The organism is Agrobacterium sp. RC10-4-1, from assembly GCF_014138475.1.
Taxonomy (GTDB): domain Bacteria; phylum Pseudomonadota; class Alphaproteobacteria; order Rhizobiales; family Rhizobiaceae; genus Agrobacterium; species Agrobacterium pusense.
This window is the reverse complement of sequence record NZ_JACJIT010000002.1, coordinates 457,113-570,352: the sequence shown is the minus strand read 5'-3', so window position 1 is coordinate 570,352 and position 113,240 is coordinate 457,113. Positions and strand designations below refer to the sequence as shown.

106 protein-coding genes, 4 tRNA genes, 1 other RNA gene and 1 pseudogene (2 of these 112 cut by a window edge) are annotated in these 113,240 nt (G+C 59.3%); 41 read left to right on the top strand and 71 right to left on the bottom strand.

The features are described from left to right. The 11 genes from rpoC to tuf form a co-directional block, all read right to left on the bottom strand. Nucleotides 1-4,085 carry the 5' portion of a DNA-directed RNA polymerase subunit beta' gene (gene rpoC / locus FHW77_RS07050; RefSeq protein WP_004442633.1) on the bottom strand. The gene continues 124 nt to the left of window position 1, outside the view, so the window shows 4,085 of its 4,209 coding nt (coding positions 1-4,085); it begins with the start codon at nt 4,083-4,085; the stop codon falls past the left edge of the window. A 180-nt stretch (nt 4,086-4,265) separates the two neighbouring features. Further along, nucleotides 4,266-8,402, bottom strand: coding sequence for a DNA-directed RNA polymerase subunit beta (gene rpoB, locus FHW77_RS07045; RefSeq protein ID WP_022556539.1), 4,137 nt, complete (start codon nt 8,400-8,402; stop codon nt 4,266-4,268). Nucleotides 8,403-8,664: 262 nt separating this feature from the next. Then, nucleotides 8,665-9,042 carry a 50S ribosomal protein L7/L12 gene (gene rplL, locus FHW77_RS07040; RefSeq protein WP_004442635.1) on the bottom strand — a complete coding sequence of 126 codons (378 nt, stop codon included), beginning with the start codon at nt 9,040-9,042 and terminating at the stop codon, nt 8,665-8,667. A 59-nt stretch (nt 9,043-9,101) separates the two neighbouring features. After that, nucleotides 9,102-9,620 carry a 50S ribosomal protein L10 gene (rplJ, locus tag FHW77_RS07035; protein WP_004442637.1) on the bottom strand — a complete coding sequence of 173 codons (519 nt, stop codon included), beginning with the start codon at nt 9,618-9,620 and terminating at the stop codon, nt 9,102-9,104. A 355-nt stretch (nt 9,621-9,975) separates the two neighbouring features. Continuing rightward, nucleotides 9,976-10,671 carry a 50S ribosomal protein L1 gene (rplA, locus tag FHW77_RS07030; RefSeq protein WP_003507704.1) on the bottom strand — a complete coding sequence of 232 codons (696 nt, stop codon included), beginning with the start codon at nt 10,669-10,671 and terminating at the stop codon, nt 9,976-9,978. 2 nt (nt 10,672-10,673) lie between these two features. Continuing rightward, entirely contained in the window at nt 10,674-11,105 is a 432-nt protein-coding gene (rplK, locus tag FHW77_RS07025; RefSeq protein ID WP_004442641.1) for a 50S ribosomal protein L11, read from the bottom strand. A gap of 144 nt (nt 11,106-11,249) precedes the next feature. Beyond that, nucleotides 11,250-11,780, bottom strand: coding sequence for a transcription termination/antitermination protein NusG (gene nusG, locus FHW77_RS07020; RefSeq protein ID WP_003523721.1), 531 nt, complete (start codon nt 11,778-11,780; stop codon nt 11,250-11,252). A gap of 21 nt (nt 11,781-11,801) precedes the next feature. Continuing rightward, nucleotides 11,802-12,002 (bottom strand): preprotein translocase subunit SecE, encoded by a 201-nt coding sequence (gene secE, locus FHW77_RS07015; RefSeq protein ID WP_004442643.1) that lies wholly within the window; start codon nt 12,000-12,002, stop codon nt 11,802-11,804. Between the two features lie 183 nt (nt 12,003-12,185). Next, nucleotides 12,186-12,261: transfer RNA gene (locus FHW77_RS07010), tRNA-Trp, on the bottom strand. A 125-nt stretch (nt 12,262-12,386) separates the two neighbouring features. After that, nucleotides 12,387-13,280, bottom strand: coding sequence for an NAD-dependent epimerase/dehydratase family protein (locus tag FHW77_RS07005; protein ID WP_004442645.1), 894 nt, complete (start codon nt 13,278-13,280; stop codon nt 12,387-12,389). A 143-nt stretch (nt 13,281-13,423) separates the two neighbouring features. Next, on the bottom strand, nt 13,424-14,599 hold the full coding sequence (gene tuf / locus FHW77_RS07000; RefSeq protein ID WP_004442617.1) for an elongation factor Tu: 1,176 nt from the start codon (nt 14,597-14,599) through the stop codon (nt 13,424-13,426). 401 nt (nt 14,600-15,000) lie between these two features. Between tuf and FHW77_RS06995 the strand changes: the two genes are divergently transcribed. After that, nucleotides 15,001-15,633, top strand: a complete 633-nt coding sequence (locus tag FHW77_RS06995) for a TerC family protein (protein WP_004442646.1) — start codon at nt 15,001-15,003, stop codon at nt 15,631-15,633. Nucleotides 15,634-16,089: 456 nt separating this feature from the next. Here FHW77_RS06995 and FHW77_RS06990 read toward each other — a convergent pair whose 3' ends face one another. After that, the gene (locus FHW77_RS06990; protein ID WP_004442650.1) at nt 16,090-16,458 is read right to left on the bottom strand and encodes an MliC family protein; all 369 of its coding nucleotides are present in this window, start codon (nt 16,456-16,458) and stop codon (nt 16,090-16,092) included. Nucleotides 16,459-16,956: 498 nt separating this feature from the next. After that, the gene (locus tag FHW77_RS06985) at nt 16,957-17,406 is read right to left on the bottom strand and encodes a hypothetical protein (protein WP_004442652.1); all 450 of its coding nucleotides are present in this window, start codon (nt 17,404-17,406) and stop codon (nt 16,957-16,959) included. Nucleotides 17,407-17,670: 264 nt separating this feature from the next. On the opposite strand from FHW77_RS06985, the gene FHW77_RS06980 reads away from it, so the two are divergent. Continuing rightward, nucleotides 17,671-17,991, top strand: a complete 321-nt coding sequence (locus FHW77_RS06980) for a BA14K family protein (protein ID WP_004442654.1) — start codon at nt 17,671-17,673, stop codon at nt 17,989-17,991. Between the two features lie 133 nt (nt 17,992-18,124). On the opposite strand, the gene FHW77_RS06975 is transcribed toward FHW77_RS06980, so the two are convergent. Both FHW77_RS06975 and FHW77_RS06970 read right to left on the bottom strand, forming a co-directional pair. Beyond that, nucleotides 18,125-18,198, bottom strand: a tRNA-Gly gene (locus FHW77_RS06975). 25 nt (nt 18,199-18,223) lie between these two features. Then, nucleotides 18,224-18,308, bottom strand: a tRNA-Tyr gene (locus FHW77_RS06970). 209 nt (nt 18,309-18,517) lie between these two features. Between FHW77_RS06970 and FHW77_RS06965 the strand changes: the two genes are divergently transcribed. From FHW77_RS06965 to FHW77_RS06955, 3 genes are all read left to right on the top strand, one after another. Further along, nucleotides 18,518-19,405, top strand: coding sequence for a TrmH family RNA methyltransferase (locus FHW77_RS06965; protein WP_004442656.1), 888 nt, complete (start codon nt 18,518-18,520; stop codon nt 19,403-19,405). 76 nt (nt 19,406-19,481) lie between these two features. After that, on the top strand, nt 19,482-19,874 hold the full coding sequence (locus FHW77_RS06960; RefSeq protein ID WP_004442658.1) for an acyl-CoA thioesterase: 393 nt from the start codon (nt 19,482-19,484) through the stop codon (nt 19,872-19,874). A gap of 5 nt (nt 19,875-19,879) precedes the next feature. Continuing rightward, a complete protein-coding gene (locus tag FHW77_RS06955; RefSeq protein ID WP_004442661.1) occupies nt 19,880-20,473 on the top strand; it encodes a hypothetical protein in 594 nt (197 codons plus the stop codon). A 65-nt stretch (nt 20,474-20,538) separates the two neighbouring features. Here the strand turns inward: FHW77_RS06955 and FHW77_RS06950 are convergent, their stop codons facing one another. Continuing rightward, a complete protein-coding gene (locus tag FHW77_RS06950; RefSeq protein WP_004442663.1) occupies nt 20,539-21,015 on the bottom strand; it encodes a nuclear transport factor 2 family protein in 477 nt (158 codons plus the stop codon). 12 nt (nt 21,016-21,027) lie between these two features. Further along, nucleotides 21,028-21,639: an NAD(P)-dependent oxidoreductase gene (locus FHW77_RS06945; protein WP_004442665.1), complete on the bottom strand. Its 612-nt coding sequence runs from the start codon at nt 21,637-21,639 to the stop codon at nt 21,028-21,030. A 145-nt stretch (nt 21,640-21,784) separates the two neighbouring features. Between FHW77_RS06945 and FHW77_RS06940 the strand changes: the two genes are divergently transcribed. After that, complete coding sequence (locus FHW77_RS06940; RefSeq protein WP_004442667.1) at nt 21,785-22,168, top strand: winged helix-turn-helix transcriptional regulator; 384 nt, start codon at nt 21,785-21,787, stop codon at nt 22,166-22,168. 39 nt (nt 22,169-22,207) lie between these two features. Here FHW77_RS06940 and FHW77_RS06935 read toward each other — a convergent pair whose 3' ends face one another. Further along, nucleotides 22,208-22,630, bottom strand: coding sequence for a GNAT family N-acetyltransferase (locus FHW77_RS06935; RefSeq protein WP_081859515.1), 423 nt, complete (start codon nt 22,628-22,630; stop codon nt 22,208-22,210). A 102-nt stretch (nt 22,631-22,732) separates the two neighbouring features. Continuing rightward, nucleotides 22,733-23,086, bottom strand: a complete 354-nt coding sequence (locus FHW77_RS06930) for a DMT family protein (protein ID WP_003507620.1) — start codon at nt 23,084-23,086, stop codon at nt 22,733-22,735. A 263-nt stretch (nt 23,087-23,349) separates the two neighbouring features. Between FHW77_RS06930 and uvrB the strand changes: the two genes are divergently transcribed. Beyond that, nucleotides 23,350-26,319: an excinuclease ABC subunit UvrB gene (gene uvrB, locus FHW77_RS06925; RefSeq protein ID WP_044459663.1), complete on the top strand. Its 2,970-nt coding sequence runs from the start codon at nt 23,350-23,352 to the stop codon at nt 26,317-26,319. 90 nt (nt 26,320-26,409) lie between these two features. On the opposite strand, the gene FHW77_RS06920 is transcribed toward uvrB, so the two are convergent. Next, nucleotides 26,410-27,006, bottom strand: a complete 597-nt coding sequence (locus FHW77_RS06920) for a hypothetical protein (protein WP_286086094.1) — start codon at nt 27,004-27,006, stop codon at nt 26,410-26,412. A 181-nt stretch (nt 27,007-27,187) separates the two neighbouring features. On the opposite strand from FHW77_RS06920, the gene FHW77_RS06915 reads away from it, so the two are divergent. Beyond that, entirely contained in the window at nt 27,188-28,156 is a 969-nt protein-coding gene (locus tag FHW77_RS06915) for an alpha/beta hydrolase (protein ID WP_004442678.1), read from the top strand. Nucleotides 28,157-28,196: 40 nt separating this feature from the next. On the opposite strand, the gene FHW77_RS06910 is transcribed toward FHW77_RS06915, so the two are convergent. After that, nucleotides 28,197-28,616 carry a DUF1801 domain-containing protein gene (locus FHW77_RS06910; protein ID WP_004442680.1) on the bottom strand — a complete coding sequence of 140 codons (420 nt, stop codon included), beginning with the start codon at nt 28,614-28,616 and terminating at the stop codon, nt 28,197-28,199. A 140-nt stretch (nt 28,617-28,756) separates the two neighbouring features. Between FHW77_RS06910 and FHW77_RS06905 the strand changes: the two genes are divergently transcribed. Next, a complete protein-coding gene (locus FHW77_RS06905; protein WP_004442682.1) occupies nt 28,757-29,212 on the top strand; it encodes a PRC-barrel domain-containing protein in 456 nt (151 codons plus the stop codon). Nucleotides 29,213-29,412: 200 nt separating this feature from the next. Continuing rightward, nucleotides 29,413-29,979: a DUF922 domain-containing Zn-dependent protease gene (locus tag FHW77_RS06900; protein ID WP_210276986.1), complete on the top strand. Its 567-nt coding sequence runs from the start codon at nt 29,413-29,415 to the stop codon at nt 29,977-29,979. Nucleotides 29,980-29,986: 7 nt separating this feature from the next. Here the strand turns inward: FHW77_RS06900 and FHW77_RS06895 are convergent, their stop codons facing one another. Beyond that, nucleotides 29,987-30,589, bottom strand: coding sequence for a J domain-containing protein (locus FHW77_RS06895; RefSeq protein ID WP_003522436.1), 603 nt, complete (start codon nt 30,587-30,589; stop codon nt 29,987-29,989). A gap of 394 nt (nt 30,590-30,983) precedes the next feature. On the opposite strand from FHW77_RS06895, the gene FHW77_RS06890 reads away from it, so the two are divergent. Next, on the top strand, nt 30,984-31,337 hold the full coding sequence (locus FHW77_RS06890; RefSeq protein ID WP_004442686.1) for a nuclear transport factor 2 family protein: 354 nt from the start codon (nt 30,984-30,986) through the stop codon (nt 31,335-31,337). A gap of 61 nt (nt 31,338-31,398) precedes the next feature. Here FHW77_RS06890 and FHW77_RS06885 read toward each other — a convergent pair. After that, nucleotides 31,399-31,474: transfer RNA gene (locus FHW77_RS06885), tRNA-Thr, on the bottom strand. A gap of 212 nt (nt 31,475-31,686) precedes the next feature. Here FHW77_RS06885 and FHW77_RS06880 point away from each other — a divergent pair. Next, a complete protein-coding gene (locus tag FHW77_RS06880) occupies nt 31,687-33,426 on the top strand; it encodes a GGDEF domain-containing protein (RefSeq protein WP_004442688.1) in 1,740 nt (579 codons plus the stop codon). Nucleotides 33,427-33,455: 29 nt separating this feature from the next. Here FHW77_RS06880 and FHW77_RS06875 read toward each other — a convergent pair whose 3' ends face one another. The 5 genes from FHW77_RS06875 to FHW77_RS06855 form a co-directional block, all read right to left on the bottom strand. Next, the gene (locus FHW77_RS06875) at nt 33,456-34,565 is read right to left on the bottom strand and encodes an endonuclease/exonuclease/phosphatase family protein (protein ID WP_004442690.1); all 1,110 of its coding nucleotides are present in this window, start codon (nt 34,563-34,565) and stop codon (nt 33,456-33,458) included. A gap of 75 nt (nt 34,566-34,640) precedes the next feature. Then, entirely contained in the window at nt 34,641-35,669 is a 1,029-nt protein-coding gene (locus FHW77_RS06870; RefSeq protein WP_004442691.1) for an ABC transporter ATP-binding protein, read from the bottom strand. Then, nucleotides 35,657-37,351, bottom strand: a complete 1,695-nt coding sequence (locus tag FHW77_RS06865) for an ABC transporter permease (RefSeq protein WP_004442693.1) — start codon at nt 37,349-37,351, stop codon at nt 35,657-35,659. Before FHW77_RS06865 ends, FHW77_RS06870 begins: the two co-directional genes overlap by 13 nt. A gap of 9 nt (nt 37,352-37,360) precedes the next feature. Next, complete coding sequence (locus FHW77_RS06860) at nt 37,361-38,344, bottom strand: ABC transporter substrate-binding protein (protein WP_004442696.1); 984 nt, start codon at nt 38,342-38,344, stop codon at nt 37,361-37,363. A gap of 334 nt (nt 38,345-38,678) precedes the next feature. Further along, nucleotides 38,679-39,923: an aminotransferase-like domain-containing protein gene (locus tag FHW77_RS06855; protein ID WP_004442697.1), complete on the bottom strand. Its 1,245-nt coding sequence runs from the start codon at nt 39,921-39,923 to the stop codon at nt 38,679-38,681. 272 nt (nt 39,924-40,195) lie between these two features. Here FHW77_RS06855 and FHW77_RS06850 point away from each other — a divergent pair, with 272 nt between their 5' ends. Then, a complete protein-coding gene (locus FHW77_RS06850) occupies nt 40,196-40,648 on the top strand; it encodes an RbsD/FucU family protein (protein WP_004442699.1) in 453 nt (150 codons plus the stop codon). 108 nt (nt 40,649-40,756) lie between these two features. After that, nucleotides 40,757-41,788 (top strand): endonuclease/exonuclease/phosphatase family protein, encoded by a 1,032-nt coding sequence (locus FHW77_RS06845; RefSeq protein ID WP_004442701.1) that lies wholly within the window; start codon nt 40,757-40,759, stop codon nt 41,786-41,788. 68 nt (nt 41,789-41,856) lie between these two features. On the opposite strand, the gene ilvC is transcribed toward FHW77_RS06845, so the two are convergent. The 3 genes from ilvC to FHW77_RS06830 form a co-directional block, all read right to left on the bottom strand. Next, on the bottom strand, nt 41,857-42,876 hold the full coding sequence (ilvC, locus tag FHW77_RS06840) for a ketol-acid reductoisomerase (RefSeq protein ID WP_003495030.1): 1,020 nt from the start codon (nt 42,874-42,876) through the stop codon (nt 41,857-41,859). 49 nt (nt 42,877-42,925) lie between these two features. Further along, nucleotides 42,926-43,579 (bottom strand): TetR/AcrR family transcriptional regulator, encoded by a 654-nt coding sequence (locus FHW77_RS06835; RefSeq protein WP_004442706.1) that lies wholly within the window; start codon nt 43,577-43,579, stop codon nt 42,926-42,928. Between the two features lie 397 nt (nt 43,580-43,976). Further along, nucleotides 43,977-44,882, bottom strand: coding sequence for an AraC family transcriptional regulator (locus tag FHW77_RS06830; RefSeq protein WP_004442707.1), 906 nt, complete (start codon nt 44,880-44,882; stop codon nt 43,977-43,979). A gap of 189 nt (nt 44,883-45,071) precedes the next feature. Here FHW77_RS06830 and FHW77_RS06825 point away from each other — a divergent pair, with 189 nt between their 5' ends. After that, nucleotides 45,072-46,118 (top strand): NAD(P)-dependent alcohol dehydrogenase, encoded by a 1,047-nt coding sequence (locus tag FHW77_RS06825; RefSeq protein ID WP_004442709.1) that lies wholly within the window; start codon nt 45,072-45,074, stop codon nt 46,116-46,118. Between the two features lie 69 nt (nt 46,119-46,187). On the opposite strand, the gene FHW77_RS06820 is transcribed toward FHW77_RS06825, so the two are convergent. Beyond that, the gene (locus FHW77_RS06820) at nt 46,188-47,453 is read right to left on the bottom strand and encodes an NAD(P)/FAD-dependent oxidoreductase (protein ID WP_004442710.1); all 1,266 of its coding nucleotides are present in this window, start codon (nt 47,451-47,453) and stop codon (nt 46,188-46,190) included. 174 nt (nt 47,454-47,627) lie between these two features. Beyond that, nucleotides 47,628-48,383, bottom strand: coding sequence for a pyridoxine 5'-phosphate synthase (locus tag FHW77_RS06815; protein ID WP_004442712.1), 756 nt, complete (start codon nt 48,381-48,383; stop codon nt 47,628-47,630). A gap of 234 nt (nt 48,384-48,617) precedes the next feature. Here FHW77_RS06815 and FHW77_RS06810 point away from each other — a divergent pair, with 234 nt between their 5' ends. Continuing rightward, complete coding sequence (locus FHW77_RS06810; RefSeq protein WP_034498818.1) at nt 48,618-49,316, top strand: MerR family transcriptional regulator; 699 nt, start codon at nt 48,618-48,620, stop codon at nt 49,314-49,316. A 6-nt stretch (nt 49,317-49,322) separates the two neighbouring features. On the opposite strand, the gene FHW77_RS06805 is transcribed toward FHW77_RS06810, so the two are convergent. Then, nucleotides 49,323-50,450 (bottom strand): ATP-dependent DNA helicase, encoded by a 1,128-nt coding sequence (locus FHW77_RS06805; protein ID WP_004442716.1) that lies wholly within the window; start codon nt 50,448-50,450, stop codon nt 49,323-49,325. Between the two features lie 207 nt (nt 50,451-50,657). Here FHW77_RS06805 and FHW77_RS06800 point away from each other — a divergent pair, with 207 nt between their 5' ends. The 3 genes from FHW77_RS06800 to FHW77_RS06790 are packed head-to-tail and all read left to right on the top strand — an operon-like array spanning nt 50,658 to nt 52,358. After that, complete coding sequence (locus tag FHW77_RS06800) at nt 50,658-51,038, top strand: COG4315 family predicted lipoprotein (RefSeq protein ID WP_044459614.1); 381 nt, start codon at nt 50,658-50,660, stop codon at nt 51,036-51,038. Further along, entirely contained in the window at nt 51,022-51,573 is a 552-nt protein-coding gene (locus FHW77_RS06795) for an RNA polymerase sigma factor (protein WP_004442719.1), read from the top strand. The genes FHW77_RS06800 and FHW77_RS06795 overlap by 17 nt, the downstream gene beginning before the upstream one ends. Further along, the gene (locus FHW77_RS06790) at nt 51,570-52,358 is read left to right on the top strand and encodes an anti-sigma factor family protein (protein WP_004442721.1); all 789 of its coding nucleotides are present in this window, start codon (nt 51,570-51,572) and stop codon (nt 52,356-52,358) included. Before FHW77_RS06795 ends, FHW77_RS06790 begins: the two co-directional genes overlap by 4 nt. Nucleotides 52,359-52,376: 18 nt before the next feature. Here the strand turns inward: FHW77_RS06790 and FHW77_RS06785 are convergent, their stop codons facing one another. Beyond that, nucleotides 52,377-52,970 carry a LysE family translocator gene (locus tag FHW77_RS06785; protein WP_004442723.1) on the bottom strand — a complete coding sequence of 198 codons (594 nt, stop codon included), beginning with the start codon at nt 52,968-52,970 and terminating at the stop codon, nt 52,377-52,379. Nucleotides 52,971-53,132: 162 nt separating this feature from the next. Here FHW77_RS06785 and FHW77_RS06780 point away from each other — a divergent pair, with 162 nt between their 5' ends. Beyond that, nucleotides 53,133-53,978, top strand: a complete 846-nt coding sequence (locus FHW77_RS06780; RefSeq protein ID WP_004442725.1) for an aldo/keto reductase — start codon at nt 53,133-53,135, stop codon at nt 53,976-53,978. Nucleotides 53,979-54,143: 165 nt separating this feature from the next. Here the strand turns inward: FHW77_RS06780 and FHW77_RS06775 are convergent, their stop codons facing one another. From FHW77_RS06775 to FHW77_RS06760, 4 genes are all read right to left on the bottom strand, one after another. After that, complete coding sequence (locus FHW77_RS06775; RefSeq protein WP_004442726.1) at nt 54,144-54,677, bottom strand: SRPBCC family protein; 534 nt, start codon at nt 54,675-54,677, stop codon at nt 54,144-54,146. Next, the gene (locus tag FHW77_RS06770) at nt 54,670-55,038 is read right to left on the bottom strand and encodes an ArsR/SmtB family transcription factor (RefSeq protein ID WP_006697797.1); all 369 of its coding nucleotides are present in this window, start codon (nt 55,036-55,038) and stop codon (nt 54,670-54,672) included. Before FHW77_RS06770 ends, FHW77_RS06775 begins: the two co-directional genes overlap by 8 nt. A 130-nt stretch (nt 55,039-55,168) precedes the next feature. Further along, on the bottom strand, nt 55,169-55,741 hold the full coding sequence (gene ilvN / locus FHW77_RS06765) for an acetolactate synthase small subunit (RefSeq protein ID WP_004442728.1): 573 nt from the start codon (nt 55,739-55,741) through the stop codon (nt 55,169-55,171). Nucleotides 55,742-55,760: 19 nt separating this feature from the next. Next, a complete protein-coding gene (locus tag FHW77_RS06760) occupies nt 55,761-57,554 on the bottom strand; it encodes an acetolactate synthase 3 large subunit (RefSeq protein ID WP_004442729.1) in 1,794 nt (597 codons plus the stop codon). Between the two features lie 381 nt (nt 57,555-57,935). Here FHW77_RS06760 and FHW77_RS06755 point away from each other — a divergent pair, with 381 nt between their 5' ends. Further along, entirely contained in the window at nt 57,936-59,942 is a 2,007-nt protein-coding gene (locus tag FHW77_RS06755) for an ATP-binding protein (RefSeq protein ID WP_004442730.1), read from the top strand. A gap of 6 nt (nt 59,943-59,948) precedes the next feature. Here the strand turns inward: FHW77_RS06755 and miaA are convergent, their stop codons facing one another. After that, nucleotides 59,949-60,845, bottom strand: coding sequence for a tRNA (adenosine(37)-N6)-dimethylallyltransferase MiaA (gene miaA, locus FHW77_RS06750; RefSeq protein WP_034498813.1), 897 nt, complete (start codon nt 60,843-60,845; stop codon nt 59,949-59,951). On the opposite strand from miaA, the gene serB reads away from it, so the two are divergent. Both serB and FHW77_RS06740 read left to right on the top strand, forming a co-directional pair. Further along, nucleotides 60,844-61,734: a phosphoserine phosphatase SerB gene (serB, locus tag FHW77_RS06745; protein WP_004442732.1), complete on the top strand. Its 891-nt coding sequence runs from the start codon at nt 60,844-60,846 to the stop codon at nt 61,732-61,734. The genes miaA and serB overlap by 2 nt on opposite strands. Then, the gene (locus FHW77_RS06740) at nt 61,731-62,294 is read left to right on the top strand and encodes a GNAT family N-acetyltransferase (protein WP_004442733.1); all 564 of its coding nucleotides are present in this window, start codon (nt 61,731-61,733) and stop codon (nt 62,292-62,294) included. Before serB ends, FHW77_RS06740 begins: the two co-directional genes overlap by 4 nt. 23 nt (nt 62,295-62,317) lie before the next feature. On the opposite strand, the gene FHW77_RS06735 is transcribed toward FHW77_RS06740, so the two are convergent. The 7 genes from FHW77_RS06735 to FHW77_RS06705 form a co-directional block, all read right to left on the bottom strand. Then, on the bottom strand, nt 62,318-63,067 hold the full coding sequence (locus tag FHW77_RS06735; protein ID WP_004442734.1) for an SDR family oxidoreductase: 750 nt from the start codon (nt 63,065-63,067) through the stop codon (nt 62,318-62,320). An 88-nt stretch (nt 63,068-63,155) separates the two neighbouring features. After that, entirely contained in the window at nt 63,156-64,700 is a 1,545-nt protein-coding gene (locus FHW77_RS06730; RefSeq protein ID WP_004442735.1) for a Do family serine endopeptidase, read from the bottom strand. Between the two features lie 194 nt (nt 64,701-64,894). After that, nucleotides 64,895-65,818 (bottom strand): protease modulator HflC, encoded by a 924-nt coding sequence (gene hflC / locus FHW77_RS06725; RefSeq protein ID WP_004442736.1) that lies wholly within the window; start codon nt 65,816-65,818, stop codon nt 64,895-64,897. Between the two features lies 1 nt (nt 65,819). Then, nucleotides 65,820-66,938 carry an FtsH protease activity modulator HflK gene (gene hflK / locus FHW77_RS06720; RefSeq protein ID WP_004442737.1) on the bottom strand — a complete coding sequence of 373 codons (1,119 nt, stop codon included), beginning with the start codon at nt 66,936-66,938 and terminating at the stop codon, nt 65,820-65,822. 143 nt (nt 66,939-67,081) lie between these two features. Continuing rightward, nucleotides 67,082-67,609, bottom strand: coding sequence for a dihydrofolate reductase (locus tag FHW77_RS06715; RefSeq protein ID WP_004442738.1), 528 nt, complete (start codon nt 67,607-67,609; stop codon nt 67,082-67,084). Beyond that, the gene (locus FHW77_RS06710; protein ID WP_004442739.1) at nt 67,606-68,400 is read right to left on the bottom strand and encodes a thymidylate synthase; all 795 of its coding nucleotides are present in this window, start codon (nt 68,398-68,400) and stop codon (nt 67,606-67,608) included. The genes FHW77_RS06715 and FHW77_RS06710 overlap by 4 nt, the downstream gene beginning before the upstream one ends. 99 nt (nt 68,401-68,499) lie before the next feature. Further along, nucleotides 68,500-68,808 carry a DUF2853 family protein gene (locus FHW77_RS06705; RefSeq protein ID WP_004442740.1) on the bottom strand — a complete coding sequence of 103 codons (309 nt, stop codon included), beginning with the start codon at nt 68,806-68,808 and terminating at the stop codon, nt 68,500-68,502. A gap of 142 nt (nt 68,809-68,950) precedes the next feature. Between FHW77_RS06705 and ssrA the strand changes: the two genes are divergently transcribed. The 4 genes from ssrA (at nt 68,951) to FHW77_RS06685 (ending at nt 70,623) form a co-directional block, all read left to right on the top strand. Then, nucleotides 68,951-69,322: a transfer-messenger RNA gene (gene ssrA / locus FHW77_RS06700) on the top strand. A gap of 230 nt (nt 69,323-69,552) precedes the next feature. Continuing rightward, nucleotides 69,553-70,065 (top strand): SspB family protein, encoded by a 513-nt coding sequence (locus tag FHW77_RS06695; protein ID WP_004442741.1) that lies wholly within the window; start codon nt 69,553-69,555, stop codon nt 70,063-70,065. Nucleotides 70,066-70,103: 38 nt separating this feature from the next. After that, entirely contained in the window at nt 70,104-70,307 is a 204-nt protein-coding gene (locus tag FHW77_RS06690; protein WP_004442742.1) for a DUF4169 family protein, read from the top strand. A gap of 106 nt (nt 70,308-70,413) precedes the next feature. Further along, nucleotides 70,414-70,623, top strand: coding sequence for a ribbon-helix-helix domain-containing protein (locus FHW77_RS06685; RefSeq protein ID WP_034498861.1), 210 nt, complete (start codon nt 70,414-70,416; stop codon nt 70,621-70,623). Nucleotides 70,624-70,997: 374 nt separating this feature from the next. Here the strand turns inward: FHW77_RS06685 and FHW77_RS06680 are convergent, their stop codons facing one another. From FHW77_RS06680 to FHW77_RS06665, 4 genes are all read right to left on the bottom strand, one after another. Continuing rightward, nucleotides 70,998-74,696: an AsmA family protein gene (locus tag FHW77_RS06680; RefSeq protein ID WP_004442744.1), complete on the bottom strand. Its 3,699-nt coding sequence runs from the start codon at nt 74,694-74,696 to the stop codon at nt 70,998-71,000. A gap of 91 nt (nt 74,697-74,787) precedes the next feature. Then, entirely contained in the window at nt 74,788-76,200 is a 1,413-nt protein-coding gene (locus FHW77_RS06675; RefSeq protein ID WP_004442745.1) for an FAD-binding oxidoreductase, read from the bottom strand. 131 nt (nt 76,201-76,331) lie between these two features. Further along, on the bottom strand, nt 76,332-79,481 hold the full coding sequence (locus FHW77_RS06670) for an efflux RND transporter permease subunit (protein ID WP_004442746.1): 3,150 nt from the start codon (nt 79,479-79,481) through the stop codon (nt 76,332-76,334). Further along, nucleotides 79,478-80,644, bottom strand: a complete 1,167-nt coding sequence (locus tag FHW77_RS06665) for an efflux RND transporter periplasmic adaptor subunit (RefSeq protein ID WP_004442747.1) — start codon at nt 80,642-80,644, stop codon at nt 79,478-79,480. The genes FHW77_RS06670 and FHW77_RS06665 overlap by 4 nt, the downstream gene beginning before the upstream one ends. A 223-nt stretch (nt 80,645-80,867) precedes the next feature. On the opposite strand from FHW77_RS06665, the gene FHW77_RS06660 reads away from it, so the two are divergent. The 5 genes from FHW77_RS06660 to FHW77_RS06640 all read left to right on the top strand — a co-directional run bounded on the left by FHW77_RS06660 (nt 80,868) and on the right by FHW77_RS06640 (nt 85,948). Further along, complete coding sequence (locus tag FHW77_RS06660; protein WP_004442748.1) at nt 80,868-81,278, top strand: carboxymuconolactone decarboxylase family protein; 411 nt, start codon at nt 80,868-80,870, stop codon at nt 81,276-81,278. Nucleotides 81,279-81,380: 102 nt separating this feature from the next. Then, entirely contained in the window at nt 81,381-83,855 is a 2,475-nt protein-coding gene (locus FHW77_RS06655; RefSeq protein WP_182590363.1) for an ATP-dependent helicase, read from the top strand. Between the two features lie 103 nt (nt 83,856-83,958). Beyond that, nucleotides 83,959-84,771 (top strand): glycosyltransferase family 25 protein, encoded by an 813-nt coding sequence (locus FHW77_RS06650; RefSeq protein WP_034498809.1) that lies wholly within the window; start codon nt 83,959-83,961, stop codon nt 84,769-84,771. A 272-nt stretch (nt 84,772-85,043) separates the two neighbouring features. Beyond that, nucleotides 85,044-85,526, top strand: a complete 483-nt coding sequence (locus FHW77_RS06645) for a DMT family transporter (RefSeq protein WP_004442751.1) — start codon at nt 85,044-85,046, stop codon at nt 85,524-85,526. Beyond that, nucleotides 85,523-85,948, top strand: a complete 426-nt coding sequence (locus FHW77_RS06640; protein ID WP_004442752.1) for a DMT family transporter — start codon at nt 85,523-85,525, stop codon at nt 85,946-85,948. Before FHW77_RS06645 ends, FHW77_RS06640 begins: the two co-directional genes overlap by 4 nt. 12 nt (nt 85,949-85,960) lie before the next feature. On the opposite strand, the gene FHW77_RS06635 is transcribed toward FHW77_RS06640, so the two are convergent. Next, nucleotides 85,961-87,247 (bottom strand): DUF2778 domain-containing protein, encoded by a 1,287-nt coding sequence (locus FHW77_RS06635; protein WP_004442753.1) that lies wholly within the window; start codon nt 87,245-87,247, stop codon nt 85,961-85,963. 451 nt (nt 87,248-87,698) lie between these two features. Here FHW77_RS06635 and pncA point away from each other — a divergent pair, with 451 nt between their 5' ends. Next, nucleotides 87,699-88,325: a bifunctional nicotinamidase/pyrazinamidase gene (gene pncA, locus FHW77_RS06630; protein WP_034498807.1), complete on the top strand. Its 627-nt coding sequence runs from the start codon at nt 87,699-87,701 to the stop codon at nt 88,323-88,325. Between the two features lie 80 nt (nt 88,326-88,405). Here pncA and FHW77_RS06625 read toward each other — a convergent pair whose 3' ends face one another. After that, nucleotides 88,406-88,642: a DUF2164 domain-containing protein gene (locus tag FHW77_RS06625; protein WP_004442755.1), complete on the bottom strand. Its 237-nt coding sequence runs from the start codon at nt 88,640-88,642 to the stop codon at nt 88,406-88,408. A gap of 166 nt (nt 88,643-88,808) precedes the next feature. Between FHW77_RS06625 and FHW77_RS06620 the strand changes: the two genes are divergently transcribed. Both FHW77_RS06620 and FHW77_RS06615 read left to right on the top strand, forming a co-directional pair. After that, nucleotides 88,809-89,528, top strand: a complete 720-nt coding sequence (locus FHW77_RS06620; RefSeq protein ID WP_004442756.1) for an AzlC family ABC transporter permease — start codon at nt 88,809-88,811, stop codon at nt 89,526-89,528. Further along, the gene (locus tag FHW77_RS06615; protein ID WP_004442758.1) at nt 89,525-89,839 is read left to right on the top strand and encodes an AzlD family protein; all 315 of its coding nucleotides are present in this window, start codon (nt 89,525-89,527) and stop codon (nt 89,837-89,839) included. The genes FHW77_RS06620 and FHW77_RS06615 overlap by 4 nt, the downstream gene beginning before the upstream one ends. Here the strand turns inward: FHW77_RS06615 and FHW77_RS06610 are convergent. Continuing rightward, entirely contained in the window at nt 89,836-91,677 is a 1,842-nt protein-coding gene (locus FHW77_RS06610; protein ID WP_004442760.1) for an aminopeptidase P family protein, read from the bottom strand. The two genes, FHW77_RS06615 and FHW77_RS06610, sit on opposite strands and share 4 nt — an antisense overlap. A gap of 293 nt (nt 91,678-91,970) precedes the next feature. Here FHW77_RS06610 and FHW77_RS06605 point away from each other — a divergent pair, with 293 nt between their 5' ends. After that, the gene (locus tag FHW77_RS06605) at nt 91,971-92,144 is read left to right on the top strand and encodes a hypothetical protein (protein WP_003522343.1); all 174 of its coding nucleotides are present in this window, start codon (nt 91,971-91,973) and stop codon (nt 92,142-92,144) included. 148 nt (nt 92,145-92,292) lie between these two features. Here the strand turns inward: FHW77_RS06605 and FHW77_RS06600 are convergent, their stop codons facing one another. The 3 genes from FHW77_RS06600 to FHW77_RS06590 all read right to left on the bottom strand — a co-directional run bounded on the left by FHW77_RS06600 (nt 92,293) and on the right by FHW77_RS06590 (nt 94,160). After that, complete coding sequence (locus FHW77_RS06600) at nt 92,293-93,171, bottom strand: 50S ribosomal protein L11 methyltransferase (protein WP_004442762.1); 879 nt, start codon at nt 93,169-93,171, stop codon at nt 92,293-92,295. Between the two features lie 80 nt (nt 93,172-93,251). Beyond that, complete coding sequence (sco, locus tag FHW77_RS06595) at nt 93,252-93,860, bottom strand: cytochrome oxidase assembly protein Sco (RefSeq protein ID WP_004442764.1); 609 nt, start codon at nt 93,858-93,860, stop codon at nt 93,252-93,254. A gap of 141 nt (nt 93,861-94,001) precedes the next feature. Further along, on the bottom strand, nt 94,002-94,160 hold the full coding sequence (locus FHW77_RS06590) for a hypothetical protein (protein ID WP_168247042.1): 159 nt from the start codon (nt 94,158-94,160) through the stop codon (nt 94,002-94,004). 226 nt (nt 94,161-94,386) lie between these two features. On the opposite strand from FHW77_RS06590, the gene FHW77_RS06585 reads away from it, so the two are divergent. Next, nucleotides 94,387-94,854, top strand: coding sequence for a chemotaxis protein CheW (locus FHW77_RS06585; protein ID WP_003522339.1), 468 nt, complete (start codon nt 94,387-94,389; stop codon nt 94,852-94,854). Between the two features lie 36 nt (nt 94,855-94,890). Here the strand turns inward: FHW77_RS06585 and FHW77_RS06580 are convergent, their stop codons facing one another. Genes FHW77_RS06580 through gcvA form a run of 3 tightly spaced genes read right to left on the bottom strand, consistent with a single transcriptional unit; the run spans nt 94,891 to nt 96,982 of the window. Further along, nucleotides 94,891-95,382, bottom strand: coding sequence for a CreA family protein (locus FHW77_RS06580; RefSeq protein WP_004442768.1), 492 nt, complete (start codon nt 95,380-95,382; stop codon nt 94,891-94,893). A gap of 46 nt (nt 95,383-95,428) precedes the next feature. Further along, a complete protein-coding gene (locus FHW77_RS06575) occupies nt 95,429-96,037 on the bottom strand; it encodes a 3'-5' exonuclease (protein WP_044459616.1) in 609 nt (202 codons plus the stop codon). Between the two features lie 42 nt (nt 96,038-96,079). Beyond that, on the bottom strand, nt 96,080-96,982 hold the full coding sequence (gcvA, locus tag FHW77_RS06570; protein WP_004442772.1) for a transcriptional regulator GcvA: 903 nt from the start codon (nt 96,980-96,982) through the stop codon (nt 96,080-96,082). A gap of 197 nt (nt 96,983-97,179) precedes the next feature. On the opposite strand from gcvA, the gene FHW77_RS06565 reads away from it, so the two are divergent. After that, entirely contained in the window at nt 97,180-98,109 is a 930-nt protein-coding gene (locus tag FHW77_RS06565; protein ID WP_004442774.1) for a DMT family transporter, read from the top strand. Between the two features lie 68 nt (nt 98,110-98,177). On the opposite strand, the gene FHW77_RS26950 is transcribed toward FHW77_RS06565, so the two are convergent. Continuing rightward, nucleotides 98,178-98,417: a hypothetical protein gene (locus FHW77_RS26950; RefSeq protein WP_244467021.1), complete on the bottom strand. Its 240-nt coding sequence runs from the start codon at nt 98,415-98,417 to the stop codon at nt 98,178-98,180. Here FHW77_RS26950 and FHW77_RS06560 point away from each other — a divergent pair. Then, a pseudogene (locus FHW77_RS06560) lies at nt 98,334-98,823 on the top strand (GNAT family N-acetyltransferase). The gene FHW77_RS26950 and the pseudogene FHW77_RS06560 overlap by 84 nt on opposite strands. A gap of 4 nt (nt 98,824-98,827) precedes the next feature. Here FHW77_RS06560 and FHW77_RS06555 read toward each other — a convergent pair. The 9 genes from FHW77_RS06555 to FHW77_RS06515 form a co-directional block, all read right to left on the bottom strand. Then, nucleotides 98,828-99,721: an aminoglycoside phosphotransferase family protein gene (locus FHW77_RS06555; protein ID WP_044459617.1), complete on the bottom strand. Its 894-nt coding sequence runs from the start codon at nt 99,719-99,721 to the stop codon at nt 98,828-98,830. 64 nt (nt 99,722-99,785) lie between these two features. Further along, nucleotides 99,786-101,960, bottom strand: coding sequence for an NAD-dependent DNA ligase LigA (gene ligA / locus FHW77_RS06550; RefSeq protein WP_100911046.1), 2,175 nt, complete (start codon nt 101,958-101,960; stop codon nt 99,786-99,788). Between the two features lie 116 nt (nt 101,961-102,076). Further along, nucleotides 102,077-103,750 (bottom strand): DNA repair protein RecN, encoded by a 1,674-nt coding sequence (gene recN, locus FHW77_RS06545; protein ID WP_044459619.1) that lies wholly within the window; start codon nt 103,748-103,750, stop codon nt 102,077-102,079. 15 nt (nt 103,751-103,765) lie between these two features. Further along, nucleotides 103,766-104,632, bottom strand: a complete 867-nt coding sequence (locus FHW77_RS06540) for an outer membrane protein assembly factor BamD (protein WP_006697761.1) — start codon at nt 104,630-104,632, stop codon at nt 103,766-103,768. A gap of 232 nt (nt 104,633-104,864) precedes the next feature. Further along, a complete protein-coding gene (lpxC, locus tag FHW77_RS06535) occupies nt 104,865-105,824 on the bottom strand; it encodes a UDP-3-O-acyl-N-acetylglucosamine deacetylase (protein WP_004442781.1) in 960 nt (319 codons plus the stop codon). A gap of 270 nt (nt 105,825-106,094) precedes the next feature. After that, entirely contained in the window at nt 106,095-107,849 is a 1,755-nt protein-coding gene (gene ftsZ, locus FHW77_RS06530) for a cell division protein FtsZ (protein ID WP_004442782.1), read from the bottom strand. A 91-nt stretch (nt 107,850-107,940) separates the two neighbouring features. Further along, complete coding sequence (gene ftsA, locus FHW77_RS06525) at nt 107,941-109,272, bottom strand: cell division protein FtsA (protein ID WP_004442783.1); 1,332 nt, start codon at nt 109,270-109,272, stop codon at nt 107,941-107,943. Beyond that, nucleotides 109,269-110,201: a cell division protein FtsQ/DivIB gene (locus tag FHW77_RS06520; protein ID WP_004442784.1), complete on the bottom strand. Its 933-nt coding sequence runs from the start codon at nt 110,199-110,201 to the stop codon at nt 109,269-109,271. Before FHW77_RS06520 ends, ftsA begins: the two co-directional genes overlap by 4 nt. Next, nucleotides 110,189-111,115, bottom strand: a complete 927-nt coding sequence (locus FHW77_RS06515) for a D-alanine--D-alanine ligase (protein WP_004442785.1) — start codon at nt 111,113-111,115, stop codon at nt 110,189-110,191. The genes FHW77_RS06520 and FHW77_RS06515 overlap by 13 nt, the downstream gene beginning before the upstream one ends. Before the next feature lie 237 nt (nt 111,116-111,352). Here FHW77_RS06515 and FHW77_RS26650 point away from each other — a divergent pair, with 237 nt between their 5' ends. Together FHW77_RS26650 and FHW77_RS06510 are read left to right on the top strand one after the other, a co-directional pair. Beyond that, on the top strand, nt 111,353-111,481 hold the full coding sequence (locus FHW77_RS26650; RefSeq protein WP_004442786.1) for a hypothetical protein: 129 nt from the start codon (nt 111,353-111,355) through the stop codon (nt 111,479-111,481). A gap of 175 nt (nt 111,482-111,656) precedes the next feature. Next, nucleotides 111,657-112,961 (top strand): MFS transporter, encoded by a 1,305-nt coding sequence (locus tag FHW77_RS06510; protein WP_004442787.1) that lies wholly within the window; start codon nt 111,657-111,659, stop codon nt 112,959-112,961. Nucleotides 112,962-113,050: 89 nt separating this feature from the next. Here FHW77_RS06510 and murB read toward each other — a convergent pair whose 3' ends face one another. Continuing rightward, on the bottom strand, nt 113,051-113,240 hold the 3' end of the coding sequence (gene murB / locus FHW77_RS06505; RefSeq protein ID WP_004442789.1) for a UDP-N-acetylmuramate dehydrogenase. The gene runs 776 nt beyond the window's last position; only the last 190 of its 966 coding nucleotides appear in the window; the start codon falls outside the window, past its right edge; the stop codon is at nt 113,051-113,053.

The following is a 113,240-nucleotide window of genomic DNA, read 5'->3' as shown; positions in this document are numbered from 1 at the left end:
TGCGTCATGGTGCCGCCGGTACCGGCCGGGATGAGACGGCCGACGATGACGTTTTCCTTGAGACCCTGCAGCGTGTCCGTCTTGCCGGCAATCGCAGCTTCCGTGAGAACCTTGGTGGTTTCCTGGAAGGAGGCGGCCGAGATGAAGGACGGCGTCTGCAGCGAAGCCTTGGTGATGCCGAGCAGAACCGGCTCGCCATAGGCAGGCTTCTTGCCTTCTTCGATCAGGCGGTCATTGTTGTCATCGAGCTCGATGCGATCAACGTTGTCACCCACGATGTACTGGCTATCGCCAGCATCGGTGATTTCAACCTTCTGCAGCATCTGGCGAACGATCACCTCGATGTGCTTGTCGTTGATCACAACGCCCTGCAGACGGTAGACTTCCTGGATTTCGTTCACGAGGTAGGAAGCCAGAGCCTCCACGCCCTTGATCGCCAGAATGTCGTGCGGCGCCGGGTTACCGTCGAGGATGTATTCACCCTTTTCGATATAGTCGCCTTCCTGAAGGTGGAAGGGCTTGCCCTTCGGGATCAGGTATTCGACCGGCTCGACGCCGTCTTCCGCAGGCTCGATCATCACGCGGCGCTTGTTCTTGTAGTCGCGGCCGAGGCGAATCGTACCATCGATCTCTGCGATGATGGCGTGATCCTTCGGACGACGGGCTTCGAACAGTTCCGCAACGCGCGGCAGACCACCGGTGATGTCCTTCGTCTTGGCGCTTTCCAGCGGCGAACGTGCAAGCACGTCACCCTGGGAGACCTTCGCACCCGGCTCGACCGACAGGATGGCGTCGACCGAGAGCTGGAAGCGGGCTTCGCCACCACGGGCAAGCTTCGCAACAGCGCCGGACGCGTCCTTGATGACGATCGCAGGCTTGAGATCCGAACCGCGCGGCGTCGAGCGCCAGTCAATGACCTGACGCTTGGTGATGCCGGTGGATTCGTCGGTCGCTTCCAGAACGGAGAGACCGTCGACGAGGTCTTCGAAGTGAACGGTACCTTCCACTTCCGTCATCATCGGACGGGTGTAGGGATCCCACTCTGCAAGACGCTGGCCACGCTTTACCTTGTCGCCATCATCAACGAAGATCTTCGAACCGTAAGCCACACGCTGTGTGGAACGTTCCGCGCCGCGCTCATCGAGGATCGTAACGGACATGTTACGGCCCATGGCGATGAGAACGCCTTCGGAGTTCCGCAGGATGTTGCGGTTCTTGATCTGGATCGTGCCTTCATAAGACGCTTCGAGGAACGACTGGTCGACCACGTTTGCCGTGCCACCAAGGTGGAACGTACGCATGGTGAGCTGCGTGCCAGGTTCACCGATCGACTGAGCGGCGATAACGCCAACGGCTTCGCCCATGTTGACAGGCGTACCGCGTGCAAGGTCACGACCGTAGCAGACGCCGCAGACACCAACCTGCACTTCGCAGGTGAGCGCCGAGCGGATGCGAACGGACTGGATGCCAGCCTTCTCGATGGCAGCCACGTCGGCTTCGTCGATCAGCGTGCCAGCCTTGACGATGTTCTCGCCGGTGACCGGGTTGTCGATGTCATCGAGAGCCGTACGACCGAGGATACGCGCGCCGAGCGAAGCAACCACCTGACCGGCATCAACGATGGCAGTCATGGTGAGGCCCTTGTCGGTGCCGCAATCCCTGGAGTTGACAATGCAATCCTGCGCGACGTCGACGAGACGACGGGTCAGGTAACCCGAGTTCGCGGTCTTCAGGGCGGTGTCTGCGAGACCCTTACGGGCACCGTGGGTCGAGTTGAAGTACTCGTTAACGGTCAGGCCTTCCTTGAAGTTCGAGATGATCGGCGTCTCGATGATTTCACCCGATGGCTTCGCCATCAGGCCGCGCATGCCGCCCAGCTGACGCATCTGGTTCGGAGAACCACGAGCACCCGAGTGAGACATCATGTAGATGGAGTTCATCGGCTTCTGGCGGCCCGTTTCCGGATCGAACTCGACAGCCTTGATGCGTGCCATCATCTCTTCGGCGACCTTTTCGGTTGCCTTGCCCCAGGCGTCGACAACCTTGTTGTACTTTTCGCCCTGGGTGATGAGACCGTCATTGTACTGCTGTTCGTATTCCTTCACGAGAGCTTCGGTGTCGCCAACGATCTTCACCTTGCTGTCAGGAATGACCATGTCGTCCTTGCCGAACGAAATGCCGGCGCGGCAGGCATGGGCAAAGCCGAGCTGCATGATGCGGTCACAGAAGATGACCGTGTCTTTCTGGCCACAATGACGGTAGACCGTGTCGATCATCTTGGAGATGTTCTTCTTGGTCATTTCCTGGTTGCAGACGTCGAAAGGCACGTTGACGTTCTTCGGCAGAAGTTCGCCAATCAGCATACGGCCGGGGGTCGTCTCATGAATCTTCGAAACCGGCTTGCCATCGGCATCCACGGTCTTGAAGCGACCACGGATCTTGGCATGCAGCGTCACGACCTTGTTTTCAAGTGCGTGATGCAGCTCACCGATGTCGGAGAAGGCCATGCCTTCGCCCGGCTCGTTCTGGTTCATGATCGACAGGTAATACAGGCCGAGAACCATGTCCTGCGAAGGAACGATGATCGGGTGGCCGTTTGCCGGATGCAGGATGTTGTTGGTCGACATCATCAGCACGCGCGCTTCCAGCTGGGCTTCCAGCGAAAGCGGAACGTGAACAGCCATCTGGTCACCGTCGAAGTCGGCGTTGAAGGCCGTGCAGACGAGCGGGTGCAGCTGGATGGCCTTGCCTTCGACCAGCATGGGTTCGAAAGCCTGGATACCCAGACGGTGCAGCGTCGGCGCGCGGTTCAAGAGAACCGGATGTTCGCGGATGACCTCGTCGAGAATATCCCAAACCTCAGGCTTTTCCTTTTCAACCAGCTTCTTGGCCTGCTTGACGGTCGAGGAGTAACCCTTGGCGTCAAGACGGGCGTAGATGAACGGCTTGAACAGTTCGAGCGCCATCTTCTTCGGCAGGCCGCACTGGTGCAGCTTCAGTTCCGGACCGGTCACGATGACCGAACGGCCGGAATAGTCGACGCGCTTGCCGAGAAGGTTCTGGCGGAAACGGCCCTGCTTGCCCTTGAGCATGTCGGAGAGCGACTTCAGCGGACGCTTGTTGGCACCCGTGATGACGCGGCCGCGACGGCCGTTGTCGAACAGCGCATCGACGGATTCCTGCAACATACGCTTTTCATTGCGGATGATGATGCCAGGCGCACGAAGCTCGATCAGGCGCTTCAGACGGTTGTTACGGTTGATGACGCGGCGATAGAGATCGTTGAGGTCGGACGTCGCAAAACGGCCGCCATCCAGCGGAACCAGCGGACGCAGGTCCGGCGGAATGACCGGAACGACCTTCATGATCATCCATTCAGGACGGTTGCCCGATTCCATGAAGTTCTCGACGATCTTCAGGCGCTTCATCAGCTTCTTCTGCTTGAGATCCGACGTGGTCTCAGCAAGTTCGGCACGCAGGTCGCCGGCGATCTTTTCGAGGTTCATCGAAGCCAGCATCTCATAGATGGCTTCAGCGCCAATCATGGCGGTGAACTGGTCTTCGCCGAACTCGTCGACGGCGATCATGTACTCTTCTTCAGACAGAAGCTGGTTCTGCTTGAGCGAGGTGAGACCAGGTTCGGTGACGATGTAGTTCTCAAAATAGAGAACGCGCTCGACATCCTTCAGCGTCATGTCGAGCAGGGTCGAGATACGCGAAGGAAGCGACTTCAGGAACCAGATGTGGGCAACCGGCGCTGCGAGCTCGATATGGCCCATGCGCTCACGGCGAACGCGCGACAGCGTGACTTCGACGCCGCACTTTTCGCAGATGATGCCCTTGTACTTCATGCGCTTGTACTTGCCGCACAGGCACTCGTAGTCCTTGATCGGTCCGAAGATGCGAGCGCAGAAAAGACCGTCACGCTCTGGCTTGAACGTACGGTAGTTGATGGTTTCCGGCTTCTTGATCTCGCCGTAGGACCACGACAGGATTTTTTCCGGCGAAGCGATCGAAATCCGGATGGAATCGAAATGCTGCGCAGGCACCTGAGGATTGAAAAGATTCATGACCTCTTGGTTCATGCCTTGTCTCCTTGAGAGGCTAGCTGCTGCCCCTGTTTGCATCTGGACCGGCTTCTTCCCGGGTCGCCGTCCAGAGCTTTAAATACGGATTAACCGCATAATGCGGCGAAAGTATCCCGAACCGCAAAGACCGCTCGGGAAACCGGCAGGCGCCCTCTCAGGCGCCCGCCTCTGTCGTGTTTATTCCGCCGCGTCAGGCAGCTGGTCTTCGGGCTGGTTCTCGATCTTCGAGTTTTCCAGCTCGACGGACAGGCCGAGCGACCGCATTTCCTTGACGAGAACGTTGAAGCTCTCGGGGATACCGGCTTCGAAGGTGTCGTCGCCACGGACGATCGCTTCGTAAACCTTGGTGCGACCAGCCACGTCGTCCGACTTGACGGTGAGCATTTCCTGCAGCGTGTAAGCCGCGCCGTATGCTTCCAGAGCCCAGACTTCCATTTCCCCGAAGCGCTGACCGCCGAACTGCGCCTTGCCGCCCAGCGGCTGCTGGGTAACGAGCGAGTAAGGACCGATCGAACGAGCGTGGATCTTGTCGTCGACAAGGTGGTTCAGCTTGATCATGTACATGTAGCCGACGGTGACCTTGCGGTCGAACGGCTCACCGGTACGGCCGTCGTAAAGGACGGACTGACCGGATTCATGCAGACCTGCCTTCTTCAGCATCGCGGCAACGTCAGGCTCATGCGCACCGTCGAAAACCGGAGTCGCGATGGAAACACCGCGCTTGGCTTCTTCGGCGAGCTTGACGAGCGAGTCGTCATCAAAACGCTGAACCTCGTCATTGGCTTCAGACGCATAGATTTCCGTCAGCTCGCTGCGAAGCTCGCTGATGTCCATCGTCTTGCGATACTCTTCGAGCATCTCACCGATCTTCTTGCCCATGCCTGCGCATGCCCATGCGAGGTGGGTTTCGAGGATCTGGCCGACGTTCATGCGCGACGGCACGCCGAGCGGGTTCAAGCAGATGTCGACATGCGTGCCGTCTTCGAGGAACGGCATGTCCTCGACGGGAACGATACGCGAGACGACGCCCTTGTTACCGTGACGGCCGGCCATCTTGTCGCCCGGCTGGATCTTGCGCTTAACGGCAACGAAAACCTTGACCATCTTCATGACGCCCGGAGGCATTTCATCGCCGCGCTGGACCTTTTCGACCTTGTCCATGAAGCGCTGCTCAAGGCGCGACTTGGATTCGTCGTACTGGCCGCGAAGTGCTTCTATCTCAGCCTGGGCCTTTTCGTCCTCGACGGCGAACATCCACCACTGCGAGCGGGGATATTCGGAGACGACGGCGTTGGAGAGCTCGACGCCCTTCTTGAAGCCCTTCGGACCGGCAATCGAAACCTGGCCACGCAGCATGTCGATCAGACGGCCGTAGACGTTACGGTCGAGGATCGCCTGCTCGTCGTCACGGTCCTTCGCCAGACGCTCGATCTCTTCGCGCTCGATAGCCATCGCGCGCTCGTCCTTCTCCACACCGTGACGGTTGAAGACGCGGACTTCCACGACCGTACCGAACGTGCCCGGAGGCATGCGCATGGAGGTGTCGCGAACGTCGGAAGCCTTTTCACCGAAGATGGCGCGCAGAAGCTTTTCTTCCGGCGTCATCGGGCTTTCGCCCTTCGGCGTGATCTTGCCAACGAGGATGTCACCTGGCTGAACTTCTGCACCGATGTAGACGATACCGGCTTCGTCGAGGTTCTTCAGCGCTTCTTCCGAAACGTTCGGAATATCGCGCGTGATTTCTTCCGGACCAAGCTTCGTGTCACGCGCCATCACTTCGAACTCTTCGATGTGGATGGAGGTGAACACGTCGTCGGAAACGATACGCTCCGACATCAGGATCGAGTCTTCGTAGTTGTAGCCGTTCCAGGGCATGAACGCGACGAGCGCGTTACGGCCGAGAGCCAGGTCACCGAGGTCGGTCGACGGACCATCCGCGATGATGTCACCCTTGGAGATGATATCACCGACGGACACCAGCGGACGCTGGTTGACGCAGGTGTTCTGGTTCGAACGCTGGAACTTCTGCAGACGGTAGATGTCAACGCCGGACTTGCCTGCATCGAGATCTTCCGTGGCGCGGATAACGATACGCGTCGCGTCGACCTGGTCGACGACACCGCCGCGGCGAGCTGCGATGGCAGCGCCGGAGTCGCGAGCAACGATCGGTTCCATACCGGTGCCGACGAACGGCGCTTCCGCCCGCAGAAGCGGAACGGCCTGACGCTGCATGTTCGAGCCCATGAGAGCGCGGTTGGCGTCGTCGTTTTCCAGGAACGGTATGAGAGCCGCTGCAACCGAAACGAGCTGCTTCGGCGAAACGTCCATCAGGTTGATGTTGTCACGCGGTGCGAGCATAACTTCGCCCGAGTGACGGCAGACGACGAACTCTTCCGAGAAAGAACCGTCTTCATTGAGCGGCGCGTTGGCCTGCGCGACGTAATACTTCGCCTCTTCCATGGCGGAGAGGTAGATAACGTCGTTCGTGACCTTGCCGTCGGTGATCTTGCGGTACGGGCTCTCGATGAAGCCATACTTGTTGACACGGGCAAAGGTTGCAAGCGAGTTGATCAGACCGATGTTCGGGCCTTCCGGCGTCTCGATCGGGCAAATACGGCCGTAGTGGGTTGGGTGAACGTCGCGGACTTCGAAGCCGGCGCGCTCGCGGGTCAGACCACCCGGTCCAAGAGCCGAAAGACGACGCTTGTGGGTGATTTCCGAAAGCGGATTCACCTGGTCCATGAACTGCGACAGCTGCGAGGAACCGAAGAATTCGCGAACGGCAGCAGCTGCCGGCTTCGCGTTGATCAGGTCCTGCGGCATCACGGTGTCGATTTCGATCGAGGACATACGTTCCTTGATCGCACGTTCCATGCGCAGAAGGCCCAGACGATACTGGTTTTCCATCAGTTCGCCGACAGAACGCACACGGCGGTTGCCGAGGTTGTCGATGTCGTCGATTTCGCCCTTGCCGTCGCGCAGTTCGACCAGCATCTTCACGACGGCGAGGATGTCTTCCTTGCGCAGCGTGCGCACGGTGTCTTCCGCGTCGAGATCGAGGCGCATGTTCATCTTCACGCGACCAACGGCCGAAAGATCGTAACGCTCTGCATCGAAGAACAGCGAGTTGAACATCGCTTCCGCCGAATCCATGGTCGGCGGCTCACCCGGACGCATGACGCGGTAGATGTCGAACAGGGCTTCCTGGCGGTTCTCGTTCTTGTCGGCAGACAGTGTATTGCGGATATAGGCGCCAACATTGACGTGGTCGATGTTGAGAACCGGAATCTCGTCAAAACCGGACTGCAGGATCAGACCGAGGGTCTTCTCGTCGATTTCGTCGCCGGCCTCGAGATAGATTTCACCCGTCTCGTAGTTGACGATGTCTTCGGCCAGATAGTTGCCGTAAAGGTCTTCGTCGGTCGCCTTCAGCGCCTTGAGGCCCTTTTCGGAGAGCTGGCGGATAAGGCGCGGCGTGAGCTTCTTGCCGGCCTCGACGACCACTTCGCCGGTATCGGCGTCGATCATGTCGGTGACGACCTTGGCGTTCTTCAGCGCTTCGGGCTGGAACGGAATACGCCAGCCGTCGCCGTCGCGCTCATAGGAAGCCTTGGTGTAGAAGGTCGACAGAATGTCTTCGCCGTCCATGCCAAGCGCCATCAGCAGCGAGGTCACGGGGATCTTGCGGCGACGGTCGATACGCGCATAGACAATATCCTTGGCGTCGAACTCGATGTCGAGCCAGGAACCGCGATACGGAATGACACGGGCAGCAAAGAGCAGCTTGCCGGAAGAATGGCTCTTGCCCTTGTCGTGATCGAAGAACACGCCCGGCGAACGGTGCATCTGCGAAACGATGACGCGCTCGGTGCCGTTGACGATGAACGTGCCGTTATTGGTCATGAGCGGCATGTCGCCCATGTAGACGGACTGTTCCTTGATGTCCTTGATGGACTTCGCGCCCGTATCTTCATCGATATCGAACACGATGAGGCGCAGCGTCACCTTGAGCGGCGCTGCATAGGTCAGATCGCGCTGACGGCATTCCTCGACGTCGAACTTCGGCGCTTCGAATTCGTAGGATACGAATTCGAGCATGGAGGCGCCGGAAAAATCGGTGATCGGGAATACGGATTTGAAAACGGCATTCAATCCCTCGTCGGGACGGCCACCCTTGGGCTCGTCAACCATGAGAAACTGGTCGTACGAAGCCTTCTGAACCTCAATGAGGTTCGGCATTTCCGCTACTTCTGGAATTTTGCCGAAAAACTTGCGTACGCGCCTGCGACCGTTAAACGAAAGGGTCTGAGCCATCGTCGCTCCTTTAAAAATTGCATCCGGGCCTGCAACGGACGGGAACCGATGGCCAGTCGATCCCGTCAATCAATGGGTATCCTCAATCTCGTTCCACATCCCGGATCGATCAGGCCGGATTGCCTTGATGAGCCGGTTCGGAACCATTCTCTTGAAGAACCCATACCCAAAAGCCATTTTCACGCGGCTTTTGGGTAATGAGTTTTAAAAACGATGACGACGGGAAGGGGCATTAAGCCCCTTCCCGCCAGCAATCGCAAGATTACTTAACGTCAACCTTGGCGCCTGCGTCTTCAAGCTTCTTCTTGAGATCAGCAGCTTCAGCCTTGGAAACGGCTTCCTTGACCGGCTTCGGAGCGCCTTCAACGAGGTCCTTGGCTTCCTTGAGGCCGAGGCCGGTGATGCCGCGAACTTCCTTGATGACGTTGATCTTGTTGGCGCCAGCGTCAACCAGGATAACGTCGAACTCGGTCTTTTCTTCTTCCGGAGCAGCAGCAGCAGCAGCGCCGCCAGCAGCAGCAACGGCTACCGGAGCAGCAGCGGAAACGCCCCACTTTTCTTCGAGAAGCTTGGACAGTTCTGCAGCTTCCAGAACGGTCAGCGAGGAGAGGTCTTCTACGATCTTTGCGAGATCAGCCATTTTGATAGTTCCTTTTGTTCAGTTCGAACCAGTTTGAATATTTACAGCGAAAAACCGCCTTAAGCGGCTTCGTCCTTCTTGGCGTAAGCCGAGAACACCCGAGCCAGCTGGCTTGCAGGTGCGGCGACAACCGTAGCGACGCGAGTTGCCGGGGCATTGAGAAGGCCCAGCAGCTTTGCGCGCAGCTCGTCCAGCGAAGGCAGGGTCGCGAGCGACTTGACTGCTTCGGCGTTGAGCGTGGTTGCGCCCATGGCGCCGCCCAAAACAACGACCTTGTCGTTGGTCTTGGCGAAATCCATGACGACTTTCGGAGCGATCATCGGGTCAGTGCTGTATGCAATCAGCGTCTGTCCCTTGAAGAGATTGGTCATCCCTTCCGACTCCGTACCCTGAAGAGCGATCTTGGCCAGGCGGTTCTTCGCGACCTTGACGGTGCCTCCGGCAGCGCGCATCTTCGAACGGAAGTCGTTCATCTGCGCAACGGTGACACCAGCATAGTGGGCCACGACAACCGAACCGGAAGCCTTGAAGACTTCGTTCAGCTCCGTGACGAATTCGCGTTTTTCCGCTCTTTCCACTGTCTGTCTCCAGTAGACGGGGCCACATGATTGTGAACCCGTCGGGTTTGCCTTTGCCCCAAGGGACCTTTTTACAAAGATCCCGAGCGACGCTCGAGGATCCTGTCCCCCGCTCTGTCGCCGCAAACGGCTTCAGGCACAGGCACACCAGGTTCGAACCGGACAGTCAGGCATCGACAGATGCCTCAAATCCAGCCTCACCCGTCTCATGCAGGCTAAATGATTAAGGCCCGGCCCCGAAGGACATGGCCACCCGCAATCTCGGACAGGAGTTCCGGGTTTCCCCGGAAATCTCCGGCTCCTGGGAGCCGGAAATTCTTTTATTCACACTTCACTCCGGAAGCGCGAGAATTGATTAAGCCGTAACCGACGAAGGGTCGATCTTGACGCCCGGACCCATGGTCGAGGAGATGGCGACGCGCTTGACATAGTTGCCCTTGGCGCCAGCCGGCTTTGCCTTGATGACCGCATCGGCGAAAGCCTTGATGTTTTCCTCAAGAGCCTTGGCGTCGAACGAAGCCTTGCCAACGCCAGCGTGTACGATACCGGCCTTTTCGACGCGGAATTCGACAGCGCCACCCTTGGATGCCTTGACAGCACCGGCAACGTCCATGGTCACGGTTCCGACCTTCGGGTTCGGCATCATGCCACGCGGGCCGAGTACCTTGCCGAGACGGCCGACGAGCGGCATCATGTCCGGGGTCGCGATGCAGCGATCGAAGTCGATCTTGCCGCCCTGAACGATTTCAACCAGCTCTTCCGCACCAACAACGTCAGCGCCGGCAGCGGTGGCTTCATCAGCCTTGGCGCCACGGGCGAAGACGGCGACGCGAACGTCACGGCCGGTGCCGTTCGGCAGGTTGACAACGCCACGAACCATCTGGTCCGCATGGCGCGGGTCAACGCCGAGGTTCATCGAAACTTCAACGGTTTCGTCGAACTTGGCGACTGCACGTTCCTTGACCATCGAAATGGCGTCGGTGAGAACGTAGAGCTTGTTCGGATCCACGCCTTCGCGGATCTTCTGAATGCGCTTTGCTACCTTGGCCATGATCAACCTACCACTTCCAGGCCCATGGCGCGGGCAGAGCCCTCAACCATTGCCATTGCGCCTTCGATGTCGGCTGCGTTCAGATCCTTCATCTTGGCTTCAGCGATCGACTTGACCTGAGCCTTGGTGATGGAGCCGACCTTGGCGCCCTTGCCAGGCGTCTTGGAACCGGAGGTGATCTTTGCTTCCTTCTTCAGCCAGTACGTCATCGGCGGCTGCTTCATGACGAAGGTGAAGGACTTGTCCTGGTAATAGGTGATGACGACCGGTATCGGCATACCCTTTTCCATTTCCTGCGTGGCGGCATTGAACGCCTTGCAGAATTCCATGATGTTAATGCCACGCTGACCAAGTGCCGGACCGATCGGCGGGGACGGATTGGCCGACCCAGCCTTTACCTGCAACTTGAGCTGGCCTGCAACTTTCTTAGCCATATCTCTCTGCCTTTCAATTCAAACCGGTTGCCCGGCTTCTCTTAAGCCGGATTTCTCCGGCGGCTGCGGTTGCGTGGTGCGGCGCCCTGCCCCGGCTTAAAGAGCCAGTTAGCCTTCCACGCGCTTGGGGCATCGCCCCGCCAATCAGACCTTCTCGACCTGATTGTATTCCAGCTCGACCGGCGTTGCGCGGCCGAAAATCGAAACTTCCACCTTCAGGCGCGAACGCTCTTCGTCCACGTCCTGAACGACGCCGTTGAACGACGCGAAAGGACCGTCGGAGACGCGAACCTGCTCGCCGATCTCGAACGAAACCGAAGACTTCGGACGCTCGACACCTTCCTGAACCTGACCAAGGATACGCTCGGCTTCGTAATCCGGAATCGGAACAGGCTTGCTGTCCGAACCGAGGAAACCGGTGACCTTCGGCGTGTTCTTGATGAGGTGATAAGCCTCATCCGTCAGGTTGGCGCGCACCAGCACGTAACCCGGAAAGAACTTGCGCTCGCTATCGACCTTGCGGCCGCGGCGCACCTCGACCACCTTTTCGGTCGGCACGAGGATTTTCTCGAAAAGATGGTCCAGACCCTTCTGACGGGCCTTTTCCTCGATCGACTCGGCGACCTTCTTTTCGAAATTCGAATATGCGTGAACGATATACCAGCGCGCTGCCATCTTTACTCTCCGTTCAATCCGTTACCGGCCGACGTTCAGCACAAGGCTGAGAATCCAGCCAATGAGCTGGTCAGCAGCAAAAAAGAACAGAGCCGCGAAAATGACCATCACCAGCACCATAGCCGTCGAAATCATGGTCTCGCGGCGCGACGGCCAAGTGATCTTTGACGCTTCGGCGCGAACCTGCTGCAGAAACGTAAACGGATTGGTTTTGGATGCCATTGACTGCCCACGCAATTACGGCGCGTAAAGCCGAACTAATCAGCCCCACGCACCGCGTGTCTGTTTTGACCCTACATAAACACCGATTCCACTTTTAACAAGAGGAAATCGACATTCGGCGAAATTCGCCGGTAAACCGGCCCCATCTGCCATGCAGCGAAAACCGCGCTTGCGAATGGAAAGTGGCAGGGGCAGAGGGGCTCGAACCCCCGACCTGCGGTTTTGGAGACCGCCGCTCTACCAACTGAGCTATACCCCTTAATCACCTGAACCGGCCGCGAAATCGCTTGGCCAATTCGGTATGCGCTCCTTTAAGGTGCAGGGAAAAGAATGGCAAGTGTGTTTTTTGTTTTTTCCACTCTGCCCCCGAAAATCATGCACCCGTCAGGTTTTGACGTATTTCCGCCAGTCATGCTCTTCCTTGAAACCAAGGATCTCGCGAATCTTGCGGTTGGAGATCAATCCCTCATGCTCTCCGATCTCTCGGCGGAATTGCACCTGAGGGAAATATGTCCGGGCAAGCTCGCGCGTGGGGACCGTTGCCGTAGCTGTATCATTAACGGCATTGAAGACCTGATAACCGAGGCCATCCTTTTCGATGCAAAGATGGCAGATCTGGCCGAGGTCACGTGCGTCGATGTAGCCCCAGGCGTTGCGTTTGCGTGTTTCCGGATGGGCAAAGAAATCGGGAAACTTCTCATACTCATGGGGTTCGATGACATTGCCGATTCGCAGCGCGTAAATGTCGTATCCGCTTCGCTCGGCAAATGCCCGCGCGGTTCTTTCATTCACCACCTTCGACAGTCCGTAGGAATCCATCGGGTCGACATCGTAGTCCTCTTCAAGCGGGAAGTGGTGAAAATCCTTCTCGCCCTCGGCGAAACAGACCCCGTATGTGGTCTCGCTCGATGCTATTACTACCTTTCGGATGCCAAGCTTTATCGCGGCCTCGATGACATTATAGGTTCCCATGGCGTTGATACGGAACGTCTCGTTGTCCGGCTTGATCAAAATGCGTGGAACCGCAGCAAAATGGATCACCGCATCAAAGGGCAGAACACCCTTCCCGCTTTCGAGCTCCGCGAAGTTCCGATGCATGGAAAGGGCATTAAAAACCTGCCCGCTGTCCGTGATATCGACGATGAGATTGGTCACGCCCGGCCTGTCGAGCGGAACGAGATCGATGTTGTGGACCTCATATCCCTTGTCGATGAGCCACGGGATCACATGCCGTCCGGCCTTGCCGGAACCACCGGTAAACAGAATGCGCTTCTTCATGATACTCCTCATCATCTCCCCAGCAATGAAGTAGCAGCCGGGACCGAGGAACGAAAGCTCCTATCCTCCAGGCGCGAGACACAAAACAAAAAACCCCGCTGTCTCCAGCGGGGTTTTTCGTCAAGCCTTTTCAGGCCTTAAGATTACTCGACGATCGAGGCAACGATGCCGGCGCCGACGGTACGGCCGCCTTCGCGGATAGCGAAGCGCAGCTTTTCTTCCATCGCGATCGGAACGATCAGCTCGACGTCAACGGTGACGTTGTCGCCAGGCATAACCATTTCCGTGCCTTCAGGAAGCGTCACGATGCCGGTCACGTCAGTCGTACGGAAGTAGAACTGCGGACGGTAGTTCGTGAAGAACGGCGTATGACGGCCGCCTTCTTCCTTCGTCAGGATGTAGGCTTCTGCCTTGAACTTCTTGTGCGGCTTTACCGAACCCGGCTTGCACAGGATCTGACCACGCTCGACGCCGTCACGGTTAACACCGCGAACCAGTGCACCGATGTTGTCGCCAGCCTGGCCCTGGTCGAGCAGCTTGCGGAACATTTCAACGCCGGTAACAGTCGTCTTCGAGGTCGGACGGATGCCGACGATTTCGACTTCTTCACCAACCTTGACGATACCGCGCTCAACGCGACCCGTCACAACCGTACCACGGCCCGAGATCGAGAACACGTCTTCGATCGGCATCAGGAACGGCTGGTCGATCGGACGCTCAGGCGTCGGGATGTAGGCGTCAACCGCAGCCATCAGCTCGCGGATCGCGTCTTCACCGATCTTCTTGTCGGAATCTTCAAGAGCAGCAAGCGCCGAACCCTTGATGATCGGAATATCGTCGCCCGGGAAGTCGTAGGACGACAGAAGTTCGCGAACTTCAAGCTCGACGAGCTCGAGAAGCTCGGCGTCGTCAACCTGGTCGACCTTGTTGAGGAACACGACGATGGCCGGAACGCCAACCTGACGGGCAAGCAGGATGTGCTCGCGCGTCTGCGGCATCGGGCCGTCAGCGGCGGAGCAAACCAGGATCGCGCCGTCCATCTGGGCAGCACCGGTGATCATGTTCTTCACGTAGTCGGCGTGGCCGGGGCAGTCAACGTGAGCGTAGTGACGGTTGGCCGTCTCGTACTCAACGTGTGCCGTCGAGATCGTGATACCACGAGCCTTCTCTTCAGGAGCCGCGTCGATCTGGTCATACGCCTTGAACTCGCCGAAGAACTTCGTGATTGCTGCCGTCAGCGACGTCTTGCCATGGTCAACGTGACCGATCGTGCCAATGTTGACGTGCGGCTTCGTCCGCTCAAACTTGCTCTTTGCCATGTGAATTGCTTCCTGTGAACGTGAAGTAGTTTCCCCGGCGAACCGGTTTGGTGTCGCCGTTTAAGGCTTTGTAAGCGAATGCGCAAGACTTAATTGTGAAAGCGCCTTCGCGCGCGCTCTAAGCGTGCCTTGTGGGGCGTATATGGTGTATGTTTTGCGACATTCAAACCCGCGCCGTGGCATCACACAGAGATACAGACGAGCCGCCTTTTCAGTCGCGCCGATCACTAATTAAGATATTTCCATCACAACTTCTTTACCTGGGGCGGCTCGATGGCTTAAGGACACTTCATCGCCGGGGGGGAGACGGGCGAGCGGAAACGGGCGCTGCCGCGCTACCATGCATGTCTCGACCGCCGCTTTTCCCCGCGCCGCCTCTCTATCCGTTTCAGGACCAGCCAATGGAAATCTTCACAGCCGCCGGTTTCACGGCATTCTTACAGGTCATTGCGATCGATCTCGTTCTGGCAGGCGACAACGCCATCGTCATCGGCCTTGCCGCCGCCGGTCTTCCCGCGCATCTCCGCCGCAAGGCGATCCTTGTCGGCATCATCGCCGCCACGGTTCTCCGCATCGGGTTTGCCGCCGTCACCGTACAGCTTCTTGCCATCGTCGGCCTGCAACTCTTTGGCGGCCTGCTGCTCGCCTGGGTCTGCTGGAAGATGTGGAGCGAACTGCGCGAAGCTTCGGGATCCATCGAGGACGAGGTGACGGATGAAGAGGCCGACCTGACCAAGGGCCACAAGACGTTCTTCCAGGCAGCAACCCAGATCGTCATCGCCGACGTCTCCATGTCGCTGGACAATGTGCTCGCCGTCGCCGGCGCCGCGCAGGAACATGTGACTGTTCTGGTCATCGGACTCATCGTCTCGATCGCGCTGATGGGACTTGCAGCCAACTTCGTCGCCAAGCTTTTGCACCGCTACCGCTGGATTTCCTATCTCGGCCTGATGGTCATCATCTACGTGGCGCTCAACATGCTGTATCACGGCACGCTCGAAGTCCTGCCCTACATTCAGGCCTATCTCGGCTGAGCCACCTGCAGAAACACACTTTCAAAAGGCCCGGAAGCCTCGCTTTCCGGGCCTTTTGCATGACGGGGGCCAGCTCACCGACCACCCGGCCTTTGCGTTGGTGGAACGAGCAGGGAATCAGCTGTCGCCTTCGCTGCAACATCCGGAGAAGATTGGGAAATCGTGATTTGTCGCCGGTGGATTCTGGCAATTGAGGTCAGCCACGGGCAAGCCTAGGGAGCTACTTATAAGTCATAATAATAAAAAGAAAGGTAGAGCTCCCAATGGCTTATGACTGGAGCGGCGGACGTACCCGTCGTCTTCGCCGAATGAAGCTTGGCGTCGTCGCCAGTTCTCTCATTCTGCTGGCGCTTGTAGCGTCGCTTGTTCTTGGCTGAGCATGCAGCCTGACACTGACCGGCGGCATGGCACGGTTTTCAAAACCGCCCTGCCGCCGCTCCATGAATATCATGGCGATCAGGTTTTTTTCTCTTCCACACAATGAACCGGCTGTTTCATGTCCGGATCCGCCATCACATCGTAGAGATCGGCTTCGTCTCCTTTGGACCACCAGACACGAGCGCCGCCCTGGTATTTTGCTCCGGAGCCTGAAACGACATTGGCGGCGACGATAACGCCGTCCTTCAAGCCCAGCCGAACAAGACTGATGTCGCCGGCGTTGTAATAAACCGCCTCCACCGTCTCGGCGCCGCACCGATAGACGGCATCGGTTTTTTCAACCGTCGTATCCCCGGGAAGCGGAATCACCAGATCCTCGGCAAGCGCGCTGGAGGCAGCCGGCAAGGACAGAGCGGCAAGATAGAGTGCTGCAACGGATTTCTTCATGATGGGCCTTCCTGGTTTGACCCCGTCATAAGGTCACGCCAGCAAAGCCAAATTGCGGCAGCTCCAGGAACCGCCGCCATATCCCCGATTCATTGCCGCTGGACGCGTGCATCATTGCAATCCACCCCAAGCGGGGGCTGGCTATCGAAACAGCCAGTAAACAATGCCGAGAATCACAGCCCACATCGCCAAGGATATGGCCAGAACTACGAGATAATTTCGAAACCGTCTGGTCATCCGCCCCCATCGCCGGACGGCCGTTGCTCGACAACCGTAACCGTTGAATTGCTGGATGCGGATAAACCGCAGGAATCAGCCTGTCTACCAAGAGGCTGAATCACAGGCTATTCGGATATTTTACCCGCCCGAAATGGGGTCGATGGACGGAGCAGGACGCACGGATCCGCCAGCGCGCGGGTCTTCGCCACCAGCGCTACACGCTTCATGCGATATCGCTCGGGACAGGGCGGCGGAAACCGACCGCCGCCCCTGCCCGCCTCAGCTCTTCAGCGCCGTGTTGCACAGGCTCCAGTAGCCGCCGCCCTTCTGGATCCATTTCAGATCGCCGAGCGTACCGTCATTCTTGTTCTTGTGATAGGAGTCGACACAGGTTTTCAGGCGGGCCTTTGCCGGCGTCTCGCTTGAATATTTCTTGTCAACAGCGCTCGGGAAAGCGACGCCCTTCGGAGCCTTGATCGTCGCTTTTTCGGGTTCCTTCTCGGTTGTGGCCGCGACCTGCTTGTCGTCGGCCGCATCTTCAGCCGCCGCCTCGCTGCCGCAGAACTTGGCGCGATAATCGTTCCACTTGATGTCCTTGGCGGACCCGTCAGCTTTCGCTGCCTGATATTTTACGCTGCACTCCTTCATGGTGAGTGCGGCAGCGGGGGAGACAAACGCCGCCGATGCCAGCAGCGCAAAGGATGAGAGAATGACAACCCTGTTCAACATTGAAGACTCCCGTTTGCATGATTGCCGGTCGACTATCTGACCGGATTTTCCGCTTGTCAACGAGCAGTGCGGCATGGATACAAAGTCTGGTTGAGCGAGCATAAATCCATCCTGCCGCGCCTTGGATTCCCCAATGAGGCCCGATCCGAACCCACGCTCTCCGATCAAGCCGAAGAATCACGTCTTCGTGTGGCGTCAAGCCTCCATCGGAACGAAATTCCTAAATTTTCGTTAGCATCCCGAACGAATAATGAGGATTTATCGATGTTGAGGATGCCGAAGACCATCTCCGCGCTCGCTCTTGGCGTCGCATTATCTGCCGCTTTTGTTATGCCCGCTGAGGCGTTGAGCCTCATACAGCCAGCCTATGAAACGCAGGCACAAAATTCGGGCCAGCGCGGTTATCCCGCATCCGCCTTTGCTGCGGGAACCGGGGAAGAAGCCACGCCTGACGGATACGCCCTGTCGCAGGCCGAAATAAATCACGTAAAATGGTGCGCGGCGCGTTACGCCTCCTATCACCCTACTGATAACAGCTACCTGGCGCCCGCAGGCACAAGAAGCCAGTGCCGTTCGCCTTATTGAGCGCGACTCGGAGCGGCATTCATGGCGTATAGGATAAACTAGAGCCCATCACCGCATCGGCTGAATGCTCACGGCACAACCCGGAGACGCGAAACACGTCCCGCAGCGATAAGGTGATTTACTGAGAGGAAGCTGGAGCGGGTAGCGGGAATCGAACCCGCGTATTCAGCTTGGAAGGCTGCTGCTCTACCATTGAGCTATACCCGCGGTGGCGATTTCGATCCGTGCAGAATGGTGGAGGGAGTTGGATTTGAACCAACGTAGGCGTAGCCAACGGATTTACAGTCCGTCCCCTTTAACCACTCGGGCATCCCTCCAGTTATCTGCGAGGATCAAGCGACCAAGCTCTTCAGATTTCGCTGCGGCGAAGCGCCGTTGCGTCGTCTGTGGCGCGTATATGACGGCCTCGTTCGTTTCTGTCAACACGCCCTTTCACGAATTTTCGGGAAAAAATTCAATCCCCTTTGCAGCCCTGTGGATTATCACGGGGGCTGGTGCGCGGCACGCCCCGGAGATATAAGGCGCCATGAGCAAAGACGATCCCAACAACAAATCCACCCGCGACACACATTACGCCAACCTGCGTCGTGCCGTGCGCGACGCGAAGCGCGAGCGTGGTGAAATTCCGACCCCGCAGCAGCCTAAGCGCCGGAACCGCGGCGCCGACGACTGGAAGCCGCCGCAACTTGCGCCCGACCAGGTGCACCTTTACGGCCTGCATACCGTACGCGCAGCCCTTGCCAATCCGGAGCGGCAGATCGTGAAGCTTTCGGTTACCCAGAATGCCTTTGCACGTCTCGATATCGGCGAGGCGGAGGCGCAGCCCTTCCCGGTCGAGATAGTATCCCCGCAGGATATCGACAGGGTTTTGGGGCCTGAGGCGATCCATCAGGGCGTGATGCTGGAGACCCGGCCGCTGCCGGTCAAGCGGCTGGGCGCCCTGAAGGATAGCCCACTCATTCTCGTGCTCGATCAGGTCACCGATCCGCACAATGTCGGCGCCATCATGCGCTCGGCAGTCGCCTTTAATGCGGGCGCCGTTATCACCACGATGCGCCATAGCCCGACCGAGTCGGGTGTGCTGGCGAAATCCGCCTCAGGCGCGCTGGAACTCATCCCCTATATTCAGATCACCAATCTCGCCGATGCGCTGGGTGAACTGCACAAGCTCGGCTTCTTCTCGGTCGGCCTCGATTCGGAGGGGCCCGCCCCGATTGAACGGACCTTCAGCGGCGAAAAAATCGCACTGGTGCTGGGCGCCGAAGGCAAGGGCCTGCGCCAGAAGACCCGCGAGACCGTCTCGGCGCTCGCCCGTCTCGATATGCCGGGAGCGATCAAATCGCTCAACGTGTCGAACGCGGCGGCCATCGCCCTTTACGCAACGCAGCAATTTCTGGGCAAAGCGTCGTCCTGACGCTTGCCCTTCCTTGCGAAATCACAAAGCGCATCGCATGCTGCGCCTTTGTCATTCGCACGGAGCACATCTCAACATGACCGACCAGACCATCAAACCGACCGGCGAGCTGACGCTCAGAACGCTCGCCATGCCGGCCGACGCCAATCCGGCCGGCGATATTTTCGGGGGCTGGGTCATGTCACAGATGGACTTGGCGAGCGGCATTCGTGCGGCAGAACGCTCTCGCTGTCGCGTGGTCACGGCGGCAGTCAAGGAAATGGCCTTTGAACTGCCGGTGAAGATCGGCGACACGCTGTCCATCTATACCGATATTGCCCGCGTCGGCCGCACCTCCATCACGCTGACGGTAGAGGCCTGGGCGCAGCGGTCGCGTTACGACAAGCTGGAAAAGGTAACCGCCGGCACCTTCATCATGGTGGCGATGGACGAAAACGGGCAACCGACGCCCATTCCTCCGGCGGAGTAGGAGCGATGGAGGCCGCCGTCAACGCCGCAGAAGCCTATTCGCACATCCGCGCGGTCATGGGCATGGTGGTCGGCCTCAGCCTCGCCCGATTGCTGACCGGCCTTGCAGGTTTCGTGCAGCATCCCAAAAAAGAACGGATTTATCCCCTGCACATCGGCTGGGTGGCGTTCCTGTTTCTGATGCTGGTGCATTTCTGGTGGTGGGAGCACCGGCTTTCTGCCACAGGCCATGTACTCGGCTTCGGCGCGTTCCTTTTCCTGATCCTGTTCTGCTCGCTGTTTTATTTCCTGTGCGTTCTGCTCTTTCCCACGGAGATGAAGGAGTACAAGGGATATGAGGATTATTTCCTTTCCCGCAAAAGCTGGTTCTTCGCCTTTCTAGCAGCGCTTTTCGTCACCGATGTCGGGGATACTTTGCTGAAAGGCCAGGACTATCTCGCCTCACTTGGTCCGGAATACCTTATACGCACCGCCATCTACGTCATTTTGTTCACGCTGGCGATCTTCATCGAGAACCGCCGTTTCCATCGGTTTCTCATCATCTTTGCGCTGATTTACCAGATCGCCTGGATTTTCCGTACTTACGATCTTCTGGCCTGAAGTTTACCCGTTCCGGCAAGCGGGCACGATCCCGGCGTGCCCGCCTGCCTCAAAAGTTCGTCGCCTCAGAACATCGTATTGTTGTTCGCCGCCGTCTCCGGCACGGGCTGGATTACATCCCAATGCTCGGTGATCTTGCCATCGGTCACCCGAAAAATATCGACGATGGCCCTGCCCCGGTCTCCGTCCTTTTCTGTTGAATGAATATGCAGATAGACAAGGTCGCCATCCGTGGCGCTTCTCACGATCCGCGCCTTGGACTGCGGGTTTTCCTTGAAGTGGCCGGTGAAGTAATCCACGAACGGTTTCTTGCCATCCGGCACCATGGGATTGTGCTGCTTGTAGCTGTCGACAATAACGGCAGCACCCTTTTCCACTTCGTGCTTGTTGAAGACGGTATCGTAAAACTCGATCACCAGCTTGCGATTGGCCTCTTCCCGGGCGAAATCCCGCCCGGCGGTTTCGGCCAGCACCGGAACGGCTGTCAATGCGGGCGCAAGAGCGAGAGCGGCGATGGCGAGACGACGTGTCATGACATTCATGGGTGATACCTCTCAATAACCGACGGTGAAGCGCTGGCGGGAATGCTGCGGCTTCTCGATTTCATCGACAAGCGCAATCGCGTAGTCTTCGAAGGAAATGCGGCTACCATCTTCATTGCTCAGAAGATTGTCCTTGCCGATGCGGAATTTGCCCGTTCTTTCACCCGGCACGAACTCGGCGGAAGGCGAAAGAAAGGTCCAGTCGAGCTGCGTTTCCTGTTTCAGCAAATCAAGAAACTCCGCACCCTTGGTGGCCTCGGCCTTGTAAGCGGCAGGAAAATCCGGCAGGTCGACGACACGCTGGCCGGGCGCGATTTCAAGACTGCCGGCGCCACCGACCACGAGGTAGCGTGGAACGCCGGAGGCACGCACGGCCTCGATCAGCGTCACCGGGTCGCTCGCCGTGAAATGCACCGAACTGATCACGGCATCGTGACCTGCAAGCAGTTTTGAAAGTCCGGTTTGATCGAAGACATCGCCTTTCTTTGCGACGACGTTCGGCAGGGCGGCAATCTTTTCGGGGCTGCGGGCAATGGCCGTAACATGATGCCCCCGGTCGGAAAGTTCCTTGAGAATACGGGACCCGGCATTGCCGGAAGCACCGATGAGCGCGATTTTAGCCATGGCTTCTTCCTTTTGTTGCTATTGTCGTTGGTCTAAATAATAGACCGAAAGAAAGAGCTATGGTATCGCGTCCTCGGCCGCAAGAAGTCAGCAGCCGGTGATCTGGTCACACGGCGATGACCTGCAAGGATATGGGGTAATCGAAATGTCGGATACGCAGACGAAAGAAATCTTCGACTTCGAGCAGCCCTGCCCCATTCGGGATGTGCTGGACCGCATCGGAGATCAATGGAGCCTTCTGGTTCTCGAAGCGCTGCAGGGCGGCGTGCTGCGCTTCAACGAGTTGAACCGCAGGATTGACGACATTTCCAAGCAGATGTTGTCCCGTACGCTGAAGCGGCTGGAGGAGGATGGATTCATCCGGCGCACGCTTTATGCCGAGGTGCCGCCGCGCGTGGAGTATGAGCTGACAGGTCTTGGCCGCTCGTTTCTGGTACCGATGCAATTGCTGGTCCAATGGGCCGACGAAAACCACGTCCGCATCTGCAAGGCCCGCCTGCAATATTCCGAAAACGACAATCGCAGCTGACCATCAGAGCAATACCTGACCGGCAGCGGCACGCCGCATCTAGTCCAGTCGGTAAACCTTGCAGACCAACCCTTCCGGCTGGCGGTAGGTCATGAAGCCCATGGCATCATAATAACTCTGCCCGAGCGCATTGTCCGCGCCGATGCTGGCGTCGATATTCTTGAGGCCCCGCGCCTCCGCCGCCCTGCGCGTCGCGGCGAAGAGGGCGGATCCAACGCCTCTTCGCGCCGCCTGCGGACTGACATGGGTGCCGATGATGCCCCACCCTTCCGCCACGCCATAGGGATTGTCCGCCCGTGCATAACGCAGCGACTGGAAGCCCAGGATATGCCCGTCTTCATCCTCCGCGACCGAACACTCGATACGGTCGGCGTGCTGGATGTAATTCTCCAGCACCGCCGCGACGTCCGTCGGCGCTTTTCGAAGGCCGGCCGCGAATATCTCGTTTTGAACCGCTGCCATTCCCTTTGCATCGTCAAGTCTCGCAGGCCGTATTTTCATCGATACATCACCTCTTGTCCGTTGCGATGGTTCTGGGCAGGCAAAGCGCGGGTCTCCTCCTATTCAGGACCGGAAAATGAAGGAAGCACCGAAAGCGATCAGCGCAAAGCCGATGACATGGTTGATGGTGATGCTTTCCTTCAGCCAGAAGATCGAAAACAGCGCGAAGACCGCGAGCGTGATGACCTCCTGAATGGTCTTGAGCTGCGCGGTGGAGTAAACCTCCGACCCGATGCGGTTCGCGGGAACGGCGAGCACATACTCGAAAAAGGCGATGCCCCAGCTGGCGACAATCGCCAGAAAGAGCGCGCTGCCCTTGTGCTTGAGGTGGCCGTACCAGGCGAAGGTCATGAAAACATTGGAGGCGATGAGCATCAGGACAGGCCAGATGTGGGCAGGGCTGATTGAGAACGGCATGATGGGTCCTGGAAAAAGAGGGATGTTGAAAATGCAGCGGAAGAAGGCAGTCTGAGGGGATCCCTCATCCCGCCGTAATGGATTTGCTCTAGCGCATCCGACCGAAAACCGGAATCGATTTCTACGGATCGCGGCAAGGCCGTGTTCAGCCGCTACGCAACGCATCCGGCGGAATTTTGTTCCGCATGCTCCGTTTCCTTTTTGTACTCATTTTTTCACTGTCTCCCCTTCCCTTTGCGCGTGACTCTCTCCATATTTCGCCCATGGCCAGATCACAGAAAAACTCCACCTCCTCGCCCTCGGGCTTCGAGGAAGCTCCGCAATCGTCATTCGAAGGCGCGCCGCTCGGCGGCAGCGTTGCCGATTGGGTCAAGCAACTTGAGGCGGAAGCGGAAGCATCCTCCGTGGAGACCCAGCGCGAAATCGCTTCGAAGGCGGGCAAGCACCGCAAGAAGATCGAAATAGAAGCGCGCAAGGAAGCGGAAAAAGCCGCCACAAAGACGGCGAAAAAGACCACCGCGTCAAAAACGGCACGCGGCGTTTCGATCGGCGCGTCGAGCGATCCGAAAACGCGCGCCGCCGCGGGTCTCAATCCTGTGGCAGGGCTCGATGTCTCCTTGGAGGATGCCCAGTCCCTGGCACCGGGCGCGGTGACGGCGACGGTGGACGCGCTTTCCAAACTGATTGAAAGCGGCAACCCGCTCTTCAAGGATGGCAAGCTGTGGACACCCCACAGGCCGGCCCGTCCGCCGAAATCGGAAGGCGGCATCGCCATCGAGATGGTGACGGACTACAAGCCATCCGGCGATCAGCCGACCGCCATTGCCGATCTCGTCGAAGGCCTCAATTCCGGCGACCGCTCGCAGGTGCTGCTCGGCGTCACCGGCTCCGGCAAGACCTTCACCATGGCCAAGGTGATCGAGGCCACACAGCGTCCGGCCGTTATTCTGGCGCCCAACAAGACGCTGGCGGCCCAGCTCTATTCCGAATTCAAAAACTTCTTTCCAAACAATGCGGTGGAGTATTTCGTTTCCTATTACGATTATTACCAGCCGGAAGCCTATGTGCCGCGTTCCGACACCTATATCGAGAAGGAATCGTCGATCAACGAGCAGATCGACCGTATGCGCCACGCCGCAACCCGCGCCATTCTCGAACGTGACGACTGTATCATCGTCGCTTCGGTTTCCTGTATCTATGGTATCGGTTCGGTCGAGACCTATACGGCCATGACCTTCCAGATGCAGGTGGGCGACAAGCTGGATCAACGCCAGCTTCTTGCCGACCTCGTGGCCCAGCAATACAAGCGGCAGGACATCAACTTCGTGCGCGGCTCCTTCCGCGTGCGCGGTGATACGATCGAAATCTTCCCCGCCCACCTTGAAGATGCGGCCTGGCGCATTTCCATGTGGGGTGACGAGATTGAATCCATCACCGAATTCGACCCGCTGACCGGCCATAAGACCGGCGACCTGCAATCGGTGAAGATTTACGCCAATTCGCACTATGTGACACCGCGCCCGACGCTGAACGGCGCGATCAAGTCGATCAAGGAAGAGCTGAAGCTGCGCCTCGCCGAGCTTGAAAAAGCCGGCCGCCTGCTGGAAGCCCAGCGTCTGGAACAGCGCACGCGCTACGATGTCGAGATGCTGGAGGCCACGGGCTCCTGCGCCGGCATCGAAAACTATTCACGCTATCTCACCGGCCGCAATCCGGGCGAGCCGCCGCCGACCCTGTTCGAGTATATTCCCGACAACGCGCTGATCTTCATCGACGAAAGCCACGTCACCGTTCCTCAGATCGGCGGCATGTATCGCGGCGACTTCCGCCGCAAGGCAACGCTGGCCGAATATGGCTTCCGCCTGCCCTCGTGCATGGACAACCGTCCCCTGCGCTTCGAGGAATGGGACGCCATGCGCCCGCAGACCATTTCCGTCTCCGCCACCCCCGGAGGCTGGGAAATGGAGCAATCCGGCGGCGTTTTTGCCGAACAGGTCATCCGTCCGACCGGCCTCATCGATCCTCCGGTCGAAGTCCGCTCCGCCCGCACCCAGGTGGACGATGTTCTCGGCGAAATCCGCGAGACCGCCGCCAAGGGCTACCGCACGCTCTGCACCGTGCTGACCAAGCGGATGGCCGAAGACCTCACCGAATATCTGCATGAACAGGGTGTCCGCGTTCGTTACATGCACTCCGATATCGACACGCTGGAGCGCATCGAGATCATCCGCGACCTGCGGCTCGGCGCTTTCGACGTGCTCGTCGGCATCAACCTGCTGCGCGAGGGTCTCGATATTCCGGAATGTGGTTTCGTAGCCATCCTCGACGCAGACAAGGAAGGCTTCCTGCGCTCGGAGACCTCGCTGATCCAGACCATCGGCCGCGCCGCGCGTAACGTCGATGGCAAGGTCATCCTTTATGCCGACAATATCACCGGTTCGATGAAGCGGGCGATGGAGGAAACCTCCCGCCGCCGTGAAAAGCAGATGGCCTATAACCAGGAACATGGCATCACGCCGGAATCGGTCAAGGCGAGGATCTCCGACATTCTTGATTCCGTGTATGAACGCGACCACGTAAGAGCCGATATTTCAGGCGTTTCCGGCAAGGGCTTCGCCGATGGCGGTCATCTGGTCGGCAACAATCTCCAGGCCCATCTCAACGCGCTGGAAAAATCCATGCGCGACGCCGCAGCGGACCTCGACTTTGAAAAGGCAGCCCGTCTGCGCGACGAAATCAAACGCCTCAAGGCAGCCGAACTTGCCACCATGGACGACCCCATGGCCAAGGAAGAAGCACGTGCGGTCGAAGGCGGCGGGAAAAACAACAGACGGAGCCACTTGTCGATTTCCTCCCCTGAGGGGGAGACAGCCGGCAGGGCAGACGGGGATGCCGCTTCCACGAACGAAAGCGGGAAGTCTCTCTTCGCCAAACCTTCGCTGGACGAGATGGGTCCGGGCTCCGACGCAGGAAAACCGCTTTTCCGCAAGAACACGCTGGACGAGATGACCGTGGGTCGGACCGAAAAGCCCGTGAGGGGCGCGGTGCCCGATAAGCCCGCGACCGAACCCGGCAAGAGGTTCTCCCCGCTGCTGGAAGGCCAGCCCGAACGCGCCGCAGACGATCTGCGGCCGCTGGTCCGTGGTAAGATCGGCGCCGGTTCCTATGAAGATGCCGGAGAGCAGAAGCGCAAAAGCAGGACCAAGGGCAAGACTGGCCGTCCGGGCCGCTGATGCGCTCTGTGCAAGGCCCGCCTAACATGAACAGCGGCTAAGGCACCCATCGTTCATGTCAGCGCCGTCTGCGCACGCCGGCGGCGCCTGTCAGCCTTCACAAGGTGTGATCAGCGACTTGACCGCGGTTGCCCCGAACAGCTTGACCAGATCCGCATCAAGCGATGTGGGAATATAGTCTTCGTTTTCCGCCGGTTTCATATAGATCGAGGAATAGATCGGGCCAGCGGGAAACGTGCCTTTGAAGCAGGCTTTCACGATCTTGATCTCGGTGCTGCCTCTGATACGTGGACCCTGAGCGCGGGAACGGCGCACCCGCTCCTGTAGCTCCGCGAGCCTTCCGACGTCTTCGGGCTTTACCCGCCATACGCTTGCCAACATACCATCCCGTTTTTCCGGCCGGAATTTAGCGAGCGCAGCCGCATCCGTATCCGCCACCAGCGCGTAGGTCGCAACGGTTTCTTCGGCTGCGCCGTCTGTCCTGCTCCGGGTGATCATCACGGCGTCACCGGACCGGACGGAAAGATTGGCTGGCAGTTGCAATCCGACCCGCACATGCTCGAAATCCATCGTCAGAAAATCCTGCCGCATCAGCTTGGGAATGCTGGAAATCGGTACGGTCATGCAACCGGCGAGGAACAGTAGAAAAACAGACAGGCAGGCAAAACGCGATAATGGCAATGTCATCCTATTGGAACCTGAAAAAAGCAGCTTAATGAAGTGGGCTTGTCAAACCACGTTTGCGGCGTCGCAATCGCCAGACCGCGCGTAAACTTGCGCGGACAACATTGCCGTAACATTATGAAATCAGGAACGCGTAGGCCCGGGGAACGTTGATGGTTTTCGGGAATGATGACAGGAGACCCATATGTATCGAAAAAAACTTATGGCCTTCTGTCTGTTCATGTCGTCCGGTTCAGCCTTCGCCGGCCATATCGAAGACGCCACCTTTCACAGCGCCGCCCTGAACGCGCCGCTCCCTGTCAATATCTATCGCCCCGAAGGTCCGCCGCCCGAAAACGGCTGGCCTGTACTTTACCTCCTGCACGGCCATGACGGCGACCAGAACAGCTGGCGCGATCTCGGCAATATCGAAAAGACGCTCGACACGCTCATCGAGGCTGGCGCCATCCGCCCTCTGGTTGTCGTGATGCCCGGCGTGAAAAACAGCTGGTATGTGGATTCTGCCGCCGTCGGCGGTCCCGGCGATTACGAGACCGCCCTCACCGGCGATCTACGCCACCAGATCGAAAAAACGCTGCCAGTGCGAAAAGATCGCCAAGGCCGCGCCATTGCCGGCCTTTCCATGGGCGGTTTCGGCTCCCTGCATCTCGCCTACGGCCACGAGGACCTCTATGGCGCCGTCGCCAGCCTGTCCGGCGCCATCTGGCAAAACGTGCCCGCCTCCGATCTCGACAAGACACCCGCCGAACTCAAGCTCATTCAGGACAGCGCCTTTTTCCACCGCGTCGACCGCACCACCGTCACCAGCGGCATCGTGCTTCCCTCAACCGGTGATCATTTCTCCGGCGCCTTCGGCACCCCTTTCGATGCACGTCTCTTTAACGAAAAGAATGTCTTCACCCTCGTCGCACAGCATGTCGCAGAAAGTCAGGATCTCCCCGCCACCTATTTGACTGTGGGAGATGACGATGGCTTCTTCCTCTGGCGCGGTGCCATTGCCCTGCATGAGACCCTGCAGGCGGACAACCGCAAATCCGAACTGCGGGTGACGGATGGCGACCACGTCTGGTCCGTGTGGAAGGTTTCGATCATCGATGCGCTGAAATTCATCGACGGAGAGTGGGACAAGACAGCGGATGCCAACCGTGATTAAATCATGATCTGTCGTTCTTTGCCGGTGACACCGGCCGGCCTTATCCCCGCTTCTTTCCGCTTTTTCCCGCCACGTTCAACGCCACCGCAGCGCGGATCAGCGCTGCCAGCGCCTCCTCATCAACGACATCGCCCTCGTGAAAATCGATGGCGCGCCGCGTGTTGCCCTCAAGGCTCGAATTGAACAGGCCTGACGGGTCCTCCAGAGAGGCGCCCTTCGCAAAAGTCATCTTCACCGCGCTTTTATAGGTTTCGCCGGTGCACAGAATGCCCGCATGCGACCAGACCGGAACGCCGCGCCACTTCACCTCTTCCACCACTTCCGGATCGGCCTTCTGGATCACCGCGCGAACACGCGCGAGCGTCTCGCCGCGCCAGTCGCCCAGCTCCGCGATCTTCCGGTCGATGAAGTCTGATGGTGCGGTCTGCTCTGCATCTTCAGTCACCGTGTTTTTCGCCATGACATCCTCCCGATTTCGACGCACGCCTGTTTCTTTTTCACCATAGACCAAATTTTCCTGTCGTCCCATGAGGAACCAAATCCGCTCTTTGCCGTTTCTTCCCCGAACGCAATGTTCAGCATAAAAAGGGAAGAAACATCATGAAAATCAATGTCATCGCTCTCGCTGCCGCAGCAGCGCTCTCCTCTTCCGTGGCATTTGCCCAGACGGCTGCCACGGCTCCTGCTGCCGGCGCGGATGCGACCTTGTCGGGCCCCGGCATTACCATGGGTACGAAGGCAACCGGCCCGCTGAAGTTCGTCAACGTCCAGAAGACCGATCTCACCGCTTCCCAGCTTGATGGCATGGATATCTATAACGCCCAGAATGAAAACATCGGCGAAATCGAAGACGTCGTGATCGGCGATGGCAAGGCGGTGATCGGCCTCGTGGCCAGCGTCGGCGGCTTCCTGGGCATCGACAAGAGCTACGTGGTGCTCGATCCGGCGTCCGTGGCCGTTCATAATGACAACGGCACATGGAAGGCCTTTGTCGATACCACCAAGGATGCACTGCAGAACGCTCCGAAGCTCGATTACGACAAGCTGGACGACTGATTACCCCTGCAGTCGAGGCTTGTCCCCCCGCGCTCCGGCGCGGGGGTTTTCATGCGTGGAAGTCTGAACATCAGGCAGCATTCCCACCGCCCGCACCCTTGCCTCACTGCCCGCCTCTCGCCTATCTTCGGCGCGCAACCTGCAAGGATCGATGCGTGCCCGTCAACAGCCTCCCCAAATTCACCGTCAGCGCCGCAATCATGTTGCTGAGCGCTCTTCCGCTATCAGCACAGTCCACCGGCTGGAAACCCGCCGAGCAGATAAAGACCTATGCCGTCAGCGGCAATACGGGCGGTGCGCTTTATCAGTCCATCGGCGAGCGCGGCCCGACTGCGGGCGTGCAGGCCATTGCCCACACCACCTTCAAGCTGACGTGGCGGAGAGACTACCGACCGCAGCCCGACGGTGCCTGTGTGCTGGCCAGTGCCAGACCCAATCTCAACATCATCTACACCTGGCCAAAGGCGCCTGCCCATCTGCCGGCCGCCGTCGCCGCCAGCTGGAAGACCTTCATTTCCGGGGTGGAAACCCATGAGCGAGTTCATGGCGAGCACATTCTCGATATGGTGAGAAAGATCGAAGCCTTCAGCACCGGGCTACGGGCGGAAGACGATCCCAAATGCCAGAAGGTGCGCGCTGTTCTGCAGCAAAGGTTAGGTGAGCTTTCCAACGAGCAGCGCCAACGCGGCCGAGATTTCGACCGGGATGAACTGTCCCCGGGCGGGCGGGTTCACCAGCTCATACTCGCCCTCGTCAACGGCCCATGACAGGCAGTTACTCCGCCGCCTCGCCCTTCAGCAACGGCTCGGCGAGCGTCACGCTCTCCAGCTCGTAGGAATAGCCCTCGAGCATGGTATAGGCCTGTTCTATCGCCTCGATCTGCGCCTCCGCGTTGCGTATGGCTTCGGCTATGGACTGGCTTCGGGCGCGGAGCATCGAACTCAGCACATCGGTTTCCGGCTTCCGTCCGAGACGGTCCATATGTTTACGCACCCGGGTACGGTGCCGTTCGAGTTCCAGAATATGGAAGCGGCTTTTCAGAATATCATCGGTCAGCTTCCGGCGCATGGCAGCCACGGGATCAAAACTGCCGGGTTCCCGCTCATCCAGAATGAATTCATTGACCAGCGTTTCCAGCATCAGCAGGCCCTTGAGATCCTTGGCATCGGCAAGCTGCGGATCGTAACCCGTGTCATCGAAGACCTTGCGGCGCACGGGATCCTTCAGAAGTTCATAGGCTGTCTGCAGGCGCGCGAACTGCTCGGCATCGCCACCGCTGTCGGGATGGGCAGCCTTCGCAACCTTGCGGTAGGCCGACTTGATCGCCGCCTCGTCGGCATCCCGCTCCACGCCAAGCAAAACATAGGGATCAATCACAAAAACACCTTCAAACGCAAACTGTTACCCGCACGCTGCTACCACTCTCAACCGGTCAGCAACCGGATCATAGGCCAAATCCGCCCCGTGCGGCACCCCGCGACGGCGCTTAAACCGGCAGAACACGAATTTACGCGCTCCCGCACGAGAGGGTCTCTCTGGCGAAAAAGCCCTTGATGCCGAAATTTGTCGGACCCAAGGCGACTATAACGACAGCCGGGACAAAATTGTGGACAGTGGCAGCAAAACGTCGACCGGCATCGGAACCGCCTCCAGCACGGGCCGCCACGAGAGATCGTCACGTGCCCCGAACAAGCGCATTTTCAGGAGGTTATGGTGGAATGTCGCCAAGGGGTGTAAGCTCCCCTTTTGGATCCGAGGGAGGGACGATCCGATGCCGCAAACCATTACCCAGACCGTGACGGATTATGTGCACGCCATGGCCTATGCGGATGAAGGCCTGATGCGCGATGTTTTTGACCCGCGCGCCAGCATCGTCGGCACATTCGAAGGCGCGACTGAATGGCTGTCTCTGGAGGATTTTGTCGATCAGGTCCGCAAAACCGAACGCGGCCTTCCCGATCACGACCCCGCCTTCGAAATCCTCGGCATCGACAAGGAGGGAGACAGCGCCTCGGTAAAGCTGACAACCCGGTTCGACGGTATGGATTTTTACGAATATCTGTCCCTGCTGGAGCACGACGGCAACTGGACGATCGTGCACAAGCTCTATCACATAAAGCCATAGCCGCTGCACGAACATCAGTCGTGCAGTGCGTATGAAAGACAGGCCAAATCCTTGAAAATACTGGTGCCCCCGGCAGGGTTCGAACCCGCGACCCCCTGATTACAAATCAGGTGCTCTACCAACTGAGCTACAAGGGCATTCCAGTGCCTTGCCAACTATCAGATTCTGACCGGGTGTAAAGCGAAAACTGATCGCGCAGCACGGGCGGCGCGCTTTTCCACACCATGCCCGCAGGCTTGGCGGCAGGATCGTCAAGACGGCAAAAGCGCAGCAATATAAGCGAAGTATTTACGCGGCGCAGCTAAAATGGTGATGAATTATACCCGATTGAGTGAGAACAACGCATCAAATGCGCGCAAGCATACAGAAAATTCAGCTAACGGGCACGATCGTCATCGCCGCGAGCTCCATCCTGCTGGCCACACTTGCCGCGCTGCCAAGCGTTTCCAACTATCTGCGTTACCGCACCAACGCGGCGCAGCTCACCCGCTTCGAAACCGCTCTCCAGTCCGCATGGCTGGTTTCGGCAGAGCGCGGCCCCGCGAACAATGTGATGGGCGCATCCACCGCTGAACAGGATCTGGTTGCAGCTCTCGCTGCCGCGCGCAAGGCAACGGACGACAAGCTGTCGGAACTGGAAGCTTCCTTCGCCGACGACATCAGGACCCAGCCGGAGCTGGCGAAATCACTGGCCGAGACCCGCGAGAAACTCGCGCAGTCCCGCAACGCGGTAGATCAGGTAGCTGCCCTGCCACTGTCAGCACGCAGCCACACGGCCATGTCGGGCGCCATATCATCGATGTTCAAGGCCGCCGACAGTGTCAATCTGCTGCGTGGCAAGGCAGCGCGTGCCATCATCAAGGTGACGCCCGATGTGGCGATAGACATCGCGATGACGGGCACCGCCGGTGTCATGCGGGACAGGATCGGCCGCCTCGGCTCCTATGTGATCATGGGGCTGCGGGCGAACAGACAGGAAAAGCTGGGTTATCGCGCCAAGTTCGATGCGGAGATGCAGAGCCTGCTATCACTGAAGGCATCGTTGACCAACTACACCGCCGCCTATCTTTCCACGCCGCGACTGGACAGGGCGTTCCGCGATCTCGAAACCTATTATTTCGGACAGGCGCTGCGCTACGCGCAGAATACGATCGTGATCGCCATGCCGTCCGCCCAGCCGAGCGTGCTTGAATTTTCCAGGAACTATATTTCGGGGATGCGTTCATCCGATACGTTGCGCGATCTCATTCTGGCCGAGACACGCGCGCGACTCGAAAAGAAGCAGCAGGAAGCCCTGATCTACGGCGCCACCTCGCTTTTTCTCGCAGGTATTGCGGTTCTGGTCCTGCTGCGGCTCACATCTGTCTACAAAACAGCGCTGTTCCGGCCCATGCAATCCGTTCAGGCACAGATTGCGGCCATCGCCGCGGGCGATCTTTCAGAGGCGCAGCATGAGGACAGGGTTGCCCCGGAGGTGAAGAAGATGTTCCAGGAACTCGACTTCCTGCGGGAGCAGCTTCGCCAGAAGGGCGAAATGGAGAACCAGCAGCGCGCGCTGGCCGAACAGTTACGCGCACTTTCCGAGACGGATGCGCTGACGGGCGTGTTCAACCGACGGGCGCTCGAAAAGGCCGTTCGTTCCCTGTTGACGGGCGAGGACCAGTGTCAGTCGCTCGGCGTGATGATCGTCGACATCGACCATTTCAAATCGATCAATGACCGTTATGGCCATGCCATGGGTGACATTGCACTTCAAAAGACCGCGGCTTTGTTGCGGGGCGCATTGCGCAAGAACGACATTCTTGCCCGCTATGGCGGCGAAGAATTCGTCGTGGTGCTGCAGGATGTCAGCCATGCCACGGCAACGGCAACGGCCGACCGCCTCCGCCGCCTGATCGAAGCTCAGATCGTGGATGAACAAAGTGGATTGTCGCTGACGGCGAGCTTTGGCGTCGTCTGGCAGGAAGCGCGGGCGGTCAACAGCTGGGACGAGTTGATCGCGATTGCCGATGACCGGCTTTATGAAGCCAAGCGCGCAGGTCGCAACCGGGTCTGGGCCACCTATTTCCCGAAAGCCGCCAACGGTTAGAAGCCACCGGTTTCCGACCGCCGGCGACGTCAGATCAGGTCCAGCGTCATCACGACAGGGCAATGATCGGAAGCCTTGGGGCGGTCCCAGCCAGTGCGCGGATAACGCTCCACCTCCTGCCCCGGCGGAAAGATGGTGCGATAAGGCTGGCCGGCGCGGACGATTTCGGGAACCCGCGTCGCGTTGCTTTCGGCCAGGCGCGGAGAAAGCCAGATGTAATCAAGCTGGCACAAATGCTGCTCCTGTGGGCCCCGCGAATGATAGAGCGTCCAGCGGTCCATGACATCGCGACGCAGCATCGGATTGATGACGAAATCGTCGGCAGTGAAGACATCGAGCGCACTTCTTGCCTCTTCGACGGGCGTGAAGCTGTAGCCATTGCGCCTGTCACCGGCAATCGCGACGCGTTCCTGATAGTCGTTCATGTCGCCGCAGATCGCGAAATTCTTGTTGCGCGTATTGCCCGCACCCCAGCGATTTTCGATGATGCGGCGCACAGCCATGGCTTCCGCCTCGCGGATCGGCATGGTGCCGAGCCGGGCGTCCAATGCTTCGCGGGCATTGGTCATGGACTTGAAATGCGTGACGTAAAGCGTCAGCGGCTTGCCGCCGATCCTCAGATCGATTTCAAGGCAATCCCGTTTGAATATCTTGTCATCGATCTGGTTGGTCGCGGCAAGTGCCGGATTGAAGAGATCGAGATTACGATAGGTCAGCGCCGCATGGCTCTTGATGTCGACCACCTCGATTTTCTCGCCATCCCGCGTCTCCTCGCGCATGACGACCGCGACATCGATACCGCGGCTGTCATTGCCCTCGACCAGATATTTCTGCAGATAGCCATTGCCGACCATGCGATAGAGATAGCCGTATTCGAAGGCCTGCAGGGCCGCCATGTTGTCGACTTCCTGCAGGCAGAGAATATCGGCATCCGCGTCGGCGATGGCGAGCGCCGAAAGCTGGCGCGTATCGTCGGTGGATGAGACCATCCGCGCACTTTCAAGGGCCTGATAGGTCGCCTCGTCCCTGATATCAAAAAGCTGGATCGCCCTGTCGCGTCGCGTCTGGTTGCGAAAGCCGGTGAAATCGAAACGGGTGAGAAGATTTTCGATATTGAAGGTGGCAAGCCGAAGCGACATGAATCATTCCTATTGCTGCGATCCCAGCTTAGCCGGTGTCGCTTCGCCTTTCCAGCGTTCGGCAGTGCGTGCGCTCTAAAGCCGCCACCCGCTGCGAATGGCAACCGGAAGCCTGTCACCCACAGCTGCGGCTTCACGCGAATAGGCCCTGACCGCCTGCCCATCCGGCAGGTCAAGACGAAGGGCATAACGCTCGCCCTCGAACAGAACCGAGGTGACGGTGCAGGCAATGCCTTCCGCGTCCCGCACCACATCCTGCGGCCTCACAAGCACGTCGGCCCGCGATGCTCCCGCGCCTCTCTCCATCGCCGCCCGAAGTGCGGACCAGTCGAGATCGCGCGATGCCCCTTCCGGCAGTGGGAGGCTGAGAATCGTGCCCTGCCCGACCAGCGACCCGACCAGCCTGCCCTCCGGCCGCGCGTAAAGCTCCGCCGGCGCCGCGACCTGAAGCAGCTTGCCATGCGACATGACGGCGACATCGGTTGCCAGCGCCATGGCTTCCGCCTGATCGTGAGTGACATAGATCATCGTCGCGCCGGAACGGGCATGGAAATCCCGAAATGTCTCTTCCATTTCCTGCCGCAGATGCCGGTCGAGGTTGGCGAGCGGTTCATCGAGCAATACGACGTCAGGCTCGGTGACGAGGCAGCGGGCGAGCGCAACACGCTGCCGCTGGCCACCGGAAAGTTCGGCGGGACGGCGATCCGCGAAGCTCTCAAGTCGGACGGCGGCAAGCGCCTGACGCACCCTCTCGCGGTATTTTTCGCCCGTAATACCGCGCACCTTCAAAGGGTAGCCGGCATTGTCGGCAACCGACATGTGCGGCCACAGCGCATAGGACTGGAACACCATTGCCATGTTGCGCCGCTCCGGCGCCACCATGCTGCCGGCATCGGCCAGCACCCGCTCGCCGAGCAGGATGGAACCATCCGTCGGCTGTTCGAACCCGGCAACCATGCGCAGCACTGTGGTCTTGCCGCAGCCGGAGGGTCCGAGCAGCGCCAGAAAGCCGCCTTCCCGCACAGTGAGAGAAACATCGTCCACGGCCGGTTTCGAACCGGCACCGAAGCTCTTCGACAGGCGGTTAAGGATCAGTTTCGCCAAGGCACAACTCCTTTTGGCAGATAGCGCCCCAGAATTTCGAGCAGCAGCATGAGGAAAATCACCATGATGACGACAAGCACCGATAGCGCCGAGGCGAGATCGAAGCTGCCGCTGTCATCGAGGTTGTAGATGAGCACGCCGAGCGTCTGTGTGCCGGCAGACCAAAGGAGCGCCGAAACCGTCAGCTCGTTGCAGGCGATCAGAAACACGAGGATGACGGAAGCCCCTGCCGCGGGCCCGACCAGCGGCAGGATAATATCCTTGAGCCGTCGCCAGAAACCCGCGCCCGACAGCCTTGCTGCCTCTTCCAGCGATGGATCGAATTGCAGGAAAGCGCTGACCATTGGTTTCAGGCTGACCGCGAAGAAAGAGGAGAAATAGGCAAGCAGAATGATCCAGATCGTGCCGTAAAGCGTAATTCCGAGCAATGGAATAGGAGCGGCGAAAAGCAGCACGAAAGAGACGGAAATCACCACCCCCGGCAGCGCATAGGGAATATCCACCAGCGCCGAAAGCAGGAACATGAACCGGCTTTTGCCACGCACGAGGAAATAAGCCGTCAGCACCGTCACCACCAGGAGACACAAGGATGTCGCCGTCGCCAGAAACAGCGAATTGCGGAAGGCCGTGCGGGTCACGCTCTGCCGGTAAAGCAGTTCCTCATAGGCATGCAGCGTTGCGGTCTTGAGGTTGAGCGGCACGCCATAGGCGGGAGCGAGCGAGCTTGCCACCAGCGCCGTCAGCGGCGCCACCAGCATGAAGAACAGGATGAGCCACAGGGCAAGCTCCGCCGGCACCCGCCACAATCCGAGCCGGAAGGTCGCCGCCTTGCCGGAAAGGCCGATGATGCGGTAATCCCTCCCCTTCATCGCCCGTTCCTGCAGCGCAAGCCCGGCGACGGAAATGATGGCGATCATGGTCGAGAGAATGGCGATATCGCCGAAGGTGCTGGTGCCGAAACTGGCAAAACGGCTGTAGATCAGCGTCGGCAGGGTAAAGATCGAAGCGGGTATGCCGAGGATCGCCGGAATGCCGAAATTGCCGACGTTGGAGACGAAGGAGATCGCCGCGCCCGCGATCAGTCCAGGCGTGGAAAGCGGCAGGATGATATCGCACAAAACGCGCCGTGGTGAAGCCCCGGAAAGCTTGGCGGCCTCTATGCCATCCTGCGGCAAGGCGAGTAGCCCCGCGCGCAGCGACAGATAGACGAGCGGCGCGTGCTGCACACCGAGCAAGAGTGCGATGCCAGCGATGGAATAAAGCGGCTGCGGCGAACCCATCGCCGGCGCAAGGCCGATGGCCTTCAACAGCGTACTCGACGGGCCGGTCATGCCGATCCACGACAGCGCCGTCACCTGCGGCGGGATCATCATCGGCAGCATGAACAGGAAGCTTAAGATCGACTTGCCGCGGATGTCGCAGAGCGTCAGGGCAAGCGCGAAAGCGCCGCCGATTCCGAGTGAAATCAGCATGCCTAAAAACGAGGTGGAGAGCGTGTTCAGCGCCGCATCCCAGAGCGCCGGATCGGCCAGAAGTCGCCATATATCACCATTCAGCGATGAAACGACGCCGGTATAGGCGAGGCGTCCGAGCGGCAGCGCGCTCAGCGCAAAAACAACACTCACCACAAAAGGAAACAGCCAGCGCGGCTGGCTGTTTCCATAAGCCTTGGAACGGGTCATTCCGATTTATCAGCCCTTGGAACCGAAAATATCGGAGAAGGTCTTGAGATCCTGTTCGGAATTCTTCAGTGCATCGGCAGCGCTGAGCGGCAGAACCTTGATCTTGTCGCGGGCCGGGAAACCTTCCGGCATGCCGGCATCGGCACGGACAGGGATGTAACCGAGCTTGACGAAGCCCTGCTGGCCCTTTTCCGAAAGCACGTAATCGACAAACTTCTTGGCCGCTTCCTCGTGCTTGGTGCCCTTGATGATCGCGACCGGCTCGGTGACAGCAGAAACGCCCTCTTCCGGGAAAACGAATTCGACCGGTGCGCCCTTGGCCTTTTCACGGATCGGCATGTAATCGACCACCACGCCGTAAGCCTTTTCGCCCGAAGCGACGGACTTCAGCACCGCGCCGTTGCCACCGCCGGCAATGGCTTCATTGGCCTTCAGCTGCTTGTAGTAATCCCAGCCGAGGCCATTTGCGGCGGCAAGCGTCTGCGCGTGAATCAGTGCGGCACCTGACGTCAGCGGGCTCGGCATGGTCACGAGACCCTTGGCTTCCGCCTTCGCCAGATCTTTCCAGCTCGTCGGCTTCATCGCGGCGGCCGTATTGTACATTATGCCTGTCGTGATGAGCTTCGTGGAGTAATAGAAGCCGTCTGCATCATAGAGCGTGGCATCGATATTCTTGGCTTCGGGAGACTTGTGGGCGAGCAGCTGACCGGCCTGCTTCATGCGCTCCAGCGTCACGGTATCGGCGATGAGAAGCACGTCGGCAACCGGATTGCCGGCGCTGATTTCCGCCATCAGCTTGGCCATGATTTTCGGCGTTCCGTCACGCACCCACTCGACTTCGAGACCGGGATTGGCAGCCTTGAACCCGTCAACGGTCGCCTGCGCGTCCTCATTCGGCTGGCTGGTATAAAGCACCAGATCGGCGGCATTGGCAGCAGTGGCGATGAAGCCAAGCGATACGATGGCGGTGAAAGCGGAGAGCAGCGTTTTCATGGATCCAGTCCCTGTTGTTCGGTGGGACCGCTAAAACATGATTGCATAACATGTATGTGACAGGCAGGATTTTAGTGGTGTGATCTGTTGGTGCCAGCGGGATTGAGGGGAACAGTGCCTCTTGGTGCTTGCGGCTCACCCCCCTCTGCCCCGCCGGGCATCTCCCCCTCAAGGGGGGAGATCGGCAAGAGGCGTTGACAGCACTTCATTTTCAACTGTTGCGATAGGCGATACCTTAACCGCGAGTCGATCTCCCCCTTGAGGGGGAGATGTCCGGCAGGACAGAGGGGGGTGAAGCCACAACCCCCGTCGCCGCCAAAAAACCTCGCAACCCTCAAATCGCCGGAACTACCTCAGCCGTTTCCGCCTGAGCCGTCGCAATCAACCGCCCGAGCCGCTTCATGCCTTCCTCGATCATCGCCTCGTTGGCGCAGGAGAAGCTGATGCGCAGCGTGTTCGTGCCCGAACCATCCGCAAAGAAAGCACGGCCGGGAACGAAAGCGACCTTTTCCGTGGCGATGGATTTGGCAAGCAGCGCCGCCCCATCCATGCCCTCAGGCAGCGTCACCCAGATGAACATGCCGCCTTCCGGCTTCGTCCAGCTGGTCGTCTTCGGCATGTACTTCTCGAGCGCCGCCAGCATTGCATCGCGGCGTGCGCTATAGGCTGCCTTGATCTTGGCCACCTGCTTGTCGAAGCCGCGCGAGGCGACGCGTTCGATGGCGATCTGGTTGATCGTCGAGGAATGCAGGTCGGCGGCCTGCTTCATCAGCACCAGCTTACGGATGACAGGAGCGGAAGCGACGATGTAACCGACGCGCAGACCCGGAGCGAGCGTCTTCGAGAAGCTGCCGCAATAGATGGTGCGGGTGTTTTCGATGCCGCCCGAACGGGCAATGTCGAGCGCCATGATCGGCGGAACGGCTTCGCCATCATAACGCAGCGACTGATAGGCCGCGTCTTCTATGACGGCGATATCGAGCTCGTCAGCAAGCTCCAGGAGCTTCTGCCGTCCGGCCAGATCGACGGTTTCGCCGGTCGGATTGGAAAAATCGGCCGATAGATAAGCGAACTTCACCGAACCGCCAAGCTTGGCCGCGGTTTCGCGGTAAGCCTCGGGCGTGCGGTTACCGCCGGGGTTCAGCTGGTCATAGTTGGGCTCATAGGCATTGAATGCCGAGAGCGCGCCGAGATAGGTCGGCCAGGTGACCAGCGCCGTATCCTTTGGCGACAGGAACAGCTTGCCGAGATAATCGAGACCCTGCTGCGAACCGGAAACGATGAAGACGTTGTCGGCGGTGCATTCGATGCCGATCTTGTCCATTTCGCCCGCCAGCCATTCGCGCAGCGGCTTGTAACCTTCGCTGACGGAATATTGCAGCGCGGCGTTGACCTGCGCGCCGGAAAAAATCTCCGCGTAAGCCTGCTGAAACTCCTCTGCTGGAAAAAGAGCGGGGTCCGGAATACCCCCGGCAAAGGAAATGATGTCGGGCTGCTCGAGCAGCTTCAGCAGCTCGCGGATTTCAGACGCTTTCATACGCGAAGAGCGCGTGGCGAAAATTTGTTCCCAATTGAGCATGGGTACGTTTCCTCTTGTGTCGTTTTTATGCGTGCATCTTTACAGAAATGTCGATACGTCAGCAATACTGACTTATCAGTTTTTCGAATTATTTCTGCCTCCCTGCACATTGCCCTTAACTGGTCTCAATCGAGGCCGATTTCGCGGACAAAGCCAAATACACCCTTGCGCAAAGCTTCACAATCACACCTTTGCGATTGACGCCACGGGGTTTTCCGGCTGGATTGCACGCGAGCCACGACACGGCGAAAGCATCATGGGAGTTTGAGGACATGCTGAAGAATATCGACCCGGCGCTGAATGCCGACGTTCTGCACGCGCTGCGCGCCATGGGTCACGGCGACACGCTGGTGATCTCGGACACCAATTTCCCCTCCGACTCTGTTGCCCGCCACACCACAGTCGGCAAGGTTCTTCACATCGACAACGTCTCCGCTGCCCGCGCAATGAAAGCGATCCTGTCCGTCCTGCCGCTCGATACCCCGCTGCAGCCCTCGGTCGGCCGCATGGAAGTGATGGGCGCGCCCGATCAGCTGGAACCGGTGCAGGCCGAAGTGCAGAGGGAAATCGACGCGGCGGAAGGAAAATCCGCCCCCATGTACGGCATTGAACGCTTTGCCTTCTACGAAAAAGCCAAGCAGGCCTATTGCGTCGTCACGACGGGCGAGACGCGGTTTTACGGCTGTTTTCTTCTGACGAAGGGCGTCATCCCGCCGGGCAAGTAAGATCGCACGACAAGATGGGCCGGGTATCTCACCCGTCATGACAATTTCAAGTTGTTGTGGCAAAAACTTCCCCTGGGTTCGCACAACCAACCGGAGGGGTGAGGTATCATGACACGATATGTCCTGGCATTCTGGAATGTTGAAAACCTGTTTGCGCCGGAGGGTTATCCGGCGCGCGAGCCGTGGATTGCCGAGCGGCTGAAGAACGATCTGAAAGGCTGGACCGAAGACCTGTTCAAAACCAAGGTCAAACAGCTCGGCCTGATCATAAGTCAGATCGGCGGCGCGGGACCGGATCTGCTGGGTGTCTGCGAAGTCGAGAACCGTTTTGTGCTGGAGACGCTGGCGGAACATCTGAACGATCTCATGCCCACGCGAGCCTATCGCGTCGTGCACGCCGATTCCAGCAAGGACCAGCGCGGCATCGACACCGCCTTCATCTATGACAGCAAGAAGCTGCTGATCAACGAGAACGAGATTTTCAGCCATTTCGTCATGCGCCGCACCGGCACGCGCGACATTACCCAATGCACCTTCATCACCAAGGGCGGCCGCCAGCTTATCGCGCTCTCCAACCACTGGCCGTCGCGCTCTGGCGGCACGGTGGAAAGCGCCGGTTTTCGCATGACAGCCGGCGAAACGCTGGGCTACTGGCACCAGCGGATCAGGGAAGAGAAAGGCAACGACATCGCCGTCATCGCCTTCGGCGACTTCAACGACGATCCTTCCGATGCATCACTGCGCTACCACGCCAATTCCACCCGCGAGCGCGACGATGTCGAAAACTCGCAATCGGCCATGTTCTACAATCTTGCCTGGAACTACCTGCGCCAGCCGGTGATGGATTCCGTCGGTTCAGCGCGAACGATTTATGGCACGCTCTACTTTAACGGCGATGCCAATATCTTCGACCAGATTCTCGTCTCCAGATCACTTCTTGTCGGCAGCAGCGGTTTCAAGGTGCGGGAAGAAACCGCAAAAGTCGAAGCCATCGCCGCCATGGTCAGTCACAGCAAGAACGAGGGGCCTATCCGCTTCGGCCTGTCGAAGGGCGACGCGGTCAAAAATGTCAATCTCGGCGGTTTTTCCGATCACTTTCCCGTTTCCGTTATCGTCGAGGAAGACGACGCCATCATGTGAGGGCACATCGAAAACGAAAGGCCGGAGCTTTCGCCCCGGCCTCCAAAATTTTCATCAAGCAATGAAGCTTAGTTGACAGCCTTGTCGACCAGCTTGTTCTTGCCGATCCAGGGCATCATGCCGCGGAGCTTGGCGCCGACTTCTTCAATCTGGTGGCTGTCGTTGTTGCGACGGATACCCTTGAAGCGAGCGCCGCCGGCCTTCCATTCCTGCATCCATTCGGAGGTGAACTTGCCGGTCTGGATGTCGTGCAGGACGCGCTTCATTTCAGCCTTGGTGTCGGCCGTGATGATGCGCGGACCGGTGACGTATTCGCCCCATTCTGCGGTGTTGGAGATCGAGTAGTTCATGTTGGCGATGCCGCCTTCATAGATCAGGTCAACGATCAGCTTCACTTCATGCAGGCACTCGAAATAGGCCATTTCCGGAGCGTAACCGGCTTCGACCAGAGTTTCGAAACCAGCGCGGATCAGTTCGACGAGACCGCCGCACAGAACGACCTGTTCGCCGAAGAGGTCGGTTTCGCACTCTTCCTTGAAATTGGTCTCGATGATGCCCGAACGGCCGCCGCCAACGCCGCAGGCGTAGGAGAGAGCGAGTTCAAGGGCGTTGCCCGAAGCGTTCTGGTGAACGGCAACGAGGCAGGGAACGCCGCCGCCCTTCTGGTATTCGCCGCGAACCGTGTGGCCAGGGCCCTTCGGTGCGATCATGACGACGTCGAGCGATGCCTTCGGCTCGATGAGGCCGAAGTGAACATTGAGGCCGTGTGCGAAAGCAATCGCTGCGCCATCACGGATGTTGCCGGCAATGTCGGCCTTGTAGATGTCGGCCTGCAGTTCGTCAGGCGTTGCCATCATCAGCAGGTCGCCCCACTTGGCGGCTTCGGCAACGGTCATGACCTTGAAGCCATCGGCTTCGGCCTTCTTGACGGTCGGAGAACCGGCCTTGAGAGCGATGACGACGTTCTTGGCACCGGAATCCTTGAGGTTCAGCGCATGGGCGCGGCCCTGGGAGCCGTAACCAACGACGACGACATTCTTGGACTTGATGAGATTGAGATCGGCATCACGATCATAATAAACGCGCATTTTATGGTCCTTCCCTAATGCTTGTCTCTCAGTTGTCTGAACCGGAAGCTTAAGCGACCTTGCCGCCCAGTTCCGAATGTACCTTTTCCGTGCCGTAGAGGGTCAGGAAGGCAATGACCGCCTTCTTCGCCCGGGCAGAAAAATCCTTGTCCGGCGCCTCGCCCAGCAGCATGCGCACATGCAGATCCGAGACGATAAGGCCGTAAAAACTGCGATATGCCTCTTCGGCATCATCGAAACGCAGGTAACCGGAACGGCGACCTGCCTCGATCAGCCCACGGGCGCGGCGGTCGATCTGGCGACGACCACGTTCCAGCAGCAGATCACCGAGCTTCGAGCCATCCCGGCTCGCCTGCCCTATCGCCAAACGGTTAAGCGCCAATGACACGTCGCCTGCCAGCACATCCAGCAGGTCATGGGCGAAAACCTCGAGGTGATCGGCAAGCTGCGGTGCGGAGACGCGGTCACCCGCCTTTTCGAAGGTGCGGACCTTGCTCTGCTGGAATGTGATCATCGCCGCCAGCAGGCCATCGCGATCACCGAACCACTTGTAAAGGCTTTCCTTGGAACAGTTGGCGGCGCGCGCCAGTCCCGATGTGGTCAGCGCTTTCTCGCCACCTTCGACCAATAGACGCAATGCCTGGTCCAGAACGGCGTTCTGGCGCGGCGAAAATTCCTGCGCTGTGATCGGGTCGGAAGCCAAGTCTTTCCACTCCAGGGGGCTCGATTGATGTACCGTACGGTACGGTTCGAGCGCCATTTAAGCGGAGGCTGCGTTGCGGTCAAGCGGATTCTTTAGAGGGGGATGAGAATTGACGCGGTGCGGCGTGGGATGAATAGCACGCGGGGTACGTCTTCAGGCGGTTGTGTGTGGTAGCGGGTCGTCGGTGGGTGTGGCTTACCCCCCTCTGCCCTGCCGGGCATCTCCCCCTCAAGGGGGGAGATCGATATGCGGCTAGGTTTCGACCATCTCAGCGGTCGAGGATGGAGTGGCGAAAGGGGCCTCTTGCTGATTTCCCCCTTGAGGGGGAGATGCCCGGCAGGGCAGAGGGGGGTAAGCCACACCCACCGACGACCCGCTACGAATGCACAGCCCCAGTCTACCCCGCCGCAATCTCGCGCGATGCATCGACGTCCCGTGACGGCGACAGCCCGTAAAAGCGGCTATATTCTCGGCTGAACTGCGAAGGGCTCTGATAACCGACGCGATGGCCCGCGGTGCCGGCATCCAGTCGCTCCAGCAGCATAAGCCGCCGCGCCTCATGCAGGCGAAGCTGCTTCTGGTACTGGACCGGCGTCATGGCCGTGATCGTCTTGAAATGATGATGGAAGGACGACACGCTCATGCCGATGTGATCTGCAAGGTCTTCGACGCGCAGCTGGCGTGCGAAATTCTCGCGCAGCCATGCGATGGCGCGGGCGATGCGGTTGCCGTGACTTCCAGCGGCAATGATGTTCATCAGCTGCCCGCCGGCCGGTCCGGTCAAAATGCGATAAAGGATTTCCTGTTCGATGAGCGGCGCCACGGCGGCAATGTCTGCGGGACGATCGAGCAGGCGCAGCAGGCGGATGGCCGCATCGAGAAGTTCCGGCGTGGCTGTGTTGACCACGATGCCGCGCTGCGCATTCGTCGGCTCCACCGGCGGATCGATAGGAACACGCCGCATGAGATCGAGCAGCTTTTCACTGTCGATGGCAAGCGAGATGCAGAAATGCGGCACTTCCCTGCTCGCCTCCACCACCCGCCACGCAACCGGCAGATCAAGCGATGTCAGGAGATAATCGCCGGCACCGTAGTTGATGGTGTCCGTCCCCAATTGGACGCTTTTCGATCCCTGGATCACCATGGCGAGACAAGGGCGATAACTGCCGTGGCAGGGAGCGCTCGGAGTCGTACGCCGGCTGATGCCAAGGGAGCCGATTGCCGTCTGCACCTCGCCGTCGCTGGTAGCATGCCGCGCGGCGATGGAAGCAATTTCCTGATAGACATTGAACGACAAGGACATAGGGGAAATCCCTTGACTGACGGAAGAGGTGTGTTTGATGTCATCTATCTAGAAAGCCTCTCGGCCCGCGCAAAGAGTGCACCATCATATTTTTGCAGGATCGTGCAAAAAGCTAGGAGGATCGCTCTAACGCCCGTTCGTTCTTCCATTGCATATTCCGCCGTCCCCAACTCCCGAAAGGATATTCAGATGGCTATTGCAAGAGGTTACGCTGCGACAGATGCGTCGAAGCCGCTTACCCCGTTCACCTTCGAACGCCGCGAGCCGAATGATGACGACGTCGTCATCGATATCAAATATGCCGGTATCTGCCATTCCGACATTCATACCGTCCGCAACGAATGGAAGAACGCCGTCTACCCGATCGTTCCGGGCCACGAAATCGCCGGTGTCGTCCGCGCCGTTGGCTCCAAGGTCACCAGATTCAAGGTCGGTGATCATGTCGGCGTGGGCTGCTTTGTCGATTCCTGCGTCGGTTGCGCCACGCGCGATCTCGACAATGAACAGTACATGCCGGGTCTCGTGCAGACCTATAACTCCGTCGAACGCGACGGCAAGACCGCCACGCAGGGCGGTTACTCCGACCATATCGTCGTGCGGGAAGATTACGTCCTCTCCATTCCGGAAAACCTGCCGCTCGACGCCTCCGCTCCACTGCTCTGCGCTGGTATCACGCTTTATTCGCCGCTTCAGCACTGGAATGCCGGCCCGGGCAAGAAGGTGGCTATCGTCGGCATGGGCGGTCTTGGCCATATGGGCGTGAAGATCGGTTCAGCCATGGGCGCGGATATCACCGTGCTTTCGCAGACACTCTCCAAGAAGGAAGACGGCCTTAAGCTTGGTGCGAAGGAATATTATGCCACCAGCGATGCCTCGACCTTCGAAAAGCTCGCCGGCACCTTCGACCTGATCCTGTGCACCGTTTCGGCGGAAATCGACTGGAATGCCTATCTCGGCCTGCTGAAGGTCAATGGCACCATGGTGCTTCTCGGTGTGCCTGAACATGCGATCCCCGTGCACGCCTTCTCGGTCATCCCCGGCCGCCGTTCTCTGGCTGGCTCTATGATCGGCTCTATCAAGGAAACCCAGGAGATGCTGGATTTCTGCGGCAAGCACGACATCGTGTCCGAAATCGAAAAGATCGACATCAAGGACGTCAACGAGGCTTATGAGCGCGTGCTGAAGAGCGACGTACGTTACCGCTTCGTCATCGACATGGCGTCGCTCGACGCCTGATGCGTCAGGAAACGGCGAAACAGGAAACGGCGGGAAGCCATGCTTCCCGCCGTTTCTTTGTCACTTGCCTCACGCCTCGTCCTTCAGCGTTTCTTTCTGGGTGATCAGCCGCGCGCTGTGCTGGCCACTCAAGTAAATCCAAAGCCAGCTCCACGCCACGGCCAGCCGCGAACGCGTTCCGATCAGGAAATAGATATGGGCAAGTCCCCATATCCACCATGCCAGCACGCCCTTGAGCTTGAACCGGCCAAAATCGATCACCGCCGCGCGTTTGCCGATCGTGGCAAGATTGCCCTGATGGCTGTAGCGGAAGGGTGAAGGAAACGGCTTGCCGTCAAGCCGCGCCTTGATGACCTTCGCGACGTAAGCGCCCTGCTGCTTTGCCGCAGGCGCAATACCCGGCACCGGCTTGCCGTTTTCCTGATTGACGGCGGCGGTATCGCCGATGACGAAGATATCGGGATCGTCTTCCAGATTAAGCTGTGGCCCGACAATGGCCCGCCCTGCCCTGTCGGCGGCGGCATTGAGCCATTTGGCCGCGGGAGAAGCCTGCACGCCGGCGGCCCAGACGACCGTACGGCAGGGATAATGGGTCTCGCCCACCGTCACGCCCTCATCGCTGCAGGCCGTCACCGGCGTTCCGAGCAGAACCTCGACGCCAAGTTTCTCAAGCGCCTCCTTGGCATAGGCCGAAAGATCCTCCGTAAAGACCGGCAGCACGCGGGGACCAGCCTCGACGAGCAGCACGCGGGTCTTTCGGGTGTCAACGTTGCGGAATTCCGCCGGCAACGCCTTATGGGCAAGCTCTGCAATCATGCCTGCCATTTCCACGCCGGTCGGGCCTGCCCCTATGATGACAAAGGTTAGCAGTGCCTGTCGTTCCTCTTCGCTGGTCGCCAGTTCGGCGCGTTCGAAGGCAAGAAGCAGGCGGCGGCGAATTGTCGTTGCATCCTCCAGCGTCTTGAGACCCGGCGCGGAACGCTCCCACTCATCGTGACCGAAATAGGCGTGGCGTGCGCCTGTCGCGAGCACCAAAGTGTCGAAACGGATCGTTTCACCGGTGTTGAGATGCACGGTCCGGGCCGCCCGATCCACGCCGGTCACCTCGGCAAGCAGCGTCGTGACCTCCTTGCGATCGCGGTAGAGATGACGGATCGGCCACGCGATCTCGGATGTCGCCAGCGCAGTCGTCGCAACCTGATAAAGCAATGGCTGGAAAAGGTGATGATTGCGACGATCGATCAATGTGATGCGGACAGGGGCCCCCTCCAGCCCGTGTACCAGCTGCAAACCGCCGAAGCCTCCACCCACGACGACAACATGATGTTCTTGCATATGTCTCTGCCTTCAAAAGCCCGAGCATCGATCCGGAAAGTGAATTCCGACTATCGGAAACGCCGATACTCAACCCAGAACCTAGTTCGGCGGGACCGGTTCCGACATATCTCCCGCCGCCCTCGCGCACGGAGCATGCGCAAGACAGAACATAGGCGAAAAAATTGGCTTTGGTTATGAAATAGCCTGACCGCAGGCCTGCCGAAAACGCCGGACTGTTTCCGCCATGCCATATTCCAGGGCATCCGCCGTCAACCCGTGGCCGATTGAAACCTCGGCCAGATAAGGGATACGTTTCATCAGCTTTGGCAGGTTCGCGACGGTGAGATCATGGCCCGCATTGACGGCAAGTCCGAGCGCCGCAGCATGGTCCGCCGTCCGCCCAAGCGTCTCGACGAGCACATCGGCCTTGTGCGGATCGTCATAACAGCCGCCATAGGGCCCGGTATAAAGTTCGATACGCGCAGCGCCCGTCTCAGCCGCCAGTTCCACCGGCTCGCGTTCGCCGTCGCCATCTGCGAAAAGCGACACCCGCATGCCGCCCGATTTCAGCCGTCCGACGACCTGCTTCAGAAATTTCGCATGCGCGCGGAAATCCCAGCCATGATCGGAGGTTGCCTGCGACGGATCGTCAGGTACGAGTGTGACCTGTTCGGGCTGGGCCTTTTCGCACAAAAGGAGAAAATCCTCGCTCGGATATCCTTCAATGTTGAACTCCGCGGAGGGAAACCTGTCATCGATCAGCGCGCGCAGGGCCGGTAGATCCGAGAAGCGGATATGGCGCTGGTCAGGCCGCGGGTGTACAGTCAGCCCGCTTGCCCCCGCCTCCAGTGCAATATGCCCGAAATGCGCGACATCCGGCCATGGAAGATCGCGGCGGTTGCGTAACATGGCAATTGCGTTCAGATTGACAGAGAGTTTTGCGGGCATGGCATCGGGCTCCGGTTCGGAATTGACATCCTGTTTCACGCAGGTTGACGCCGACCGCAAGGAGGCTGATAAATTTTTTATCATACCGGGAACGAAAGTGCGCATGACACGTTCCGGTTTTGATGTAGCGTTTGGCATTATGTTTTTATCGAAAAACGGTCTGTTGCGGGGGAATAAGCAACAGACGCCTTTAAAAAGGCAGACACGCTGCCAGAGAGCGCGAAGGGGGAGACAATGCAGGATGGCCGGATGCCGTTCGAAAGTCACGGCGACGAGGACAAACCCAATCTAAGGGTCAACAGCTTTCTACCGGATATAAGCCTGCCCTCATCGCTGCCCGCGGAACCGGTTCCGATCGCCGACATGGCCAATATCTTCGGAGTGACCCACCGTACCCTGCATTTTTACGAAGAAAAGGCACTGCTCACCTCTAAACGCATCGGACAGATGCGGGTCTATTCTCACCGCAACGTCCAGCGCATGGCCGTTATCAACGTTTGCCGCGAAGTCGGTATTTCAGTGGCTTCGATTACGGAGGTCATGGAAAAACTGGTCCGTTCTCTCTCACAGGAAGAGGCAGACGATATATTTCGCGACGCACTAAGGCAGCGAAAGCGAGAGTTGACCGCGGAGCTTTCCACGCTCCAGCGCCAGGCCCAGCAGATCGAGGAACTGCTCGTCACCGATAGCGACGAAGATGGCGCGGACGCGGCCGAGCGGGGACAGGCAAACGACATCGCGCTAACCGATCCTGAACGGAAATGTCTCGAACTCATGGCGGAAGGATACGCCCCTGTCAGGCTCGCCCGCGCCCTTGGCCTTTCGGCAAACGAGCTTAACATCCTCGAAGCGAAGATTATCGGCAAGTTCAGCGCCAGCAACCGTTTTCAGGCGGTGGCCAAGGCGGTTCTGCTCGGCGTCATCCGCGCCTGATCAGGATCAGCGAACGATGGTCAGGGTCTCAGCCGCGCGGGTAATGGCGGTGTAAAGCCACCTCTCGCGCGAGTCCCGGAACGCATAACTCTCATCGAAGAGAACCACGTTATTCCATTGCGAACCCTGGGCCTTGTGCACCGTCAACGCATAGCCGAAATCGAATTCGTCATAACGCTTGCGCGTGGACCACGGAATTTCGGTCTCCACGTCCTCGAAGGCCGCCTTCAGCAGTTTGATCTTGGCCGCACCGCGATCCATATCGTCGTCTTCAGGCCGGATCATCAGGTTGATGCCAGGCTTCACCGTCTCGCGCGACGAACTCATCACCTGCCACAGCGAGCCGTTGAGCAGGCCCTTGGCCGGATCGTTGCGAAGGCAGACCAGCTTGTCGCCCGATTGCGGATAATCGGCGGTAAAACCCTTTAGCTCGCGAAGACGTTGATTGTAGCGGCGGCGGGTGCGGTTGGTGCCAACCAGCACCTGATCGGCATCGAGCACCAGCGACTGCGTCACCTCGGATTTGGAGATCACCTGCGCGGAACCATAATCGCCGCGCATGATCTCCCGGCCTTCCCGCACATCCATGGCAAGATGGATGATGGGATTGTCCTTCGCCTGGCGATGGATTTCCGACAGCAGATAATCCGGCTCCTGCTCGGTAAAGAAGCCTCCGCCCGAAACCGGCGGCAGCTGGCCGGGATCGCCGAGCACGAGGATCGGCGTGCCGAAACTCATCAGATCCTTGCCAAGCTGTTCGTCTACCATCGAACATTCATCGATGATGATGAGCGCCGCCTTGGCGAGCGGACTCTGGCGGTTGATGGAGAACATCGGCGCAATCGAGGTCTTGCCGGTTTCTTCGTCTTCCACCGTCTCCTCTCCGCGCGGGCGGTAGATCAGGGAGTGGATGGTGCGGGCATTGGTCGCGCCGCGGGAACGCAGCACCTGCGCCGCCTTGCCGGTGAAGGCCGCAAACAGCACCTCTCCATCGACGTTTTCCGCAAAATGCTTGGCAAGCGTGGTCTTGCCGGTTCCGGCATAACCGAACAGCCGGAAAACCGGCGACCGGCCTTCCTTGAGCCAGCGGGAAACAGCTTTGAGCGCTTCGTCCTGTTGCGGTGAAAATAACATGCGCCCTCATCGCAGGATTCGAGCCTGGTACGCAACCGAAAAAGAACGAAAGATGAATGTCGTGAGCGCTGAAGCGCAGGTTTACGCCCGGTTTTCTCCGTTCGTCATCAGGCTGCTGAAAAAAATATTTTGCGAAGGGAATAAATCACGGACCAGCGGTGTCTCTTGTTGTGCCGGCGGCTCGAGCCCGCCCGAACCAAGGAGGATATGTCCATGAAAATCCGCTTCATCGTCCCCGCCCTCGTTCTGGCCTTTGCCGGAACAGCCTATGCCGCCCCGGCGGTCGAAACGGTCAAGACCGAAAAAGGCAATGTGCTCGCAGGTGAAAAAGGCATGACGCTCTACACTTTCAAGAACGACAAGAAGGGCGTATCCAATTGTTATGACAAATGCGCCACGAACTGGCCGCCCTTCTTCGCTGCGGAGAATGCGAAAGCCGAAGGGGTTTACTCCATCGTGACGCGCAAGGACGGCAAGAAGCAATGGGCGAAGGACGGCATGCCGCTCTATTACTGGATCAAGGACACCAAGAAGGGCGATGCCACCGGCGACGGCGTGAACGGTGTGTGGGATGCAGCAAAACCCTGACGAGATGGAAGCTGCGACGCGGGGGAGACAATCCCCCGCGGCCGGCAGCTTCGAAGCGGAGATGCTGGCCCTGATACCGATGCTGCGCCGTTATTCCCGCAGCCTTTCGCGCTCAGATACCGATGGAGAGGACCTGTTGCAGGACTGCGTCGAAAAGGCGCTGGCCAATAAAGCAACATGGCGGGGAACCGGTTTGAAATCATGGGCCTACACCATAATGACGAACCTTTATCGCAACCGCCACCGGACAGAGAAACGGCATCCTTCGGAAAGTCTCGATGAAACGATCGCCGCTGCCGAAACGCTGGGCGATACGCTGGAGAACGACCGCCTGCATGGCGCGCTTGCGCTGCTTTCGCCTGAGATGCGCGCCGTACTGATGCTGGTGACGGTGGAAGGCTACAGTTATCAGGAGGCGGCGGAGACATTATCGATCCCGGTCGGCACCGTCATGTCCAGACTGTCCCGCGCCCGCGAAACCCTTCGCCAGCATCTGGCGGCGGATAATATCATTCCCCTGCGGAGACCACGATGAAACGGGCTGATGCCATAACCGAAGACGACCTGCACGCCTATGTCGACGGGCTTCTCTCCGACGATGACCGCGCGGCTGTCGAGGCATGGCTCGCGGAAAGACCGGAAGAGCAGAGCCGGGTGGAAGACTGGAAGAGACAGGCCGACAGCCTGAGAAATGCCTTCGCCTCCTATGCCGCCGCACATCCGCGTGACGCATCGATGCTGACTCGCGAAAAGGTCGCACGCGCCTGGCGGCTTAAACCCCTTCTCCTGCGAACCGCGGCAGCCTTCCTGATCTTCACGGCGGGCGCGGCAGCCGGCAGGCTTCTGCCTTGGTCCGTTTCCACGCCGCAGGATGTGGTGCTGGCATCGCTGACGACGGACATTCCTGCCCAGGCGAAATCCGCTTATCTCATCTACGCGAGCGAAGTGCGTCATCCCGTAGAGGTGGGGGCCGGGGAACAGCAGCATCTGGCAACCTGGCTTGGCAAGCGGCTCGGCTACCCCTTCGCGATTCCCGATCTTTCGAAGATTGGATATGACCTCGTCGGTGGGCGTCTTATCCCCGTCAGCGGCAAGCCGGGTGCGATGTTGATGTACCAGGACAGGACCGGCAGGCGGGTGACGGTGCTGATAGGCCACAACGAGGAAAACCGCACCACCAGTTTCCGCATGGCCAGCGCCGACGGAATCGAGACCTTCTACTGGATCGACAACGAGCTGGGTTACGCCGTCTCCGCGGAACTGACGCGAGCCGAGGTACAGGCGATCGCCGAGGAATGTTACCGGCAGTTCCCGACATAGAGTCGCCGAGTGGAGCCGCTATTTCAGCATCGGCCAGAGACTGATGACGAGAAGCACGGCCATGCTGATGTTGAACCATTTGAGCCGGACCGGAACGGAGAGCCAGTCGCGAAGCGCCGAGCCGAAACCGGCCCAAGTGGAAACACTGGGAAGATTGACGGCAGCGAAGGCCACCCCCACAAGCATTACGGTAAGGAAATACTGCGTCTCATCCGTATATGTCGCCATTGCCGTGACCGCCATCACCCACGCCTTGGGATTGACCCACTGGAACGCCGCTGCTGCAAGAAAACTCATCGGCTGCGAAGCCGCCGTGCCTTCATGGAGGCTGCGGGACGTTCCGATTTTCCACGCGATCCAGACGAGATAAAGCCCACCCGCAAATTTCAGCCCGGTATAAAGTGCCGGTACCGAATGCAACAGTGCCCCGAGGCCAAATCCGACCCCTATCAGCAGCGAAAGAAAGCCCGCACCGATGCCGAGCATATGCGGGACGGTCCGACGGAAACCAAAATTCACGCCGGAAGCAAACAGCATCATATTGTTCGGACCGGGCGTGATGGAGGTGGTGAAGGCAAACAGCACCAGCGCGATAAATGTCTCGGCAGTCATGATCTCTCCTGTGAAGGCAACCCTACCCACGGGACCGCCATCAGACCAGCCCGGCAAACCGATCGACGAGGTCAATTTTTTTGATGGATCGATCCCGCCCGTGCCGGGTTGAGAAGTCGGAACAAAGGCTTATTCTTTCCCCGAAAACCCTGGAGCGAAACGATGTATGATGACATTCCCTACGTTGCCCTCCCATCCGGAAAAGAGGTCCCAGCCCTCGGCCTCGGGACGTGGAACATGGGGGAGACGAGATCATCCGCCGAGCAGGAGGTTGAAAGTATCCGACGGGCCATCGACCTTGGCATGACGTTGATTGACACTGCGGAAATGTACGCGGACGGCCGATCGGAAGAGATAGTCGGCAGGGCTATCGTCAATCATCGCGAAGACGTGTTTCTGGTAAGCAAGGTCTATCCTTGGAATGCCAGTGCCACCGGCACTGCTGACGCCTGCGAGCGCAGCCTCGCCCGGCTTGGCACCGACCACATCGATCTCTATCTGCTGCACTGGCGCGGAGAGCACCCACTCGAAGAAACCGTGGCGGCTTTCGAAAGACTGAAGAGGGACGGCAAGATCGGCGACTGGGGCGTCTCCAATTTCGACACGGACGACATGGAAGAGCTTTTCGCTGTTCCTGACGGCAGGAACTGCGCCGCCAATCAGGTACTTTACAATCTGTCCCGACGCGGGCCGGAGTTTTCGCTGTTGCCCTGGTGCCAGCAGCACGGCGTGCCACTGATGGCCTATTCTCCCATAGAACAGGGCCGTATTCTCAAGAACCATGAACTCATACGCATCGCCAAGGCCTATCAGGCGACCCCGGCGCAACTGGCTCTGGCTTTTCTGCTGGAAAGGGAAGGCGTCATCGCGATCCCGAAATCCTCGAATCCTGCGCGCGTCGAAGAAAATCGCGGCGCGACCGATCTTGATATAACCGAGGAGGACTGGGCCGCCCTGGATGCCGTCTTCCCCCCGCCAACGCGCAAGACGGCGCTGGAAATGCTTTGACGCAACAAACGGTTAGGAAACACTTCGGAATCAATCGCTCAAGCGGTTGAATCGGAATGTGAACGCCAAGTCCCATAGGCAGCCCTGTCGCCCAAGGGAAAATCAGGCGGACCAATCGAAACGGCGCGGCAAGCCGCGCCGTTGCATCACGAGAACGCACCGTGCCTATTGCGGTATCCGGTGCTCATATTCCTCTTTCAGACCCAGCCATGTTTCCCAGAAGGGTCCCGGCTCCTCCTCCTGAAGGCGGGCAGCGAGAACATCAAGGTGCACGTGCCAACCGGCGCTGACATTGAGCCTGGTGGTGCGATCCGCCAGCCGGCGATGGATCAGCGTCAGGAGCACGTCCTTACCAAGAGCCTGGAGTTCGATGGAAACCTCGGCACCCTCGCCCCATGTGAAAACAAGGCGGTGCGGCGGAACAACCGTAATGATGCGGGAAGCCATCCTGTGCTCTTCGGAAAAGCCCTCAGGGCGGCGTCCGGGTGGATTGGAAAGTTCATCATTCCGCCACACCAGCTCGAATGGTGCGCCGGCGGCAAGCCGCATCTCGCCGGAAGCCAGCCAGCGGCGGCGAAGGTCGCTCTCCGTCAGATAGGCCCATACCCGTTCGACCGGCCCCGGCAGCAGCCGCTCGATTTTCAGGGTCGTCGGTTCAACGAGGCGACCATAGTTGTCAGGCATTGCAATATCAGCCATTGTCATTTCCTCCATCTGCAGGGGTTTTTCCCTGATCTTCCTCCCTGAGCATCTGCTCAAGAATATCGAGGCGGCTGCCCCAGAACTGCCGGTAGAAATCCAGCCATTCATGCGCTTCTTCCAGCCGTTCCGGCGCAAGGCGGCAGACATGGATACGCCCCCTCACCTCGCGGCGGATGAGCCCCGCATTTTCCAGCGCCTTGATGTGCTTTGAAGCCGCAGCGAGCGAGATGTCGAACGGCTGAGCCAACTGTGTCACCGTTCGCTCACCGCGGGAAAGATCCCGCAGCATCGTGCGTCGCGTGGCGTCGCCCAAGGCATGAAAGACAGTGTCTAGATGTGAAGCGGATAATTCAACCATGTTGTTGAATATAGACTCCCGCCCAAGAAAGTCAACCATATGGTTGAATATATATCAGCCAAGAGCAGGCCATAAAAAACCCGCGGCGAACCGCGGGCTTGTATTCCAACATCTGCTCTGAAGACGGAGATTACATCCCCTGCGAACCGCGGTTCATCGCCGCGATCCCAGTGCGGCAGATTTCGATCAGGCCGAGCGGCTTGATGATCGCCACGAACTGGTCGATCTTCGACGACTTGCCGGTGATTTCGAAGATGAAATGCTCCACCGTCGCATCCACGACCTTGGCCTGAAACGCATCGGCAAGCCGCAACGCCTCGGCACGGACTTCACCGGTGCCGGCAACCTTGATCAGCGCCACTTCCCGCTCGATCGGCCGCTCCTGCCCCAGTTCGCGGGCGCGAACGGTCAGGTCGAGAACCCGGTGCACCGGCACGATCCGTTCCAGCTGCGCCTTGATCTGCTCCAGCACGATGGGCGTGCCGCGCGTGACGATGGTAATGCGCGAGAGATGCGCCTCATGTTCGGTTTCCGAAACCGTCAGGCTTTCAATGTTGTAGCCACGGCCGGAAAAGAGCCCGATGACCCGAGCCAGCACGCCGGGCTCGTTGTTGACGAGAACCGACAGCGTGTGGTTTTCGACGGCAGCCGTTTCCTTCTGAATGAAGTAGGCGGAGCCGGTAGGTTGTAGGTGTGCGTTCATGTCCTTTTCCTCTCCCGGCTCAGACTAGCTGACGGCCCTTGGCGTCAATGGCGTTGGCAACTGCTTCATCCGTCGCCTCATCCGGCAACAACATCTCGTTATGAGCCTTACCAGACGGAATCATCGGGAAGCAATTGGCGAGATTGGCAACACGGCAGTCGAAAATGACCGGCTTCTTGACTGCGATCATCTCGGCAATCTTGTCATCCAATTCCTTCGGGTCGTCGCAATACATGCCAACCGCGCCATAGGCTTCCGCGAGCTTGACGAAATCGGGCATGGCTTCCGTATAGGAGTTGGACAGACGGTTGCCGTGCAGCAGCTGCTGCCACTGGCGCACCATGCCCATATACTGGTTGTTGAGGATGAAGATCTTAACCGGCAGGCCATACTGGATGGCGCAGGACATTTCCTGAATGCACATCTGGATCGAGGCGTCACCGGCAATGTCGATAACCAGCGCTTCGGGGTGCGCGACCTGAACCCCGATGGCCGCCGGCAGTCCATAACCCATGGTGCCGAGACCGCCCGAGGTCATCCAGTGGTTCGGCTCCTCGAAGCCAAAAAACTGCGCCGCCCACATCTGGTGCTGGCCGACTTCTGTCGTGATGTAGGTGTCACGCCCCTTCGATGCCTCATAAAGCCGCTGCAGTGCATATTGCGGCATGATGACATCGTTGGAATTCTTGTAGGCGAAGGAGTTGCGGGCACGCCAGCGCTCGATCTGCGCCCACCAATCCGCCGTCTGCGCCTTCTCAGGCTTCTTCGGCAAAGCGCGCCACAGGCGAACCATGTCTTCGAGGACATGGCTGACATCACCAATGATCGGAACGTCGACGCGAACCGTCTTGTTGATCGAGGAGGGATCGATATCGATATGGATCTTCTTCGAATTCGGCGAGAAAGCGTTGATGCGGCCGGTAATACGGTCGTCGAAACGCGCGCCGACGCAGACGAGAACGTCGCAATCATGCATCGTCATGTTGGCTTCGTAGGAACCGTGCATGCCCAGCATGCCGAGCCAGTTCTTGCCGGACGCCGGATAGGCACCGAGACCCATCAATGTCGACGTGATCGGGAAGCCGGTCAGCTCGACCAGTTCACGCAGCAACCGGGTTGCTTCCGGGCCGGAATTGATGACGCCGCCGCCGGTGTAGAAAACCGGCTTTTTCGCCTTCGACATCAGTTCGATGGCGGCATGGATGGCATTAAGGTCACCCTGAACCTTCGGCTTGTAGCTCTTCTGCTGGACGGCGGCGGAAGGCGGCGTGTAGGTGCCGGTGGCGAACTGGATGTCCTTCGGGATATCGACAACGACAGGACCCGGGCGGCCGGTCTGCGCAATGCGGAAAGCCTCATGGATGATACCAGCCAGTTCGTTGACGTCCTTTACCAGCCAGTTGTGCTTGGTGCAGGGGCGCGTGATGCCAACAGTATCGCATTCCTGGAACGCGTCCGAGCCGATCAGCGTGGTGGGAACCTGGCCGGACAGGCAGACGAGCGGAATGGAATCCATCAGCGCATCCTGCAGCGGGGTGACCGCATTGGTCGCGCCGGGACCTGAGGTGACGAGCATGACACCGACCTTGCCGGTCGAGCGGGCATAACCTTCAGCCGCATGGCCAGCGCCCTGCTCATGGCGCACGAGAATATGCTGGATGTCTTCCTGCTGGAAAATCTCGTCATAGATCGGAAGTACGGCGCCGCCGGGATAACCGAAGATGTGCTCGACGCCGTTGTCCTTCAGCGCCTGCAGAACGATCTCCGCACCTGTCATGCGATTGCTGTTTTCCGTATTGTCCTTATCCGTCATTGCCTGTTTCCATCCCGCTTTGGCTTTGGATATCGAGGAGCCCGAGGGCCTGTTTGAAGACATAAAAAAAGGCCCCTAGAGGAGCCTCGTTCAGCGCATGGGTGCTTTCGCCGGATGGTTACACCATCCTGCCCATGCGCCGTCCCACCACGATAAGTACGTTAAGATTTTTCATGGGCCGGAGTGTTAGCCACAAAAGCCCCAGCCGTCAACGCATATTGCATGAAAAAATCACCGTCGCCTTCTTTTATTACCGGAAAGCGTGCCTGCGCGAAATTTTCGAACGCGAGCGATACACCTGTTGTTAAGCATAATCTTTTATACCGGGAAGGCAGATGCTGCCGGAACCACCGCGATCATCCGCATGTACCGGGAAAAAATGTGAGTAACGACACGTTTAATAACGCGTCCCGCATGGGCGAAAACGAACGGCGATCCGGCGAGCAGCCGGCGAACCGCATGCTCGGCCGTGTCATCGCCTGCGACGGCGCCCGCGCCACCGTTGTTGCGGAAACCGAACCGGGCACCACAGACGTATCGCAGCTCTGGTCCGTCGGACGCCTGATCTCCATTGAAATGGGCACAAGCCGCGTCGCCGCGCTTGTCTTTGCCATGCGCACCGGCGAAGAATACTGGGCGCCAGACAAGCCGAACAGGCTGCTGATCGACGTTGAACTCGTGGGCGAGGTTTATCGTACCGAAGATGGCAGCGAACGCTTTTCCACCGGCATCTCCCGTTATCCCTATCTCGGCGCGGTCGCGCATCGTATCCGTGCGAGCGACCTCTCCAGGATTTACGACGGCGGCAAACGCGACGCCTGCGTCATCGGCAAGCTGACGCAGGACGATACGATCAATGCCGCCATCAATATTCCGCAGATGCTGGCCAAACATTTCGCCGTTGTCGGTTCGACCGGTGTGGGCAAGACCACTGCGGTCTCCCTGCTTTTGAACAAGGCAATCGAGACCGACCCGAAACTGCGTGTCCTCATTCTTGATCCGCACAACGAATTCGCCGCCGCCTTCCCAGATCATTCCGTCGTCATCGACACCGATACGCTGGACCTTCCCTTCTGGTTGATGCGCCTTGAGGAGTTCGCGGAAGTTGTGTTCCGCGGCCGCAAACCCGTGCCGGAGGAAATGGATGTTCTGCGGGATCTGATTCCCGAGGCGAAAAAAGCGTTTCGCGGAACCGAAGGTTCGGCCGTTCGCCGCACCTCCGACAAGAGCGCGATCACACCGGACACGCCGGTTCCCTACCGCATCGCCGATCTTCTCGCCCTCATTGACGAGCGCATCGGGCGGCTGGAGGGGCGTGGCGAAAAACCGGCGCTGCGCACGCTGAAAGGCCGCATTCTTTCGGCCATCAACGACACGCGCTATAATTTCATGTTCTCCAGCAATACGATCAGCGACACGATTCTGGAAACCGTGGCGCATATTTTCCGCATTCCCGGGGAAGGCAAACCGATTTCGGTATTCCAACTGTCGGGCATCCCGTCCGAAGTGGTAAACTCGGTGGTTTCCGTTCTTTGCCGTATGTCCTTCGAACTGGCGGTGCTGGCGCGCGGTTCGTTGCATATGCTCGTGGTGTGCGAGGAAGCGCACCGTTATGTTCCCGCCGACCCCGAGCGCGGCTTTTTCCCCACCCGGCAATCCATCGCCCAAATTGCCAAGGAAGGCCGGAAATACGGCATTTCGCTGGGCATCATCACCCAGAGACCCAGTGAGCTGGATCAGACAATCCTGTCGCAATGTTCGACTGTTTTCGCCATGCGGCTGTCGAACGAGATCGACCAGAAGATCATTCTCTCGGCTGTGCCGAACGCATCGGCCTCAACCACAAGCTTTCTTTCCTCCATCGGCAATGGCGAAGCCATCGCCTTCGGCGAGGCAGTCGGGGTGCCAATGCGCATGCGTTTCGACCGGGTGCCCACCATCAAATTGCCCAAGGCGAGCGGCACGATTAGCCACGCCAGCCAGGAAACGCCCGATACCGTTGACCTGAACGCCATCGTCACCCGCATGCGCGCCGCAAGCAGACCGGTTATCACAGGCTTTCAGCAGAGCGTGGAAGCAGCCTTTTCAGATCCGGCGGAACCGACCGCGCGGCCTCTCGATGCGGCCGATATCGATCCCTGGAAGCGGGAGTTGGGGGCGGCCGTAAGCGAGGAATACGAACCCTACCGCCCGGACATGCTACCCGGGCGCGCCCTGCCTGCATCACAAAATCCGGTAGGCACCGACACCGCCTCCAGCGCCGTCAACGAGTTGCGCAAAGCCGGTTTCCAGATGCAGGCGCAGAATGGTCCCCAGGGTGATACACGCCCGTCGCTGCGTGAAAGCCTGCTCAAGAAACCGCTCGGCAGTCTCTACAGGAAAGATTGAGTTCCTTCACGGCTGAATACGCATCCAGTCTTCATCCATCTGGTTCCGGAACCATGTCATCTGCCGTTTGGCGTATTGTCGGGTTGCAGCGGCCGATCTTTCAACTACATCCGCCGTGCTCATGCGCCCGGCCAGCATTTCAGCAATCTGGGCAACGCCAATCGCCTTCATGACGGTGGCATCGGCCGGAAGATCGAGGGCGAGAAGCGCCTGCACCTCCTCCACCGCACCGCTATGCATCATGGCTTCGAAACGCCGGTTGATACGCGCATGCAATACCGGCCTCTCCGGCAGGACCACGAGTTTTTGCGCCCGGTCCGGATCAACGATCATCTGGCCACGGGCAAGCTGAAAATCCCTGATGGACTTCCCGGTCGCTTCAAGCACCTCCAGCGCGCGGACAATACGCTGGCCGTCTCCCGGCTGGAGCATGTCGGCCATGACGGGATCGCGCCGGGCAAGCTCGGCGTAAAGGATGGCTGCGCCTTCTTCGATCAACCGGGCCCGCATCGGCTCACGGATCGTGTCCGGAATGGCAGGCATGTCGGAAAGCCCGCCTGTCAGCGCCTTGAAATAAAGCCCCGTGCCGCCGACGATGACGGGGAAACGCCCCTGCTCGCGCAGATCGGCAAGCACGGCGGAGATATCCCGCAGCCATTCGCCCGTGGAGTAGAGACTGCTCGCCGGCACGTGACCGTAGAGGAGATGCGGCACCCCCTCCATCTCGTCCTCGGACGGTCGGGCGGTCAACACGCGCAGCGTGTCGTAAACCTGCATGCTGTCGGCATTGATGACGACACCGTCCCGCTCCACAGCCAGACGAAGCGCAAGCGCGGACTTGCCGCTAGCCGTCGGGCCGGTTATCAGGATCGCATCAAAATTCTCATCAAGGTTTTTCATCATGGCTCTGGTTGCCACGCTTATCGCCAATCCGTCAAATCCTGTTCTGACACCGGCCCTCGGCGAAGCGGCCGCGAAAGCCGTGAACGCATCGGGCCTCTACTGGCTGGCGGACGGGATTGCCTGCGATATCGCCCTGCCCTCCGGCACCGCAACAGAGCAGGCACACAGGGCTATCGCTAACACCCTCGCCGGCCAGCCGATCGATATCGTGGTCCAGGAGCAGGACCAGCGCCGCAAGAAACTCCTGATCGCAGACATGGATTCGACCATGATCGGTCAGGAATGCATCGATGAGCTGGCAGCTGAAGTCGGGCTGAAGGACAAGGTCTCAGCCATCACCGCACGCGCCATGAACGGCGAAATCGCCTTTGAACCGGCACTGCGGGAGCGCGTCGCGTTGCTGAAAGGACTGCCGGTTGCTGTCATCGATGACGTCATCGAAAAGCGCATCACGCTGACCCCGGGTGGCAAGGAACTCATCGCCACCATGAAGGCGAAAGGCTATTACACGGCCCTCGTGTCAGGCGGTTTCACCGTCTTCACCAGCCGTGTCGCCGCGGTGCTCGGTTTTGACGAGAACCGCGCCAATCTGCTTGGTGAGGCAAATGGCGAGCTTGATGGCACCGTTGCCGAACCCATCCTCGGAAAACAGGCCAAAGTGGATGCGTTGAATGATATTGCCGCCAAACTCGGCATTTCTCCAGATGAGGCGATGGCGGTTGGCGATGGAGCCAATGATCTGGGCATGCTGCATGTGGCGGGCGCCGGCGTGGCCCTGCACGCCAAGCCGGCCGTGGCGGCCGAAGCGCAGATGCGCATCGACCATGGCGACCTGACCGCGCTTCTTTACATTCAGGGTTATCGAAAGACGGACTTTGTCACCCCATGATCATTCGCGAGACGCCAAGACTTATTCTGCGCGAGTGGAAGGAGAGCGACCGAGACCTTTTCCGTGAAATCAATGCCGACGAGAAGGTCATGGAATTTTTCCCCTTCCGCCGCAGCCATCAGGAAGCGGACGCGGTTCTCGAAACCATCAATGGCATGATCCGCGGCAGTGGTTATGGCTTCTATGCGATGGAGCAGCGGGAAACAGGCGAATCCATGGGATTTTGCGGTATTTCGCCCGTCCTTAATCTCGACCCGCCCTTCCCGGTCGGCACCATGGAGATCGGCTGGCGGCTCGCCACCCGTTTCTGGGGACATGGCTATGTCACCGAAGCGGCGCAGTCGCTGCTCGTGATGGCCTTTGACGAAAAGGAGACGCCGGAAATCGTCTCCTTCGCTGTCTGGAACAACCACCGTTCGACCGCCGTGATGGAGCGAATCGGGCTGAAACGTGATCCCTCGCGGGATTTCGACCATCCCCGCGTGCCCGCGGAGACGCATCCCCATCTGCGTCCGCACGTCACCTATGCGCTGACGCTGGAGCAATGGCGGGCGCGTTGACGTCGTGACCCGCCGGTCCGGAATTATTTCACCGCGGCGTTGCCACCATCGGCAAAAAGCGCCGCGCCAGCGACAAAACTCGCCATCGGGCTGGCGAGGAAAAGCGCTGCCTGCGCTATTTCCTCGGGCTGGGCGATGCGTTTCATCGCATGCAGGCTGGCGGCCCAGTCCTTTTGTGCCTGATCCCCTGCCATCGGCGTGTCCACACCCCCGGGCAACAACGCATTGGCGCGAACGCCGCTGGCGGCATAATCGGCGGTAATACCCTTCACCAGCCCCATCAGCGCGGCCTTCGCAGCGCCGTAAGCCGACATGCCCGGTATGCCGACACTGGTGCCGACGAAACTTGAGGTAAAGACGATAGAACCGCCGCCGCGCCTCAGCATCAGCGGAATCTGATAGCGCGCGCCAAGAAAGGCGGAAGTCAGGTTGACGTTAAGCACGTAATCCCATTCGTCAGGCGAAATCTCCGCCAGCGGTTTGGCGGCACCCACGCCGCCCGCATTGTTGACGGCGATATCGAGACCACCAAAAACGTCGGTGGCCGCCTCGGCCAAACGGGAATGGGTTTCCGCAACGCCAGCGTCGCCGGCAACCGTGTGCACAGGTCCGCCCGCCTCACGAATCTCGGCGGCAACCTCGTCCAGCGCCTTTTCGCCGCGCGCATTAATGACGACGGCGGCGCCATGAGCGGCAAACAGGCGCGCCGTCGCACGGCCGATGCCGGATGACGCGCCGATGATGATGGCGACTTTGTTTTCAAGTAATTTCATAGCCTTGGTCTCCGTTCGGTGGAGGCCAAGGGTTAAAGAGCCAGCAGCATCGGAACCACCCGATTCCTGCCCGACCGTGCGGAAAGCGTTATTCCAGCGGCAGCGCCACCACGCGCAGATTGCCCTGCGCATCGGCCACCATCATGTGGGCGTTCTTGCGGCCTTCCGATTTCAGACCATTCACCCGCACCAGCACGTCGCCGGGAACCTCCATGAAGTCCTGTCCGACTTCCACAATCACATCGCCTGCCTTCATGCCCTTCTGTTCTGCGGACGAACCCGGATCGACACTTGCGACCAGCACGCCTTCAACGCTCTCGGCAATGCCCTTTTCCGTCCGCAACTCATTGCTGAGCACAACGAGATTCATGCCAAGCACGCTCTGCGGCGCTTCACGCACCTCCGGAGTCTGATCCTGGGCCTGATCGTCGCCGCCATCATTGTCTTCCGGCGCGATCACACCGCTGTCGCCGTCGTCAGTCTGCTGGTCGTCAGTCGAAGCTTTCTCATCCTTGGTATCCTGCAGCTGGCCCAGCTTGACCTTGACGGTCTCTTCCTTTCCGTCGCGCAGGATGACGACATCGACTTCCTTGCCAACCGGGCTTTCCGCCACGATCCGCAGAAGGTCGCGCATCTCGTGAATATCCTTGCCATCGAATTTCAGCACGACGTCGCCAGCCTGGATCGGACCGTTTTCCACCGGGCCGCCCTTGGCGACCCCGGAAATCAGCGCGCCCTTGGCGCTGTCCATGCCGAGGCTCGCGGCCACATCGTCCGTGACCGGCTGGACGCGAACACCCAGCCAGCCGCGGCGGGTCTCTCCGAATTCGATCAGTTGCTGAACGATGTTCTGTGCAAGCTCCGTCGGCACGGCGAAACCGATACCGATCGAACCACCGCTCGGCGAAATGATCGCCGTATTGATGCCAATCACCTCGCCCTTCATGTTGAAGAGCGGGCCACCGGAGTTACCCTTGTTGATGGCCGCATCCGTCTGGATGAAATTGTCATAAGGGCCGGCATTGATATTGCGGCCGCGCGCTGAAATGACGCCCACGGTCAACGATCCGCCAAGCCCGAAGGGGTTACCGACCGCCATTACCCAGTCGCCAATGCGCATGCTGCGCGAATCGCCAAATTTGACCGCCTTCAGCGGCGTTTTTGGCTCCACCTTCAGAACGGAAAGATCGGTCTTGGTATCGGTGCCGACAAGCGTCGCCTTGAGCTTCGAGCCATTCGGAAAAATCACCTCGATGGCATCGGCACCCTCGATGACGTGGTTGTTGGTGACGACATAACCGGCGGGATCGATCACAAAACCGGACCCGAGGGAATTGACCTTCTCACCGCCTTCCGGCTTCTGGCTGTCGAAATAATCCTTGAAGAACTCCTGGAAGGGCGAACCTTCCGGCAGACGTGGCGGAACCGGCCCCTTGCCATCTGTCTTGACGTTCTGCGACGTGGAAATATTCACCACCGCATCCAGCAGCGGCTCGGCAAGATCGGCAACAGATTCCGGCCCGTGGCTTTGCGCGCCCGCCGGAAGCGGCACCGCAAGGCTGCCCGCAACAAGCGCTATTACCGCGACTGCGGAAATGCTGCTGCGAAAAGGCGAAAGAAGGGTCACGGCCATATGCGTCCTCGCGTTTCAAATCGTCTTGCCCTGCATATATCGTCAAAGCATAAGGCGGAATGATGAAGTGTAAAAATACCTTTTCGTGAACAGGCGGGGGGACGCCTTGCCCTTAGCCACAGCATTGGCACGAAACCCCACCAAAAAGAAAGGGCCGGTAAAAACCGGCCCCTCCAAATTCATTTTATCCGCTATCAGTTCGCCGGCGCAGGTGCGGGCGCGGCCGGAGAGGCAGGGGCCGCACCGTCGATATTGTTGAAATAACGGAAGAAGGTCGAGTCCGGCGACAGAACCAGCGTCGTGCCATTGCCGTTCAGTGCGTTGGCATAGGCCGACATGGAACGATAGAACTCGAAGAAGTTCGGATCGCGCTGGAAAGCCTCGCCGAACACCTTGTTACGCTCCGCATCGCCTTCACCGCGCAGAACTTCGGACTGGCGGCGAGCGTCGGATTCCAGTTCCACAACCTGACGGTCGGCGATAGCGCGGCGGCGCTGCGCTTCTTCGTTACCACGGGCGCGGATCAGTTCGGCTTCCGCCAGACGCTCCGACTTCATGCGTTCGAAGGTCTGCTGGGAGACTTCCTGCGTCAGGTCGGTACGGCGGATGCGGACATCGACGATGCTGATGCCGAGCGATTCCGCATCGGGACGCAGATCGTCACGCACTTCCTGCATCATCGACGCACGTGCATCCGACAGCGCCGATTCAAATCCGCGCAGACCGTAAACCCGGCGCAGCGATGCGTCGAGACGGGTGCGCAGGCGCGATTCAGCCGACATCTGGTCACCGGAGACCGTCTGCCGGAAGCGGCGCGCATCCGTAATACGGTACACCACGAAGGCGTCGACCTCGTAGAACTTGCCGCCGGAAACCTGAACACGGATATTATCGTGGTCGAAACGCAAGGCGCGGTTCTCGATATATTGCACGCGGTCAGCATCCATGAAGGCGAAGGGCAGCTTGAAATAGAGGCCCGGCGCTGTTTTCACGTCCTGGATTTCACCGAAGCGGACGACGATGGCCTGCTGGCGCTCGTTGACCACGAAGATCGACGAATAACCGAGAAAAAGCAGGACGGCGAGACCGACGAGAACGGCTGTAAGACGGTTACCCATATCAGTTGCCTCCCTGCGGTGCTGCGCCCGGATTGTTGCGCATGATCTCGTTCAGAGGCAGATAAGGCACCACGCCCTGTTTTTCATCGATGATGATCTTGTTGGATCCCTTCAGGACCTGTTCCATCGTTTCCAGGAACATGCGCTGACGGGTCACGTCAGGCGCGGTGCGATACTGGTCATAGATGGAGACAAAGCGCTGCGCCTCACCCTGCGCCTCGTTGACGACGCGCGACTTGTAGGCGTTCGCCTCTTCGAGGATCTGCGCGGCCTGACCGCGAGCAGCGCCGAGCTTCTGGTTGGCGTATTGATTGGCTTCCTGAACGAAGCGGTCTTCGTCCTGCTCGGCACGCTGCACTTCATCAAACGCGTCGGCCACTTCACGCGGCGGCGCCGCATCTTCGATGGCCACGGCATTGATGGAAATGCCGGCGCCATAACCGTCCATGGTGGACTGGATGATGGTACGCACATCCGCCGCAATCGCCTGACGGTTATCGCGGAAGATATCCTGCGCCGGACGACGGCCGACGACTTCGCGCATGGCGCTTTCGGAAACCTGCTGCAGCGTCTCGGCCGGGCTGTCGACGTTGAAGAGATAGGATTTCGGATCGGAAACCGTATAGAGCACCGAGAACTGAACATTCACGATGTTCTGGTCGCCGGTGAGCATCACGCCGCTCGACGAGGACGACGAGGCCCGCGAACCGATATTCTGCTGCTGCTCGGTGACCTTGACGATTTCAACCGTCTCGATCGGCCACAGATGGAAATGCAGACCGGGCATCGAGATTTCGTCCTTCGGACGGCCGAAACGCAGCTCCACGCCGCGCTCGTCCGGCTGGACGGTGTAGATGGACTGGATGCCGAGGAAAACCAGCACGACGAGAACCACGATGGCAACTGCGCCGCCATTGAAACCGCCGGGCAGCACATTTTTGAAACGGTCCTGGCTGCGCCGGATGATCTCTTCCAGATCGGGCGGACCGCCATTGCCGCCGCCACCGCCGCGAGGCCGGTTGGGCCCCTGCCCCCACGGGCCGCCACCGCCGCCCTGGTTGTTTCCTCCACCGCCGCCGCCCCATGGGCCGCCGCCGCCATTCTGATTGCTCCAGGGCATCAATACCTCTTTGTAAAAGCCTCTCCCGGTTCCGTTCGAAAGCGATTGCTCGCGTGCGGCGGGAATATCGACCCGTTATAGGAAGGAGAAGCGTTCGTTTCAACGCAGAGGTGGTAACTAAATACCCAATCTGGGTAAATAGTTCACTTTGCCGCGGCTCTCCGCATATACGTGGTAAACAGAACGGGATAATTGTCCTTTTCCCCAGCGGGAGCCGGGATTTCCTCGGTTTTCTCAAAAACGACGGGATCGATCTCCGGGAAAAAAGTGTCGCCATCGAGCTTTACCGCGACGTGGGTGACGGAAAGTTGATCGGCGAAGGGCATGGCCTGACGGTAGATCTCTCCACCACCGGCTACGAAGACCTCATCCACGCGGAGTTCCGCAGCCTTGCTTTTGGCGAGCTTCAAGGCCTCCTCCAGTGAGGAGACGACATCGACACCCTGCGGCCGGTAATCGGCATTACGACTGACGATGATATGCGGGCGGCCGGGCAACGGACGCTCGCCGACGGATAAAAACGTCTTGCGGCCCATGATGAGCGGCTTGCCCATCGTCATCGCCTTGAAGCGCTTGAGGTCGGTGGAAAGCTTCCACGGCATGTCGAGGTCACGACCGATGACGCCGTTCTCGGACACTGCGACGATGATGATGATACGCGGCTCGGTCATACCGCGATCGGTGCCTTGATGCTTGAATCGGCCTCGTAGTTTTCCAGCGTAAAGTCTTCGAACTTAAAGCCGAAAAGGTCCTTAACATCAGGATTGAGGCGCATCGTCGGCAAGGCCTTCGGCGTGCGAGTCATCTGCAGCCGCGCCTGTTCGAAATGGTTGGCATAGATATGCGCATCACCGAGCGTGTGGACGAAATCGCCCGGTTTCAGACCAACCACCTGCGCGACCATCAGCGTCAAAAGAGCATAGGACGCGATGTTGAACGGCACGCCGAGGAAAATATCGGCGGAACGCTGGTAAAGCTGGCAGGAGAGCTTTCCGTCAGCAACATAGAACTGGAACAGGCAGTGGCAGGGCGGCAGCGCCATCTCGTCCACCAGCGCCGGGTTCCAGGCGGAGACAATATGACGGCGCGAGTTCGGGTTGGTTTTCAGGCCCTCGATCAGAAGCGCGATCTGGTCGATGTGGCGTCCGTCCGGCGCGGGCCAGGACCGCCACTGTGCGCCATAGACCGGGCCTAGATCGCCGTTCTCATCGGCCCATTCATCCCAGATGGAAACGCCGTTTTCCTTGAGATAGGCGATATTGGTATCGCCGTTCAGGAACCACAGGAGTTCATGGATAATGGACCGCAGATGCAGCTTCTTGGTGGTGAGGACGGGAAACCCCTCTGCAAGGTCGAAACGCATCTGGTAACCGAACACCGAGCGCGTGCCGGTGCCGGTGCGGTCTCCGCGGTCGGAGCCGGTTTCCATCACATGCCGGAGAAGATCGAGATATTGTTTCATGCGTTCTGCCGCCGATTCCCTGATATCAGGCAGATATAATAGCACAGGGCGGCAGAACCAATCACCGGGGAAACGCTTATCCCCGTTTTTCCGGGAAAATCAGAGCGACTGAAGCTTTCCGAGTTCCTTGGCGACCAGGTAATAAAAGGTCACGCGCGATTTTGAGCGGTCGGCGGCCATGGCTTTCGCAACGGCATCGATTGCCTTGTCGGCGCTGTCATCGGTGACACCAAGCTTCTTGCCGCACCAGCTCGCCTTCACACGTGCAAGCTCTTCCGGATCGGACGCGGACACCAGCGAGGAATCCCGGTTGCGCAGGGCAATGCCGAGATGTTTGACGATCTTGCCGACAACGGCTTCGTCGGCTGCTGCATCGTATTTCTTCACATCTGCGAGATAGTCAGTCATGTCCACTCCTTCGTGTGTCCCCGGCCCGGTGTTGCTTCTAATGACCGGTTGCAGGGAGAATGAGACAGCAATCCCTCGTCGTCAAGAATTGTCTAAATTGCCGGCGTCAAACACGAAACCTTTTCATCGAATTGTCATCGCCCCCCTTTTCTCAGCCGGTCGAAACGCCTATATGAGCCTTGCCGGGGCAACCCGGCTATGGCGATAAACGGTCGGTGTAATAAACCTATTGGACCCGGGGGCGGTACCCGGCGCCTCCACCGAAAACCGGCGGCTTTAAGATGAAAGGCCGGCTTTTGATGGGGGCGAAATAGGATCGACAAGGGTGTAAAGATCGAACTTTTGCTCGGCATGATACCGCCGTTATCGGGTCACAAGTGTAGTTGCAAACGACAACAACGCTAAGGAATACGCTCTCGCTGCCTAATGGCGGTGCGGGAATTCCGCTCTAAAGCCCTCACGGTTAGCCCCGTGAGGCGGGGTTCGGAGGTACCTGGCAACAGAAACCTCCACCTTCTCCATTTTGCCTGAATTGGTTATATGATAGCTGACTTGCGGACAGCATCGGCTTTTCCATTGCTGCCGTTCGGGACATTGCGTATACTTGAGCAAAGCGTAACCATCCGGATCGGAATTGATCCCGGCTCAAGGATTACGCAGAGATTCAAAGTGTTACAGCGTCCTTGGTACCCAAGGCGCGCCGCGCATGAAAAAGACGTTCGAATAAGGGAAAGACAGGACCGCATGGGGCAGGATCATATCCGTTACGACATTCTCGCACAGGATGCCCTTCGCGGCGTTATTCGTAAGGTATTGGGCGAAGTGGCCGCCACCGGCCGCCTGCCCGGCGACCACCATTTCTTCATTACCTTCTTGACCGGTGCACCCGGTGTGCGGATTTCGCAGCACCTCAAGGCGAAATATGCCGAGCAGATGACCATTGTCATCCAGCATCAATTCTGGGACCTGAAGGTCACCGAAACCGGCTTCGAAATCGGTCTCTCCTTCTCCGATACACCGGAAAAGCTCGTCATTCCCTATAATGCCATCCGCGGTTTCTACGATCCTTCCGTGAATTTCGAACTTGAGTTCGATGTCCCCCTGGCGGACGAGGAAGAAGCGGAAGACGCGGAAATCACCGCATATCCGGTGTCGCACGAGGCGAAGCCGGCTTCCGCTTCCGAAACGCCCAAGGCCGGCGAGGAAAAGAAGGAAGGCTCCGTCGTCTCGCTGGATGCTTTCCGCAAGAAGCAATAACGCCTGCCTGAGCGCGAAACCCGAGGAGACGTATCCGCATGGCCGCCGATATCGTCAATCTGCGCCAGTTCCGGAAGCAGAAAGCCCGCAGCGAAAAAGAAAAACAGGCGGAGCAGAACCGCCTGTCCTTCGGACGCACCAAAGCGGAAAAGAACCTCACATCAGCCCTGAATGAAAAAGCCGAAAAGGCACTTGACCAGGGCCGGCTCGAAAACGACGCTCACGGGCCCCGGAAGGACTGAAACCGGCCTGCCGAGGGACAGACAGGGCCAGCAAATCGGAAAAGAATCGTAAAACAGGGGCTTGCCGGCAAAACATGATTCAGATTTCCAGCCAAAGACCGATCTGATGATCCGCAAGCATTCTGCGACGTTGCACGGCCACCGGACCAGTATTTCGCTTGAGGACGCCTTTTGGGACGAGCTGAAAATCATCGCGGAAAGACGCAAGATCAGCTTCGCAGCCCTGCTGGCCGAAATCGATGACAACCGCCCCTCCGACAGCAATCTGTCTTCGTCGCTACGCGTTTATGTGCTGAACTGGCTCAAGACGCGGTAAATTCGCGACGGAGTCACCCGGCGACGCCAGCCCGCAATTTATGTTCGCCGACTACAAAACATTCCCGCCGAAAACTGGTAACGCTGCGAAAGTATTCATTAAACATTGGCGGACTAATCTGCGCTGCAAGGCATTCCCGTATTGCGTAGCCTTGTTTCCAGCCTTTGTCCGAAACCTCGCTGTCCAGACATCCCCCGATGGGGATACCCAGGGTTTCTCCGGGAACAGCCAAGCTTTCTCCCCTTCATTCACTGTCTCTTCAACCGTTTCGGACCTGAAAGTCCGGATTGCGGGGTAGCGACCGGAGGCGGTCCAGACCGCGGACATGGAACCGAAGCAGAAATGAAAAGCGACGCCGAGCCCTTTTCGGAAAATTACGGATTGGCGGGAGCATTTTCCGGGGCGAGTTCCCGGATTGCATTTTCCGTCGGTGGCACCACCAGAACCGGCGCTGACTGCGGCTGCGGCACGGGCTGCTGCTGTTGCTGCTGCAAACGTTCCTGCTGTTCTTTTTCCTGCCGCAGACGTTCTTCGGCAGCAGCCTTCAGCCGCGCTTCTTCCTCTGCCTTCGCCTTGGCTTCCGCCTCCGCCCGTTCCTTTTCCGCCTGCCGCTCAGCCGCCTGGAAACGATAAAGCGCCACTTCGCGGCGCAGGCGTTGCTTTTCAAGAACGCTTGCCTGCATTGCCTCCACCCTGCGCCGCTCCTTTTCGAAGGCCCGCAGGGACAGGTAGTTGGTGAGCGCCGAAACGTCGGTCGTCAGGGCTGGCGCAGCAAGCGGACCGTTGTAATTCAGGCGCAAAGACGGTTCGGCGCCGGCAACCGTTTCGGTGCCGGGATTGAACAGGAGATCGAAGTCGCCATTCACCGTGAAAGCAGCAAGATCAACCGTCGCATCGGCTGTCAGCGTCAATGGATCGATCGCCGCCCGCAAATTCTGGAAATGCAGCGCACCACCATTCACCGAGAACGGCAGGGATACATCGCCGAGCCCGATCTCGTCCTGCCACAGGCTCTGGTCCACCAGCGGCCGAACTTTCGGAGCATCGATCGGCTGCTGCAACCCATCCGCCGCCTGCAGGATTGGCGGCAGGGCACCGGGATTGAGCCCCTTCAGCACCAGCCCGCTGGCCCGGATTTCACCCGAGCCACCCGCTGATTTCAGCATTTCACCAACGCTTTTGCCGGTCGATTCTGCCGTGAGATCAATGGCCACGCGGCCGGTCGCAACCGGACCGTTCGCATTCGCCCAAAGGATCGGCTCCGGATTGGCGTCGGTTACCGCGATCTTGGTGCGGAAAATGCCCGCCCCCTCGCCCGTGGACATCGCAAACCGTCCCGCAATCTTGCCGCCCATGAAGCCGCCAGTGATGTCGTCGAGTGCGAGACTGCCCGAATCATGCGTTACCTTGGCCGTCAAACCCGTGACCGTGCCGAAAGGTCCAGCCTCGAAGCTTTCCGCCTTGAGCGACAGAGACGCCTTGAGCTGCGCAAAGGCCGGCATGGCCAGCGGCTTGGCATTGAGGCCCCCGGTTTCCGGATCGATCACCGGACCATAGATTGCGTCGCCAAGCCACGCGAGATCGGCGGTCCGGACTGAGAGATCGCCGCTGACGGAATGGGGCGCGGCGCGTTCGAACGTCAGGTTGCCGGAGAAGGGATTACCGCCTGCCTGTCCGCCGACAGAAGAAAGCGCAATTTTTTGTCCATCCACCGCAACTTTCGCATTGGCCTTCACCGCCATGCCCCCACCGAGCTGCGGCAGCCCAACGGCATTCATGATGAGATAGGGCTCGATATCAGCGCTTTCGAGAACGACATCGGCGCTGCCTTCACCGAAATTGGCAGCTGAAACGGCAAAGGAGCCGTTCGCCGAAAAATGTGTGCGTTCCGTCGAGAAGCGGATATCGGTCTGTGCCGGCGCGCCGAGCGTGCCATTGAGCTTGACGGACAGGAGGCCCTCGCCGTCAGCGTCGAAGGGCAACGGGTCAAGCCCGGCCTGCCCGAACAGGATGGCCGTCGACTGGTTTTTCAAGACAGCTTCCAGTGACATGGCCGTGTCATCGGTGATCGACAGGAAATCCGGCATCTTGGCAACGGCGGACAGCCGGCTGCCGTTAACGGTACCGGAGACGGCAACATTGGCGCCGCCGTTTTCGCTGTTGACCGAGACATCCATTGCAAGGTCGGAATTGGCGTACCATGGCGCGCTGGCCGCCAGGCGGCTGAGGAAGGGATGAGCAGGCAGTTTCTGCTGCAGCATCGTAAAGAAGGGCTGCATATCCGCCGCGTGCAGGTTCACCGTGCCCTTGCCCGCATATTTCAGCAACGAGCCCTGCAATTCGCCTCTTGCCCTGACCTCTGCACCGGCGATATCGCCGGCCGTCATATTTTCCAGCGAAAGAACCCCGCCCGCCATCGTGAAGGCGGTCTCGACCTGATTGGCGGTCACCCCGGCTATGTTGAACCGGTCGGCCTTGAACTTCGCAGTAATGCGGTGGTCGAGAACCGAGCTTCCGACCTGATCGCCGAGCGCCAGACTGCCGAGTGCCTTCAGCGCGTCCAGGTCGATTTCGTTGCCCGCAAGATCGATCGAAAGATTGGAGGTCTTGCCGTCGGAGCGCCGTTCCAGCTCGCCTTTCAGCGACGCGTCGCCGATGGCGAGCTCCAGATTGTCGAAGCGCTGGTTCAGCGTCGTCAACGAGACATCGGCAGAAAAGCCGGCGGCATTGAGTTGCCGGATGGCCGGATCGACGGAGCCTGAAAGCCAGTTCGCCAGCCCCGAGGGCTGGTTGGACGCAACGAGCATATTGCCGTTGAAGGCCGGACCACCAAGCAGGGTCAACGATCCCTTGGCCTCCAGCTGGGTTCTTCCTGGCAACGTCGCCACCGCATTCACCACCTGCCAGCCGCTGCCCTGCGGCCGAACATCCAGCCGGATGTCACGAATGGTCGTGTCGTCGGAAACCAGGGCGGGAAGGCTGATGCTCGCCTTGCCCGGCACCGGCGGTACGGGAATGCGCGCCACCATGGCGGCAAAGGCCTCGATGCGCTGGCGCACGGAAACGGTGGGCTGGCGCGAGGTCTTGCCCGTCTGCACGACAGGCGGCGCAAAACGTGCGACATCGATCTGCTGGCCATCGGCCGTCAGCAGGAATTCGGGCTTGGCGCCGGTATCGAGCGTCGCCTCTCCGGTCACGACATAGGGATTTTCGTTACCGCCGAGTTCCATGCGGTAGCTCGGTATACGCACGCTCTCATTGGTCAGTTCAAAACTGCCGCGGGTGCGCGGCGAGGAGAAGAGCGATTGCCCGGCCTGTTTCTGCTTTTCGTCTTCCCTGAAGCTGAAAGAAAAGGAACCGCTATAGGCGGGCTTTCCCGCCGCTGCGGCGATGACGCCATCCAGATCGACCTCGACGGGATGCTCATCCGGCACGACACGAACGCGAAGGCCCATGCGGCCATTGGCATAATCAGGTTCGCTGCTTGAGAGGGAGAAAGAGCCGGGATGCCCGTCGACGGCAGCTCGCCCGTCCGCTTTCCATGGTCCGGCCAGCGAATTGGCGGACATATCGGCGGTAAGACCGGTGATCAGGCGGTTGCGGCCCGATTGCTCGTCGATGAACTCGATCTGGCCGCCCTCAATCTGGACGCTTTCCAGAACCACGGTTCGGGCGGGAATTTCCGCGCGGCTGCCGCGCATCCAGTCCAGCGTGCCGTCTTTCAGCAGCCTGATCTTCGCCTTGGGTTCCTCGATGCGCATGTCAAAGATGCGCGCCTCGCCGGAAAGGAAGGGCGCGAGCTCGGCGTCCATGGAAAAACGCGCGACCTGGATGAGCGGCGATCCATCGGCATCCGTCCCGGCCCGGACATCATGCAACGTTACCGAAGGGAACGGCAGGATGCGAGCCTCGACGCGGCCATGCACCACAACCTTCTTGCCGAGAATACGGCTCGCCTGGTCCTCAAAATCACGGCGGAAATCCGTCCAGTCGACGAAATAGGGAATAAGCAGCGCCGAAAACAGCACCACCGCCAGCAGTCCGCCCAGAAAAACCAGAATACGCCCGAGCACTGACCTGCATCTCCCTTCACGAACGCTGCAAACCTATTCTTTTTTGCCTTAACGGCAAGCAGCCTTTTGTACCAATCAAATGTGAGAACGATCAGACAAGACGGAACAACTTGCCCGGATTGAAAATGTTGTCCGGGTCGAGCGACATTTTGATGGCGCGCATCACATCCAATGCATTGCCGGCCTCTTCGGCGAGGAAACTCATCTTGCCCTGTCCTATGCCGTGTTCGCCGGTGCAGGTGCCGTCCATGGCGATGGCGCGGCGGTTGAGACGGGCAACGAAGGCTTCGGTTTTCGCTACGCTTTCCGCATCTTTTCCATCGAACAGAATAAGGACATGAAAGTTCCCGTCGCCGGCATGGCCGACGATCGGTGCGAGAAAGCCGTTTTCCTGGATATCCAGCTGCGTTTCAACCACGCAATCCGCCAGCCTCGAAATCGGCACGCAGACATCGGTGGAAAGCCCGTCGAGATGGGGCGCAAGCGCCCGCGAGGCCCAATAGGCGTCGTGCCGCGCCTTCCAGAGCTTGTTGCGTTCGGCGGCATCGCTTGTCCAGCGGAAGTCGATGCTTCCGCATTCAGCCGCGATTTCTGCGAACTGCTGCGATTGTAGCGCCGCCGTTTCCTCGGTGCCGTGGAACTCCAAGAAAAGCGTCGGCTTCTCCGCATAGTTCAGGCCGGAATAGGCATTGCAGGCCCGGACCTGGACCTCGTCGAGCAATTCGATACGGGCAACCGGAACCCCCATCTGGATCGTCATGATGACGGCATCGCAGGCTGCCTTGATGCTGTCGAATGTGCAGACGCCGCCGGCGATCTTTTCCGGTATGCCCTGCAGCCGTAGCGTCACCGAAGTGATGACGCCGAGCGTCCCCTCGGCCCCCACGAAAAGCCGCGTCAGGTCATAGCCGGCAGACGACTTCCGAGCGCGGCGCGCGGTGCGGATTTCCTCGCCGTTGGCGACGACGGCGGTAACGGCGAGCACATTGTCCTTCATCGTGCCGTAACGCACGGCATTGGTGCCGGAAGCGCGTGTCGAGGCCATGCCGCCGATCGAGGCATTGGCGCCGGGATCGATCGGGAAGAACAGGCCGGTATCGCGCAGATAGACATTGAGGTCCTCGCGCGTCACGCCCGGCTCCACCGTCACATCAAGATCTTCGGCATTCACCTCAATGATGCGATTCATCCGGCTGAAATCGATGCAGATTCCGCCGCTGGGCGCATTCACCTGCCCTTCCAGCGAAGACCCCGTCCCAAACGGAATCACCGGCACCTTATATTGCGAGCAGACCTTCACGACGGCCTTCACATCATCAGCACTCTCGGCAAAAACGACACCGTCAGGCGCCTGGAGTGTCAGATAGGTGGTGGTGTGGCCGTGCTGCTCCCGGAACGCCTGTCCGGTCTGGAGCCTGTCGCCGAGTTGCTGCTTCAAAACGGCGAGCGCAGACGCAATGCCCTCTTCGTTACGCTTTCCCGCCACCACATCTTTCAACGCCATCGTCCGTCTCCACCGCAACATCAGCCCGTAAAGGATTCGATCCGTTACGAAATTCCGTCAGGTGGTATGGGATAAGGTTAACGCTTTGTCCAGCCGCGCAATGGCGCCAGACGGCAAGGCAGCAACCGTTTTTATTCCGCAGCAAGCAGCGGCTTGTCTTCCTCCAGCGCCTTGCGGCGGGCGGCAAGTTCCAGTTCGCGGTGAAGGCGGATTTCCTCATCCGCTTGCGGTTTGGCGAAGCGGGCGATCAGCAGGTAGGAGACCGGTGTGATGTAAAGCGTCACCAGCGTCGCGAAGCCGAGGCCGCCGACGATGACCCAGCCGAGCGCGATGCGCGCCTCGGCGCCGGCTCCCTGCGCCAGAACCAGCGGCACGCCGCCAAGGATGGTCGCGATCATCGTCATCATGACCGGACGCAGACGGATGCTGGTGGCTTTTTCGATAGCTTCCCGCACGGTTGCACCCTGATCGCGCAGATGGTTGGCGAATTCAACAATCAGGATACCGTTCTTCGCCATGACGCCAACGAGCAGCACGAGGCCGATCTGGCTGTAGACATTGAGGCTGGAGCCGGTGACGAGCAGCGCGATGACGGCACAGGCAAGGCCGAGCGGCACCGTTGACATGATGATGATCGAACTCAGCACGCTTTCGAACTGCGCGGCAAGCACGAGGAAGATGATGGCAATCGCGAAACCGAAGGTCAGCAGCATGCCGCTCGAATTCTCCTCCAGTGTTGCAGCCTCGCCCAGCGGCAGCAAGCGTGCACCGGGCGGCAGGACGGATTGCGAGAGCTCGTTCACCTTTTGCAGCGCCTCGCCCAGCGAAACGCCGTCCTTGAGATTGGCGGTAAAGCCGACGGAGGGAAGCTGCTGTTCGCGGTTGAGCTGCGGCGCGACCGCATTTTCCTTGAGCGACGCGATGACCGACATCGGCACGATCTTGCCGTCACCCGTCTTCAGGAAGACATTCTCAAGATCGGTCGGATCATTGATCGGCCGGGTGGAGGACAGGAGCCGCACCGGGATCGCATCGCCATCCACGAAGACGTCGACAATCGAGCGCCCTTCCAGCAGCGACTGCATGGCGCGAGAGAGGCCGGTGATGTCGATGCCGAGATCAGACGCGCGCTCACGGTCGATGGAGACCGAAATCTGCGCCTGATTGGGTTCGTTGTCGAAACGTGGCGTATCAAACAGGCCGCTTTCTTCCATGGAAAGCAGCAATTTCTGCGTCGCCTCTGTCAGCGCCGCATAATTGCTGCCGACCATCGCCATCTGCAATCCGTTGCCGGCGCCGCGAATGCGGAGGCTGTTCGGCTGCATGGCGTTGCCCCGCAACGCCGGAACCTTGTTGGCGGCAGAGGTGACATCGGCAGCGATCTGGTTCTGCGTGCGATCTCGGTCGGCCCAGGGCGCCAGCGTCAGCACCATGAAGCCGGTATTGGACGAGCCATTCATGCCAGTGATGGAGTAGATGTTACGGATTTCCCCGCTGTCGCGAAGCGGCTGCAGGTTTTCTTCGATCCGCTGCAACTGGTCGCGGGTATATTCGAGGCTGACGCCCTGCGGCGCGGTGACCCGCATCATGATAGAGGCGCGGTCCTCGCGCGGCGTCAATTCACTCTGGATCATGCCGAATGCGATCCACGACAGGCCGGAAAAGATGAGCGCAACGACGATGACGATGAGGGGGTTGTTGAGGCAGGCGGACAGCGTCGACTTGTATGTGGAGGCAAAGACATTACCGAACCAGGCGAGCGGCCCAGTCGGCTCCTTCAGCCCCTCCTTCAGCATGCGCGAAGCAAGCATCGGGCACAGCGTCAGTGCCACGATGGAGGACAAACCCACCGCGAAGGCCAGGACAAAACCGAATTCACGGAACAGGCCGCCAAGCTGACCCGGCAGGAAAGAAAGCGGAATGAACACGGCAGCCAGCGTCGCCGTCGTCGCGATGACGGCGAAAAACACCTCCTGCGTGCCGAGAACGGCAGCGGCCCGGGGCCCCATGCCTTCCGCCCGGCGGCGCACGATATTTTCCAGCACCACGATGGCGTCATCGACCACCAGACCAGTCGCCAGAACGATGGCGAGCAGTGTCAGGATATTGACGGAGAAGCCGACCATATAAATGGCGACGATGGTGCCAATCAGCGCCACCGGCATGGTGATCGCCGGAATGAGGGTGGCGCGCCAGTCGCGCAGGAAGAGATAAAGCACCACAACGACGATGATCGCCGAGAGCCCGAGCGCCAGTTCGACCTCGTGCAGCGCGCCTTCGATGAAGACGGCATCGTCACTGGTCACGACGACACGCGTGCCCTCCGGCAGATTGGCCGACATGGCGTCGACGGCGGCTTTCACACCGGTCGAGATACTGAGCGTGTTTGACTGTGCCTGGCGGATGATGCCAAGACCGACGCCCTGAACGCCGTTCGAGCGCAGCGACGTGGATTCGTCGTCCGCCCCCAGCATGACGGTCGCCACATCCCTGAGGCGGATATTGTTCTTGATGAGAAGATTGGAAAAATCCTCGGGCTTTGTCAGGCTCGCGGTGGCGCGCACGACGATATCCTGCGTCGTGCTTTTCAGCGAACCCGCCGGGACATCGAGGGCAGCGCTTGCAAGCGCGTTGGAAACATCGGTCACCGTCAGACCGCGGCTCGCCAATGCTGCCTGATTGAGATCGACGCGAAAGACCTTTTCCTGGTCGCCGTAAAGCTCCACATCGGCCACACCATCGACGGCAGCCAGACGGTCGATGATTTCGTCATCCACCAGCTTTGTCAGGTCTTCCATACCGAGCGTGGACGAGGTGACGGCAAGCCGCATGATCGGCTGGCTGTCGGAATCCGCCTTGATGATCTGCGGTTCGTCAGCATCGTCAGGCAACTGGTTGGTGACGCGGCCAATGGCATCGCGCACATCATTGGCCGCAACGGCCATGTCGACATTGTCGCCGAACTCCATCGTCACGCGGCTGGTGCCGAATTGTGAGTTGGACGCGATGGATTTGATGCCGCTGACACGCGCCACCGCACCTTCGATGGTCTGCGTTACCTCCTGATCGATCGTTTCAGGCGCGGCACCTTCATACGTGGTCCTGACGCTGATCGTCGGCCGGTCGACGTCGGGCAGTTCGCGCACTTCGACGCCGACCAGAGCGGCGAGGCCGGCAACGACCAGCAGCGTGTTAAGGACCGCTGCCAGAATTGGCCGACGCACGAACAATGCGGTAAAGGCGAGCTTGGAATCCTGACCGGAAGGCGGCTGGGTCGTCATTGGCTGGCAACCTCCTCGGGCTTGGGCTGGTTGCCGACCCGCACCGCCCCGCCTTCGCGCACGCGCTGCAGGCCCTCAATCACGACAGGTTCGCCTTCCGCCAGTTCAGCCTTGACGAGAACGGCATCCGGGTTGCGCTGCACGATCTGCACCCGCACCTTGTTGGATTTATTGTCAGCCACACGCCAGACATAGGAGCCTTCCGCATCCCACTGCACGGCCAGCGGATCAACCGAGGCATAAGTTTCCCCGGCGAAGCGCATGGTGACGCCGAATGACATGCCCGCCCTCAACTCATCCTTCTCATTTCCGAACTTTGCCCGGATGCGGATGGTGCGGCTCGCCTCGTCGACACGGTTGTCGACGGCCTCGATCTCCCCCTTGAAAGTCTCACCCGGGCGCGAAATCGACGTGGCCTCCACCGGCATGCCGACCTTGATCGCAGTCGCAAAACGCTCGGGAGCCCAGAAATTGACGAGAATTTCAGACCGGTCGTCAATGCTGACAATGGTGGACTGCGTCGTGACATTGTCACCGATATTGGCGGCGACGATACCGGCCACGCCTTCGATGGGCGCGACGATATCACGCCGCTTGAGATTGAGTTCGGCGGTGCTCAGCGCAAGCTTGGCGGCTTCTTCGGCAATCTGGGCATCCAGCACGTCGAGGCGGGAAACGGATTTCAGGTTCTTGTAGGAATTGGATTTTTCGACGGCGCTGCGCAGCGCCACCTGCGCCTTGTCGCGTTCGATCACCTGCTCCTCGTCATCGAGCCGCGCCAGCACCTGCCCCTTCACGACGCGTGCACCGGACGATGTACGAATTTCAGAAAGCGTGCCGGAAACCTGCGGCATGACGACGACGGACTGGATCGCCTCGCCATTGCCGATGGCGTTCAACCGGTCGTTGACCGTGCCTTTCTTCACAGGGGCGGTCACAACCAGTGTGGCGTTATTGTTGCGGCGTGCGCCACCCGCATTCTGTCCCATCGGCGCGCCGGCCGCCGGTCCGCCGGCTGCGGCGACTTCGACCGAAGCAGCGGGTGCTTTGACCAGCCCGATGCTGGCGAGCATATTGCGGGCGTCGGGCGAATAGACGCCCCAGAGACAGAGACCTGCCCCCACCACGGCCAGACTGACACCCACCTGTTTCCACACCCGCATATAGTTCTCCGGTTGATCATCGCAGCATAAGAAAGCCCCTGAAGCACAGGCTTCGGGACATCAGCAGTATTCCCCGTCGTTTAAAACGAGGCAACGCACAAATACGTTTCTTACGTAATTGTAATTTGTGATGGATTCTCGTCGAGCACACCATAAATGCTATATTATCGCAAATATTGTTCAGCGCGGTAGTCTGTCAGCACGAAATGAGCCGGAGGAAGCCATGAGCACCGTCACGAAAACACAAAATCCCGAAGCCGATCCGCGCGTGAAAGCGGTGTTCGATGATATCCGCACCACCCGCAAATCGGACTTCATCAACAATATGTGGCTTTACCTCGCCTTTGATCCTGATCTTCTGGAAAAGACATGGGCCGAGGTCAAGGCGGTGATGGCGACACCCTCGGCGCTCGACCCGCTGGTGAAGGAAATGCTTTACATCGCAGTGTCCGTCACCAATGGCTGCTCCTATTGTGCCCATTCCCATACGGCGGCCGCGAAAGCCAAGGGCATGACGAATGAACAGCATGCCGATCTGATGCGGATTATCGCGCTCGCCGCCAAGACCAACCAGCTTGCGGTGGCCCTTCAAGTGCCTGTCGATGCCGCTTTTGATGCCGACCAGAGGGCATGAACCCGAAATAATGCCTTGGAATAGGCGTTTTGAGCGGCGATACCGGAATAAAAGCAGAACGCGGTTCTGGCCTTTATATCCCGAATCACTACATTGGGCCGCATGAGCAACAGTTTTGACGATATGCCGTTCTTCGATGAGGAACCCGTGGCGCCGCGCAGGGCGACGAACAATGCCCCTTCGGAAAACGGCGGCGGGCTTGGCATTGCCGCCCGCGCCATGGCTGCGCGCGATCAAACGCGTGCCGCACCCGATTATCTTTCCGGCCTCAACCCGGAACAGCGCGATGCCGTGGAAACGCTGGACGGGCCGGTTCTCGTCCTCGCCGGCGCCGGCACCGGCAAGACCCGTGTTCTGACAACCCGCATTGCCCATATTCTCGCAACGGGCCGGGCCTATCCCAGCCAGATCCTTGCCGTGACCTTCACCAACAAGGCCGCCCGCGAGATGAAGGAACGCATCGGCGTTCTCGTCGGCGGCGCGGTCGAGGGCATGCCCTGGCTCGGCACGTTCCACTCCATCGGCGTCAAGCTGTTGCGTCGTCACGCCGAACTCGTCGGCCTGAAGTCGGATTTCACCATTCTCGATACGGATGACGTGGTGCGGCTGATCAAGCAGCTCATCCAGGCCGAAGGTCTCGATGACAAACGCTGGCCGGCCAAACAGTTCGCCGGCATGATCGACGGCTGGAAGAACAAGGGCCTGACGCCGCCGGATATTCCTGAAGGAGACAGCCGCGCCTTCGCCAATGGCAAGGGCCGCGAGCTCTATACCGCCTATCAGAACCGGCTGAAAACGCTGAATGCCTGCGATTTCGGCGATCTTCTGATGCACCCGATCAGCATCTTCCGCCGCCACGCCGATATTCTGAAGGAGTATCACCAGAAGTTCCGTTACATTCTGGTGGACGAATATCAGGACACCAACACGGCGCAATATATGTGGCTGCGGCTGCTTGCGCAGCGCGCCAAGGGCGAGCCGCAAAACGTCTGCTGTGTGGGTGACGACGACCAGTCGATCTATGGCTGGCGCGGCGCGGAAGTGGACAATATCCTGCGCTTCGACAAGGATTTTCCCGGCGCCAAGGTCATCAAGCTCGAACGCAATTACCGCTCCACCGAGCATATTCTCGGCGCGGCCGGCCACCTCATCGCGCATAATGAGGGACGCCTCGGCAAGGCGCTGTTTACCGAACGCAGCAGCCCTGACGACGAAAAGGTCGTGGTGCATGCTGCCTGGGATTCGGAGGAGGAAGCCCGCGCAGTCGGCGAAGAGATCGAGCAGCTTCAGCGCAAAGGTAATATGCTGAACGACATGGCGATCCTCGTCCGCGCCTCCTTCCAGATGCGCGAATTCGAAGACCGTTTTGTCACGCTCGGCCTCAATTACCGCGTCATCGGCGGCCCGCGCTTTTATGAGCGCCTCGAAATCCGCGATGCCATGGCCTATTTTCGCCTCGTCTGCCAGCCGGCCGACGATCTCGCCTTCGAGCGGATCGTCAATACGCCCAAGCGCGGCCTTGGCGATACGACGATCCGCAACCTGCACGACTATGCGCGTGCCCGCGACATTCCGATGCTGGCGGCGGCGGCCGACATCATCGAAACCGACGAGCTGAAACCGAAGGCCCGCAAGGCGCTGTTCGATGTGGTGCAGGATTTCCGCCGCTGGCAGGGTCTGCTCGAAAACACCGAGCACACCACGCTTGCCGAGCAGATTCTCGACGAAAGCGGCTATACCGCCATGTGGCAGGCCGACAAGACGGCCGAAGCGCCCGGACGCCTTGAGAACCTGAAGGAACTCATCCGCTCGATGGAAGCCTTTGAAAGCATGCGCGGTTTCCTCGAGCATGTCGCCCTCGTCATGGATGCCGAGCAGAACGAAAATCTCGATGCCGTCTCCATCATGACGCTGCATTCCGCCAAGGGTCTGGAATTCGACACCGTCTTCCTGCCCGGCTGGGAAGAAGGCCTGTTTCCGCACCAGCGGGCGCTGGATGAAGGCGGCCGCTCCGGTCTGGAGGAAGAACGTCGTCTTGCCTATGTCGGCATTACGCGTGCCAAGAAACTCTGCCATATCTGGTTCGTCTCGAACCGGCGCATTCACGGGCTGTGGCAATCCACCCTGCCCTCGCGCTTCCTGGATGAACTGCCGCCCGCCCATGTCGATGTCGCAGCATCCGACAGCAATTACGGCGGGTATGGCGGGCGTGGTGGCTACGGACAATCGCGTTTCGACAAGGCAGATCCCTTTGCGAACACCTATTCAACCCCGGGCTGGAAACGTGCGCAGCAGAACCGTAGCGATGCCACCCGCGACAACTGGGGCACGCGCTCCGGCCATGCGGTGGAACGAATCGGTTATGGCGAAAGCGGCCCGCGCACCCGCACCATCGATGGGGAACTGGTGGCCAAATCCGTGGCCGACACGCCGTCAAGATTCTTCGTCGGCGACCGCGTCTTCCACATCAAGTTCGGCAACGGCAATATCGCTGCCATCGAGGGGAACAAGCTCACCATCGACTTCGACCGCGCCGGCCAGAAGCGCGTGCTGGATGGATTTGTGGAAAAGGTTTGATTCAACAACTATGAGTGCCTGAAGGCCGCTTTTCCCATAGCCCACGTCACGCCATTGCAATAAAGGAGTTGCAATGGGATGTGAGAACCGGGTGAGGACTGCTTTGCATATATTGCCGAAAAGCCAGCGCAAGCTTGCGGTTTTCCTGATCAACATGGACGGCGCCACCAAGCGCCTCGCGGATATGACCGCGCGCCTTGATGCCATGGGTCTCAAGGCGGAGCGCATCCCAGGCGTCAATGGCAGGGAGCTGAATTATCCAATCCCGGAATTCAGCGAAATTTCCTATATGCTGATGCATGGCCGCCGCACGTCACCTCCGGAAATCGGTTGCTATCTCAGCCATGTCGCCTGCGCCCGAAAATTCATGGAAGGCGATGCCGATATCTCGCTCATCCTCGAGGATGACGTGATCTTCGATGATGATTTTCTAAATGCGATCGATGAGGCGGCGCTGAATGGCTCAGACTGGGACTTGCTGCGTCTCACGACGGTCAGCAATGGCCGGAAATTTCCGTTCCGTCCGCTCTCGAACGGTCGCTCGCTCGCCATTGCGCTGACACGCGAAAAAGGCTCAGGCGCCTATCTCGTCAACCGTCGCGCCGGGCAATGGATATCGAAGCTCATCCCGATGCGGCTCGCCTACGATATCGCCTTCGATCTTGAATATCTCTCCGGCTTGAAGGCCGCCTTCATCTATCCGCTCTGCGCCACACAGGATGCGGATGGTGAAAGCCAGATCCAGAACAATCTGCGCATTTACCGCCTGCCGCGCTGGCGGTATTTCACTGTCCTGCCCTATCGGGCCTATCTGGAAACCAGCCGGTTCCTGCTGCGCGGTATTCGCTTCGCGGTCGCCAGGGCGCGCGTTGCAATGGAACGCGGCAAGGGCAACGCCGCCCCAGCCGGTCATTGATCGCTCCGTCTTACACTTCGCCGGGCGTGAAGCCGATGAGATAAATTGCCGCCACAACGGCTCCGACAATAAAAATCGAGACGACGAAAATCGTCATCCGGTTCAACGGTTTGCGTGTCGTTTTCTTCATGCTGCAATAATGCGTGGCCACATCGCTTGTTCCGCAACGCACAGGATAATCTCGTCCAAATCCGCCAGCTCTCGCAATTCGATTCCGATTCAGGCGCAGATGGGCTAAAGCTCGTGTCCATCTTCAGCTTTTCCGATCCGACATGACAGACACGACGCATCCACGCCTGAATCCGCTGCATCTCGCCGCCGCCTTCGCCAGCGGTTGTCTTTTGACGCTGATGGTGCATTTCAACGGACAGCTGGCCCATTACGGCAACGCGCTGTTTTCTTCCTGGACGGCGCACGGCACCGGCACGGTGGCGGCGCTGGTCTATCTGGCTATCATGCGTTCGAAGAAAGACCTTTCGGCCCCGGCAAAACCGAAAGCGCCGCTCTGGGCCTATTGCGGCGGCGTTGTGGGTGCCGCGATCGTCATCCTCACCTCCACCGCCGTCAATTCACCGCTGGCGCTTTCGGGAACCATTGCGCTCGGACTTGGTGGACAGGTCATCTTCAGCCTTCTGGCTGATATTTTCGGTCTGTTCGGACTGCCCAGAAGAAAGCCGGACCTTCGGGACATGGCGGCAGTGGCGCTCATTCTATGCGGCAGCGCACTCATCATCCTTGTCGGGAGAACGGCATGATCGTCTGGATCGCCATGGCCTTTACCGGCGGCGTCTTCGTGGCGCTGAGCCGCCAGATCAACGGCCGACTCAGCCTGTCAAACTCGCCGCTCATCGCGTCTTTCTGGAACCACATCGTCGGTTTTGCCGTGCTGACCGTGATCGGACTCGTTGTCGGCGGCCTCATTCCACCGGGTGCGGCCGATGCACCCTGGCTTTCCTTTATCGGCGGCCCCATCGGCGTCGTCTTCATCGCTTCGGGAAGCTGGCTCATCCCCCGCATCGGCGCGGTCAACACCGCGCTTCTGGTCATAAGCGGCCAGATGGTCTCGGGTGTGATGCTCGATCTTTTCAGCGATCATCCGCCGAAAGTCTGGGCCAGCGCTCTCGGCATCCTGCTCATTCTGGCCGGCATGGTGCTGACGCAGCGGCGCAGCCGTTAAATATTCGCGCAGTCACGAGTCGCTGCCGCGCGAGAACATGCCGAGCAGCGTCTTGCCGCCGCTTTTACCACCGCTGCTCGCAAGCGTCGGGCGGTTGCCGTTCAGCTTCGGCACGACCACCATGCGCTTGACCTCACCGCGCTTGAAGGCCGCGAGGAAGCGGGAATAGTCGCGAAACACAACGCAGCCATTGGATTCGCCGCGTTTCGCCAGCATGTATGTATGAGCAAGAAGCCCGTCGCGGCCGTGCGGATTGACACCGTTTTCCGGCGTCAGGCGAATGGCTTCAACGCCGTGGAAGCGCGCCTCGCGCATTGTCAGCTTGTAGCTTGAAGGCGGTGTGGACCCGCGCATCTTGACGTGAACATAATCGGGATTGTCGCGCATCTTGCCGATACCGGAATGCGCTTCCAGTTTCTCGCCATTCGGCATGTGCACCACGCCGGAAGAAATATCGTAGATCGCCGTGCCATTGCCACGGTCAGGCCACGGAACCGCATCCATCTTGCTTGGCTCACGCATCGGATTATCCGGTTTCGCGAAGGCCAGCATGGCGCCGGTGCTCTGTTTCGGCACCTGCGGCGCCCGCAGCGGAACCGGCGCATCGAAAGCAGGCGCAGAGGCGATAGCGGGAACGCGCTCATCCGCCTTGGCAGTTGCCGCAGGACGCGGTGACGGCTCGACCGTTTGAGCTGTCGCGACATCAGGTCTGAAGCTTGGCAGCGGCACGTCGTCGGGAAGCAGACTGCTTGCCTCTTCCTCGACCTGCGGTCGGGCCAGCGCCACTTCGAATGCCGGATGCTGCGGAACGGCGCTCTGATAGGCAACCTCGGAGGTGCGTCCAAGCGCCGAATCGACGATCGCGGAAGGCTGAAGCGCGGCAAGTTCCTTGACGGTCGCCTGTCCTTTGGCGTTCGCCGCCGCGCCAAATCGTTCGCCGAATTCTTTCGCGCCGATCTCCGGCATGATGCCGGCAAGGCGGACGGCCTTCTGCTGGCCGTGACTGTGGTCGCTCAGGCGGGAAAACTTGCGGACGTGAATATCACGCGCCGCCGTGCGGGCAATCGCCGCCTCGGCGGTATCCAGCCTTGCCACAAGGGTCTTTTCAAATTGTCCGACGCCATGCGAGGCGGCGGCCATGCCGTGCAGCGAAGCGAAAGCGGCAAAGGCAAAAATGCCGGCAAAGGCACCGCCACCAAGAAGCGCCGACATTCGCCCGAACGAAAAGGATTTGCCTCTCTTGAGGGAATGCGAACCGGCAAGACCGGCGCCGTTATAGGCCGCAGCAGAAAACGCCATGATACTCGTTACTCGAACCGTTCACGCATACCCGGCCGACGCCGGAGGGATTTTGGGACATCCGAAGAACGGGCGAACACCGGGCCGCTTTCGGAACTGACTGGTTCGAAGCATGACGAATTATGGTAACCAAAGTGTTTACGAGTCCCTGCAAAAATATTTCGTTAAGGTCTGCGCATTGTGGGGCTAAGGCAAAACAATGACTTACGCGGATACCGGGTGCCTGTGCACCGCGTGGTCCCGGGGAAGCGCCCTAATGGCGTCATTGGCCTTGAAAAATTTCCGCCGTATTGTCAGGTAATTTCCGACTTTGCCGGAAATTTGCTGGAAATGCGGCAGGAGTGCGACATGAAAGGTCGCTGCTCCCCACCACAGCACATGCCGGGCAGGCGGAAAAAGGCTTGATCCCCCAGGAGCAGCTTGGCATCCTGCCCGGAAAAGGGAGGCCATCATGAAGGCGTTGCTGCTCATCGATATTCAGAACGGTTTCTGCCCGGGCGGCAATCTGGCCGTTGCCGATGGAGACAAGGTTGTGCCGACTGCCAATGCCCTGATCGACAATGGCGGCTACGACCTCATCGTCGCCTCGCAGGACTGGCACCCGGAAAACCACGGCAGTTTCGCCTCGCAGCATCCCGGCAAGAAACCCTTCGACATGGGCGAACTCTCCGGCAAACCGCAGATGATGTGGCCCGACCATTGCGTGCAGGGCACGGCGGATGCGGAATTCCACCCGGATCTGAAGACGGAAGCTTTCGACTACATTCAGCAGAAAGGCGAAAACCCCGCTGTCGACAGCTACTCCGCCTTTCGCGACAATGACCAGGGCGCGACGACGGGGCTTTCCGATTATCTGACCCGACAGGGCGTGACGCAACTCGATGTCTGTGGCCTCGCCACCGATTATTGCGTCAGTTTTTCGGTGCTCGATGCGCTGGACATGCTGCCCGGCGTCAAAGTCCGCTTCATCGAAGATGCCAGCCGCGGCATCGACCCGCAGGGTATAAAGGCCGCGATTGCGACGATGCGTGAAAAAGGCGCAATCATTCTTAAAAGCCGCGACATATTGCGCGATTAAAGGGAGCTGTGCCTACCACTTTACCGATTGCTGTGCTCGCCACAGGAGCCCTTTTGACGGGCGTCTGCGCGGTGGGTGCATCAGCGCGGCTTCGGTTTCTCCAGCACGTCTATATCCCCCGCCGCGTCCTCAAGACGTCTCAGGATCGCCGCCTGCGCATCGCGAAGCCCCTGATTGTAGAACACATATCCCAATTCCTCCGCCAGAAAATCCACGAAGATTTCCGCCTGCAGAAGGCCGATTTCGGCTTCGGCTTCCCGGGCAAGATAGTTCCGGACACGTGCGGCCAACGCGGCCTTCTCCTGCTTCTCCAGCATCGATCTTCCATGGTCTGATTATTTAGCGGCGTCGGAAGACGGCCACGAGACCGTCCGCCGGCACCATACCGTAACGGAAGCTTCAAGTTAATCAATCGATCCATTCATGCAATTCGTTTGCCAGTCGGACGGGACGGCGATAGAGCGGCGGCAAGGAGTTCCAGAGATGTTCAATAAAGATTTTCGCGAGGGATTGAAGGGCGGTTTTCCGATCGCCCTCTCCGCCGCCCCTTTCGGTGCGCTGTTCGGCGCGGTCGCGGTCGATAACGGGCTGAGCGTCACCGAAGCCACGATCATGAGCGGCACCGTCTACGCCGGCGCAAGCCAGCTCGTCGGTATCGAACTGTTCGGCCAGAAGGTTGCCCCCTGGCTGATCGTTCTTTCCGTGTTCGCCGTCAATTTCCGCCATATCCTCTATTCCGCCGCCATTGCCAGAATGATCTCGAACTGGTCATTCCTGCAGAAGGCCGCGGGTTTCTTCGTGCTGGTGGATCCGCAATTCGCCGAATCGGTGAGGAAATACGAAAATACCGGCACGGTGGGCTTTTCCTGGTACATGGGCTTTGCGGCACCCGTTTATGTGCTGTGGCTGGCCATGACCATTCTGGGCGCATCGCTCGGCAATATGATCGGCGACCCGAAAGCCATCGGCCTCGATGTCCTGCTCCCGATCTATTTCATGGGCATGGTGCTGAGCTTCCGTCAGCGAGAAAATTTCTACCCTGTCATGCTGGCAAGTGCAGTCGGCGCAACGGTCGCCTATCACATCGTCGGTTCGCCGTGGCATGTCAGTCTCGGCGCCGTCGCCGGAATTCTCGTCGCGGTCCTCTATCCGCCGAAACCGAATGGCGCGACGAATTCTGAGAATGGGGTGGAAAAGCCATGAGTAACGTTCTGCACGCAGATACGATTTTCCTGATCGCACTAGCCGCCATCGCCACCTATCTCACCCGCATCGGCGGTTATGTGTTGATGACGCGGATGAAATCCATCCCGCCGCGGATGGAGGCGGGCCTGAACGCCGTTCCCGTGGCGGTTCTCACCACACTCGTCGCACCCGCCTTTTTTGAAGGCGGATACGAGGTGAAGATCGGCATGGTGGGCGCCCTTCTGGTCTGCCTGCGCTTTCCCGGCCTGACGATGCTCGCCATCGGCTGGGCCATCGTCATCGCCATCCGGCATTTCGGGCTGCTTTAAGCAACCCGCTCCAATGGCTTGGTCGCCCCAACGAGCCACGCCTTGACTTCTTCGTCGGTTATCAGGGGAGAAAGCTTCTCCAGCACGCCTGTGTGGTAGGCATTTAGCCAGTTGAGCTCCTCGTCAGTTAAAAGTGCGGTGACCACCAGCCGTCGGTCAATGGGGCACCATGTCAGCGTCTCGAAAGAGAACATTGGCTGGTCGCCTCCGGCCACCTCTTCCGCCTCGCGCACATAGATGAGGTTTTCGATACGGATGCCGAAGGCACCGGGACGATAATAACCCGGCTCGTTCGACAGGATCATGCCGGGCAAAAGCTCCTGTGTCGACAGCCGCGAAATGCGCTGCGGCCCCTCATGCACCGAAAGATAGGAACCGACACCGTGGCCGGTGCCGTGGGCATAATCCGCGCCAGCTTTCCAGAGAGCGATGCGCGCCAGCGGATCGAGATCGCAACCGCGCGTTCCCTTTGGAAACCGTGCGGTGCTTATGCCGATCATGCCCTTCAGGACCAGCGTGAAGAAGCGCTTCTGCTCCTCCGGAACGCTGCCGACGGCAACGGTGCGGGTGATGTCCGTGGTGCCGTTGACATATTGCGCACCGGAATCGACGAGGAACATCTCACCATCGGCAAGTGTGCGATCCGTATCTGTCGTGACGCGGTAATGGATGATGGCGGCATGTGCGCCGGCCCCGGAAATCGTGTCGAAAGAGACATCCTTGAGCGGGTTTTGCAGCCCCTGCCCCACCTTGACGCGAGCCGCCTCCAGCGCCTTGACGGCGTCGATTTCCGTCACCGTGCCGGGCTGCTGGCGATCCAGCCAGCAAAGATATTCGACCATGGCCGCCCCATCCTGCACATGGGCGGCGGCGGAACCGGCAAGCTCAGCTCTGTTCTTGCGCGCGCGGGGCAGACGGACTGGATCGGCTTCCTCGATCAGGGAGCCGCCCGCTGCGGTAATTGCGCCGGTCAGCGCCACTGGCGTCAGATCGGCATCCACCATCACCCGGCCTTTGGCGCTGGCAATGGCGTGCAGGCGATCCGCGATCTTCGACGGCGGCAATTGTGTCGCGAGCTGCGCCAGATAGGCCTCGGCCTCGATGCCGGTCTTGCGCTTGTCGAGAAAAATATCGGCCCTGCCATCTGCATAAATGATCGCGCGGGCGAGCGGGTGCGGTGTATGCGGCACGTCGTTGCCGCGAACATTGAAAATCCAGGCGATGGACGAAGGGTCGGTCACCAGCAGTGCATCTGCCCCCTTTGCGGAAACGGTTTCCGCCAGTGAGGCAATCTTCTCCTTCGCCAGCTCGCCGGTAAATGCCTCTGGCTGGATGACGACGGGCTCCAGCGGTTCGGAGGGACGGTCCTGCCACAGCGCGTCGAGCGGGTTCTTTTCCAGAAGAACGATTGAACCGCCCTTGCCGGCGATCGCCTTTTCCAGCCGCTTCAATTCGGCGCCGGTGTGCAGCCACGGATCGATACCAAGCCGGAAACCCTTTGGAGCATGTTCGGCAAGCCAAACGGAAGGTGGCGCACCGACCAGATCACCACCAGTGAACACTGTCTGGTCAACCTGCGAGCTTAGCTGCGTCGTATAGCGCCCATCGACGAATACCACCGCTTCCGTCCGCGTTACCAGTGCAATGCCGGCGGAACCGGTAAATCCGGTCAACCATGAGAGGCGCTCGGCGCACTCAGGCACATATTCTCCCTGATATTCATCGGCACGCGGCACCAGAAACCCATCGATACCGAGGGCATCGAAACCGGCGCGCAGCGCCTCGACGCGAGCCTTGCCGAATTGCGGCGCGGATTTGTTTTCGAAGGTCTGGAACATGGGCATCTTTCGGGAACTGACATGGAGAAAGCTGTTTGTCGGCACCATCAAATCGTTGGCGCGCAACGACAATGCCACGCGGACAAAGCCGGTTTCAAGACATAAGTGATGCCCGGGATTGCGGTGATAAATTGGGCATATTTTGCGAAATAAGTAATACTGAAGGCTTAGTGATATGCAAAAAATGCATTCCTACCCTGAAATATACCCTCTAACCAAACAAAAACACATCGCTTATATCAGGATCAACACAGCGAGAGAGACACTCTCCTGGCAAACAAGGATTTGAAGCAATGGCAAAATCTTTCCTCCGCACCGCCTTCGATCGCGTCGTTGAAGCACGCGAGCGTCAGGTCAGCCGTCATGTCAACGCCGCCCTTCTGAACCTCGACGACAAGTCGCTCGAAGCGCTCGGCATGAACCGCGCCGATCTGCGTCGCAAGGCAAAGTCCAGCTACGTATTCTGATTTTATCCGGCGCGGCATTCCTCCCTACCCCGCGTCCGGACAGGAATACGTCTACCCGCTTGAGCAAGCTCCTCCCAGGCTCGCGGGTTTTCAGGCGGCGCGAAAGCGCCGCCTTTTTCTTCTGTCCGCAATAAATGTTGCGAGAGCTTCAGTCCTTGCGAAGATGCAGCGTCACCCAGCCATTGCGCCAGATGGTGCGGACATGGGAAAGCCTTGCGCCATTATAGGCGGAAAGCACCTTCCAGCGCTGTGACGCCAGAATGCCCGACAGGATGACAGTGCCGCCGGGTGCCAGATGCGTGACGAGCTGCGGCGCCATCTTGATGAGTGGCCGCGCGAGAATATTGGCGATGATGAGATCGAACGGGCCATGCTTGCGGAAGGCGTCCGAGTGAAAACCCGGCGCCGTCTCCAGCACCATGCCCGAAACAATGCCGTTAAGCCGGACATTTTCCTTCGCCACCCTCACAGCGACGGGATCGATGTCCGTCGCAAGCACGGGAATAGGACGCATCTTGCGCACGGCGATGGCCAGAACGCCGCTGCCAGTGCCGAGATCGAGCGCGTTGCGCACGGGCCGCGCCCGCAGAACCTCTTCGATCATTTCGAGGCACCCCGCCGTCGTGCCATGATGGCCGGTGCCGAACGCCTGTCCCGCCTCGATTTCGATGGCCAGATCGTTCGGCCGCACCTTGTCGCGATCATGAGCGCCGTGAACAATGAAACGCCCTGCCCGGACAGGCTTCAAACCTTCAAGCGATTTGGCGATCCAGTCGACATCAGGAACAATCTCCTTCTCGATGACAAGGCCCGGAAAGGCCGGCGCAAGCAGCGTACTGATGCGCTCGCGAAATTCCTCTTCCTGCTCCGCCATCAAATAGACAGAGGCTTCCCAGATGTCACGCTTCTCGTCCACCTCGGTCGTGGCGATCGCAACATCCTCCTCGCCGAAATAGTCCGACATCAAATCGAGAATTTCACCGGCCTTGATTTCGGTCGTGGTGACGTAAAGTCGGATTTCGCTCACGGCAGGCTTTTTCCTCTGGCTTCGGCTGTTCAATCTGCCTTTGCCACAAAACCGCCCTCAGTCCAATAAGCCGAACGCAATTAAACCTTCGCGCCCTTTAGCAGGTTCTGAAGCTTCTGCTCGGCAACATCGGGATTTTCACCATAGGCGATCGTTCCCGCAAAACGGCCATTGGCATCGAGAAGGATAACGGATGCCGTGTGATCCATGGTGTAATCGCCGTTCGGGTCCTTCTCATCCACCGGCACTTTTTTGGCATAGATGCGATAGCCTTTCAGCGTCTCGGCAATCTTGTCGGCCGGTCCGGTAATGCCGGTGATCCGCTTCGACACGTTGGACACATACTGCTGCATGATTTCAGGCGTATCACGCTCGGGATCGACGGAAACAAAATAGGCCTGCAGCTTGTCGCCGGCCGGATCCACCTTCTCCATCCAGCCATTCAGCTCGAACAGGGTCGTCGGGCAGACTTCCGGGCAATGGGTGAAACCGAAGAACAGCGCTGTCGGCTTGCCCTGAAAGGCTTTTTCGGTAATCGGCTGACCCGTTTGAGCCGTCAGTTCGAACGGCACGCCATAGGCGGTCTCCACCATCTGCTCGCGGGTCTTCGTCATTTCGATCGTCAGCCAGCTGACGACGCCGGCTAGAACGATCACGACCGCCCACAATACGATGCGAATATTTCTCATTGTCCAATCCTACCCCGAAAGCCGGCGCCGTGTCCGGGCGTCCGACAGACAGATAGCGAAGGACGGCGGCGACGGCAAATCAACTGGCCGTATTTGAGCCGACCGCGCTGATTTGTCACAAAGCCCGACGACGGCGCGGCGTCACAGGCACCAGGCGATACCGCTCTGCACGGCGGAAAGGAAAATATCGGTGCCGTGCCGCACCCAGCCGTCAAACGCAAGAAGCACGACGGCAAGCGAAGCCACCACGGAAAGTCCAGCCAGAATAAACCTCAGAGGATGGGAAACGAGCGCGTTCATGTTCCCATCATAGCCCGTCCACGCACAGTCGAAAACCGGTAAAATACTGGAGTTTGCCGTGGCGAGATGGAGAATTGTTAGGGAAAGTTTAAAATCTTGCCATGCATTATGACCCCAGCGGCTTTTCAAGCCTCGACATGATGTCTCCCGGTCCATTCTCCGGCCGCCGCATAAAGCTCAATCCTGCGTGGGCCTGTTAGAGAGCCATCAGAGGAAACCTGCCGTCATGTCCAACGCCATCAAGCAATCCGGCGCATATCTCGAAATCGTTTCCTTTCATCTGGGCGATCAGGAATTCTGCATCGATATCATGGCGATCCGCGAAATCCGCGGCTGGGCGCCGGTGACCCCGATGCCGCACACCCCGCCCTATGTTCTCGGCCTCATCAACCTGCGCGGCGCCGTCATTCCCGTCATCGACATGGCCGGCCGCCTCGGCATGAAAATGACCGAGCCCTCCGAGCGCTCCGCCATCATCGTTACCGATATCGGCGGCAAGCTGGTCGGCCTTCTGGTGGAACAGGTCTCCGACATGATGACCATCCGCTCCGAAGACCTGCAGCCCGCGCCCGATATCATTCCGGAAGAACAGCGCAGCTTCTGCCGCGGCATCGTCGCGTTGGAAAAAAGCATGGTCTGCTTCCTCAACCTCGATACGGTTATCGCCGACGAACTGGCGCGCGAAGCCGCGTAATCCACGGCATCGGCATGGCAATTGCGGGGGCGAGCCTTACGGCTTGCCCTTTTCCCATGTCACCTGCTGGTTATAGAGCGGCACCGTCGATATCGCCATCTTCGCGGAACCATCGGTCAGTTCCCGCGCGTGGACCAGATAAATCAGCGTATCATTGGCCTTGTCGTAGACGCGGCTGACGACGAGTTTCTTCCAGACCAGCGACATCCCCTGCCGAAACACCTCCTCGCCGCCCTTCGAAAGATTGATGTCACCAATCTCCACCGGCCCGGTCTGGCTGCAGGAAATGGCGTTGTTGGAGGGGTCTTCGAACCAGTTGCCGTTTTTCAGCCGGTCGATGACGCCACGCTCGAAATAGGTCACATGGCACGTCACGCCTTTGATCTTCGGATCAGCGATCGCCTCTATCATGATATCATTGCCGATCCAGTCGACGCCGACCTCGCCAACCACCTGCGAATTTGCCGCAGTCACCGGAAGCAACACCAGAAAGCCCGCAAACAAGCCCGACAGAGTTTTCTTTGTCATCGCATCTTCTCCGTTACGCTGCTTCAAACATAGGTGGAAGCCACCGTTACGCAACCCGGGCGGCAGGCCGTTTTTTCATGCTGCACGGCTGGTAGCCCGTGGCGGTAAGTCGACCGGCCACCATGCCGATTTTCTCCGGCAGATCGTGGATATGGGCAACACTCAATGCCTTGGCCGCCGCAATCGACGCGGCCGCGCAGACAACGGCATCTTCCGCGGCATTATGGTGTACGAAACGCAGCTGAAGGTGATGAGCGATCACATTCAGCTTGTGCGACACCAGATTGGGCCAGACATGCCGGGCGATCTTGACGCTGCACAGATAGGAAAGATCGGGATAGGACTGTCGATATTTGTCGAAGGACGCGCGCATGACGCTGAAATCAAAGGCGGCATTGTGGGCTATCATCGTCGCACCATGGAAGTCGTCGATGAACTCCTCCATCACCTCGGGAAATTCCGGCGCATCCTCGACATCGGCAGGGCGGATGCCGTGCACGGCGATGTTGAAGGGCGAAAACCGCATGTCCTTCGGCCGGATCAGCCGTTCCTCGACACGAACGATCGCCCCGTCTTCTATCCAGGCAAGGCCGACGGAGCAGGCGCTGCCCCGCTCTTCATTCGCGGTTTCGAAGTCGATGGCGATGGTTTTCAAGAGTGATTCCCGTTGTTTCTTCCGGCATAAACCGGATCGGCCTCAAAGAGAACCGGCTTCGCTGGAATGCGCTTCCGAAAGCATCCAGTCGATGAGCGTCACGAGATCGGGATTATCGAGCATACGCCTGGGATAAACGAGGAAATAGGCGAGCGTGCTGGCCATGTCCTTACCGAATGGCGCAATCAATGCACCTTCGGCAAGCTCGCGGGAAACGAGCGAACGCCGGGTCAGTGCAATGCCATGCCCGGCCTTGGCGGCATCCAGCGCGCCGTTGCTGTCGATGAAAACGGTGCCGCCGGACGCGTCGACTTCCGCTGCACCTGCCGCTTCCAGCCAGCGCCGCCATTCATTGCGGTTTTCATCATGCAGCAGCGGGACCGATTTCAGATCGCCCGCTTCCCGTAGCGGGCCGTATTTTTCAAGAAGCTGGGGCGAGCAGACCGGCAACGTGCTGTCATCAATGAAGCGGATGCTCTCAAGCCCTTCGTACCGTCCGAAACCGTGCCGGACGGCCAGATCGACGTCGTCCCTCGAAAAATCCACCAATCGGTTCGTGACGCTGATGCGCACATCCACCTGCGGGTGCTGCTGCTGGAAGGCGGGCAATCGCGGCATCAGCCATTGGACGGCGAAGGTCGGTGTGCAGCTCAGCGTCAAAACGGTGATCTCAGACCGCGCTGTCAGCTCCGCCGTCGCCTCGCGCATCATCCGGAAAGCGGTGCGGAGCGCGCCGTAATAACGCTCCCCCTCGCGCGTCAGCTGGATGCTACGCGGCTTGCGAAAAAACAATTGCACACCAAGCCGCGCCTCCAGCTCCCGGATTTGCAGACTGACGGCGCCGGGCGTGACATTCAACTCATTGGAGGCAAGCGTGACGCTGCGATAGCGCGCTGCGGCCTCGAAGGCCTGCAGCCCTTTCAGAGACGGGAGTTCGGCGGACATGATTTAGCTCAACTCAATTATCGAACGAGAAACAATCGTTTGAAAACATCATAAAACAGAGAGTAAATGAACGCAACAAGACACAGAGCGACGTGAAAACCCATCACCTCCGAGCTTGAGATTTACTCAACCAATATCGGGTGGATGGCGGGGATCCCGTCTGCGATCATGTCGATGCTCATGCGTTGGAGATGATAATGGCGATACAGAAACAGATGGATGCCCGCGAATGGGCGATGCTCGTCGCGCTTTCGCTCCTGTGGGGCGGATCGTTCTTTTTCATCGGTGTTGCGGTCAAGGAACTGCCTCCCGTCACCATCGTCGCACTGCGTGTTACCCTTGCGGCAATCGCGCTTCAGCTCGTCTGCCGCATCATGGGCCTTCGCCTGCCGAGGCAATGGGCGGTGTGGCGCGCCTTTTTCGGCATGGGCCTTCTAAATAACATCATTCCCTTCTGCCTGATCGTCTGGGGCCAGACCCATATTGCCAGCGGACTGGCTTCGATCCTCAATGCCACAACGCCGCTCTTCACGGTTATCGTCGCGCATTTTCTCACCACTGATGAAAAGATGACTGGCAATAAGCTGACCGGCGTATTGGTCGGCTTCGCCGGCGTGGCGACCATGATCGGCCCTGCCGCCTTTACCGGCTCATCCGGCCTCTGGGGCCAGATCGCCGTCCTCGGCGCGGCTATCTCTTATGCCTTCGCGGGCATATTCGGCCGCCGCTTCAAGGCCATGGGCGTGCCGCCGCTGATGACCGCCACCGGCCAGATTTCCTCTTCGGCACTGATGCTGATCCCGGCCGCCCTTCTCATCGACAAACCATGGACACTCGCCATGCCGAGCCTCGGCACGTGGGGCGCGCTTGTCGGCATCGCACTGCTCTCGACGGCGCTCGCCTATCTCATTTTCTTCCGCATTCTTGCCAGCGCCGGCGCCACCAACCTTGCCCTCGTCACCTTCCTCATCCCCGTCAGCGCCATCCTGCTCGGTTCCCTGCTTCTAGGGGAGCAACTGGAAATGAAGCACTTCGCCGGCATGGCGATGATTGCTGCGGGTCTCGCGGCGATCGACGGCAGGCTGCCGTCAAAACTCAGAAGCCTGCTGGGCAACGCACCTGCTTGACAGAATTACACGGCAAAAGCATTGTGCGCCCATGATCGCGAAGCAGAACACCACCCGTCGTCACACCATCACCGGCCACCCGGCAGGGGAAGGTATGTCGTCGCGTTAAGCGATCCATTTCCACCCTGCCAGTCGAGCAGGGTTCGCACTCCTGCTCCCATACGCCCGAGGAGACAGGCATGCAGACTGTGAAATTTGCCGATAATGAAGATTCGCAATTCAGCTTGAATGAAGTCGTCCTGCGCGCCGCGCGTCTGGACGACGCTGAAGCCCTGACAGAAATGTTCAACCTGCCCGGCGTCCGTCACGGCACGCTTCGACAACCATTTCAGTCGGTTGAAAAAACACGAAAATCGATGGAGAACCGCGGCCCCAACGATATCGCCATCGTTGGCGAATGGCGGGGAAAGATCGTTGCCAATGCAGGACTGTTTCCGCAGGGCAGGAAGACAGTCCCACATTGCCGATCTGGTAATCAGTGTCCACGACGATTTTGCCGGCAGAGGTGTCGGAACATATATTCTGGCGGCTTTGATCGACACCGCCGATAATTGGCACGATATCCGCCGCATCGAACTCAACGTCTTCACCGACAATCTCCCCGCGATCCGGCTTTACGAGAAATTCGGTTTTGAACTTGAAGGCACCCTGCGCAACGACGCCTATCGTGATGGCAAATACGTTGATGCCCACGTGATGGCACGACTTCGATAGTCGGTTAGCTGCACAAGTGGTCGGCAAACACTTCCCGAATGGTCCGGCGCGACCATTCGGCCATTTTTTCGTTACGGCCGCGCTCGGCATCCAGAACGATCAGCGCCTTCCATAAGGCCCACCCGCGCCCGCGCTGCCATGTGGCCTCATCCAGATTGAGCGCTCTGCGAAAAACAGCCCGGCTTTCAGCATCAAGCACATTCCACGCGAGAATGAGATCAGAAGACGGATCGCCTACGCAGGAACTGCCGAAATCGATGACGGCCGAAAGCCTGCCATCCTTCACCAGCAGATTGCCCTCGGCAATGTCGCCATGCACCCACACCCGCTGCTTTTGCCAATGACTCGAAAGCGCAAGCTGCCATATCTCGATAGCCAGCGCCTGATCCACCTCACCGGCAAGCCGCGCCGCCGAGGCCTTCGCTTCCCCGTCATAGACTGCAAGCGAGCCCCCGCGATGAAAGTTATGCGCCCCTGCGACCGGGCCATCCACAGCATCCGCCTCGTGTAATGATCTCAAGAACGTGGCGACATCAATGGCAATGACCGACAGATCGACCTTCTCCAGATGCTGAGCAAGCGGTTCCCCTTCGAGCCAGCGATAGACCGACCAACGAAACGGATAACCCTGCCCCGGCTGCCCGAGCGCTACTGGAGCAGGGATCGGAAAAGGCAGGAAAGGCGCTAGCGTTGGCAGCCATCGATGCTCCTTCTCGACCTGCGCCACGTAACGGGTGGCGCTCGGCATGCGGATGAGCATTTCATCGCCAAGGCGAAAACTGCGATTGTCCCAGCCGCTCAGTTCCACCGGCCGAACATCTAACGCCGCCCATTGAGGAAACTGGCTGACAACCAGCGCCCGGACCTGCTCTGCGCTGACGACGATGCGGTCATCCATGCCTTACCCTCCGTCTCAGGCACAAAGCTCTAGCAGCAGAGGACAATATTTCCATGACGGCCCCTCAGCCGCCGATCAGCGCCAGCCACTCGTCCTCATCCATGGTCTGCACGCCCAGTTCCGCCGCCTTGGCAAGCTTGGAGCCCGCTCCCGGCCCCGCCACCAGAATATCGGTCTTTTTCGAAACGGAACCGGCAACCTTGGCGCCCAGACTTTCCGCCCGGGCCTTCGCCTCGTCGCGGGTAAACTTCTCCAGCGACCCGGTAAACACCACTGTCTTGCCTGCCACCGGGCTGCCTTCCGTAGAAGGCTTTTCCGCCTCTTTCGGACGAAGTTCCCTTATCAGCCGATCGATGACGTCGAGATTGCGTGGCTCCTTGTAGAACTCGATAATGGCGCGGGCCACCACCTCGCCGATGCCGTCGATGGCATTAAGCTCGGCCCACGCATCGCTTGCGGGATCCGCCGCCGCCTTCATGCTTTCTTCGAAATGGTCGTAAGTGCCATAGGAGCGCGCCAGAAGCTTCGCCGTAGTCTCACCCACATGGCGGATGCCCAGCGCGAAGATGAGCCTGTGCAGATCGATCTCGCGGCGGGCATCGATGGCGTCGAACAGCTTCCTGACGCTGACCTTGCCAAAACCGTCGATATTTTCGAGCTTGGTCAGATGGGAAGCATCCTGACGCGCCTTCAGCGTGAAGATGTCGGGTGCGGTCTTGATCGAGAGCGCAGGATCGTCACTTTCGAAGAAGAAATCGATCTGCTTGGTGCCCAGCCCTTCGATATCGAAGGCATTACGCGAGACGAAATGTTTCAGATGCTCCACCGCCTGGGCCCGGCAGACGAAACCGCCGGTGCAGCGCGTGACCGAATCGAGCTTGCCGGTCTTCTCATTACGCTCCCGCACCGCATGGCTGCCGCAGACCGGACATTTTTCCGGGAAGGCGTATTTTGCCGCCCCGGCCGGTCGCTTTTCCAGAAGCACGTCCAGAACCTGCGGAATGACATCGCCGGCCCGCTGCACGATAACAGTGTCGCCGATGCGGATATCGTGATCTTCCGGGCGGATGCGCTCACCGCTATTCCCGATGCCCTCGATATAATCGGCATTGTGCAGCGTGGCATTGGTAACGACGACACCGCCGACAGTGATGGGGGTAAGACGCGCGACCGGCGTCAGCGCGCCGGTGCGGCCAACCTGAATTTCGATATTTTCAACCGTCGTGAAGGCTTGCTCTGCTGGAAATTTATGCGCGGTCGCCCAGCGCGGGCTGCGCGAGCGGAAGCCCAGCCGTTCCTGCAGATCAAGCCGGTCGACCTTGTAGACCACACCGTCGATATCGTAATCGAGATCGGGCCGCGCAACACCGATTTCATTATAATGCTCAAGCAATTGCTGGGCGGACGTGAATCGCTTCATCAGCGGATTAACCGGGAAACCCCACTGCCTGAACTTCTCGACGATGCCATATTGGGTATCAGCAATCCGCGTCGGTTGACCGCCATTCGAAACCTCGCCGAGGGCGTAGGCGAAAAACCGCAGCTTGCGTTTCGCCGTCACATTGGCGTCCAGCTGACGCAGGGAGCCGGAGGCAGTATTGCGCGGGTTCACGTAGGTCTGCTTGCCTTCCGCTTCCATCTTGGCGTTGAGCGCCAGAAAGTCGCTTTTGGCCATATAGACCTCGCCGCGCACTTCCACCACATCGGGCGCATCGGCGGGCAGCTCGTTCGGAATTTCCTTGATGGTCCTTATATTGGGAGTGACATTTTCGCCGGTCGTGCCGTCACCGCGCGTCGCCGCTGTCTTCAGCCTGCGGTTTTCGTAGCGGATGGACATGGAAAGCCCGTCGATCTTCGGTTCCGCAGTGAAAGCAATGGAGTCATCAGGCAGATGCCCGAGGAAACGATAAACCGAACTGACGAAGTCGCGCAGATCTTCTTCCGAGAACGTATTGTCGAGCGACAGCATCGGTCGCGCATGCACGATGGGCGCAAAGGTCGGAAGCGGCGCGAAGCCTACTTTTTTCGATGGGCTGTCGGCCCGCACCAGCGCCGGGAAATTCGCTTCGATGGCGTCGTTGCGCCGCTTCAGCGCGTCATACTCCGCATCGGAAATCTCCGGCGCATCCTTGCCGTGGTAAAGCGCGTCATGGCGGGCAAGCTCGGCCGCCAGAAATGCAAGCTCCGAAGAGGCTTCAAGCTCGGTGAGGTTTTCAACGGGTTTCTGGTCTTTCGACATGACGGCCTCTTTTCGGAATTACCGAACGCTTTTAGCCGAAATAACAAACATTAAAAACAGTTTTGCCGCTGGACTCACAATGCCGAAAGGCACTGCACTGGCATTGCCGCGAAGGGTCAGTCCTTGGCTGCTAGAAGACGAGCGGCAGCAGCCCGTGCCTCGTCCGTCACGGACGCGCCAGCAAGCATACGGGCGATCTCTTCGGTGCGGTGCTGCGGCTCCATCGTGGCGACGCGCGTGGCGATACGCTCGCTTCCATCGCCGGACGGACCCTTTGAAATGAGAAGATGGGTCGCCGCCCGTGCCGCCACCTGCGGCGCATGGGTGACGGAAAGGACCTGCACGGTTTTGGACAGGCGGCGCAGCCGCTGGCCGATGGCATCCGCCACCGCGCCACCGACACCCGTGTCGATTTCGTCGAACACCAGGGTCGGTGCCGAACCGCGATCCGCCAGCGCCACTTTCAGCGCCAGCAGGAAGCGGGACAATTCGCCGCCTGATGCGACCTTCATGATCGGACCTGGGCGCGTGCCCGGGTTGGTCTGCACGTGGAATTCCACCGTATCGATGCCGTCGGCCGTCGCCTGCTCGGGATCGGAGGTGACCTCGACGGTAAACCGCGCCCGCTCCAGCTTCAACGCCGGAAGCTCGGCCATGACAGCGTTGGAAAGCGCTTCCGCTGCATTACGGCGTTTGTCGGAAAGCGACTGCGCGGCACGGTCAAAATCAGCCTTCACGACGCCGAGATTGGCCTCGAGCTTGCCAAGCTTTTCTTCGCCGGCATCGAGATCGGCGAGATCGGCCACCATTTTTTCGGCGAGGGCCGGGAGGTCTGGCACGGCGACATTATATTTGCGTCCGGCGGCGCGCAACGCGAACAGCCGCTCCTCCACCCGCTCCAGCTCGCGCGGATCGAATTCTGTGCGGCGCAGCGCCGCTTCCACTTCCATCTGCGCATTGGAAAGATTGTCCAGCGCGGCATCCAGCAATTGCACGGTGTCTTCCAGCAGGCCGGGAGCCTCGTGGCTCTTGCGCTCCAGACGCCGCATCATGGATGCTATGACAGGCACGGGCGAAGCATTGCCGTTCAGGAATTCGCTGGCTTCAGCAATATCGCCAGCGATGCGTTCGGATTTTTGCATCACCGCCCGGCGTTCGGCCAGTTCATCCTCCTCGCCATCGCGCGGCGAAAGCGTTTCCAATTCTTCGACGGAAGAGCGCAGGTAATCCGCCTCTCGCGCCGCAGCCTCGACTTTTGCGCGATGCGTCTTTAAGGCCCGGTCAGCATCTTTCCAGGTGCGATAGAATGCCTGAACAGCGCGAGCCTCTTCGCTCAGCCCGGCAAAGGCATCCAGCAGCATGCGGTGCGCATCCGTATCGACAAGCGCACGATCATCATGCTGGCCGTGAATCTCGACCAGCATCTGACCAAGCTGGCGCATCATCTGCACGCTGATGGCCTGATCGTTGATATAGGCCTTGGTGCGCCCGTCGGAAGATTGCACGCGGCGGAAAATCAGGTCGCCATCGTCATCGAGACCGTTTTCGCGCAGGAGAAGCCTTGTCGGATGATTGTTCGGCACCTCGAAAGTCGCGGTGACCTGCCCCTTTTCCTCCCCGTGGCGCACAAGGCCGCCATCGCCGCGGCCGCCAAGCGCCAGCGAGAGACTATCGAGAAGAATGGATTTGCCCGCACCCGTCTCGCCCGTCAACACGGAAAGGCCCGCCTCGAAACCGAGGTCGAGCCTTTCGATGAGAACGATATCGCGAATTGAGAGCTGGACCAGCATGGCCTATGCCCCGTCTCAGGCGCCGATGAGCTTCTTGCCGGCGCGCGAAATCCAGGACCCCTTATTCTCACGCGGCTCCAGGCCCTGGCCCTTCAGCAGCTTGTAGGAATCCGCATACCATTGGCTGTCGGGATAGTTGTTGCCGAGAACGGCAGCCGCAGTCTGCGCTTCGTCCACCAGGCCCATCGCGTAATAGGCTTCCGTCAGACGCGCCAGCGCTTCCTCGATCTGGTTGGTGTTCTGGTACTGCTCGACGACGATGCGGAAACGCGACACGGCGGCGAGATATTCCTTGCGCTCAAGGTAATAACGACCGACCTGCATTTCGCGGCCGGCAAGCTGATCGCGGGCGAAACGGATCTTGGCCTGCGCATCCGCGACATATTCCGAATCGGGATAGTCGTTGACGACCTTGTTCATCGCCTCAACTGTGCGCTGCGCGGCGCGCTGGTCCTGCGTGACGTCGGAAATCTGCTTCGAATAGGCAAGACCGATCATGTACTGAACGTAAGCGGCGTCCTTGGAACGCGGATATTGCCGCAGGAAACGGCTACCGGTGGTGATTGCCACATCGTTCTTGTTGGTGCGCGTGGCAATGAAGGTCTGCATGACAAGCGCCTTCTGGCCCCATTCCGTGAAGGGGTACTGCTTGTCGATCGCCTCGAACTTGCGTGAGGCTTCCGTCATATTGCCTTTGTTCATGTTCGCCAGCGCTTGCTTGTACAGAACGTCAGGCGGATCGGTCTCCACGCCAAGCTTGGTGATGTCGATATCCGGATCGGACTGGCAGGCAGTGACGACGACGCTCGCGCCGACCAACATCAACGAAACGGCGATCCCCCGCATCGTACCCTTCATTGCACCAGACCCTACATGCTTCATTCGACAGTTCCCACTTCCCGCGCAAATACATAAGCATCGGCTTTGTATTGGCGTTCTAGCCATAAAAGCATCCGCAGGGCAACGCAATGATGACGCATTAACGCATTTTTATGGCATCACCCCATGCAATCGCACGATTATCCGGCGATAATTTGCAACTTCCTGCTCCGTCTCACGGAAAAGCCGCCCCGGAGGAGCGGCTTTTCTGTCAATTGATAGCCTTCAAAAGACCTTACGCGGACCAGGGCGCGAATTCGGGCATATTGACGGCCACAAATTCGCGGGCGCGCACCATCTGGTTGCGTGCGGCCGGAGCCTCTACGATCTCGTAAGCCGTACGGTCGCTCAGCAGGGCCTTCAGCGCATTGGCATTGACCTTGTGACCACCGCGATAAGAACGGTAGCAACCGATGAACTGAGCGCCCGCAAGTGCCAGGTCGCCCACCGCGTCAAGCGTCTTGTGGCGGACGAACTCGTCCTTGGCGTAACGCAGGCCTTCCATGTTGATGACGCTGTTGTCGTCGGAAATGACAACCGAATTCTCAAGCGAGGAGCCCAGTGCATAACCGGCGGCCCAAAGGCGCTCGACATCACGCATAAAGCCAAAAGTACGGGCACGCGACAGTTCGTTCTTGAACGTCTCTGCCGTCAGGTCACCCTTCCAGGATTGCTTGCCGATCAGCGGCGTGTCGAAATCGATGTCGACCTCGAAGCGCGTACCGTCATAAGGACGGAACTCCGCCCAGGACGCACCCGAATCGATACGCACCGGCTTGGTGACCCTGATATAGCGGCGCTTCACGCCAAGGTTCTTGATGCCGACCGATTCGATCGCTTCAATGAAGGGAGCAGAGCTGCCATCCATGATCGGCGCTTCCGGACCGTCTACCTCGACGACAAGGTTGTCGAGGCCCATGGCGTAGATGGCGGCCATGACGTGCTCGATCGTCGCTACCGACTGGGAAAGCGAACGGCCAAGCACGGTGCACAGATCGGTATTGCCGACATTGGCAGACACTGCCTTCAGCTCGGTGACGCTGCCATTGTCATGGAGGCGATGGAAGACGATGCCCGTTCCAGCTTCTGCGGGCTGGAACGTCATCGAGACCGGATTGCCGGAATGCACGCCAATGCCTTTAAGCTGAACGGCATGTGCGATAGTTGTCTGAAATCCGAGCAGTCCGATAGTCATTAGTGTATGCCTTTTTTGCAAACCGCGCCGCTTGGGCCAGCGCCGTTCAAGTTTTCAAGCCGGGTTTTAACGACCGGCGAAGTCAGTCTGTTCCTTTACCCAGCCTCATACATACGCACATGTACGTGCCACGACAAATCACTGTTCGTTTCGGATTGTTACATGCGTAAGTAGCTGACAACGCTAATTAATTTAGTGTTAATAACGTAAAATAAACAAAACGCCCGGATCGTCGGATCCGGGCGTTTCGAGAGGCTAATGGAATCGCCCTCAGTTGGACTGGCGGCGCAGGAAGGCCGGGATTTCCAGCTGGTCATCATCGTGGTGGCTGGACGATGCAGGCGTTGCACGGCCGTGATCGTCGAGCTGGCCGCGACGCGGTGCGTAGAGGCTTGCTTCCGGCGAAAGCGGTGCGCGGCGCTGCGGCGCCATGCTCGGCGCATCCATCATGTCGGAAGGAACTTCTTCTTCTTCGCGGCGACCAAGCGAGTTGGTGATGCGCTTCAGAAGACCCATCGGGCCACGCTCTTCCTGGGCAGCAGGAGCGGCATGGGTGCGGTGGTCCAGCTCGGCCTTCACGACCGGCGGGAAGTCTTCGACCTTCGGCATTCGAACCGGCTCAGGCTGGCGGGCAACCGGTGCAGGTTCCTGATAGACGGGAGCCTGCGGCTGCTGCATGCGCGGTGCCGGAGCAGCATGCTGTTCCGGAGCGTGATAGACCGGTGCCGGAGCAACCGGAGCCGGAGCGGCCTGCTGAACCGGCTGGGCCGGACGAAGTGCCGCCGGTGCTTCAGCCGGAGAGGATGCGAACAGCTTGCTCTGCGGACGGAAGTCCTGGGCCGGCTGCTGATGTGCGGCAAAACCGAGTTCACGTTCCATTTCGGCTTCTGCCGAACGGATGGTCTGGGCGATCGGGTCTACGGCCTTCGGTGCCTGCGAAACTGCGGCAGGCTGTACTGCGGCCGGAGCGGGAGCAACGGCCGCGGAAGGACGGATAAGCGGCTTTGCAGCGGCGGCTGCGGCGCGCATTTCGGCAACGTTCTGTTCGCCGACGCCTGCAACGCGGTCAATGCCGGTTGCAACGACGGAGACGCGGATGAGGCCTTCAAGCGCTTCGTCGAAGGTTGCGCCGAGGATGATGTTCGCATCCGGATCAACTTCTTCGCGAATACGGGTCGCAGCTTCGTCGACTTCGAAGAGGGTGAGGTCGCGACCGCCGGTGATGGAGATCAAGAGGCCCTGCGCACCCTTCATCGAGGTTTCGTCGAGCAGCGGGTTGGCGATCGCCGCTTCCGCAGCCTGCATTGCGCGGCCCGGACCGGAAGCCTCGCCGGTGCCCATCATCGCGCGGCCCATTTCGCGCATGACCGAACGGACGTCGGCGAAGTCGAGGTTGATGAGACCTTCCTTCACCATCAGGTCGGTAATGCAGGCAACGCCGGAATAGAGAACCTGGTCGGCCATGGCGAAGGCGTCCGCAAAGGTCGTCTTGTCATTGGCAATACGGAAGAGGTTCTGGTTCGGAATGACGATCAGCGTATCGACGGACTTCTGCAGTTCCTCGATGCCCTGTTCGGCAAGACGCATGCGGCGGCCGCCTTCGAAGTGGAAAGGCTTGGTGACGACGCCAACCGTCAGGATGCCCTTGTTGCGCGCAGCCTGCGCGACAACAGGAGCAGCACCGGTGCCGGTGCCGCCGCCCATGCCGGCGGTGACGAAGCACATATGCGTGCCGTTAAGGTGATCGATGATCTCGTCGATGCATTCTTCAGCGGCAGCGCGCCCGACTTCCGGCTGGGAACCGGCGCCGAGACCTTCAGTGACGTTGACGCCGAGCTGAATGACCCGATCTGCCTTCGTCATGGTCAACGCCTGGGCATCCGTGTTGGCGACAACGAAGTCGACGCCCTGGAGGCCAGCCGTGATCATGTTGTTGACAGCGTTACCACCACCGCCACCGACACCGAAGACGGTGATGCGTGGCTTCAGCTCTGTGATATCAGGCTTCTGCAGCTGTATCGTCATTTTAACATTCCTTCTTTCTCTGGCCGCATCGCCCCGCTGGCCGATTCTTGAAACTCAACTCTGAAACCTCCGGCTTGCGCCCCGAGGCTACTCAAAAACTCTCTTTCAGCCATTGCCCCACCCGGGCTATCCGGCCGCTACCGTTACCAAACGGCGAGAACATTCCGCCTTGCGCCGCATGAATTTCGATGTCCGCCACCTGCGGATAGATCATCAGTCCGCAGGCGGTTGAAAACGCCGGGCCCTTTGCCGCGACCGGAAGACCAGCCACGCCCATGGGGCGGCCGATGCGAACGTTGCGGGCAAGAATGCGCCGCGCCGTTTCCGGCAGCCCCGTCAGCTGGCTCGCGCCGCCGGTCAGGACGACGCGCTTGCCGACGATGGGGCTGAAGCCGGACTTCTGGATACGATCACGGATCAATTCCAGCGTCTCTTCGATACGTGCCCGCACGATGCGGGTAACCAATGCTCTTGAAACTTGCGATGGTTGATCGCGATCATCTTCGCCAATCGGCGGGATCGAAATCATGTCGCGCTCATCCGCGCCATTCAGCAAAGCCGAACCATGCACCACCTTCAGTCTCTCCGCATCTTCGATTCGTGTCGAGAGGCCTCGTGCAAGATCTGTCGTAACGTGATGGCCGCCAAGGCCGATCGCGTCCGTATGGATGAGCCGGCCCTCGGCAAAAACCGAGATCGTCGTCGTGCCGCCGCCCATGTCGATGGCGGCGCAGCCGAGTTCGACTTCATCGTCCACCAGTGCTGCTAGACCGCTGGCATAGGGCGTCGCGACCATGCCCTCGACGGACAGATGCGCGCGGTTGACGCAAAGTTCGAGGTTCTTCAGCGCCGTGCGTTCGACAGTCACCACATGCATGTCAACGCCGAGAAGATCGCCGTACATCGACAGCGGATCGCGGATACCGCGCTCGCCATCCAGCGAATAGCCCGTCGGCAGCGAATGCAGGATCGCCCGGTCCTGACGCATGGACTGCTGGCTTGCCGCCACCAGAACCTTGCGCAGATCGCTTGCTTCCACTTCCTGGCCGCCGAGATCGATGCTCGCGGTGTAGATATCGCTCGCCAGGCGGCCGGCGGAAACATTGACAATCAGGCTGTCGACGGTCAGGCCCGCCATGCGCTCAGCCGCATCGACTGAAAGACGGATGACGCCTTCCAGCGCGTCGAGGTCGGCAATCACGCCTGACTTCACGCCGCGCGAACGCTGGTGGCCGATGCCGATGATTTCGACCTTGTGGGTGCGGCCAGGCAGGATTTCGCTTTCCTGACGGGGCGTCAGCCGGCCGATCATGCACACGACCTTGGTCGAGCCGATGTCGAGCACCGAAACGATGTGGCTGCGCTTGGAAGAAAGCGGCTTCAGACGAGGCAGACCGAAATGGGAAGAACCGAAAAAGCTCATGTGTTCTTCTCCGCTTTCTTGAGAGCCTTGGTGCGCGCATCGACGGCAGCCTGGCGGCGTTCGGCGGCACCTTCGGTCAGTTGGATCGTCGTACGGTCGGACAGGCGCAGGTCCACGGCAGCGACATCGCGCGACAGAACTTTCTCTTCCAGATCGAGCCGCGCGAGCAATTGCAGCGCCTGCGGCAGGTTTTCTTCTGGTAGCTTGACGACGATGCCGTTGTCGAGATGCAGGTCCCAGCGGCGGCCGGCGATACGCACGTAGGCTCGGACGCGGCTGCGGATTTCCGGCCAGTCAGCCAGCTGCTCGACGAAACCGGCAGCACCGGTTTCCGCGTCGCGGCCCACGAAAAGCGGCAGCGAGGCAAACTTGTTGTCACGCAGCGGCGCAATGACACTGCCGCTCTTTTCGATCAGCGACAGCTCCGAGCCGTGCTGCCAGATGCCAAAAGCCTGACGCTCCTTCAGACGAACCTCGACCGTCTTCGGATAGATCTTGCGGATATCGACATCCTCAACCCAGGGAAGCTGCACCAGCTTGCGGCGCGCGGCGTCGATGTCGAGCGCGATCAGGGACGTGCTGCCATCGAGACCGAGAAGCTGGAAGACATCGATTTCGGAGGTCTGCAGGTTGCCGGAGACCTTCACGTCCTCAACGGCGAAACCGGCTGCGGAGGTCGTTGCCTGCGTGACGATATTCGTATGGCCGCCGAGCGACATGCCATAAAGCCCGGTCGCCGCATAAAAGGCGACGGCCGCAATCGTACCGGTATGGGCGGGAATGTGGATACGTCCCGTCGCAAGGCTGACGCCGAAACGCACGACGCGACGCAGCGGACGCGGCAACACCATACGATCGTCGGCACTGGCCGCCGCCGCGAATTGCTCGCGCTTTTTTGCCGTCGACTTTTTGCCGATCACCGCAAACACGAAGCGTCCTCCACCATCCAGCTGACAAGGTTACCAAAGGAGCGGCCAGCATGGGCCGCCATTTCAGGCACCAGGGAGGTCGGCGTCATGCCCGGCTGTGTATTCACTTCAAGCCAGATAACTTCGCCATCTTCTGAGAAACGGTCGTCGTAACGAAAGTCTGAACGGCTTACGCCACGGCACCCGATCGCCCGATGCGCCATAACCGCCAGTGTTTGAATTTTTTGGTAAATTTTCGGTGAAATTTCTGCGGGAATGACATGTTTCGAGCCACCAGCAGCGTATTTCGCATCGTAATCATAGAAATTGTGACCGAGCGGCACCACTTCGGTGACGCCCAGCGCCTCGCCGTCGAGCACCCCGCAGGTCAGTTCGCGCCCATGGATATAACGCTCGACCATGACATGGTCGCCGTATTTCCATTCAGAGGACGTGAGGATCTGCGGCGGGTGCGACTGATCTTCCTTGACGATAACGACGCCGAAGCTCGAGCCTTCACGCACCGGCTTCACCACATAAGGCGGCGCCAGCGGATGTTCGCTGGTGAAATCGAAGCGGTTCATGACTCGCTCGGCGGCGACAGGAATGCCGGCAGCAGCAGCAACCTTCTTGGCCTGCGCCTTGTCCATGGCAAGCGCCGAGGCGAGCACGCCGGAATGGGTATAGGGAATGGCGAGATATTCGAGGATGCCCTGAATGGTGCCGTCTTCGCCGAAGGGCCCATGCAGCGCGTTGAAAGCGACGTCCGGGCGCAGCGCATCAAGCACGGCGGCGACATCGCGGCCGACATCGACACGGGTGACCTTGTAGCCCTCGTCTTCCAGAGCCTGCGCGCAAGCGTTGCCCGACGACAGGCTGACCGGCCGCTCCGACGAAAATCCACCCATAAGAACAGCTACGTGCTTGCCGCTCATCGATACCTCTGACACCAACTCTCCGTTACGGACCACGCTCCGAACCGACCGGATTTCACAAACCGGTGATTCTGGCACATGACCCTTGAGACCAGTTAAACGCGATTAAGGTTAATGAATCGTTTACTTTCGTTAACCGCCGCGCCCAACATGCCGAGTTTGTTAAAGAATCAGCATTGATCCGAATTCCCTCCTTGGAATCAGAGAGTTGCGCGGAATGCAACATGCAGGTTTTCAATGATCGGAAATAAAACGACGCCGGCGCGTCTGCTGCCGCGCGACAAAGGCAAGGCCGAAACGTTAACAGACAGGATTATTCCCCAGGCAAATTATCTGCCGTTTCAGCGTTTTAAAACCGCGGCCTGAATCAGTCTCTCAATCGACGAACGTTCTCCAAGGCCGTGACCACACGTGTCGCCCTGACGGATCACATTATCTGCATTATTTCTTTTTTAGCATTCCATAAGAACAAAAATTGCGTTAACGCAGATGTCGCCTCCCAAGGCATGACATTGCAATCATCCAAAATGGAACCAATACCATGACCGACGCGATATCTCCGGTATCGCCGACCGCTGACAATTCGAACGCTGTAAAGACAAATTCGCCTGCACGAGTTCTCACTGCCAGTCTGGTCGGTACGACCATCGAGTTTTTCGATTTCTACGTTTACGCCACGGCCGCAGTGCTCGTGTTCCCGACATTGTTCTTCCCGAACAATGATCCGATGACGGCGCTTCTGGCGTCTTTCGCAACTTTCTCCATCGCCTTTTTCGCCCGCCCCCTCGGCGCCGTGGTCTTCGGCCACTATGGCGACCGCGTTGGCCGCAAGACGACGCTTGTCGCGGCGCTGCTGACCATGGGTGTCTCGACGGTCGTGATCGGCCTGCTGCCGTCATATGAGACGGCCGGCGTTCTGGCGCCGCTGCTGCTCGCACTTTGCCGCTTCGGCCAGGGCTTCGGTCTTGGTGGCGAATGGGGCGGTGCCGTCCTGCTCGCGACGGAAAACGCCCCTCCCGGCAAGCGCAGCTGGTACGGCATGTTCCCGCAGCTTGGCGCACCCGTCGGCCTGTTCCTCTCGTCAGGCGTGTTCTGGATCCTGCTGCACTTCATGTCGCAGGAAGCGCTTCTCAGCTGGGGCTGGCGCATTCCCTTCGTCGCCTCGATCATCCTGATCGCGGTCGGCATGTGGGTTCGCCTGTCGATCACCGAAACGCCCGACTTCCAGAAGGCCATCGAAAAGGAAGAACGTGTGGCCGTGCCGGTCGCGGAACTATTCCGCAACCACAAGCGCAGCCTCGTGCTCGGCACCTTTGTGGCGCTCGCCACCTTCGTGCTCTTCTACATCGGCACGGCCTATCTGCTCTCCTACAACGTCAAGGTCCTGAAAATTCCGTTCCTCGACGCGCTGGAAGTGCAGATCCTCGGCTCCGTCGTTTTCGGTATCTTCATTCCGATTGCCGGCAAGCTTGCGGAAAAATTCGGTCGCCGCGAAATTCTGATCCTGACGACAGTGCTGATCGGCCTGTTCTCCTTCCTGCTGCCCGGCCTGATGACCGGCAGCGAAGGCTCGATCTTCGTCTTCGCGGCTCTCGCGATGATGCTGATGGGCATGACCTACGGCCTGATCGGAACGGCGCTCGCCGCCCCCTTCCCGACCCGCGTCCGCTATACCGGCTCTTCGATCACCTTCAACATGGCCGGCATCTTCGGCGCGTCGCTGGCGCCTTACATCGCCACATGGCTGCAGGTGAACTACGGCATGGGCTATGTCGGCTATTACCTCTGCGTATCCGCGCTCATCACGCTGGCCTGCATTCTTCTGTCCCGCAAGGACGAAGTCTGAGTCCATAGATACCGACAGTAACAAAAAGCCCGCGAAACGAGAGTTTCGCGGGCTTTAATGTGTTTACATCTTAGCAAGGCCGACTGGCATCAAGCCCCCAGAAAAGGCTCCACTTCACGACCGGGCATGAACAGCCCGAGCCGCTTGATTTCCCATTCCAGCCGGATGCCCGATTTGTCAAACACGCGCTTGCGGATGGTCTCGCCTAGATATTCCAGATCGTAACCGGTCGCATGGCCGGTATTGATCATGAAATTGCAATGCAGTGATGACATCTGC

Bases quoted from the DNA above. Each gene is read 5' to 3' on its own strand.
- rpoB (WP_022556539.1), bottom strand. From the start codon at position 8,402: ATGGCTCAGACCCTTTCGTTTAACGGTCGCAGGCGCGTACGCAAGTTT.
- rplL (WP_004442635.1), bottom strand. From the start codon at position 9,042: ATGGCTGATCTCGCAAAGATCGTAGAAGACCTCTCCTCGCTGACCGTT.
- rplA (WP_003507704.1), bottom strand. From the start codon at position 10,671: ATGGCCAAGGTAGCAAAGCGCATTCAGAAGATCCGCGAAGGCGTGGAT.
- rplK (WP_004442641.1), bottom strand. From the start codon at position 11,105: ATGGCTAAGAAAGTTGCAGGCCAGCTCAAGTTGCAGGTAAAGGCTGGG.
- nusG (WP_003523721.1), bottom strand. From the start codon at position 11,780: ATGGCAGCGCGCTGGTATATCGTTCACGCATATTCGAATTTCGAAAAG.
- secE (WP_004442643.1), bottom strand. From the start codon at position 12,002: ATGGCATCCAAAACCAATCCGTTTACGTTTCTGCAGCAGGTTCGCGCC.
- FHW77_RS07005 (WP_004442645.1), bottom strand. From the start codon at position 13,280: ATGAAGAAGCGCATTCTGTTTACCGGTGGTTCCGGCAAGGCCGGACGG.
- tuf (WP_004442617.1), bottom strand. From the start codon at position 14,599: ATGGCAAAGAGCAAGTTTGAGCGGACGAAGCCGCACGTCAACATTGGC.
- FHW77_RS06995 (WP_004442646.1), top strand. From the start codon at position 15,001: ATGGAAATCTTCACAGCCGCCGGTTTCACGGCATTCTTACAGGTCATT.
- FHW77_RS06990 (WP_004442650.1), bottom strand. From the start codon at position 16,458: ATGAAGAAATCCGTTGCAGCACTCTATCTTGCCGCTCTGTCCTTGCCG.
- FHW77_RS06985 (WP_004442652.1), bottom strand. From the start codon at position 17,406: ATGTTGAACAGGGTTGTCATTCTCTCATCCTTTGCGCTGCTGGCATCG.
- FHW77_RS06980 (WP_004442654.1), top strand. From the start codon at position 17,671: ATGTTGAGGATGCCGAAGACCATCTCCGCGCTCGCTCTTGGCGTCGCA.
- FHW77_RS06965 (WP_004442656.1), top strand. From the start codon at position 18,518: ATGAGCAAAGACGATCCCAACAACAAATCCACCCGCGACACACATTAC.
- FHW77_RS06960 (WP_004442658.1), top strand. From the start codon at position 19,482: ATGACCGACCAGACCATCAAACCGACCGGCGAGCTGACGCTCAGAACG.
- FHW77_RS06955 (WP_004442661.1), top strand. From the start codon at position 19,880: ATGGAGGCCGCCGTCAACGCCGCAGAAGCCTATTCGCACATCCGCGCG.
- FHW77_RS06950 (WP_004442663.1), bottom strand. From the start codon at position 21,015: ATGAATGTCATGACACGTCGTCTCGCCATCGCCGCTCTCGCTCTTGCG.
- FHW77_RS06945 (WP_004442665.1), bottom strand. From the start codon at position 21,639: ATGGCTAAAATCGCGCTCATCGGTGCTTCCGGCAATGCCGGGTCCCGT.
- FHW77_RS06940 (WP_004442667.1), top strand. From the start codon at position 21,785: ATGTCGGATACGCAGACGAAAGAAATCTTCGACTTCGAGCAGCCCTGC.
- FHW77_RS06935 (WP_081859515.1), bottom strand. From the start codon at position 22,630: ATGGCAGCGGTTCAAAACGAGATATTCGCGGCCGGCCTTCGAAAAGCG.
- FHW77_RS06930 (WP_003507620.1), bottom strand. From the start codon at position 23,086: ATGCCGTTCTCAATCAGCCCTGCCCACATCTGGCCTGTCCTGATGCTC.
- uvrB (WP_044459663.1), top strand. From the start codon at position 23,350: ATGGCCAGATCACAGAAAAACTCCACCTCCTCGCCCTCGGGCTTCGAG.
- FHW77_RS06920 (WP_286086094.1), bottom strand. From the start codon at position 27,006: ATGACATTGCCATTATCGCGTTTTGCCTGCCTGTCTGTTTTTCTACTG.
- FHW77_RS06915 (WP_004442678.1), top strand. From the start codon at position 27,188: ATGTATCGAAAAAAACTTATGGCCTTCTGTCTGTTCATGTCGTCCGGT.
- FHW77_RS06910 (WP_004442680.1), bottom strand. From the start codon at position 28,616: ATGGCGAAAAACACGGTGACTGAAGATGCAGAGCAGACCGCACCATCA.
- FHW77_RS06905 (WP_004442682.1), top strand. From the start codon at position 28,757: ATGAAAATCAATGTCATCGCTCTCGCTGCCGCAGCAGCGCTCTCCTCT.
- FHW77_RS06900 (WP_210276986.1), top strand. From the start codon at position 29,413: ATGTTGCTGAGCGCTCTTCCGCTATCAGCACAGTCCACCGGCTGGAAA.
- FHW77_RS06890 (WP_004442686.1), top strand. From the start codon at position 30,984: ATGCCGCAAACCATTACCCAGACCGTGACGGATTATGTGCACGCCATG.
- FHW77_RS06880 (WP_004442688.1), top strand. From the start codon at position 31,687: ATGCGCGCAAGCATACAGAAAATTCAGCTAACGGGCACGATCGTCATC.
- FHW77_RS06875 (WP_004442690.1), bottom strand. From the start codon at position 34,565: ATGTCGCTTCGGCTTGCCACCTTCAATATCGAAAATCTTCTCACCCGT.
- FHW77_RS06865 (WP_004442693.1), bottom strand. From the start codon at position 37,351: ATGACCCGTTCCAAGGCTTATGGAAACAGCCAGCCGCGCTGGCTGTTT.
- FHW77_RS06860 (WP_004442696.1), bottom strand. From the start codon at position 38,344: ATGAAAACGCTGCTCTCCGCTTTCACCGCCATCGTATCGCTTGGCTTC.
- FHW77_RS06855 (WP_004442697.1), bottom strand. From the start codon at position 39,923: ATGCTCAATTGGGAACAAATTTTCGCCACGCGCTCTTCGCGTATGAAA.
- FHW77_RS06850 (WP_004442699.1), top strand. From the start codon at position 40,196: ATGCTGAAGAATATCGACCCGGCGCTGAATGCCGACGTTCTGCACGCG.
- FHW77_RS06845 (WP_004442701.1), top strand. From the start codon at position 40,757: ATGACACGATATGTCCTGGCATTCTGGAATGTTGAAAACCTGTTTGCG.
- ilvC (WP_003495030.1), bottom strand. From the start codon at position 42,876: ATGCGCGTTTATTATGATCGTGATGCCGATCTCAATCTCATCAAGTCC.
- FHW77_RS06830 (WP_004442707.1), bottom strand. From the start codon at position 44,882: ATGTCCTTGTCGTTCAATGTCTATCAGGAAATTGCTTCCATCGCCGCG.
- FHW77_RS06825 (WP_004442709.1), top strand. From the start codon at position 45,072: ATGGCTATTGCAAGAGGTTACGCTGCGACAGATGCGTCGAAGCCGCTT.
- FHW77_RS06820 (WP_004442710.1), bottom strand. From the start codon at position 47,453: ATGCAAGAACATCATGTTGTCGTCGTGGGTGGAGGCTTCGGCGGTTTG.
- FHW77_RS06815 (WP_004442712.1), bottom strand. From the start codon at position 48,383: ATGCCCGCAAAACTCTCTGTCAATCTGAACGCAATTGCCATGTTACGC.
- FHW77_RS06810 (WP_034498818.1), top strand. From the start codon at position 48,618: ATGCAGGATGGCCGGATGCCGTTCGAAAGTCACGGCGACGAGGACAAA.
- FHW77_RS06805 (WP_004442716.1), bottom strand. From the start codon at position 50,450: ATGTTATTTTCACCGCAACAGGACGAAGCGCTCAAAGCTGTTTCCCGC.
- FHW77_RS06800 (WP_044459614.1), top strand. From the start codon at position 50,658: ATGTCCATGAAAATCCGCTTCATCGTCCCCGCCCTCGTTCTGGCCTTT.
- FHW77_RS06795 (WP_004442719.1), top strand. From the start codon at position 51,022: ATGCAGCAAAACCCTGACGAGATGGAAGCTGCGACGCGGGGGAGACAA.
- FHW77_RS06790 (WP_004442721.1), top strand. From the start codon at position 51,570: ATGAAACGGGCTGATGCCATAACCGAAGACGACCTGCACGCCTATGTC.
- FHW77_RS06785 (WP_004442723.1), bottom strand. From the start codon at position 52,970: ATGACTGCCGAGACATTTATCGCGCTGGTGCTGTTTGCCTTCACCACC.
- FHW77_RS06780 (WP_004442725.1), top strand. From the start codon at position 53,133: ATGTATGATGACATTCCCTACGTTGCCCTCCCATCCGGAAAAGAGGTC.
- FHW77_RS06775 (WP_004442726.1), bottom strand. From the start codon at position 54,677: ATGGCTGATATTGCAATGCCTGACAACTATGGTCGCCTCGTTGAACCG.
- FHW77_RS06770 (WP_006697797.1), bottom strand. From the start codon at position 55,038: ATGGTTGAATTATCCGCTTCACATCTAGACACTGTCTTTCATGCCTTG.
- ilvN (WP_004442728.1), bottom strand. From the start codon at position 55,741: ATGAACGCACACCTACAACCTACCGGCTCCGCCTACTTCATTCAGAAG.
- FHW77_RS06760 (WP_004442729.1), bottom strand. From the start codon at position 57,554: ATGACGGATAAGGACAATACGGAAAACAGCAATCGCATGACAGGTGCG.
- serB (WP_004442732.1), top strand. From the start codon at position 60,844: ATGGCTCTGGTTGCCACGCTTATCGCCAATCCGTCAAATCCTGTTCTG.
- miaA (WP_034498813.1), bottom strand. From the start codon at position 60,845: ATGATGAAAAACCTTGATGAGAATTTTGATGCGATCCTGATAACCGGC.
- FHW77_RS06740 (WP_004442733.1), top strand. From the start codon at position 61,731: ATGATCATTCGCGAGACGCCAAGACTTATTCTGCGCGAGTGGAAGGAG.
- FHW77_RS06735 (WP_004442734.1), bottom strand. From the start codon at position 63,067: ATGAAATTACTTGAAAACAAAGTCGCCATCATCATCGGCGCGTCATCC.
- FHW77_RS06730 (WP_004442735.1), bottom strand. From the start codon at position 64,700: ATGGCCGTGACCCTTCTTTCGCCTTTTCGCAGCAGCATTTCCGCAGTC.
- hflC (WP_004442736.1), bottom strand. From the start codon at position 65,818: ATGGGTAACCGTCTTACAGCCGTTCTCGTCGGTCTCGCCGTCCTGCTT.
- hflK (WP_004442737.1), bottom strand. From the start codon at position 66,938: ATGCCCTGGAGCAATCAGAATGGCGGCGGCGGCCCATGGGGCGGCGGC.
- FHW77_RS06715 (WP_004442738.1), bottom strand. From the start codon at position 67,609: ATGACCGAGCCGCGTATCATCATCATCGTCGCAGTGTCCGAGAACGGC.
- FHW77_RS06710 (WP_004442739.1), bottom strand. From the start codon at position 68,400: ATGAAACAATATCTCGATCTTCTCCGGCATGTGATGGAAACCGGCTCC.
- FHW77_RS06705 (WP_004442740.1), bottom strand. From the start codon at position 68,808: ATGACTGACTATCTCGCAGATGTGAAGAAATACGATGCAGCAGCCGAC.
- FHW77_RS06695 (WP_004442741.1), top strand. From the start codon at position 69,553: ATGGGGCAGGATCATATCCGTTACGACATTCTCGCACAGGATGCCCTT.
- FHW77_RS06690 (WP_004442742.1), top strand. From the start codon at position 70,104: ATGGCCGCCGATATCGTCAATCTGCGCCAGTTCCGGAAGCAGAAAGCC.
- FHW77_RS06685 (WP_034498861.1), top strand. From the start codon at position 70,414: ATGATCCGCAAGCATTCTGCGACGTTGCACGGCCACCGGACCAGTATT.
- FHW77_RS06675 (WP_004442745.1), bottom strand. From the start codon at position 76,200: ATGGCGTTGAAAGATGTGGTGGCGGGAAAGCGTAACGAAGAGGGCATT.
- FHW77_RS06670 (WP_004442746.1), bottom strand. From the start codon at position 79,481: ATGACGACCCAGCCGCCTTCCGGTCAGGATTCCAAGCTCGCCTTTACC.
- FHW77_RS06665 (WP_004442747.1), bottom strand. From the start codon at position 80,644: ATGCGGGTGTGGAAACAGGTGGGTGTCAGTCTGGCCGTGGTGGGGGCA.
- FHW77_RS06660 (WP_004442748.1), top strand. From the start codon at position 80,868: ATGAGCACCGTCACGAAAACACAAAATCCCGAAGCCGATCCGCGCGTG.
- FHW77_RS06655 (WP_182590363.1), top strand. From the start codon at position 81,381: ATGAGCAACAGTTTTGACGATATGCCGTTCTTCGATGAGGAACCCGTG.
- FHW77_RS06645 (WP_004442751.1), top strand. From the start codon at position 85,044: ATGACAGACACGACGCATCCACGCCTGAATCCGCTGCATCTCGCCGCC.
- FHW77_RS06640 (WP_004442752.1), top strand. From the start codon at position 85,523: ATGATCGTCTGGATCGCCATGGCCTTTACCGGCGGCGTCTTCGTGGCG.
- FHW77_RS06635 (WP_004442753.1), bottom strand. From the start codon at position 87,247: ATGGCGTTTTCTGCTGCGGCCTATAACGGCGCCGGTCTTGCCGGTTCG.
- pncA (WP_034498807.1), top strand. From the start codon at position 87,699: ATGAAGGCGTTGCTGCTCATCGATATTCAGAACGGTTTCTGCCCGGGC.
- FHW77_RS06625 (WP_004442755.1), bottom strand. From the start codon at position 88,642: ATGCTGGAGAAGCAGGAGAAGGCCGCGTTGGCCGCACGTGTCCGGAAC.
- FHW77_RS06620 (WP_004442756.1), top strand. From the start codon at position 88,809: ATGTTCAATAAAGATTTTCGCGAGGGATTGAAGGGCGGTTTTCCGATC.
- FHW77_RS06615 (WP_004442758.1), top strand. From the start codon at position 89,525: ATGAGTAACGTTCTGCACGCAGATACGATTTTCCTGATCGCACTAGCC.
- FHW77_RS06610 (WP_004442760.1), bottom strand. From the start codon at position 91,677: ATGTTCCAGACCTTCGAAAACAAATCCGCGCCGCAATTCGGCAAGGCT.
- FHW77_RS06605 (WP_003522343.1), top strand. From the start codon at position 91,971: ATGGCAAAATCTTTCCTCCGCACCGCCTTCGATCGCGTCGTTGAAGCA.
- sco (WP_004442764.1), bottom strand. From the start codon at position 93,860: ATGAGAAATATTCGCATCGTATTGTGGGCGGTCGTGATCGTTCTAGCC.
- FHW77_RS06590 (WP_168247042.1), bottom strand. From the start codon at position 94,160: ATGAACGCGCTCGTTTCCCATCCTCTGAGGTTTATTCTGGCTGGACTT.
- FHW77_RS06585 (WP_003522339.1), top strand. From the start codon at position 94,387: ATGTCCAACGCCATCAAGCAATCCGGCGCATATCTCGAAATCGTTTCC.
- FHW77_RS06580 (WP_004442768.1), bottom strand. From the start codon at position 95,382: ATGACAAAGAAAACTCTGTCGGGCTTGTTTGCGGGCTTTCTGGTGTTG.
- gcvA (WP_004442772.1), bottom strand. From the start codon at position 96,982: ATGTCCGCCGAACTCCCGTCTCTGAAAGGGCTGCAGGCCTTCGAGGCC.
- FHW77_RS06565 (WP_004442774.1), top strand. From the start codon at position 97,180: ATGGCGATACAGAAACAGATGGATGCCCGCGAATGGGCGATGCTCGTC.
- FHW77_RS06555 (WP_044459617.1), bottom strand. From the start codon at position 99,721: ATGGATGACCGCATCGTCGTCAGCGCAGAGCAGGTCCGGGCGCTGGTT.
- ligA (WP_100911046.1), bottom strand. From the start codon at position 101,960: ATGTCGAAAGACCAGAAACCCGTTGAAAACCTCACCGAGCTTGAAGCC.
- recN (WP_044459619.1), bottom strand. From the start codon at position 103,750: ATGCTGGTCCAGCTCTCAATTCGCGATATCGTTCTCATCGAAAGGCTC.
- FHW77_RS06540 (WP_006697761.1), bottom strand. From the start codon at position 104,632: ATGAAGCATGTAGGGTCTGGTGCAATGAAGGGTACGATGCGGGGGATC.
- lpxC (WP_004442781.1), bottom strand. From the start codon at position 105,824: ATGACTATCGGACTGCTCGGATTTCAGACAACTATCGCACATGCCGTT.
- ftsZ (WP_004442782.1), bottom strand. From the start codon at position 107,849: ATGACGATACAGCTGCAGAAGCCTGATATCACAGAGCTGAAGCCACGC.
- ftsA (WP_004442783.1), bottom strand. From the start codon at position 109,272: ATGAGCTTTTTCGGTTCTTCCCATTTCGGTCTGCCTCGTCTGAAGCCG.
- FHW77_RS06515 (WP_004442785.1), bottom strand. From the start codon at position 111,115: ATGAGCGGCAAGCACGTAGCTGTTCTTATGGGTGGATTTTCGTCGGAG.
- FHW77_RS26650 (WP_004442786.1), top strand. From the start codon at position 111,353: ATGATCGGAAATAAAACGACGCCGGCGCGTCTGCTGCCGCGCGACAAA.
- FHW77_RS06510 (WP_004442787.1), top strand. From the start codon at position 111,657: ATGACCGACGCGATATCTCCGGTATCGCCGACCGCTGACAATTCGAAC.